This is a genomic window from Gardnerella piotii (assembly GCF_003397585.1).
GTDB classification, from domain to species: domain Bacteria; phylum Actinomycetota; class Actinomycetes; order Actinomycetales; family Bifidobacteriaceae; genus Bifidobacterium; species Bifidobacterium piotii.
Genome location: NZ_QJUV01000001.1, coordinates 634,387 through 749,729, shown reverse-complemented (window position 1 = coordinate 749,729; position 115,343 = coordinate 634,387). Strand labels below are relative to the sequence as shown.

General features: G+C 39.9%; 87 protein-coding genes, 3 tRNA genes and 2 riboswitches (2 of these 92 only partly in view). Of the genes, 29 read left to right on the top strand and 61 right to left on the bottom strand.

Annotated features, from left to right (window positions below):
* The 12 genes from metF to leuS all read right to left on the bottom strand — a co-directional run.
* Positions 1 to 62 carry the start of a methylenetetrahydrofolate reductase [NAD(P)H] gene (metF, locus tag D0T20_RS03395; protein ID WP_004133041.1) on the bottom strand. Its footprint begins 793 nt before the window's first position, so 62 of the gene's 855 nt are visible here — the first part of the coding sequence; it begins with the start codon at positions 60 to 62; its stop codon lies off the left edge, out of view.
* Positions 59 to 2,395 carry a 5-methyltetrahydropteroyltriglutamate--homocysteine S-methyltransferase gene (gene metE, locus D0T20_RS03390; protein WP_116438394.1) on the bottom strand — a complete coding sequence of 779 codons (2,337 nt, stop codon included), beginning with the start codon at positions 2,393 to 2,395 and terminating at the stop codon, positions 59 to 61. The genes metF and metE overlap by 4 nt, the downstream gene beginning before the upstream one ends.
* 198 nt (positions 2,396 to 2,593) lie before the next feature.
* Positions 2,594 to 3,151: a SixA phosphatase family protein gene (locus D0T20_RS03385; RefSeq protein WP_116438393.1), complete on the bottom strand. Its 558-nt coding sequence runs from the start codon at positions 3,149 to 3,151 to the stop codon at positions 2,594 to 2,596.
* Between the two features lie 21 nt (positions 3,152 to 3,172).
* Positions 3,173 to 4,273, bottom strand: a complete 1,101-nt coding sequence (locus D0T20_RS03380) for a tRNA (adenine-N1)-methyltransferase (protein WP_116438392.1) — start codon at positions 4,271 to 4,273, stop codon at positions 3,173 to 3,175.
* 36 nt (positions 4,274 to 4,309) lie between these two features.
* Complete coding sequence (tsaD, locus tag D0T20_RS03375; protein ID WP_116438391.1) at positions 4,310 to 5,374, bottom strand: tRNA (adenosine(37)-N6)-threonylcarbamoyltransferase complex transferase subunit TsaD; 1,065 nt, start codon at positions 5,372 to 5,374, stop codon at positions 4,310 to 4,312.
* Entirely contained in the window at positions 5,367 to 5,993 is a 627-nt protein-coding gene (gene rimI, locus D0T20_RS03370) for a ribosomal protein S18-alanine N-acetyltransferase (protein ID WP_116438390.1), read from the bottom strand. Before rimI ends, tsaD begins: the two co-directional genes overlap by 8 nt.
* A gap of 20 nt (positions 5,994 to 6,013) precedes the next feature.
* Entirely contained in the window at positions 6,014 to 6,808 is a 795-nt protein-coding gene (tsaB, locus tag D0T20_RS03365) for a tRNA (adenosine(37)-N6)-threonylcarbamoyltransferase complex dimerization subunit type 1 TsaB (RefSeq protein ID WP_116438389.1), read from the bottom strand.
* A 38-nt stretch (positions 6,809 to 6,846) separates the two neighbouring features.
* Entirely contained in the window at positions 6,847 to 7,410 is a 564-nt protein-coding gene (tsaE, locus tag D0T20_RS03360) for a tRNA (adenosine(37)-N6)-threonylcarbamoyltransferase complex ATPase subunit type 1 TsaE (RefSeq protein ID WP_032817043.1), read from the bottom strand.
* Between the two features lie 27 nt (positions 7,411 to 7,437).
* Positions 7,438 to 8,427, bottom strand: a complete 990-nt coding sequence (gene holA, locus D0T20_RS03355) for a DNA polymerase III subunit delta (RefSeq protein ID WP_116438388.1) — start codon at positions 8,425 to 8,427, stop codon at positions 7,438 to 7,440.
* A 170-nt stretch (positions 8,428 to 8,597) separates the two neighbouring features.
* Positions 8,598 to 10,430, bottom strand: coding sequence for a ComEC/Rec2 family competence protein (locus D0T20_RS03350; RefSeq protein ID WP_116438387.1), 1,833 nt, complete (start codon positions 10,428 to 10,430; stop codon positions 8,598 to 8,600).
* 51 nt (positions 10,431 to 10,481) lie between these two features.
* On the bottom strand, positions 10,482 to 11,372 hold the full coding sequence (locus D0T20_RS03345; RefSeq protein WP_016829571.1) for a ComEA family DNA-binding protein: 891 nt from the start codon (positions 11,370 to 11,372) through the stop codon (positions 10,482 to 10,484).
* A gap of 139 nt (positions 11,373 to 11,511) precedes the next feature.
* On the bottom strand, positions 11,512 to 14,496 hold the full coding sequence (gene leuS, locus D0T20_RS03340) for a leucine--tRNA ligase (RefSeq protein WP_116438386.1): 2,985 nt from the start codon (positions 14,494 to 14,496) through the stop codon (positions 11,512 to 11,514).
* Positions 14,497 to 14,701: 205 nt separating this feature from the next.
* Here leuS and D0T20_RS03330 point away from each other — a divergent pair, with 205 nt between their 5' ends.
* The 4 genes from D0T20_RS03330 (at position 14,702) to D0T20_RS03315 (ending at position 18,368) form a co-directional block, all read left to right on the top strand.
* Positions 14,702 to 15,142, top strand: a complete 441-nt coding sequence (locus tag D0T20_RS03330; protein WP_016635415.1) for a hypothetical protein — start codon at positions 14,702 to 14,704, stop codon at positions 15,140 to 15,142.
* 74 nt (positions 15,143 to 15,216) lie between these two features.
* Complete coding sequence (locus D0T20_RS03325) at positions 15,217 to 15,660, top strand: DUF2871 domain-containing protein (RefSeq protein WP_080649342.1); 444 nt, start codon at positions 15,217 to 15,219, stop codon at positions 15,658 to 15,660.
* Positions 15,661 to 15,749: 89 nt separating this feature from the next.
* Positions 15,750 to 16,556 (top strand): fructosamine kinase family protein, encoded by an 807-nt coding sequence (locus D0T20_RS03320; protein ID WP_116438385.1) that lies wholly within the window; start codon positions 15,750 to 15,752, stop codon positions 16,554 to 16,556.
* A 90-nt stretch (positions 16,557 to 16,646) separates the two neighbouring features.
* Positions 16,647 to 18,368 carry a type 1 periplasmic-binding domain-containing protein gene (locus tag D0T20_RS03315; protein WP_116438384.1) on the top strand — a complete coding sequence of 574 codons (1,722 nt, stop codon included), beginning with the start codon at positions 16,647 to 16,649 and terminating at the stop codon, positions 18,366 to 18,368.
* Between the two features lie 92 nt (positions 18,369 to 18,460).
* Here the strand turns inward: D0T20_RS03315 and D0T20_RS03310 are convergent, their stop codons facing one another.
* Complete coding sequence (locus tag D0T20_RS03310) at positions 18,461 to 20,284, bottom strand: AMP-dependent synthetase/ligase (RefSeq protein WP_016635411.1); 1,824 nt, start codon at positions 20,282 to 20,284, stop codon at positions 18,461 to 18,463.
* A gap of 89 nt (positions 20,285 to 20,373) precedes the next feature.
* On the bottom strand, positions 20,374 to 21,114 hold the full coding sequence (locus D0T20_RS03305) for a M23 family metallopeptidase (protein ID WP_116438383.1): 741 nt from the start codon (positions 21,112 to 21,114) through the stop codon (positions 20,374 to 20,376).
* 260 nt (positions 21,115 to 21,374) lie between these two features.
* Here D0T20_RS03305 and D0T20_RS03300 point away from each other — a divergent pair.
* Together D0T20_RS03300 and D0T20_RS03295 are read left to right on the top strand one after the other, a co-directional pair.
* Positions 21,375 to 21,447, top strand: a tRNA-Asn gene (locus tag D0T20_RS03300).
* 196 nt (positions 21,448 to 21,643) lie between these two features.
* Positions 21,644 to 22,687: a hypothetical protein gene (locus D0T20_RS03295; RefSeq protein WP_116438382.1), complete on the top strand. Its 1,044-nt coding sequence runs from the start codon at positions 21,644 to 21,646 to the stop codon at positions 22,685 to 22,687.
* 63 nt (positions 22,688 to 22,750) lie between these two features.
* On the opposite strand, the gene D0T20_RS03290 is transcribed toward D0T20_RS03295, so the two are convergent.
* The 8 genes from D0T20_RS03290 to eno all read right to left on the bottom strand — a co-directional run bounded on the left by D0T20_RS03290 (position 22,751) and on the right by eno (position 31,896).
* Positions 22,751 to 24,199 carry an amino acid permease gene (locus tag D0T20_RS03290; RefSeq protein ID WP_032812801.1) on the bottom strand — a complete coding sequence of 483 codons (1,449 nt, stop codon included), beginning with the start codon at positions 24,197 to 24,199 and terminating at the stop codon, positions 22,751 to 22,753.
* Between the two features lie 51 nt (positions 24,200 to 24,250).
* A riboswitch (Lysine riboswitch) is annotated at positions 24,251 to 24,442 on the bottom strand.
* 71 nt (positions 24,443 to 24,513) lie between these two features.
* Positions 24,514 to 25,269, bottom strand: a complete 756-nt coding sequence (locus D0T20_RS03285; protein WP_116285788.1) for a trimeric intracellular cation channel family protein — start codon at positions 25,267 to 25,269, stop codon at positions 24,514 to 24,516.
* 186 nt (positions 25,270 to 25,455) lie between these two features.
* A complete protein-coding gene (locus D0T20_RS03280) occupies positions 25,456 to 26,625 on the bottom strand; it encodes a branched-chain amino acid aminotransferase (RefSeq protein WP_016829565.1) in 1,170 nt (389 codons plus the stop codon).
* Between the two features lie 230 nt (positions 26,626 to 26,855).
* Positions 26,856 to 26,939: transfer RNA gene (locus D0T20_RS03275), tRNA-Leu, on the bottom strand.
* Positions 26,940 to 26,980: 41 nt separating this feature from the next.
* Complete coding sequence (locus D0T20_RS03270) at positions 26,981 to 28,612, bottom strand: DUF501 domain-containing protein (protein ID WP_162862676.1); 1,632 nt, start codon at positions 28,610 to 28,612, stop codon at positions 26,981 to 26,983.
* 74 nt (positions 28,613 to 28,686) lie between these two features.
* Complete coding sequence (locus D0T20_RS03265; RefSeq protein ID WP_162861513.1) at positions 28,687 to 29,328, bottom strand: FtsB family cell division protein; 642 nt, start codon at positions 29,326 to 29,328, stop codon at positions 28,687 to 28,689.
* A 147-nt stretch (positions 29,329 to 29,475) separates the two neighbouring features.
* Positions 29,476 to 30,390: an L-lactate dehydrogenase gene (locus tag D0T20_RS03260; RefSeq protein ID WP_004130482.1), complete on the bottom strand. Its 915-nt coding sequence runs from the start codon at positions 30,388 to 30,390 to the stop codon at positions 29,476 to 29,478.
* Between the two features lie 210 nt (positions 30,391 to 30,600).
* On the bottom strand, positions 30,601 to 31,896 hold the full coding sequence (eno, locus tag D0T20_RS03255; RefSeq protein ID WP_004111823.1) for a phosphopyruvate hydratase: 1,296 nt from the start codon (positions 31,894 to 31,896) through the stop codon (positions 30,601 to 30,603).
* A gap of 147 nt (positions 31,897 to 32,043) precedes the next feature.
* Positions 32,044 to 32,150: riboswitch (TPP riboswitch) on the top strand.
* A 10-nt stretch (positions 32,151 to 32,160) separates the two neighbouring features.
* On the opposite strand from eno, the gene D0T20_RS03250 reads away from it, so the two are divergent.
* The 3 genes from D0T20_RS03250 to D0T20_RS03240 are packed head-to-tail and all read left to right on the top strand — an operon-like array spanning position 32,161 to position 34,870.
* Positions 32,161 to 32,949 (top strand): ABC transporter permease, encoded by a 789-nt coding sequence (locus tag D0T20_RS03250; RefSeq protein WP_116438720.1) that lies wholly within the window; start codon positions 32,161 to 32,163, stop codon positions 32,947 to 32,949.
* A 30-nt stretch (positions 32,950 to 32,979) separates the two neighbouring features.
* Positions 32,980 to 34,011 (top strand): ABC transporter substrate-binding protein, encoded by a 1,032-nt coding sequence (locus tag D0T20_RS03245; RefSeq protein WP_004130477.1) that lies wholly within the window; start codon positions 32,980 to 32,982, stop codon positions 34,009 to 34,011.
* A gap of 43 nt (positions 34,012 to 34,054) precedes the next feature.
* Positions 34,055 to 34,870 (top strand): ABC transporter ATP-binding protein, encoded by an 816-nt coding sequence (locus D0T20_RS03240; protein WP_116438380.1) that lies wholly within the window; start codon positions 34,055 to 34,057, stop codon positions 34,868 to 34,870.
* Positions 34,871 to 34,949: 79 nt separating this feature from the next.
* Here D0T20_RS03240 and mfd read toward each other — a convergent pair whose 3' ends face one another.
* The 3 genes from mfd to D0T20_RS03225 all read right to left on the bottom strand — a co-directional run bounded on the left by mfd (position 34,950) and on the right by D0T20_RS03225 (position 40,342).
* Complete coding sequence (gene mfd, locus D0T20_RS03235; protein ID WP_116438379.1) at positions 34,950 to 38,585, bottom strand: transcription-repair coupling factor; 3,636 nt, start codon at positions 38,583 to 38,585, stop codon at positions 34,950 to 34,952.
* A complete protein-coding gene (pth, locus tag D0T20_RS03230; protein ID WP_116438378.1) occupies positions 38,575 to 39,174 on the bottom strand; it encodes an aminoacyl-tRNA hydrolase in 600 nt (199 codons plus the stop codon). Before pth ends, mfd begins: the two co-directional genes overlap by 11 nt.
* Positions 39,175 to 39,301: 127 nt before the next feature.
* Complete coding sequence (locus tag D0T20_RS03225) at positions 39,302 to 40,342, bottom strand: ABC transporter substrate-binding protein (protein ID WP_162862718.1); 1,041 nt, start codon at positions 40,340 to 40,342, stop codon at positions 39,302 to 39,304.
* Between the two features lie 386 nt (positions 40,343 to 40,728).
* On the opposite strand from D0T20_RS03225, the gene D0T20_RS03220 reads away from it, so the two are divergent.
* On the top strand, positions 40,729 to 41,520 hold the full coding sequence (locus D0T20_RS03220; protein ID WP_116438377.1) for an ABC transporter permease: 792 nt from the start codon (positions 40,729 to 40,731) through the stop codon (positions 41,518 to 41,520).
* A 121-nt stretch (positions 41,521 to 41,641) separates the two neighbouring features.
* Here the strand turns inward: D0T20_RS03220 and D0T20_RS03215 are convergent, their stop codons facing one another.
* The 3 genes from D0T20_RS03215 to D0T20_RS03205 all read right to left on the bottom strand — a co-directional run bounded on the left by D0T20_RS03215 (position 41,642) and on the right by D0T20_RS03205 (position 47,352).
* Positions 41,642 to 45,208: a UPF0182 family membrane protein gene (locus tag D0T20_RS03215; RefSeq protein WP_116438376.1), complete on the bottom strand. Its 3,567-nt coding sequence runs from the start codon at positions 45,206 to 45,208 to the stop codon at positions 41,642 to 41,644.
* 142 nt (positions 45,209 to 45,350) lie between these two features.
* Positions 45,351 to 46,640 carry a uracil-xanthine permease family protein gene (locus D0T20_RS03210; RefSeq protein ID WP_004132817.1) on the bottom strand — a complete coding sequence of 430 codons (1,290 nt, stop codon included), beginning with the start codon at positions 46,638 to 46,640 and terminating at the stop codon, positions 45,351 to 45,353.
* 343 nt (positions 46,641 to 46,983) lie between these two features.
* Positions 46,984 to 47,352, bottom strand: a complete 369-nt coding sequence (locus tag D0T20_RS03205) for a DUF488 domain-containing protein (protein WP_116438375.1) — start codon at positions 47,350 to 47,352, stop codon at positions 46,984 to 46,986.
* Positions 47,353 to 47,590: 238 nt separating this feature from the next.
* On the opposite strand from D0T20_RS03205, the gene D0T20_RS03200 reads away from it, so the two are divergent.
* Complete coding sequence (locus D0T20_RS03200; RefSeq protein WP_116438374.1) at positions 47,591 to 48,652, top strand: YeiH family protein; 1,062 nt, start codon at positions 47,591 to 47,593, stop codon at positions 48,650 to 48,652.
* A gap of 127 nt (positions 48,653 to 48,779) precedes the next feature.
* On the opposite strand, the gene D0T20_RS06390 is transcribed toward D0T20_RS03200, so the two are convergent.
* The 4 genes from D0T20_RS06390 to D0T20_RS03180 form a co-directional block, all read right to left on the bottom strand.
* Positions 48,780 to 49,610 carry a L,D-transpeptidase gene (locus D0T20_RS06390; RefSeq protein WP_162862675.1) on the bottom strand — a complete coding sequence of 277 codons (831 nt, stop codon included), beginning with the start codon at positions 49,608 to 49,610 and terminating at the stop codon, positions 48,780 to 48,782.
* A 114-nt stretch (positions 49,611 to 49,724) separates the two neighbouring features.
* Complete coding sequence (gene ychF / locus D0T20_RS03190; protein WP_016635390.1) at positions 49,725 to 50,813, bottom strand: redox-regulated ATPase YchF; 1,089 nt, start codon at positions 50,811 to 50,813, stop codon at positions 49,725 to 49,727.
* A gap of 56 nt (positions 50,814 to 50,869) precedes the next feature.
* On the bottom strand, positions 50,870 to 51,673 hold the full coding sequence (gene proC, locus D0T20_RS03185; protein ID WP_116438373.1) for a pyrroline-5-carboxylate reductase: 804 nt from the start codon (positions 51,671 to 51,673) through the stop codon (positions 50,870 to 50,872).
* Positions 51,674 to 51,832: 159 nt separating this feature from the next.
* Positions 51,833 to 53,212: an alpha/beta fold hydrolase gene (locus tag D0T20_RS03180; protein ID WP_032817685.1), complete on the bottom strand. Its 1,380-nt coding sequence runs from the start codon at positions 53,210 to 53,212 to the stop codon at positions 51,833 to 51,835.
* Positions 53,213 to 53,341: 129 nt separating this feature from the next.
* On the opposite strand from D0T20_RS03180, the gene D0T20_RS03175 reads away from it, so the two are divergent.
* Both D0T20_RS03175 and D0T20_RS03170 read left to right on the top strand, forming a co-directional pair.
* A complete protein-coding gene (locus D0T20_RS03175; RefSeq protein ID WP_116438372.1) occupies positions 53,342 to 55,882 on the top strand; it encodes a sensor histidine kinase in 2,541 nt (846 codons plus the stop codon).
* Positions 55,883 to 55,900: 18 nt separating this feature from the next.
* The gene (locus D0T20_RS03170; protein WP_116438371.1) at positions 55,901 to 56,620 is read left to right on the top strand and encodes a response regulator; all 720 of its coding nucleotides are present in this window, start codon (positions 55,901 to 55,903) and stop codon (positions 56,618 to 56,620) included.
* A gap of 142 nt (positions 56,621 to 56,762) precedes the next feature.
* Here D0T20_RS03170 and D0T20_RS03165 read toward each other — a convergent pair whose 3' ends face one another.
* Complete coding sequence (locus tag D0T20_RS03165; protein WP_116438370.1) at positions 56,763 to 59,456, bottom strand: ABC transporter permease; 2,694 nt, start codon at positions 59,454 to 59,456, stop codon at positions 56,763 to 56,765.
* A 16-nt stretch (positions 59,457 to 59,472) separates the two neighbouring features.
* Positions 59,473 to 60,300, bottom strand: a complete 828-nt coding sequence (locus D0T20_RS03160) for an ABC transporter ATP-binding protein (RefSeq protein ID WP_116438369.1) — start codon at positions 60,298 to 60,300, stop codon at positions 59,473 to 59,475.
* A gap of 564 nt (positions 60,301 to 60,864) precedes the next feature.
* Between D0T20_RS03160 and fucO the strand changes: the two genes are divergently transcribed.
* Positions 60,865 to 62,016, top strand: coding sequence for a lactaldehyde reductase (gene fucO / locus D0T20_RS03150; protein ID WP_116438368.1), 1,152 nt, complete (start codon positions 60,865 to 60,867; stop codon positions 62,014 to 62,016).
* Positions 62,017 to 62,189: 173 nt separating this feature from the next.
* Here the strand turns inward: fucO and D0T20_RS03145 are convergent, their stop codons facing one another.
* Entirely contained in the window at positions 62,190 to 63,233 is a 1,044-nt protein-coding gene (locus D0T20_RS03145; protein ID WP_115757614.1) for a LacI family DNA-binding transcriptional regulator, read from the bottom strand.
* 499 nt (positions 63,234 to 63,732) lie between these two features.
* Between D0T20_RS03145 and D0T20_RS03140 the strand changes: the two genes are divergently transcribed.
* The 5 genes from D0T20_RS03140 to D0T20_RS03120 all read left to right on the top strand — a co-directional run bounded on the left by D0T20_RS03140 (position 63,733) and on the right by D0T20_RS03120 (position 69,256).
* Positions 63,733 to 65,016: an enolase C-terminal domain-like protein gene (locus D0T20_RS03140; protein ID WP_004130435.1), complete on the top strand. Its 1,284-nt coding sequence runs from the start codon at positions 63,733 to 63,735 to the stop codon at positions 65,014 to 65,016.
* A 126-nt stretch (positions 65,017 to 65,142) separates the two neighbouring features.
* Positions 65,143 to 65,934 (top strand): SDR family oxidoreductase, encoded by a 792-nt coding sequence (locus D0T20_RS03135; protein WP_016635378.1) that lies wholly within the window; start codon positions 65,143 to 65,145, stop codon positions 65,932 to 65,934.
* 143 nt (positions 65,935 to 66,077) lie between these two features.
* Positions 66,078 to 67,364, top strand: coding sequence for an MFS transporter (locus D0T20_RS03130; RefSeq protein WP_016635377.1), 1,287 nt, complete (start codon positions 66,078 to 66,080; stop codon positions 67,362 to 67,364).
* A 66-nt stretch (positions 67,365 to 67,430) separates the two neighbouring features.
* On the top strand, positions 67,431 to 68,204 hold the full coding sequence (locus D0T20_RS03125; RefSeq protein ID WP_116438367.1) for an amidohydrolase family protein: 774 nt from the start codon (positions 67,431 to 67,433) through the stop codon (positions 68,202 to 68,204).
* Between the two features lie 137 nt (positions 68,205 to 68,341).
* Positions 68,342 to 69,256 carry a dihydrodipicolinate synthase family protein gene (locus D0T20_RS03120; RefSeq protein WP_116438366.1) on the top strand — a complete coding sequence of 305 codons (915 nt, stop codon included), beginning with the start codon at positions 68,342 to 68,344 and terminating at the stop codon, positions 69,254 to 69,256.
* 119 nt (positions 69,257 to 69,375) lie between these two features.
* On the opposite strand, the gene thrS is transcribed toward D0T20_RS03120, so the two are convergent.
* The 5 genes from thrS to D0T20_RS03095 form a co-directional block, all read right to left on the bottom strand.
* Complete coding sequence (thrS, locus tag D0T20_RS03115) at positions 69,376 to 71,406, bottom strand: threonine--tRNA ligase (RefSeq protein WP_116438365.1); 2,031 nt, start codon at positions 71,404 to 71,406, stop codon at positions 69,376 to 69,378.
* Between the two features lie 144 nt (positions 71,407 to 71,550).
* Entirely contained in the window at positions 71,551 to 72,450 is a 900-nt protein-coding gene (locus D0T20_RS03110; RefSeq protein WP_116438364.1) for a metal ABC transporter permease, read from the bottom strand.
* 2 nt (positions 72,451 to 72,452) lie between these two features.
* Positions 72,453 to 73,457 (bottom strand): metal ABC transporter permease, encoded by a 1,005-nt coding sequence (locus tag D0T20_RS03105; protein WP_116438363.1) that lies wholly within the window; start codon positions 73,455 to 73,457, stop codon positions 72,453 to 72,455.
* Positions 73,447 to 74,238, bottom strand: coding sequence for a metal ABC transporter ATP-binding protein (locus D0T20_RS03100; protein WP_116438719.1), 792 nt, complete (start codon positions 74,236 to 74,238; stop codon positions 73,447 to 73,449). Before D0T20_RS03100 ends, D0T20_RS03105 begins: the two co-directional genes overlap by 11 nt.
* A gap of 94 nt (positions 74,239 to 74,332) precedes the next feature.
* Positions 74,333 to 75,517 (bottom strand): metal ABC transporter solute-binding protein, Zn/Mn family, encoded by a 1,185-nt coding sequence (locus D0T20_RS03095; protein ID WP_116438362.1) that lies wholly within the window; start codon positions 75,515 to 75,517, stop codon positions 74,333 to 74,335.
* Positions 75,518 to 75,912: 395 nt separating this feature from the next.
* Between D0T20_RS03095 and D0T20_RS03090 the strand changes: the two genes are divergently transcribed.
* The 4 genes from D0T20_RS03090 to D0T20_RS03075 all read left to right on the top strand — a co-directional run bounded on the left by D0T20_RS03090 (position 75,913) and on the right by D0T20_RS03075 (position 80,197).
* On the top strand, positions 75,913 to 76,920 hold the full coding sequence (locus tag D0T20_RS03090) for an ADP-dependent NAD(P)H-hydrate dehydratase (protein WP_116438361.1): 1,008 nt from the start codon (positions 75,913 to 75,915) through the stop codon (positions 76,918 to 76,920).
* Between the two features lie 24 nt (positions 76,921 to 76,944).
* Entirely contained in the window at positions 76,945 to 77,631 is a 687-nt protein-coding gene (locus tag D0T20_RS03085; protein ID WP_116438360.1) for an HAD family hydrolase, read from the top strand.
* Positions 77,632 to 77,900: 269 nt separating this feature from the next.
* Positions 77,901 to 78,833 (top strand): LysR family transcriptional regulator, encoded by a 933-nt coding sequence (locus tag D0T20_RS03080; protein ID WP_018617525.1) that lies wholly within the window; start codon positions 77,901 to 77,903, stop codon positions 78,831 to 78,833.
* A 323-nt stretch (positions 78,834 to 79,156) separates the two neighbouring features.
* Positions 79,157 to 80,197, top strand: coding sequence for a hypothetical protein (locus tag D0T20_RS03075; RefSeq protein WP_116438359.1), 1,041 nt, complete (start codon positions 79,157 to 79,159; stop codon positions 80,195 to 80,197).
* Between the two features lie 69 nt (positions 80,198 to 80,266).
* Here the strand turns inward: D0T20_RS03075 and D0T20_RS03070 are convergent, their stop codons facing one another.
* From D0T20_RS03070 to D0T20_RS02990, 17 genes are all read right to left on the bottom strand, one after another.
* Positions 80,267 to 82,543, bottom strand: a complete 2,277-nt coding sequence (locus D0T20_RS03070; protein ID WP_116438358.1) for a KAP family P-loop NTPase fold protein — start codon at positions 82,541 to 82,543, stop codon at positions 80,267 to 80,269.
* A 309-nt stretch (positions 82,544 to 82,852) separates the two neighbouring features.
* The gene (locus D0T20_RS03065) at positions 82,853 to 83,761 is read right to left on the bottom strand and encodes an AbiTii domain-containing protein (RefSeq protein ID WP_240320593.1); all 909 of its coding nucleotides are present in this window, start codon (positions 83,759 to 83,761) and stop codon (positions 82,853 to 82,855) included.
* A 70-nt stretch (positions 83,762 to 83,831) separates the two neighbouring features.
* The gene (locus D0T20_RS03060; protein ID WP_116438357.1) at positions 83,832 to 86,993 is read right to left on the bottom strand and encodes a type I restriction endonuclease subunit R; all 3,162 of its coding nucleotides are present in this window, start codon (positions 86,991 to 86,993) and stop codon (positions 83,832 to 83,834) included.
* Positions 86,994 to 87,013: 20 nt separating this feature from the next.
* Complete coding sequence (locus D0T20_RS03055) at positions 87,014 to 88,153, bottom strand: restriction endonuclease subunit S (RefSeq protein WP_116438356.1); 1,140 nt, start codon at positions 88,151 to 88,153, stop codon at positions 87,014 to 87,016.
* Positions 88,146 to 89,168: a virulence RhuM family protein gene (locus tag D0T20_RS03050; RefSeq protein ID WP_116438355.1), complete on the bottom strand. Its 1,023-nt coding sequence runs from the start codon at positions 89,166 to 89,168 to the stop codon at positions 88,146 to 88,148. The genes D0T20_RS03055 and D0T20_RS03050 overlap by 8 nt, the downstream gene beginning before the upstream one ends.
* On the bottom strand, positions 89,168 to 90,736 hold the full coding sequence (locus D0T20_RS03045; RefSeq protein WP_116438354.1) for a type I restriction-modification system subunit M: 1,569 nt from the start codon (positions 90,734 to 90,736) through the stop codon (positions 89,168 to 89,170). Before D0T20_RS03045 ends, D0T20_RS03050 begins: the two co-directional genes overlap by 1 nt.
* Positions 90,736 to 90,948, bottom strand: a complete 213-nt coding sequence (locus D0T20_RS03040) for a helix-turn-helix domain-containing protein (RefSeq protein WP_116438353.1) — start codon at positions 90,946 to 90,948, stop codon at positions 90,736 to 90,738. Before D0T20_RS03040 ends, D0T20_RS03045 begins: the two co-directional genes overlap by 1 nt.
* Before the next feature lie 155 nt (positions 90,949 to 91,103).
* Positions 91,104 to 91,177 (bottom strand) — tRNA-Arg (locus tag D0T20_RS03035).
* A 147-nt stretch (positions 91,178 to 91,324) separates the two neighbouring features.
* On the bottom strand, positions 91,325 to 91,993 hold the full coding sequence (locus D0T20_RS03030) for an ATP-dependent Clp protease proteolytic subunit (RefSeq protein ID WP_016831437.1): 669 nt from the start codon (positions 91,991 to 91,993) through the stop codon (positions 91,325 to 91,327).
* A gap of 5 nt (positions 91,994 to 91,998) precedes the next feature.
* Positions 91,999 to 92,610, bottom strand: coding sequence for an ATP-dependent Clp protease proteolytic subunit (locus D0T20_RS03025; RefSeq protein ID WP_032813113.1), 612 nt, complete (start codon positions 92,608 to 92,610; stop codon positions 91,999 to 92,001).
* A gap of 35 nt (positions 92,611 to 92,645) precedes the next feature.
* The gene (locus D0T20_RS03020) at positions 92,646 to 94,124 is read right to left on the bottom strand and encodes a chloride channel protein (RefSeq protein ID WP_116438352.1); all 1,479 of its coding nucleotides are present in this window, start codon (positions 94,122 to 94,124) and stop codon (positions 92,646 to 92,648) included.
* A gap of 150 nt (positions 94,125 to 94,274) precedes the next feature.
* Positions 94,275 to 95,633 carry a trigger factor gene (tig, locus tag D0T20_RS03015; protein WP_016831440.1) on the bottom strand — a complete coding sequence of 453 codons (1,359 nt, stop codon included), beginning with the start codon at positions 95,631 to 95,633 and terminating at the stop codon, positions 94,275 to 94,277.
* A 51-nt stretch (positions 95,634 to 95,684) separates the two neighbouring features.
* Positions 95,685 to 97,067, bottom strand: coding sequence for an HRDC domain-containing protein (locus tag D0T20_RS03010; protein ID WP_116438351.1), 1,383 nt, complete (start codon positions 97,065 to 97,067; stop codon positions 95,685 to 95,687).
* A 216-nt stretch (positions 97,068 to 97,283) separates the two neighbouring features.
* The gene (locus D0T20_RS03005; protein WP_116438350.1) at positions 97,284 to 97,640 is read right to left on the bottom strand and encodes a hypothetical protein; all 357 of its coding nucleotides are present in this window, start codon (positions 97,638 to 97,640) and stop codon (positions 97,284 to 97,286) included.
* A gap of 124 nt (positions 97,641 to 97,764) precedes the next feature.
* Positions 97,765 to 98,646: a pyruvate formate-lyase-activating protein gene (pflA, locus tag D0T20_RS03000; RefSeq protein ID WP_016831444.1), complete on the bottom strand. Its 882-nt coding sequence runs from the start codon at positions 98,644 to 98,646 to the stop codon at positions 97,765 to 97,767.
* Positions 98,647 to 98,755: 109 nt separating this feature from the next.
* On the bottom strand, positions 98,756 to 101,131 hold the full coding sequence (gene pflB, locus D0T20_RS02995; protein WP_116438349.1) for a formate C-acetyltransferase: 2,376 nt from the start codon (positions 101,129 to 101,131) through the stop codon (positions 98,756 to 98,758).
* A 249-nt stretch (positions 101,132 to 101,380) separates the two neighbouring features.
* Complete coding sequence (locus D0T20_RS02990) at positions 101,381 to 103,093, bottom strand: NAD+ synthase (RefSeq protein ID WP_162862716.1); 1,713 nt, start codon at positions 103,091 to 103,093, stop codon at positions 101,381 to 101,383.
* 291 nt (positions 103,094 to 103,384) lie between these two features.
* Here D0T20_RS02990 and D0T20_RS02985 point away from each other — a divergent pair, with 291 nt between their 5' ends.
* The 4 genes from D0T20_RS02985 to D0T20_RS02970 all read left to right on the top strand — a co-directional run bounded on the left by D0T20_RS02985 (position 103,385) and on the right by D0T20_RS02970 (position 106,450).
* The gene (locus D0T20_RS02985; RefSeq protein ID WP_016784798.1) at positions 103,385 to 104,233 is read left to right on the top strand and encodes a MetQ/NlpA family ABC transporter substrate-binding protein; all 849 of its coding nucleotides are present in this window, start codon (positions 103,385 to 103,387) and stop codon (positions 104,231 to 104,233) included.
* 124 nt (positions 104,234 to 104,357) lie between these two features.
* On the top strand, positions 104,358 to 105,176 hold the full coding sequence (locus D0T20_RS02980; RefSeq protein ID WP_116438347.1) for a methionine ABC transporter ATP-binding protein: 819 nt from the start codon (positions 104,358 to 104,360) through the stop codon (positions 105,174 to 105,176).
* Position 105,177: 1 nt separating this feature from the next.
* A complete protein-coding gene (locus D0T20_RS02975) occupies positions 105,178 to 105,858 on the top strand; it encodes a methionine ABC transporter permease (protein ID WP_116438346.1) in 681 nt (226 codons plus the stop codon).
* A gap of 52 nt (positions 105,859 to 105,910) precedes the next feature.
* Positions 105,911 to 106,450 (top strand): peptidylprolyl isomerase, encoded by a 540-nt coding sequence (locus tag D0T20_RS02970; protein ID WP_016635598.1) that lies wholly within the window; start codon positions 105,911 to 105,913, stop codon positions 106,448 to 106,450.
* A 148-nt stretch (positions 106,451 to 106,598) separates the two neighbouring features.
* On the opposite strand, the gene D0T20_RS02965 is transcribed toward D0T20_RS02970, so the two are convergent.
* From D0T20_RS02965 to D0T20_RS02955, 3 genes are read right to left on the bottom strand one after another with little or no spacing between them, the layout of a single operon-like run.
* The gene (locus D0T20_RS02965) at positions 106,599 to 108,938 is read right to left on the bottom strand and encodes a RelA/SpoT family protein (RefSeq protein ID WP_016635597.1); all 2,340 of its coding nucleotides are present in this window, start codon (positions 108,936 to 108,938) and stop codon (positions 106,599 to 106,601) included.
* Positions 108,939 to 108,949: 11 nt separating this feature from the next.
* Positions 108,950 to 109,438 carry a dUTP diphosphatase gene (gene dut, locus D0T20_RS02960; RefSeq protein ID WP_016635596.1) on the bottom strand — a complete coding sequence of 163 codons (489 nt, stop codon included), beginning with the start codon at positions 109,436 to 109,438 and terminating at the stop codon, positions 108,950 to 108,952.
* Positions 109,438 to 109,731 carry a DUF4193 domain-containing protein gene (locus D0T20_RS02955; RefSeq protein WP_004574584.1) on the bottom strand — a complete coding sequence of 98 codons (294 nt, stop codon included), beginning with the start codon at positions 109,729 to 109,731 and terminating at the stop codon, positions 109,438 to 109,440. The genes dut and D0T20_RS02955 overlap by 1 nt, the downstream gene beginning before the upstream one ends.
* A gap of 233 nt (positions 109,732 to 109,964) precedes the next feature.
* On the opposite strand from D0T20_RS02955, the gene sepH reads away from it, so the two are divergent.
* Entirely contained in the window at positions 109,965 to 111,302 is a 1,338-nt protein-coding gene (sepH, locus tag D0T20_RS06385; protein WP_162862674.1) for a septation protein SepH, read from the top strand.
* An 11-nt stretch (positions 111,303 to 111,313) separates the two neighbouring features.
* On the opposite strand, the gene D0T20_RS02945 is transcribed toward sepH, so the two are convergent.
* Positions 111,314 to 112,531 carry an alkaline phosphatase family protein gene (locus D0T20_RS02945; RefSeq protein WP_016831451.1) on the bottom strand — a complete coding sequence of 406 codons (1,218 nt, stop codon included), beginning with the start codon at positions 112,529 to 112,531 and terminating at the stop codon, positions 111,314 to 111,316.
* Between the two features lie 217 nt (positions 112,532 to 112,748).
* Here D0T20_RS02945 and D0T20_RS02940 point away from each other — a divergent pair, with 217 nt between their 5' ends.
* A protein-coding gene (locus tag D0T20_RS02940) for a DNA gyrase/topoisomerase IV subunit A (RefSeq protein WP_016784782.1) crosses the window boundary here: on the top strand, positions 112,749 to 115,343 show its 5' portion. 90 nt of this gene lie beyond the right edge of the window; the window shows 2,595 of its 2,685 coding nt (coding positions 1–2,595); it begins with the start codon at positions 112,749 to 112,751; its stop codon lies off the right edge, out of view.

Below are 115,343 nucleotides of genomic sequence, written 5' to 3'. Positions count from 1 at the left end.
CCTATTGGAGATGTTCTTTTAGGCGGAAACACCTCTAAAGAGAACTTTGGTTTGTACGTCATTTTAGACCGCCACCCAATTCGCTTCTAACTTTTTTAGCTGCCGAAACAAGATTTTGCAAGCTAACCCACGTTTCTGCATTGCCGCGAGTTTTTAAGCCACAATCTGGGTTAATCCAAAGTTTGCTTGCTGGCATTTTGTGCAAAATCTCGTGAATCCTGTTAACAATTTCTTCTTCGCCAGGAACGCGAGGAGAGTGAATGTCGTAAACGCCAGGGCCCGCTTCTGTTTCAAAGTTCGCGTTATGAATAGCGTCCAAAACAACAAGATCTCCGCGCGAAGCTTCAAACGATATAACGTCCGCGTCCATTGCATCAATGTCTCGAATAATGTCGTTAAACTCCGAGTAGCACATATGCGTGTGGATTTGCGTAGTGGCATCTACAGCAGAGTGCACAAGACGGAAAGCTGCAATCGCCCAATCCAAATACTTCTTATGCCAATCCGAACGCCTAAGCGGAAGCTTTTCACGCAAAGCTGCCTCATCGATTTGAATTACGCGAATTCCAGCACGCTCCAAGTCCAAAACTTCGTCTCTAATAGCAAGAGCAAGCTGCTGAGTTTGCTCTTCATGCGTAATATCTTCGCGAGGCCAAGACCAGTTAAGAATCGTAACAGGCCCCGTTAGCATGCCTTTCATGACATGGTTTGTGCGGCTTTGAGCATACGCACTCCACTCTACTGTGATTGGCTGCGCCCTAGAAACATCGCTCCAAACGATTGGAGGCTTTACGCATCGAGTTCCATAAGACTGCACCCAAGCGTTTTTTGTAAACTTAAATCCGTGCAAATGCTGGCCAAAGTATTCAACCATGTCGTTTCGCTCAAATTCGCCATGCACAAGAACGTCTAAGCCAATGCGCTCCTGGTGTTCTATGCACTCGTCTATTTGCTTGCCAATAAACGCGTTGTATTCTTCCTTGCTAATTTCGCCTTTTCTAAAAAGCGCTCGAATCGATCTTATTTCTTTTGTTTGAGGGAAAGATCCGATAGTTGTTGTAGGCAAATCAGGCAATCCTAATGCTTCTTTTTGTAATTTTTGACGCTCCGCGCGAGATGGCTTTCGCTCAAAATCTTCTGGCTTAAGGCTTGCGATTCGCGCTTTAACGTTTTCGTCTACTTTTACTCTAGACCCGTCAAATAATGCCTGATTTTGCGCTAATTCCTCGCTATTTTTAAGCTCATCATCATTCAAAACGCAAAGCTTAGCAATTTCGCTTACTTCCTTCAACTTTTCTACAGCAAACGCAAAATGCTTTAATACATCTTCGCCAAGCTCTTCTCCATCCGTGCTAAATGGAACATGCAAAAGCGAGCATGCAGTAGAAACAGCTATGCGATTAGTAACGTTTTTTTGCAAAGCATCTAGCAAGCCAAGACTTTGTGCGTAGTCATTTTTCCAAATATTTCTGCCATTTACAACTCCTGCAAAAATAGTTGTTTTCTCGTTTACTCCATATTTTTGCAAAGCTTCAAGGTTTTCTTCTTTGCCTTCTACAAAATCTAAGCCAATTGCATCGAAAGCTAAATCGTTTAGCGTTTGGTACGAGTCTAAAACATTGCCAAAATACGTGTTAAGCAAAATCTTAACGTTTTCAGCATTCTCTGTGCTTTCAAGTCTGCTTTGAAGAATCGGCTCATATAAATCGCTAAAGATCTTTAAATCGCCATCTTCTTTATCTAAGCACAAGTATGGTTCGTCGAATTGCAACCATTTTGCTCCGAGACTTGCAAATCGCTTTACAATACTGCAATACGCGTTTGCTAATGCTTCAATCGTCTCTTTGTTTGCTTCTAATTCTTGAGCTTGTGGCGTGCGAGCAAGCTTTAAGAATGTGTATGGGCCAATCAGCACTGGCTTTGTTTCAATTCCTAGAGCGTTCGCTTCATTAAACTCGTCGAATGGTTTTGTGCCATCTAAATGCAAATTTTGCGGATTTTCTACTTCTGGAACAATGTAGTGGTAGTTGGTTGTAAACCACTTCTTCATTGGAAGCGCTGTTACGTCTCCTCTATCCCCTTGATATCCGCGCGCGATTGCAAAAAGCGTATCTTCTGCATTTTCAAACTCTAGATTCTTGTACCGTTCTGGCACTGCACCAAGCAGGATTGCTGTGTCTAGCATTTGATCATAGTAGCTAAAATCGTTGCTTGGTATGAGTTCTATTCCAGATTCTGCTTGAATTTTCCAATGCTTTTTGCGCAAATCTTTTGCAACTTGTCTTACTTCTTCTAGAGTTGCGTCTTTTTTCCAATAGCGTTCAATAACTTTCTTAAGCTCGCGATTTGCGCCGATTCGTGGGAATCCCTGTACAGATGTAAGAACAGTATGCATATATCCTCCAAATAATTAACAACCTGATTCAGCCTAGCAAACATTTGGCCAAATGAGGTCATTACCTATTTGGGGGTGTCGTTATAACTTAAACTTATATGCATATTTGTGCAAATATTTATGCAGATATTTGTACAGATATTTATGTAGATTTATGCAAATTTTATAAGGATTTTATGCAAATTTATGCGTATTTTACTACTCAAAATCCTTTGGACTTATAATGCCTAAAGCTTTTGCTCCGCGAAGTCCGCAAGTTGCAAAAGGAGTTTCGGAAACTAGCACAACAATCGAAGCGTTAGAAAGCCCAAGTCTCATTGTTCCTAAAACGTCTGGGTCAGAATCTGGGGAGGAAAGCCATTGCGCAGCCATCGACATTGTTGGCTCATGGCCTATAATCATTGTTATTCTAGAATCGCTCTTAATCGCGCAAAGCTCATCCATTACAGATTGCATTCCGCCATCATATAAGCTTTTTCTTGATGCAACTATTGGCGAATCTCCAAACTTTTTAAGCATTTTGTGCATTGTTTGCTCTGTGCGATTTGCGCTTGAACAAACAATATAATCTGGAACAAGCTTTAAAGATTTCAAGCCTTTTGCCATGATTTTTGCTTGTTTTATGCCTTTATCGCTAAGGTCTCTTCCCCAATCGTCTCCCATTGTTGGCGGCACCGCTTTTGCGTGGCGCATTAGTAGCAGCACATATTTTGCATGCTTTACTTTTTTAAGAATTTTTTTGATTGACGCCGCCATTTTAATCTCCTACTTCTAAAATTAAGCCTTATTAGGCTCTGGATTTGAGTTAGGCAATTGTGCGATTTGTAAATCTAAATCTCTAAGAACTTTTCTAAGTTTTCTATCGGATATATCTCTAAGAGACAAGTCTTCTAGCTGTTCTGCGCGCTCTTCGGGAGTTAAATCATCAATATCGCTAACAGTATCTTTTGTAGCACGATCGCGCTTTTTTAACGCATTAAAGCCTTGTGCCATTGCGCGCGAAATAACCAAAAAACCAGTATGACCTATCATTGCGTGATCTGGTCTAACTGCTAAATCTTGAGCTTTCCAAGTTCTTTCTAACGTTTCTTGAATCTCTGGCTCCGTCCAAACTCCCGAAGCTCGCAAACTTTGTGCCATTCTAGACATTTGCGTTGTGGTTGTTACGTACGCAACTAATACGCCACCTGGAGCAATAACTCTATAAGCTTGTTCAAGCCTGTTCCAAGGGTCAAGCATATCTAGCATAATGCGATCAAAATAACCTTCTGGAAGGGACTTTGCTACTGTGTCAAAATCCCCAGTTAAAAGATTCCACCATTTTGGTTTTTCGCCATAGTAAATCGTTGCATTTAGTTGCGCGATTCTAGCAAAATCAGGTCTAAGTTCTATTGTTGTAAGCTCGCCACTTTCGCCAACAGCGTCTAAAAGGCTTAAGCTCATTGCTCCAGAGCCTGCTCCCGACTCTAAAACGCGCATTCCAGAGCGAATATCTCCTAAAGAAATCACTTGCGCAATATCTTTTGGATACATGATTTGAGCGCCTCTTGGCATAGATAAAACGTAATCTGCCAATCGCGGACGCATAACTACATAATCCCATCCGCCTATTGCACGTGCTGCCATCCATGGTTTGTTTGATTCTTTAGATGCGTCAAGTTGCTTATTACTACGCTCAAAATCACGTTTTGTGCTAACTGTTGTTACTACAACGCCTTGAGTTTTGCCAATAACATCGTCGTGCAAAATAATGCCGTGTTCGGTTTGTGTAACTCCGCCTTTAACAAGCTGTGCTGTGATTCGCTTGCCTTTTCTATCGGTGAATTGGATTTTTTCACCAACTTGCAAAACTCCTCTACGCGCATAGCTTTCGTACACAAAACACCTCGCTTATTTTTATAACAACTCTAACTATTATAAGCTAACGGTTGTAAGTGGCATTGCTGAATCGATTGCAAAATCTGGAGCAGATGGACGAACGACTGCTTCTACCAAATTCACGCCCAGCATTGCCACCATTGCTCCGTTATCTGTGCAAAGCTTCAATTCTGGCAAACGAACTTCGATTCCATGCTCTTTGCCTTGCTCTAAAAGATGCTCTCTAAGTTGCGAGTTTGCGGAGAATCCGCCACCAATCAACAAAGTTTTTGAACCGTATTGCTCGCAACCCATCATAGCTTTGCGAGAAAGAACATCTGCAACAGAGTTTGCTAAAGATGCGCAAACGTCGTCTACTGGTATTTCTAATCCTTGTGCTTGGCGAGCTTCTACCCAACGCGCAACAGCTGTTTTTACTCCCGAAAAACTAAAGTCGTAAGGATGCTCTTTGCCAGAACGACCTTGCGTAAGTCCTTGCGGAACTTTCAAAGTATTTGGATTTCCAAGGCGCCCATGCCTATCAATATGCGGACCTCCTGGATAAGGGAATCCAAGCAATCTAGCTACTTTATCAAAGCACTCGCCAGCTGCATCGTCTAATGTTGTTCCAACAACATCTATACTGCGCGCAATATCGTTCACGTGAAGAAGTGAAGTGTGTCCGCCAGAAACAATTAAAGCAAGAACGTCTTTAGGCACATCGCCAAATTGCAATTGCGTTACCGCAATGTGTCCAATAACGTGGTTTATTCCATAAATCGGCTTTTTTGCTGCACTTGCTAGTGCTTTAGCTCCCGAAACTCCAACAGCTAAGCATCCTGCTAATCCAGGTCCTGCGCTTACTGCTATAGCATCAATATCGCTTAAATCCATATTTGCATCTGCTAACGCTTTTGATACAACTGGCACAAATGCTTCTGCATGCGCGCGTGATGCGATTTCTGGTATAACACCGCCATATCGCGCGTGTTCTTGCATTGAGGATGCTACAACGTTAGAAACTAATGTTCTTCCTTTAACGATTGCGGCTGCTGTTTCGTCGCAAGTTGATTCAATGCCTAAAACTATTGGCTCGCTTGTTTTATTCATTGTTTCACTCATTGTTATCCTCACTTTTAGCACTGTTATAAGCTTCGCTAGATTCTTTTAAGTTTTTTGAGTTTTCTAAATTTTCTAAGTCGTCTAAGTTGTCTAAGTCTTCAAAGTCTTCTATTTGCGCACACATTGTATATGCGTCTATTCCTTCTGGCATGTAGTATCTTTTTCGTAATCCCATTTCTGTAAAACCGAATTTTTCATACAGTTTTAATGCTGGATTATTGTTTACTTTAACTTCTAAAAGCATTCGTTTTGCGCCGATTGATTTTGCATTTTCAATCATAGTTTTTAGAAGATTGCTTGCAATTCCTCGCTTTTGATACTCTTTTGCAACGCCTATTGTCATTATTTGAGCGTCGTCACCATCAAACCAAAATCCTGCATACCCAGCTACCGTATTTGTGTTTAGATCAACATCTGCATAATACGCGCGCATCGGTGCTTGTAACTCTTGCAAAATCATGTTCTTGTTCCAGCATCCTGGTCCAAACAAGTCTGCTTCGATTTTTGCAATTTGAGAAACTATTGCTTCATATTTTGCACAATCAATTTTCTCTATTGCACAACTTTGACTATTTGATACACAAGCTGGATATTTTGAGCGAGTTATGTCTACAATCATATGCGTACTTCGCTTGAATCCTATTTTTCTGCCACTTTTGTAGCAGCGCCAGATCCCAAAACGTGCTTCAATGGGTTTGGAACAGATACGTCTGGTCTTCTTAAATAAAGTGGTTCAATAACGTCTTTTTGACTTGCGCACATCTTAAATATTTCTAATCCTTTTACGCCTAAATCAAGAGCACTCGCCTCGGTAATTAAGCATATATTCTCGATTTTATTCCAATCTTCAGCGTATTTTTTAGCGCCATGACCCGCAACGCAAACGCAATAATCGCAAATATTATTTGATTCAAAATATTGATTTACTCTATCAACAATATTTGCAGGATAATCAATATCCATTTCTATTACTTCGCAACCACTATCGTCATATAAACTCATATAAACTTGGCGTCTTCTAGCGTCATTTAGCGAAAGAACATACGTGTGTTTAGCTGCGCAAGATTCATTATTTTCAACTATTTCACTATTAGAGATAACGCCATTTTTAAGCGATTCTTCAAAAGCTCCAGAACGAATCATTAAGCTTTGAGGCAGCAAACTGTTGCATCCTAGAATCTTTGCGTTATTCGCAAAAGCAATCGCCTTAGCCGCAACTAGTCCAGCTCGTAAACCTGTAAAAGGAGCAGGACCTACTCCAACTACAATCTCGTCTATTTGATTAAGCTCTAGTCCAGCATTTTTTACTGCAAGATCAATGTTTACTTGCAATCTTTCAACATGAGTGCGAGAATCCGTTTCCACTATTGGATTATGCCCCACAACTCCAACTGTTGAACCGTACGACGTGTCTATAATCAGCGTATTGCTCATTTTCATTCCTTAAATTGACTAACCAATTTAGCTTACTCTTAATCAAGAATTTTTAAGCGATCGCACCAATCTCCTCCGACTGGAACAAGCGTTACAACACGATTTCCTTCGCTTGTAAACTCATTTGACTTTTCTTTATTAATTGGCCTATCAATATGAACTTCAAGACGAACATTTGCAAGAACGCCTGCCATTTGCTCTCCCCATTCCATAAGCACAACAGTTCCGTCTCCTGGCTCTTCCAAAGCTTCGTCTAATCCAAGCGATTCAAGCTCATCTAAAAGCCTAGAAACAGTGTCTTGCCCTGGAGCGTAATCTTTTCCACCAAGCCTGTATGCATCTACGTGAATAAGATTTGCTGCTTTTCCGTTAGAAAACGTGCCTTTAAGCTCTCTAGCAATAGTAAAAGTTGGCGAAACTATTGGCTCTTTTATTCCCAATCCTTTGCCAAATCCTTTAGCAAACGTTGTTTTTCCAGCACCAAGAGGACCAGAAAGCAAAATAACGTCTGTTTCATGCACTATTTTTGCAATTGACTCTCCAAGATCTTGCATACACGAATCACTTGGAATTACAAGCTTTTTAATATTATGATTTTCCAAAATCGCACACTTTCGACTTAATTTAATTTAACGACCACGCAAAGCAATCATGCTAATGCATTTTTCTAAAGCGTAATCAGCATCACTCGCTCCACCTTTGCATTGCTCATCTGCCCACGCTAAACACATAAAACACTTACGAATCCCATTCTCACTCCATCCGCCTAAATCTCTCATAGCCATTTTTAACGCCCACGGATTCACTTTTGCTTGCGCGTTAGAAATTTCTCCGTTTTTAACTGCTATAGCTTTTGCAATTATGCGCATTTTTACAGACAAAGCTCCAATCAACGCTATAGGGTCAACGCCTTGTAAAATCGCTCTTCTTGACGCAAGAATAGCTTGACCCGCGTTTCCTTGTGCAGCTTTATCTGCTACAAAAAATCCAGTTACTTGCGGATCAGATATTAAGTATTGGTCAACTATTTTTAGCGTGATTGGGTTATCTTCAAAATCAAAACAAAGTTGAGAACAAAGAGATGCTAACTGGTCTGTTTTCCCACCTAAAACCTCTACGATTCGCGCAGCGGCTGCAGGCTCTACTTTGCGATTTTGTCTTTCAAAAAGACTTAGCACAAAATTCAATCTTGCATCGTCTTTTTTAAGATCTGGAACAGTTATTTTGTTTGCTCCAGCTTTTTCTAGCTTTGTAACTATTGACTTTCCTTTAACGCCACCTTCATGTCGTGCAATAACCCAGCAATCGTTTTCATTAGATTTTGCATTAGTTTTTGATTTAGATTTACTAGCACAAAACTCTATTATCGCTTCAACTAAATCTTCATTAGCTTGTTCCAGATTATTAATAACAACAATTGTTCCGCTAGAAAAAAGTGATGGACCTGTAGCAGTTATAAAAGCATATTTATCTGCAATCAAAGCGTCTAAATTTACAACATCTGCATCTGGGCAGGAGTCTAATATGCGCGTTTTTAAGTCGCGAGCGTTCAAATCGTTCAAATACGCATCTCCACCAACTACAATCGTAAGTGGCGCAAAGTTTTTTAACGTTTGCATACGTACCCCTTAATGCTAATGTTTTACAAGTTAGCTAATCAAATCTACCATTAATTCGATTATTTTTAGCTATTTAACACATCTAATAATTGTACAAACTATACAAAACTTAAGATGATTTACTATAAATTGACTATAAAAATTGCTCAAAATCATCACTTGCACAAAAATCATTCAAAAAGTTCAACCGAATCATCTACAAGATGCTTAAAGCGATTTGACTTTGCTTGAGCGTAAATCTTAAACGCATTATAAAACTCTTTATTTTTAAGATACTTATTAATAAAAAATACACACAAAAATACGCTAAATTCAACAAACCACGCAAGCCACGCACCTAATGGCCCAGAAACCCATGGAATAACTCCGATTTGTAAATCTCCAAGATTCCAAGCACAATTTGCCATAATGTTTGTTCCAATAGAAGAAATATTAGCGAAAAATAGCGCAATCGAGTAATTCCAGCACGAGCAAACAAGCGACAAAAGCCCAAAAATCGTTGCAAAATCAACAAAAGGAGCAACAATCAAGTTCGCTATAATAGATATAAAAGAAACTTGAGGTTGCATTAATATTTGCACAGGAAGTGTAAAACATTGAGCACACAATGTAATACTTAATGCGCTTGCAATACTAGACGGTATATATCTTAAAAAGATTCTTCTTAAAGGCATTCCACAAACAATTATTCCAAAAGTAGCGCAAACAGAAAGCGCAAACGCATAATCCCACGCAAACTTAGGGCAAACAAATAAAACACCTATAACAGTTAAGCTTAATGCGCTAGCCGATTGATACGCTCTAGAAAGTAAAAATGCGATTGAACAAATAATGCCCATTATAAGTGCGCGTAAAACCGAAGCAGATGGGTAAACAATAAGTGCTAAAGAAATATTTCCCAGTATTTCAAAAAGCGCACACAGCCATTTTGGAGCAAGAAAATATAAGCAAACTTTACGAATCATTGCTGCCATAAGCAAAAAGTGGCCTCCAGAAACTGCCATTAAGTGCATTATTCCCGAGATCTTAAATCTTTGCTTCATTGTATTCGCATAAGAGCTGTCAATTTGACTACTTTTGCCTTCATCTTCATTGTTTAAATGCTCTTGACCTAAAAGCCCTACAGTAAGTCCAGGAACAAGCATTTGACCCTGCTCACTCAAATTGCCTGTAATTTTGTAAAATTCTTTATAAAGACTGTTTAGAGCACTTGTTAAAAACCCAGATTTTTCAATCACTTTTAAGGAATTGACTTGATTTTTGCTAGATTTATCTTCATTACTAAACTTATATTTATCTTTTTTACTAGCTTTAGGAATTTGAATTTCTACATTATTTGCTCCAAATTTTGAGATACCAATCTTTGCAAAACTGCTAATCGTATAGCCATAATTAATTGCTTTACAATCTGGATTAAAAGCGTAGAGTTTTGCGCTTGCAAAACTCACATGTTTTTGCACAACATGATTTTTATCTTCTGTTTCAACACTTTTAACACTTACATTAGCTACACAATCTCCTCTAAAAGAAGGAGATGTTCTTAAAGGAGACGTTATTTTCATAGCCACTTTAACGCTTTTAGAATCGAGCCTTTTATTACCATCATAGCTTTGAGTGCTTCTAGCACTTTCGCTTTTAATAACAGAAAAAACAGGATCTAGCTCTTCTAAGCATTGCGTAATCGAACAAATCATAAATGAAGCTAAAAATGCGCACATAATCGCATAAAAAGTTTGCTTGTATTTGATTATTCCTAAGCGCCTCAAAAATTTAGATTTAAGCACACCATTAAAAAATGATCCATTGAAAAATGATCCATTAGAGAATGAAACATAAAAGCACAGAATAGCAAACGCAAAAGTGGCAAATATTGTATACGCTAAAACTTGATTACTTTTGCATATAAATCTTGCATACAAGCATCCAAACCACATTGCAAAAGCAATTGGAACAAGTCTAAAATCCTTGTTTCCATTTTCAAAATTCCAATAAAATTCTTCCATTTTACGCCTTAAAGAACAAAGTTATAAAATAAACCTATAGATAAGCGATTCTTAACCAACACAAATCATCGATTTAATCTTTGCAAAAGTTTTCGGACCAATTCCATTGACTTGCATCAAATCTTCAACACGATTAAAAACGCGAACTTTTTTACGCATGTCTAATATTCTTTGAGCCATTTTTGGCCCTATGCCTTTTATCGCTTGCAATTCTTCCGATCCAGCACTGTTTATATTTATGCATTCACTTTTATTTTGAATATTTTTGCTTCTATTTTGACTATATTCACTCTTATTTTTTTCAATCAAATCTTGATTTTTGCTAACACTTTCAACGCTTTCTTCATCTTTTTTTAACTCACTTTTATGATTAGTGCTCACTTTTGATTTATTATTTGATTCGCCTTTTATTCCGTCTTTTGATTTATCATTTGATTCGTCTTTACCATCATTTTTACCGTCGCCTTTAGCATCTGACTTATTGTAAAAATCAACTTGCTTATTAGAATGATCTTTTGATTTTGCGCTAGCGTTATATGCATAAACCTTGCTATAAGTTGCATATTGACTTATTAACATTGTTAAACTACAAGATAAACAAACAACTAGAATCAGCATTATTGCTAAAATATGAGCAGGCTTTATAGCCAATCTAACATGATTCTTCACTCTTGCTTCGTTGCGCTTATTAAAATCATCAACTTTTAATGAAGAACTATTAGCATTAGTAGCAAGGTCTTTCAAAGCGAGCGCACGTTCTTTAGTTTCGCTATCTAAAACGCAAGTTTTATAGTCTAAAATATTCAAATCATCTTTTGTATGCTGTAAATCTTTAGCTTCTCTATAAGAATCACTAATATCGCTGATTTCTTCACTAACATAATTGTTCAAGCCACTAATCGCATCAAGCCTTTCCAAAACATTACGACTCGTTTTATGCACCTTTAATCACCTCCTTTTGTTATTCATAACCATTCATAAAAAAAGATGCTTACCTCCACTATTAAATGAAGATAAGCATCTTTCAAGTAAAATTAACCAATGTGGTTAAAGGCTATTTTGCCTAGAAAACATTGAGTTTTCAGCTTTCGTCTGGCACAATAGACACAATCTTTGGAGCCTTCACAATCACTTTGCGCGGAGCTTTACCACCCAAGCGATCAGCTACAGCTTCCAACGCAAGCTTTTCTAGCTCTTCGGCCTCAATATTCGGGTCAACTTCGAGCTTTGCGCGAACTTTGCCCTTAATTTGCACAACAGCTGTAACAGTATCTGCACCAATGTAGCGAGAATCTGCAACAGGCCAATTTGCGTGAGCAATCGACTTAGTATGCCCAAGCTTGCTCCACATTTCTTCGCAAATATGCGGAGCAATCGGAGAAAGCATAAGAACAAGCGGCTCAACTGCTGTGCGAGGCACGCTAGGCAAAGATGTTAAGTGGTTATTTAACACAATCAGCTTAGCGATTGCAGTGTTTGGTCGCATTGCTTCCATCTCTACAGTCACTTGCGCAATCGTGTTATTAACAAGCTTTAGTGTCTTTTCGTCGAGCGCATCTTCTGTTACTACGCAAGCGCCTGTTTCTTCGTTAACAACGTTACGCCACAAGCGCTGCAAGAATCGCATGCCTCCAACAACGTTACGCGTATTCCATGGGCGAGATTCAGAAAGAGGACCCATACTCATCTCGTACAAGCGGAACGTATCTGCACCGTAATTTTCGTACATATAGTCTGGAGTCACAATATTCTTTAGACTCTTGCCCATCTTTCCAAACTCGCGATTCACGCTCTCGCCGTGCCACGTAAATGTTGGCTCTCCAGCGCCGTTATTAGCGCCTTCTTCAACTTCGTCTGCTGGAACGTACTGTCCACGCTCATCCGTGTAAGCGTAAGCTTGAATCATGCCCTGGTTAAATAGGCGATGGAACGGCTCAGCAGAATCCACGTAGCCCAAGTCATAAAGCGCTTTATGCCAGAATCTCGAGTAAAGCAAGTGCAAAACTGCGTGCTCTACGCCACCAACGTAAAGGTCAACGCCGCCAGAAACATGCTCTTTGCCTGGACGGTTCGTGCCCATCCAATAGTCATATTCGTCGCTGTCAACCATGTGCTCTGCGTCATTCGGATCCAAGTAGCGCATGTAGTACCAGCATGAACCAGCCCAGTTTGGCATAGTGTTTGTATCTCGATAGTAGGTTTTTACACCGTCACCAAGATCAAGCTGAACTTTAACCCAATCGTCGTTTCTGCTTAATGGCGCTTCTGGCTCCGAGTTTGCGTCGTTCGGAGCATAAGTCTTTGGTTGATAGTCTGGAACATCTGGCAAAGCAATCGGAAGCTCACTATCTGGAACTAAGTAAGCAACACCGTCCTCGTCATAAACGATTGGGAAAGGCTCTCCCCAGTAGCGCTGCCTAGAGAACAGCCAATCGCGAAGTCTGTAAGAAACTCTGCCAACGCCTACGCCTGCTGATTCAAGCCAAGTCGTCACTTTTTTAATAGCTTCATCTACGCGCAAACCGTTAATAGACAAGGCGTCGCCAAGCTTATGAGTATGCTCCACAGAAGAATTGATAACAATTCCGTCATGAGAAACAAATGGAGCTTTGCCATCATAATCTTCTAACTTTTCGTCAGAATCAGGCAAAGGCTTAACCGTATAAATTACTGGCAAGCCGAAAGCTTTAGCAAAATCATAATCGCGCTGATCGCCGCCTGGAACTGCCATAATTGCGCCCGTTCCATAACCCATAAGAACATAATCTGCAACAAACAGTGGAAGTTTTGCACCAGTTACAGGATTAATCGCGTAAAGACCAGTAAACAAGCCTGTTTTAGCCCCAGCATCTTCCGTGCGATCTTTAGCAGTCTTCGCGCGAGCTTGAGCCTGATACTCTGCCAAACCTTCCTTAAGATTTGCGTAGCCGCCCTTCCAACTTTCTGGAACATCCGCACTCCACGCTTCTGGAATGTGCTCAAGAATTGGATGATCTACAGAAACAACAGCAAAAGTAGTGCCAAAAAGCGTGTCTGGACGAGTTGTGTACACTTCCAAATCGCGAGTTTCGCCGTCCGAACATGGCACTTCAAAATGCACGGATGCACCGTGAGATTCGCCAATCCAGTTTCGCTGCATAAGCTTAACTTTTTCTGGCCAATCAATAGTGTTCAAATCTTCAACCAAACGATGCGCATAAGCTGTAATTCGCATAGACCATTGACGAAGATTGCGCTGGAACACTGGGAAGTTTCCACGCTCAGATTTACCTTCTGCAGTAACTTCCTCGTTTGCAAGCACAGTTCCCAATCCTGGGCACCAATTTACAGGAGATTTAGAAATGTAAGCAATACGGAAGTCATTCAAAACGTCTGCTTGTTCTACTTTGCTAAGCTCTTCCCACTTTTTGCCTGCAAAACCAGGAATTTCGCGCTTTGCGCTCTTAAACTCATCAACAAGCTCACAAATTGGACGAGCAGAACCCTTTCCTCCATCTTTTCTTACAAAATCAGGGTTATACCAAGCGTCGTAAAGCTTTGAGAAAATCCATTGTGTCCAACGAACGTAGTTTGTATCAATAGTTGCAAAAGACCTACGATCATCAAAACTCAATCCCATACGATGCAACTGCCTGCGCATATTCGCAATATTTGCCTCGGTAGTAATGCGAGGATGCTGACCAGTTTGCACAGCGTACTGTTCTGCAGGAAGTCCAAAAGCGTCGTAGCCCATAGCATGCAAAACGTTCTCGCCCTTCATGCGGTGATATCGGCTTACAACGTCTGTTGCTAAATATCCAAGAGGATGCCCAACGTGCAAGCCCTTTCCAGAAGGATACGGGAACATGTCCATTGCAAAGAAAGAAGGGCGGCCTTCAGCATTCCTGCCTTCACCATCCCTTAAATTACCCTTAACATTAGCAGCCCAGAATGTGCCTTGCTCATCCCAGGTTTTTTGCCAGCGCTGCTCAATATCTTGTGCGAGTTGCGCATTATAGCGAAAAGCTGGCTCAGCGATTGTAGCTTTATTGTCAGCTGTTGAATATTGTTGATCGTTGTCTTCCATAAACAAGCACTATAGCGACTCATATCGTCAATTTGCAACACTTTTTACAACTTTTAAGCATATTTTATTGTGTTTTTTGAAAGTTTTAATGCACAATTCACAAAATACTATTATTTAGCGTTTTTTATAAAAATCATTACTACAATTGTTTTAAGAGTTTAACATAAGAATTTACTAGAAATAATATGATTTAACGAGGTTAGTTATGAAGGTATCAAAGAACACGCTTTTATTAATCGCATGCCTTGTATGGGGATTTGCTGGATTTAACATTCTTAAGATTGGTGTTAATGCATACTCAAACTTTTTAACTCCTATTAACTTCACTTTATCTTTAGCTGTTTTTGTAATATTCCAAGTGTTTATTTTTGGAAAACTTGTTAAAAAGCATGTGTCTAGAATCAACGCTTACAAAGAAAACAAGCAATTTTTCCTTAAATTCTTTGACGTTAAATCTTTTATAATCATGGCTTTTATGATGACTTTTGGAATTGTTCTTCGTGCAACAAATATAGCTCCAGAACGCTTTATTGCCGTGTTTTATACGGGATTAGGCTCTGCATTAGCCTTAGCAGGATTGCTTTTTGGATATCATTTTGCTAAAACTGCATGTCCGCGTTACAAAAACACTCATACTATGCAATAGCGCTTACAAACACTTGTAACGACATCAACATTACTAAGGAATATTTGACTATCACTCTACGTAAGGAAGTTACTATGAACCATGTTATGAAACGTTATATTAATACGTCTTTGTTGTATGCTGTCCTCGCCATGATTGGCGGCGTCTTTTATCGCGAATTTACAAAATTTAATGCTTTCCATGCAAAAACTGTGCTTGCTGTAGTTCATACACACTACTTTATGCTTGGCATGGTTGTTTTTCTGTTACTCATACTATTTGAGAAAAACTTCAGTTTTAGTAACGAAAAAACTACAAGAATCCTAATAACTTATCATATTGGACTCAACCTAACAGCAGTAATGATGATTACTCGTGGAATTGCACAAGTAATGCGTCTACATCTCAGTCCATCTATAGATTTTTCCATAACTGGTTTAGCAGGAATAGGACACATCCTACTTGGCGTAAGTATTGTACTAATCTTATTGCAAATTAAACGCAGCATCGCTCATTGTGCTAATACTTCATTAGAATAGTGATGATAGGAATAATTTAGTTTATTCATAAAATATTTATTAAGTGTGTAACTATAAGCCGCATATGCTACTACATTAAGAAGGTTGCTATGAGTAATAACGTGTATAAAAAGAGCAGATCATACGCACCAGAACGATTCTTTGAATGCGAAGGTCGTGGACTTAATTGGCTTCGAGAAGCTTACGACTATGGCGGGCCTAAAGTAGCTAAAGTTTTTGATTGGGGAAAAGACTACTTAAACATTGAACGCATTGAAACTACAAGCCCTACTCCTTTAGCATCGTTTGAATTTGGAGCATCTTTGGCGCATATGCACGATTTCGGTGCGAAATATTTTGGGGAGCCACCTGCAGATTATGATGGCACATGCTATTTTGGACCATTAAGCGACCCTGTAAAAATGGATTGTGGCACTTGGAGTAATGCTATTGACTATTTAGCAGAAGGCAGGCTCTTGCCAATGGTAAATCTTGGCATTTCTAGAGGAAGTCTTACAAAAAGCGATTTAGATCTTACAAATAAAGTTATTGACGCTCTGCCTGATTTGCTTGGAAAAGCTGCAGAAGATAAGCCAGCTCGCGTTCATGGAGACTTGTGGAGCGGAAACGTGCTTTGGACTAAAAGCGAAGACGGAGAACACACAGAAGCTGTTTTAATTGATCCTGCAGCTCATGGCGGCCATCGCGAAGAAGATTTATCAATGCTTCACTTATTCGGAATCAGCTATTTTAAGCAGATTCTAGACGGCTACCAGTCTGTTCATCAGCTAAAATCTGGTTTTGAAAATCGCATGACAATTTGGCAACTCTACCCTATTGCTGGTCATTGTGTTTTCTTTGGTGGAGGCTACGTTAGCGAATATCGAGACATGTGCTTGGATTTGCTTAATCGCTAAATTTGCATTAGATAATTTAATAGAAACTAACACATAAGTAAGCTAATAGATAAATAAGTACAAAACTAAAATTTACGAAAGGTTTTAACTATGATTCGCACGCATAAGCATATTTTGCGCAAAACTATTGCTGTTATAGCAGCTAGCACAATGCTTCTTGCGATTTGCGCATGCGGATCGAGCAATGCAAAAAACGCATCGCCTAGCGCAAAGCCTCAAGTGAATCACGGCAACGTTATAGTTTTTACGCCTTCTGATGGTCTAAATTTAAGTAGAAAAACTCCATTAAGTACATGGGATAATCTTGTTCCAGAAATAGTAAAATCGTTAAAAAAGCAAGGATTTTCCAGCAACTCAATCGCAACTAAGTCTTCTAACAGCTTGTACAATCAAAGTCAAGATATTCAAGATTATGTTGTAAACACTATTACGTCACTAAATTCTAAAAACAGCGCTAAAAATACTAAAAGTAAAAGCGCAAAAACAAATGTTAAGAATCTTCAAGATAGCGCAAAAAAGCAGCTTTCAAAAACGACTATTGTTGTTGCTCCTTGGACTAATAAAAACGGACACAACAATTATGGAGATTATGTAACTCAACCAGATTCAAATAGTGATCAATTAAATGACGATGATTTAAAGAATCAAGAAGAAGTAGAAAATAGACTTTCTAACGCTTTAGAGCTTGCTAAAAAAGCTGGAATGCATGTTGTTATGCTTTCTAGACTAAGTAGGGGTTTTAAGCCAGACATTCTATTTGATCTTTCTTCTGCACAAAGAATTGGAGAGGTTCAAGCCTATACTCTTGTACAAAAATTGGCTCTAAATCAAGCATCTAAAGATAATCCAAAAAGTGTGGAAGTGCTTTTGCCTTGCCATAATCAAAAGCAAAATATTCATTTTCATGTTGGAATAAACAAACGCACAATAAACTCCGAAGATTCTTTGTATAAAACTCCAGAGTTTGATGACGAATTTTCCAAACTTGCATTTGAAGGAATCTGGAAGGTTCTAAAGCCATATTTTGAATCTGGACTAATGTTTTCTCCTTCTGGAAAGCTTAACAAGAATTCCACTGCAAACGATTGGAAAAACGTTGCTATAGACGCAGATAATTCCGATTCTGTTAAAGCAGAACTTGAATTTAGACTTATTGAAAAAAATAGTTCTAAATCAACTCCAACAAAACACGTAGATGGAATTATTGCGTTAGAAGATCAAGTTGCTATGCAAACAGAAAGCGCTTTAGAAGAGCTTGGATATAAGGGCAGCTCTGCAGACATTAATCCTTCGTTTACTCTTCCAGACATTATTGGAAACTTTATTGGAAAACGTAATTTAAGCAAAAAACGCGTACCTTTGCCATCTAATGTAAAAAATAATAAGCTCAAAAAACAAAAAGTAAACAAAAAAAGTAACAAAAATAAAAACACACAAGATAGCAATCAAAGTAGCATCCAAGATAGTCAAAGTGAATATGCAAACACTATTGTAAACGATTCAAAATGGCCTGTTATTACAGGCTACGGAGCATACAAAGACGCTTTACCTAATCTTGTAAACGGAAAGCAATGGATGACTTCTATAGAAAACATCCAAAAGATTTCTAGCGATGTTGCAAAACAGTGTAACTCGTTAAACACTACTGGAAAGATTACGCAACTAGAAGACGTGACCATTTTTGTAAACAATAGTGATTCGCAAAAAGGTGTACCAGTTGCAAGTGAAGCTATTCTTGCAATCAGCGCAACTAATCTTAAAGCGCTTTTAATAGACCCAGGCTATGTGACTCTTGCAGACGCTGGGCTTTAATCGCTTTACTCCATTGCATTACACTAACGCCTTACACTAGGCAGCTTAAGCTTATGCACTAGCTTGCACACTATTAGTAGAGATTATTTCGATTATCTTTTGACTCTTGGAGCATAAATCTTATTTTCAATAAGATCTTTATAACGCTCTAAAACAACGCTTCTTTTTGCTTTAAGGCTTGGAGTAACCAATCCATTTTCTTGCGTAAACGCGTCTGGAACAATCTCAAACTTTCTAATCGATTGTGCTCTAGAAACCTTAGAATTTGCTTTTACAACACTTTGCTCAATTTCGGATCTTACAATTGAATTTTTTCGAGCTTCATCCAGCGAGCGCACAGGTCCTGCCCCTCTAGATATAAGCCACGAGTTTACTTCTGCCAAATCAAGCGCAATAATTGCCGATATAAACGGCTTTCTGTCTCCTACAACAACGCATTGAGAAACGATTGGGCAAGTCATAACAGAAGCTTCTAGAATGCTTGGAGAAACGTTTTTACCGCCAGCAGTTATTATTAAATCTTTTTTACGGCCTGTAATCCTAACAAATCCATCTGGTTCTAGCGTGCCAAAATCTCCCGTGTGCAGCCAACCATTTACTATTTGCTTTTCTGTTATTTCTGGATGATTATGGTATCCTATGCAAACAGCAGGGCTTTTAATGCAAAGTTCACCTTCATCATCTATTGCAACAGACACACCTTTAACTGGAATACCTACTGTTCCAATTCTGTATCCCTTTGTAGGGTTTACCATTGATGGCGCGCATGTTTCTGTCATTCCGTAGCCTTCCAGGATTGGAAGCCCAATTCCGTTAAAGAAGTGAGATATAGACGTGTCTAAAGGAGCACCGCCAGAAACACCGTATTCAACGCATCCTCCAAAAACTTGCAAAATCGACTTATATACAGTGTTTTTAAAGAATTCGTGACTTATTGCAATCAATGGCGAAACCATTGCACCATTTTGCTGTGCCTTTGACCATTGTTTAGCAACTTTTACGCTTAACGCAAATATAACGCCTTTTAATCCTCTTCCTGCTTTTTGAGAAGCCGCATTGTAGATTTTTTCAAATATTCTAGGAACACCAAGCACGAATGTTGGCCTAAAGCTTTTGAAGTCACTAAGTATTGTTTTTAGATTGCTAGATAATCCAAGCGTAACGTTTCCAGTAAAGCAAAAGAATTGCATATATCGTGCAAAAACGTGTGCTAGAGGAAGGAACAGCAAAAGTCGTGGATTACCATTCTTACTTTTTAACGCTATATCTGGCATAGAAACTATTCCAGACTTTGCTATAAAAACAAAGTTTCCGTGCGAAAGCTCAATGCCTTTTGGCTCTCCAGTAGATCCAGAAGTATAAACAATTGTTGCTAAATCTTTACCTCTAACAGCTTTTTCTCTCTCGTAAAATTCTGCATCCGTAACGGTTTTTCCGTATTCAATAAACGTGTCGATTGCGTTTGAACTCAATACGAATATTTCTTCAAGACATTTACACGACTTTTTTGCAATCAATACATTATCTCTAATTGCTTCGTCTTCAACAAAAATCATGCTCACATTGGAATCGTTAACAATGTTTTCTATTTGACTCACAGAGCTTGTTTCGTAGATTGGAACAGTTAAAGCTCCAATAGACATTATTGCCATATCTAGCAAAGTCCACTGCCAAGAAGTATGAGCAATTATAGATATTGAATCCCCTGGCATAACACCGTGTGCTATAAACCCTTTTGCAACAGATATAACTAAATCTCTAAACTCTTTAGCGCTGTAGGATTCCCATTTTCCATTTTCGCCAAGATACTCAATTAAGGATCCGTTTGCATTGCGCTCTACGCGATTTTCAAGAAGCGAAAAAACATTTGCGTCGTAATCAATCTTCTCATTAAGATTGCGAGAATACTTTTGCATAGCCGCTCCTTAAATTGCGCATATTATTTAAGCAATGATTCTCAATATTTTACTCAAGAATCTATACACACTATACGATACGTATTTTACTATTTTTCTTTTAAGTCTTCTTTTGGCTTTAACACTATTTTTTGTTTTTGAACCATCTGTTTTGGGTTTGCGTACGTTCTGTTTCTTCGTTTTAATCCCCATTGAACGCAAAGATTATCGCAATGATCCGACCCAACTGTTACATATGCAAAATTCTGACCCTTTTTAACAATTGACCCAACAGGTAAATCCGTATATGCAGGCTCAAATGTAGATGTTAAAACACCATGACTTATTGTTACAACAGATTTTCCAGCAACCAGCCCCGCAAAGGCGATTATTCCATCTTGTGGCGCTCGTAACTCATCGCCTTCTTTGGCTTGCAAATCAACACCTCTGTGGCCTGCAAGCCAAGGTTTACTCGGAGCATCAAAATCCTTAATAATATTTGCTTCTTTTACTGGATATATCATCCTTGACTTGCAATATTCCTCCTTAGAATCCTCACTCATACTTGTAGCTAAAACATGTTTTTTAGAATTATTTTTACAAATATTCGCGTATTTCTTGTACGCATCTTGCTGATTAGCTTGAATGTACTCATATTCAATGCTTTTGCTAATACTCGTATTTTCTATAACACGAATTAGTGTAATAAATGCAATCAAAGCAAAAAACGCTATTATGTATACAAAAATTATCTTATGTTTCAAAACATATTTTTTTATTCTATTAATTTTTTTGATGATTTTTTGCATCATTTTTTTATAAATGACTTTCATCTTAAATATTTTCCACATATTTTCTCTCCTTTGAATTTCACACTAAAAGTGGCGTATTTTAAGGGTTTTTGCTAATTTCATTTACGTTCTTAAAAGTTTTTCATACGATTCTTTTTTAGTAAAGATTTTTTAAGCAATGTGGTTAAAGGCTATAAAACCTTGATATTTCAACATTTAACAATTTTCGACACGCCCAAATGCACATATATTTGCATATTGCAAAATTCCGTGTAATATAAATGTCTTGTGCACGGCACAAAGCCAAGCATGGAAGATATTCCTGCGTAGCTCAGTTGGCAGAGCGTTCGACTGTTAATCGAATGGTCGCTGGTTCAAGCCCAGCCGCAGGAGCAAAATAAACCACCAGTTCGTCTGGTGGTTTTTTGTTTTAGAAAAATTTTAGATACATCAAATCTAAGTCAAACTCTCGGGTTATAGGCCAAAAACCTATAAGTTGCAATGCGTTAACGTACTTGCTTTGGCGTAAACTGTAAAGGTCGTTTGCATAAAGCAAATCTTGGCAAATATTGATAAACAGAGGATAAATATGTTAGAAAACATCTCCAAAGTCATGAATAATGGCAATAAAAAGAAGATGATAGTTCTTATAACTGGCGTTGTAGTACTTGCGCTAGTTCTTTGCATAGGCGCAATATTCTGGAGCGTTCAGCATAATGCTCGCGTAAAAGAGGCTCGTAAAGCTTGCGAAGTTCAAGTTGCGCAAGTAACTAAAGCAAACAAATCTTGGAACAAACTTATTAAAAATTCTCTACTTGTGTCTTTTGCTAAAGAAGATTCCGAAAACGGCAAACTACTAAATAAGCTTATGAAGTTGCGCATTCCAGAAACAGTTGTGTGCAACGCAAATTCACCAGAAGCTTTAGGCGCGCAAAATGCTCAAGCTATTGCAGCAGCGCAATGGTATTCCGATAACGCTCAACGAATTCGCAGCATCACTTCTATTATGATTGATAAAGCTGCAGGCGACGAGTCTACTCAAGAAGACAAAAAGAAGGAAGAAGAAAGCCAAAAGCAATTGCAAGAGCTTACTGCTCCTGTTATTAGAAAAGCACCTAGAGTACAACGCAGGCCAAGACTTACCATTCCTAACATTCCTCCAGATCCTGTAGAAACAGCAAAGAAAAAAGCTCAAGAAGATGCTGCTGCAAAAGAAGCAATTAGAGAAGCAGAAAAGAAGAAGGCTGAAGCTGCAAAGAAGGCAGCTGAAAAGAGAGCAGCTGAAAAGAGAAAAGAAGAATTAGAGCAAATGAGAAAAGAGATTAGAGAAGCTGAAAAGAAGGCTGCAGAAAAGAAGGCAGAAGAAGAGAAAAAGAAGAAGGAAGAGGAAGAGAAAAAGAAGAAAGAGCAGCAAACTCCTCCGCCTGTTCCTTCTACGCCTCAAACTCCTTCTGCGCCATCTGCTGGTGGTTCTGGATCAGGATCAGGAACGCCTGGAACAGTAAATACTGGTGGAGCTACGGGCGGTAGCACTACAACTCCGCAACCACCAATACCACAAACTCCAGCCTCAAACACACCAGCTGGTAACGGCGGCGGCACAGGCAACACAAATAATGGCGGCAACCACTAACATCTCTGTTAATCAATAAAAAATGCGCTCAGCAAATCACTGAGCGCATTTTTTATATTCTAATCACTTTGTTAAATCAACTTGATCTAACGGAATAACCTTAGTGTGATACTTAATCTTGTATCCAACATAAAGCACAATGAACAGCGGAACAGACATATAAGTTATGCCAATCGCTTGCCAATTAAGCGTGTGGAACGATTCAAGATCTTGACCAACAATAACCAAAATGCACAATACAAGAGCCACAATAGGACCGAATGGATACCACTTAGCTTTATAAACAAGATCGTCCAAAGACTTTCCTTGAGCAATATACGCCTTGCGGAACCTGTAGTGCGCAGCTGCGATTCCTGCCCACGCAATAAATCCAGTCAAACCACTTGCAGCAACTAAGAACATGTAAATTTGCGTTCCAAAAATACTCATCAAGAATGTTAAAAGAGCTACAACAAACGTTGCAACCAAAGATTGCATTGGAACACCTCTTCTATCTACGTTTCCAAACATCTTTGGAGCGTGATTATCTTTTGCAAGAGCGTAAAGCATTCTAGTAGAAGCGTACATTCCAGAGTTTGCTGCCGAAATAACAGATGTAAGCACAACAGCGTTCATAATTGTTGCTGCAACTGCCAATCCTGCGCGCTGGAATACAAGAGTGAATGGGCTTATAGAAATATCGCTAGCTTCCGATCCAAGCAAACTTGGGCTTGTGTATGGAATAATGCATGCGATTACAAAGATTGCAAGAATGTAGAACAAAACAATACGCCAGAACACTTGCTTTACAGCCTTTGGAATGCTCTTATCTGGTGTTGCAGATTCTCCTGCTGTAATACCAATAAGCTCTGTTCCCTGGAAAGAGAAGCCTGCAATAGCAAACGCGCCTAAAACAGCTGGGATTCCGCCAGCAAATGGAGCATTCTTATGCGTAAAGTTGCTTAGCAATGGCGCTTTTCCACCTAAAATGCCAACAATCGTAAGCAAACCAATAGCAAGGAATATAATAACGGTTACAACTTTAATAATCGAAAGCCAATACTCGGTTTCTCCAAAGCACTTAACAGTAAGAATATTAATCAAAAGAATAATAACAAGAACTGTTAGGGAGAATACCCATATTGGCACCTTAGGAAGCCAATATTGCAAAACGATTGCTGCAGTGCTTATATCTACAGCAACTGTAATTGCCCAGTTAAACCAGTAATTCCAGCCCATTGCAAATCCTAAAGCTGGATCAATAAACTTTCCAGAATAAGATGCAAAAGATCCACTAATTGGCATATAAGTTGCCATCTCGCCAAGAGATGTCATAAGAAAATAAACCATAATGCCGATTGCAGCATACGCTAAAAGCGCTCCCCCTGGGCCTGCCATGTGGATTGTTGCACCGCTAGCTACAAATAAGCCCGTTCCAATGCTTCCACCCAAAGCAATCATGGAAATGTGGCGTGTTTTTAGACCGCGATGAACGGTTTGAGATTCTGTAGTTGATGAACTGTTGTTACTCATTGTTTCCTCCTTTTGACAATATTCAAACAGAGGCAAACAGGCAACAATATGCATGTCGATAGCACTCCGCAGCAAATTGCCAAAATTGCTGCGACAGTCCTTGGCCTATTTAGCCAAGTCCCAGCTTGTAAGCTAGAAAGAATAACCTACAAACTTCGGCGCTCTCCCCTTTTGCAAATCACTTAACGCCTCTTTCTGGCTAATGATTGCTACTCTTGTTGAGCGCGACCTCTGGTCGATGTGTTTTATTATTAAGATAGGCAAAGACAAACTCTAGACACTAACCGATATTTATTCAGATTAGACTAGATTTTCTAGTTATTTTGATTATTTTTTTCTGTATTTTTTATGGATTTATCGGAAATTTTACGACTATATGCATTATGTCTGCGATATTTATTTATTTTTATTGGCGATTTGCGATTCATTGCGCCAAAAAGCGTTAAATCAAACTTTACAGACATTAATCGCATCGCAACTACTAGCACAACAATAAGAGTATCTAAAATCATCTCTGTAATAACATCAAAACACCCTGCACGTTGCGCTTTTACAACAAATACTGTTAAAACACACCCAACTGCAGCAGGAAGCGCATACCAATGCTTATCTCGAACAATTACAGGAACTTGATTCAAAACCATATCTCGAATTAATCCACCACCAAGCGCCGTGGCCATACCTAAAAACACAGACGCCATTCCAGACATGTGAAAATCCAGCCCCTTAGCAGTGCCATTTACAGCAAAAAGACCCAATGCTAAAGCATCCAGAGTTAACATAAACCACTTCCACTCATCAATTTCTAGATGAGCAAAAGCAACAATAACACCAGAAGCCAGTCCAGTAAAAACAAATCCCCTATCCGCAATTCCTACAGGAGGCAAAGCGCCAAGCAAAACGTCTCTAACAATTCCACCACCCAATGCTGTAAGCCAAGACGTTGTAATTATTGCAAAAATATCGTAGTTCTTGCGAATAGCCCACATTCCGCCAACCATTCCACAACAACCCACAGCTATGTATTCAACAACAAGGAAGAAAACGTTGTCACCTAATGCCCCTTCCACAATACTTCCTTTCCATGCGCTAAACACTCAAAACAAAATCTAACCAACAATTAACCTATATCTAACCAAGCATACAATTAGCGCGCCACTTGTTATAAACATAAAATGTTATAAACATACAATGACGCGCTAAATAAAATATATTAACGTTTTTTACGACTAATTTTGAACGATTTCAATTCTTAACTAGTCGCACACCTTCCACATCCAGTTGTGAGTGTCTTCAACATCTCCAAGCTGAATTCCAAGAAGCTCATCGCGAAGCTCTTGCGTAAGGGCTCCAACGCCACCATCTGCAACCTTAAGATCGAACTCTTCCGACTTAAACCTGCCGATTGGAGTAATGATTGCAGCAGTTCCACAAGCAAGAACTTCCGTAACTTCTCCAGAGCGAATGTCGTCAAGCAAGCCTTTAAGAGGAATCATAGTTTCAACAACATCATGACCCTTCTCTTTTGCAAGTTGAATAATAGAACGGCGAGTAACGCCTGGAAGAATGCTACCAGTCAAAGATGGAGTTTCCAAATGACCATCCTTGTGGAGCGCAAACATGTTCATGCCGCCAAGCTCTTCCAAATAAGTCTTAGTTGCAGCATCCACAAAGCAAACCTGCTCACATCCGTGCTCAATACCCTTATATTCGCCAAGCAAAGAAGCAGCATAATTTCCGCCACACTTAGCAAAACCAGTTCCACCAGGACCAGTACGGAACCATTGATCTTCTACCCAAATGCTAACAGGCTTTAAGCCACCCTTAAAGTATGGGCCAGAAGGAGAAGCAATTACGCAATACTCAACCTCGTGAGCTTCGCGAACACCAAGGAAAGGCTCGGAAGCAAACATGAACGGACGCATATAAAGCGTGTATTCGCGCCTGCTTGGAACCCAATCTTTATCTCGCTTAACTAAAGCTGCAACCGACCCAATAAAATCGTCAATAGAAAGATCTGGCAAATACAAACGCTTAGCAGAATTTTGGAATCGCGCAGCATTAATATCTGGGCGGAAAAGCCAAACAGAACCATCGGAACGCTTATAAGCCTTTAAGCCTTCAAAGCATTCTTGCGCGTAATGAAGAACAGATGCGCCTGGATCCATTTTCAACGGACCGTAAGGCTCAACACGCCTATCGGACCAGCCTTCTCCCTTGGTCCAAGACATATGAACCATATTGTCGGAGAAAATCTGACCAAATGCTGGCTTATCAATAAGTTCGTTGCGCTTAGCACTAGAAACTGGATTATCGTTAGGCAAAACGGTAAAGTTGCCAGCTAATTTGTTTAACAGAGCAGGATCGCTATGATCGTAAGAACCGTAGGCATCCTTAAACTCTGGAGCGACTTCTAAATCGGCCATTATGTCTCTTTTCCTATTTGCAATTACTGTATTTGTGATTGCTTTATAATTAATGCATTGCAATTGCTTTTAATGCAATTAATGGTATAGATTAGTACGATTCTCAATTAACGCAAGCCCGTATACAAATATTTTTTATAGAAAAACAAGCATTTAGGCTAAAGATTTACGATTTGCAACAAAGAATTAACATAATATACGAAAAAAATAAATTCGCAGCGTAAGATTTGTGCCTCTGGTGGGACTCGAACCCACAAGCCCGTAAGGGCGTCAGATTTTAAGTCTGATGCGTATGCCAATTCCGCCACGGAGGCAACAGTCATTAATTATGCCATATAAAACAATTAAAAACAACTCAGCGTGTGGCGAGTGTTCTACGACCCAAATCTAGAGTGATTCCATCCAGCAAGCCGTGCTCACTTGCAACAAAAGTTTCCAAGACGCCACCATGATCTTGATAAGCCTCTTTAGCAAGACGCTCAAGAACGCGACTTAGCACAACTGCACCTCCGCCAACAACATCAACTCTTCCAGGATGAATCGTTGCATACGTGCGGCGCCTCTCCCTAGACATATGCAAGAACCTATCGTTAACCGTATAGGCCTGATCTAACGCGATTTTTACTCCATCAACAGCCTTATGGTCATAATGCTTTAAGCCAATCGCAAGAGCCGCCATAGTTGTAACAGTACCAGAAACACCAATAATCGTGCGCGCTTTACCAGCATCAACATGCTTTAACGCTTCATCTATATTCTTGTCAATATCTTTAATTGCACAAGATATCTCTTCTTCGGTAGGCGGATCCGTATGCAAATGACGCTCAGTCATGCGCACAGAACCAATGTTCATAGAATATGCCGAATCAACCTTATCTTCAGCAATATTTACGCCATCTCCGCCTAAAACAAGCTCTGTGGAGCCTCCGCCTAAATCAATAACAAGATAAGGCGCTTGCAAGTCTTTTCTAGAAACAACACTTGTTGCTCCCAAAAAACTCAAAGCAGCCTCTTCAGTTCCACTAATCACCTCTGGATGCACTCCAAGTTCTTCAAACATCATTTGTTCAAACACATCTCTGTTTAGAGCATCCCTTGTTGCAGAAGTTGCAACAAAACGAATAGCATCCACCTTATGCTCGCTAAGAACCTTAGCAAACTCTTTAGCAGCTTCTTTTACACGCTCTAATGCATCGGGCGCAAACATATGCGTTTCGTCAATTCCCTGCCCCAAGCGTACAACCCTAAGCATTCTAGGAACAACATCTTTCATGCCATTTTCATCAACTCTAGCAATTTTTAGACGAATCGAATTAGTTCCACAATCGATTGCAGCAACACAAACAGACTTGTTAGATACGCCTTCTCGATTAACTTTTTTGCAACCAAGATTGAGCGATTCTTCATCTTCATTTTGAGCATAGTCATTATCTTCCCAAGGAGTAGTGCATTTGCAAACTTTTGGACTAAACTCACTTGCGATTTTGTCTAAAACAATATCTCCAATAGGATTAACGCCTCTGCCCATAACAAGACTTTGAGCTAGCAAAGCATGCAAGCATTTAACACGAACTGGCATTCCGCCTGCACTCATGTTTTTAATATGCTCTTCGCTATCGTTTAATCGATTAGCTAACTCTTTGCGAAACTCTAAATACGCTTTATGCGCATATTCGTATTTTTTAGCAACTTCTTCGTTAGTGTTTAACAAATCATTGCATTCCTTCATAAAGCCTTGCGCTTCTAAGTGCGAAGCAGCTTTAACAGCCTCTGGACTTGTTAAATAGCATGTTGTAGGAAAAGGCGTTCCGTCTTCTAAGCATGGACGCGTAATAACAGCAAGTGGCCTACCACAAACGCATCTAGCGCCAACAGCAACCATGCCCCTTGGAAATCTTCCTAATTGACGCTTTACAATGTTTTTGTCTGCTTTATTTGCAGGATTCTCTAGTAGCGAACTCACTAATAACTTTGCGTTTAGGCCCATGTTACACTCCATATGCATTGCGCATCTTAAAATCGTATACAACTCTTATTGTTAAATTCTATCTAGTTTTAATTCTATCTACTTTTATTACCATTATTACTATGTTTTTTGTTTGTTGACTTTTCATTATTACTTTTAGATTTATTAGACTTGCTTGTGCTATTGGAGTGATTATTTTGTTTGCCACTTTGCTTAGTGGTATTAATCTTAGAAGACTTGCTACTTTCATCATTTTCTTTAGCTTTAAAGCTCATATCGTCTGGCTTATCTGCCTTGTGAAGCGCGTAAAACAAGTCACTATACCACGGCAACGCTTTTCTATCTTCGTACAAAGAATCATCCTTATTAAACGATTCTGGAACAGAACCCGTAATCGCCTCTGGATGCTCTACTCTAACAGCCTGCTCCCCTGGAAATATAAACCCCAATCTTTCCCTTGCTTGAGCTGCAACATACGCCTTGTCTTTCCAACGCTCTACATCGTTATTAAGAGCTTGCTTTTTATCTTTCAAAGCAGACTCATCCCTTTGTAAAGCGTGCAATTCTGCCAAACTTAAAGCATAGTTACGAATTGTTGATATAAGACCAATACAGCAAAGAAATACAACAACTATCATGGAAACAAATACGATTGAACCAGAAAACAGCTTCTTTTTTTGAGGCTGATTTGATTCGTCAACTGTATTTGCAGTCATGCGGCGATTTCTTAAAATCATACTTCTAAATTACTTTGAATATTCGACGTGACGCACACGCGCTTATAAGATTGCGGCCAGCAGCACAAGGCCACTGACCGCAATCAACTCTTAGCTTTATTATTAAGCTTATTATTTAACTTTAGTCTTTAGAGTTTTGACTTTAGATTACTCCATTTGAGCTTTGCTCAAAATCGTATCTGCAGAATGTTGCAATTTTTGCAACTCTTCTTGAGTCAAATCAAGCTGGCATTGCTTAACAATTCCTTCTCTACCAACAATTGCTGGGTAAGAAAGATAAGAATGGTATTCTTCGCGATAGTTAGAAACAGGCATTTGCTCTTTAGAATCCGAAAGAACTGCATCCACTAAACGAACTGCAGCAGCAGCAATACCGTAGTTTGTGTACTTCTTTCCGTAGAACACTGTAAATCCGCCTTCGCGAGTTTCCTCGTCAATCGCGTCTAAATCCATGTTCTTTTCTTTAATAAGCTCTGTTATAGGCTGCTCAAAGACTTTAACTGTGGACCACGCAACAAATTGCGAATCACCATGCTCTCCCAAGCTATATCCCTTAACAGCCTTTGGATGCACGCCAAAGAACTTGCCTACTGCACGATGCAATCGCGCAGAATCAAGCAAAGTGCCAGTTCCAATAATCTTTTCGTAAGGAAGACCAGTAGCTTCCTTGTAAAGCTGGCAAATAGCGTCGCAAGGATTAGTTATGTCAATCAAAACACCGTGGAATCCAGAAGCCTTAATCTTTGCACCAACTTCTGCAACTTCCTTACGATTATACTTAAGCTCTGCAAAACGATCTGGATGAGGAACATCCAAAAGCTTTATGTGACCCAAGGCGCTTACAATTACCTCTACGTCTTTTAATGCTTCATAATCATTAACCGTAATATTAACGTTAAAAGGCACATTATCCATTGAATCTTCAAAATCCAATGCGTCGGCATTCACTTTTGCCTCGTTTGTATCATAAAGATACAAATCATCAGCATGACCGCCAACAACAAGTTGATGCGCTACTGCTGCACCAACGTTTCCCATGCCTATAACTGCGACTTTTCTCATATGAAACATCTCCTTCCGTTTTTAGTTTTCCATAAAAAATAGCACTATTTTGATGAGAATGAAAGTAATTTTAGAAAAATTTATATATTTTTTCAAAAAATCGCTAAAATATACGAAAAACGGCCAATCGCATGAATGCGACTGGCCGAATTATGCTACAGTCTAGATCTTAAACAAGACTTACGTAGAACTTATAAAAGCTCTAGCATATTACTTCATATACTTCTTGCAAGCCTTGAATGCGCTGTAACCAGCATATTGAGCAGTAGAACCAAGCTCTTCTTCAATCTCAAGCAAGCGGTTGTACTTAGCAATACGCTCGCCACGAGCAGGAGCACCAGTCTTGATTTGGCCAGTGTTCTTAGCAACAGCAAGATCAGAAATGGTGGTATCTGGGGTTTCGCCAGAACGGTGGGAAACCATAGAAGTGAAGCCATTCTTGGTTGCAAGCTCAATAGCGTCGAGAGTCTCGGTAACGGAACCAATCTGGTTCAACTTTACGAGCAAGGAGTTAGCTGCTCCAAGCTCAATGCCCTTAGCCAAACGCTTTGGATTAGTAACGAGCAAGTCGTCACCAACGAATTGCAAACGATCGCCAAGACGCTTGGTGATTGCTGCCCAATCATCCCAGCCTTCTTCCTGGAATGGATCTTCGATAGAAACGATTGGATACTCGTTAATGAGCTTCTCGTAGTAATCAAGCATGTAAGCAGATTCGCGCTCTTCGCCGTCGAAACGATACTTGCCAGTTTCCTTGTTGTAGAACTCAGAAGAAGCAACGTCGAGGGAAATACCAATCTGCTTGCCCGGCTCGTAACCTGCAGCTTCGATTGCATCCATAATGTACTTCAAAGAATCTTCGTTGGACTTCATCTTTGGAGCGAAGCCACCTTCGTCGCCAAGACCAGTAGCCAAGCCTTCCTTCTTCAAAACGTTCTTTAAGGTGTGATAAACCTCAACGCCAGCGCGCAAAGCGTCGCTATAAGTAGCAAAACCGTATGGAGAAATCATGTATTCCTGAATATCGGTTGCAAAATCAGCGTGAGCACCACCGTTCATAATGTTCATGTTTGGAACTGGAAGAATGTGGCCATTTGTACCGCCAATGTAGCGATACAAAGGAAGCTCAGCAGACTCAGCAGCAGCATAAAGAGCAGCAAGAGAAACGCCAAGAATAGCGTTTGCGCCAAGCTTGCCCTTGTTTGGAGTGCCATCAAGCTCGATCATTGTTTCATCAAGAGCGCGCTGATCAGAGGCATCCATGCCAATAACCTTTGGAGCGATTACTTCGTTAACAGCCTTAACTGCTTCCAAAGTACCCTTGCCTTGGTAGCGAGACTTATCGCCATCGCGACGCTCCCAAGCTTCTGCCTCACCAGTTGAAGCACCAGAAGGAACTAAACCAATTCCTTGAGCGCCATCTTCGGTCTCCAAATAAACCTGAACAGTAGGATTTCCACGAGAATCCAAAATTTCGCGTGCATATACGCTTTCAATAGCTGCCACAACTACTCCTTATTTATCTGTTGGTTGTGTAACATATTTAAGATTAATGCGTTTTATGGACGTTATTTCGCAGCGTAAGTCGTTAAGCATACAAGCCTATATAATCTAAGCTTTTGTTAATTTGTCCACACCTTTGTACAATAATAACAAACTGACACGGGGTGCAATTATTTGCTTGATTGTAATTGCTGAGATCATACCCGTCGAACCTGATATAGCTAGTACTATCGAAGGGAATGTCGAATGGTTAGCCATTGTAAGAGCATGCTAAAAAATGCATCTTCTTCACTACGTTTATGTGTGCCATGGCTTTCTACACTTGTCATACTTATTGGATGGTTTTTAGCTACACTTGGGCCTAAAGAGACTAGGCACATTCCATCACCTGCAGAAGTAATTAACGCTTTTCAAGAATTAAACTCAGAAGGTTTAATTTGGCCTTCGTTGGGAATTAGTTTTACAAGAGTTATTGCAGGATTATGTTTAGGAATGATAATTGCAGTTCCAGCAGGAGTTATTTCTGGTAGCACAAAGCTGGGCGACATTATTATTAACAAGCCTGGCCACATGCTACGGTCTGTTCCTTTTACTGCACTAGCACCTTTGCTTATTATTTTATTAGGCATTGGTGAGACTATGAAAATAGCTCTTATTGCTATAGGCGTATTTGGAACGTTCTACGTAAATATGAGGGATGGAGTTCGTAATATTGATCCCAAACTCTTGGAATTAGCTCGCGCATACAAAGTAAATATCAAAACAGTATTTTTCACAATTCTTCTTCGAGGAGCGCTACCTAACTTTATGACTGCTTTGCGCTTTGCAATATCAGTGTCTTGGGTGGCATTGGTAACGTGTGAAACAGTCAACGCTTCAAAAGGAATTGGATATGTTCTTGCAAGATCACAAGAATTTTACAGACCAGATCAAATGCTGCTATGCATAGTTTTATACGCGATTGCAGGTCTACTTTCTGAAGGAATTGCAACACTTTTAGAAAAAATTTGCATGCCTGAGCGACGTTCATCCATCGTTAAAATCAAACAGAACTAAGAATATTAGCAAAATAATTAGGAGAATAAAATGGCTAAATTCGCATTATCTAAAACAAGCAAGCGAGCATTAGCAGCTTTCTGCGCGCTTTGCACAGCAATCACCCTAGCATCATGCGGAAGCTCCAACAGCAAAACACAAGCATCATCCGCAAAATCTTCCACAAATACTACTAAGCAAGTAAAAGAAGATACTGGAACTTTAAGAGTAGCATACTTGACTTCTGCAAATTATTTAACAACTCTTTCAAATAATACAAAGATGGCAGATAAGATCTTTGGCAAGGCAAAGGTTACATTTAGCGGACCATATGTTCCTCCAGAAGCAAACACTGCAGTAACTTCTGGAAACGCAGACGTAACAACCACAGGATCTGGCCATTTTATTCATTTTATCTCCAAAGGCCAGCCATGGGTTGCTTATGCTATTAACTATTACAATGGAAACGCTCAAGGAATCGTAGCAGCACCAAATAGCGGAATCAAATCGCTTAAAGACTTGTACGGAAAGAAGATTGGAATTATTGCTAAAGGTGGAAGTGGAGATTATATAATTCACAAAGCTTTTGAAAAAGCAGGACTTGACCCATCCAAGGTTCAAGAAGTAGAGATGAGTCCGAAGAACTTCCATGCAGCATTCACAACTGGTCAAGTTGATGCATTAGCAACCTTCGATCAGAACTTTGCTGCAGCTCTTGCAACTCCAGGATCAAAACTTCTAGTCACTGCAAAAGATTATGGAAATATTAACTTCGGAATCCAAGTTGCATCTGCTGAATTTGCTAAAAAGCACCCACAGCTATTAAAGAAAATGTATCGTGCTTTAGTAGAAGAAGGTAAAAGAGTTAAGAAGAAGCATTCGATTATTCTTGATATGTATAAGAAGTTTGGTGCATCCGATGAAACAATGAAAGAATTAGCTAAGTTTGACATTCCGCAAATTCGACCAATGAATGCAGAAACTATGAAAATGCTTAAACAACAAGCTAAGGAATATGTTAAATACGGATTCATTAAAGAAGTTCCTGATTTCTCTAAAGCTGTAATCGACTGCAGCAAGTAAACGATTACTAATTGTAATTAGAGTACGACTTTAGAATACGACTATGTTTAATAGCATTTTTCATAAGCGTAGCAATGTAGAAGTTTCCAAAGAATCTACTTGCAAATCAAATATTAACGATAGCGATTACTGCGTTAGTATAGAGAATCTGGGCATTTCTTTCGCAAGTGCAAAAGATAAAAATACAGAAAACAATTTTGCAAATAATTCTTCTTTTGTATTGAAAAACATTACGATGAGAATTAAAAAGGGCGAATTTGTTTCGCTTATTGGTAGATCGGGATGCGGAAAAACTACGCTTTTGAAAATAATTTCAGGACTTCTTACTCCTAGCGAAGGCAGCATTCATGCAACAAGCCGTCAGGCTATTGGTTTTCAAGATGCACGACTAATACCGTGGCTTTCTGTAAACAAAAATGTTGTTTTCGGCATGGAAGGAAGCAAGCAAGATCTTAAGAATATTGCGCATTTAGCGCTTTGCCAAATGCAGCTTGTTGGCTACGACAACAAGTGGCCTTCTGAGCTTTCTGGAGGCCAGCAGCAGCGCGTATCTTTAGCGAGAGCTTTAGTTAGAAGTCCTGAATTATTGTTGCTTGACGAGCCTTTTGGAGCTTTGGATGCTCTTACGCGTTTCGATATGCAAGATTTGCTTAATAATCTTCAAGCTAAATATGGCTGGACTACACTTATGGTTACGCATGATATTGCGGAAGCTGTAAGACTTTCTAACCGCATTCTTATGATAAAAGATGGCAAGATTTATAAGCAATGGAACATTGATCGCGAGCATCTTGACGCTCAAAATCGCCCTGTAAATCATAGTGAAATAGAAGATGAGCTTAGAGGAGCTTTGCAATAAGTAACTCGAAAATAATGTGAATAAAGGCGACTGCAAAAATAGCGGCCGCCTTTATTTATAAACAACGCAATAATTTACCTTACCAAGCTAAATCTTCAAGAAGTTGGCGAACCCAATCAAGTATTTCGCGCTCACTCATTGCGCTAGTTCCAAGTGAAGATTCAAAAGGCGATGGAATAATAAGCGTATGCGTAAGCGGACGATACTTAACTCCGCGGTAAATCCTTTGCAAACGCATCCACAAAGATTCTTTTGGATCTAAACCAATAACACGAACCGATTTACCTTGAGAGCTAATTTGCGTAATACCAAGATCGCGAGCCTTAAAACGTAAGCGAGCAACATCGCACAATATGCTAAACGCTTCAGGCGGCTCGCCAAAACGATCAAGTAACTCATCTCGCAACTCTTGCAAATCCTTATTGTTGTTAGCGGAAGCAAGCTTACGGTACGCTTCTAATCGCAATTTGTCGGAATCAATATAATCAACTGGAATAGAAGCTTCAACAGGCAAATCAATAGACGTAGAAATAGTTTCTTTATGCTCTGGCTCTTTGTATTTTTCAACAGCTTCACAAACCATTCGCACGTATAAATCAAATCCAACGCCTTCAATATGGCCACTTTGCGCATTGCCAAGCAAGTTTCCAGTGCCTCTAAGCTCCAAATCTTTCATAGCAACATCGAATCCAGATCCAAGAGCAGTATATTGAGCAATTGTTGCAAGGCGATCATGCGCTTGTTGAGTCATAGGCTTAGACGGATCATACAAAAAGTATGCATACGCTCGCTCACGACCTCTGCCAACACGCCCGCGCAATTGGTGAAGCTGACTTAAACCGAATCTGTCTGCATGATCCACAATAAGCGTATTAGCGTTAGAAATATCTAATCCCGTTTCAATAATCGTAGTGCAAACAAGAACGTCAATATCTCTATGCCAAAAATCGCGAATAATAGTGTCAAGCTGCTTCTCACCCATTTTTCCGTGCGCAATCGCAACTCTAGCATCTGGAACAAGTTTTTGAATATTAGCCGCAACTTTACTAATATCTTCTACTCGATTGTGCACATAAAATACTTGGCCACCTCTAAGCAACTCTCGCTTAACGCAAGCTGCCACTTGCGCGTCTTCGTAAGCTCCAACATAAGTCAAGACTGGCAAACGGTCTTCTGGAGGCGTAGCAAGAGTAGACATTTCGCGAATACCAGTAACAGCCATTTCAAGCGTTCGAGGAATTGGCGTTGCCGAAAGACTAAGAACGTCTACATTTGTACGCAAAGCTTTTAAAGTCTCCTTGTGCTCAACACCAAAACGCTGCTCCTCGTCTATAATAACCAAACCTAAATCCTTGAATTTTATGTTTGGATTCAAAAGCTTATGCGTGCCAATAACAACATCAACTTCGCCCGATTCAAGGCCTTGAATCGTATTGTTAACCTCTTTTTCGCTTTGGAATCTACTCATTGCAGCAACAGTTACAGGGAATCCAGAAAAGCGATTAGTAAAAGTTTCGTAATGTTGTTGAACTAAAAGAGTTGTTGGCGCTAGAACAACCACTTGCTTGCCGTCTTGAACAGCCTTAAAAGCAGCGCGCACAGCAATCTCGGTTTTACCAAAACCAACGTCTCCGCAGATCAGCCTATCCATTGGAATTGGCTTTTGCATATCTTGTTTAACTTCGTCAATAGTCGTAAGCTGATCTGGAGTTTCTTGGTATGGAAAATCGTCCTCAAGTTCTTTTTGCCATGGAGTGTCTGCGCTAAAAGCAAATCCGCTGCTAGATGCTCGTGCAGAATAAAGTTTAATCAAGTCTTGCGCAACTTCTTGAACGGCTTTTCGCGCTTTTTCTTTTGTAGCAGCCCAGTCCGCGCCTCCAAGCTTATTTAGCTTTGGAATTTCGGCACCAACATATTTGCTAACCAAATCAAGTTGATCTGTTGGAATAAAAAGCTTATCTGCAGGAGCATTGCGTTTACTTGGCGCGTACTCAATTTCCAAGTATTCGCGCGTAGCTTCTCCGTTTGAAGTTTTTACATTCCTCTGCCTCATGCCTATAAATTTGCCAATTCCGTGCTGTTCGTGAACAACAAAATCTCCTGGCTTAAGGTCTAGAAGGTCGATTTCTTTTTTTCTACGCTTTGGCGACTTAAAACCACTTACAGAGGATGACTTTCCTGTTAAATCTCTTTCGCTAAGAATTGCGATTTTACTTTGCGTATCTATAAAGCCGTCAACTATTTTCGATTGAACTTCCGAAAAATCAAATACACCACTTGCACGTACCGCTCTCGCAAGTCTTGATAAAATTCCACTTGAAGCAGCGCTAATATAAACTTTGTATCCGTTAGAAATAAGACCAGATATTCCGCTAGAAATCTTCTCACTATCTCCTCTAAATTCTTGAGGAGATTTAATGCACAAGTCTAAATAGTTATTTTTTACGACTTTATTTTCGCTTTCTTCTTTATAATCAACGGTTTCTGGCGATTTATCTGCTGAATCTATTGCAAAACTGTTTAAGTTAATTACTTGATGATTGTTGTTTTCAAGATTTTCTAAAACGCTGCCAAAATCAAGAAAACTCGCTTTATCGAATGTTATTGGAGCGCCAGCACCCTTACCAGACGCAGCAACATGCCAACTTGCAGCCAAAAACTCGTTTGCTGTTTTAACTAAATCGTTAGCTGCGCGCTTGCATTTTTCTAAGTCGGAAACCAAAATGATTGCGTTTTTATCAAGCAAATTTTCCACTGGTTCCATATTGTCAACTAATGCTGGAATCAAAGACTCCATACCCTCTACAGGTATTGCATTTGCGATTGATTCAAGCATATCTTGAGCATTTGGAATCTTACCAATCAAAGACTTTGCTCGTTTTTGAATACTCTCTGTAAGCTGTAATTCTCGGCAAGCTGTAGCCCAAACGCTATTAATATTCTTCCCATAAGTGCGCTGATCAGATGCGTGGAATTGCTTAATTGAGTCAATCTCATCTCCAAAAAACTCAATACGCACAGGATGATCCATTGTTGGAGGAAAAACGTCTATAATTCCGCCTCGAACAGCAAATTCAGCGCGATTCATAACAAGTTCCACGCGATTATACGAGTTTTCAACAAGTCGCTTTGCAGCAAGCTCGATAGAAATCTCATTGCCGCATTCAAAAACAAGCGGCTCTACGTTACAAAGATCCTTAACAACTGGCTGAATAAGGGAACGAACTGGCATAACAAGAACGCGAATTGGGCTAAACATGCTGCTTTTGCCACTTTTGCCATCTTCCCCACTTTGCGGATGCTTTAATCGCCTAAAAACCGCCATTCTGCTTGCTACAGTATCTGCTCTAGGAGAAAGACGCTCGTGCGGAAGAGTTTCCCAAGCTTCAAGATTAGCAATATCTTTAGGGTCCCCATTATAAAAATCGCGTATTGATTCAAGTGATTCCAAAGCATCTCTACCAGATGGAACTACTAAAACAACAGGCTTTTTAGTAGCCATTGCAGCAGCTACAGCAGCTCTAGCTCCACTTGGACAATACACATTAAGAGGATTAGAAAAATCTTCTTCAAGCAAAGCTAAAGACTTAAACGAATCATTTTTCTTACAAATATCTTTAAGTATGCTTTCAAAAGAAGCATCAGCAATATTAGAATCTTTAAAATCTTTAGAATCTAGCATTTTGTTAGCAAAAGAATCATACTTATCTGCCATTAAAATGCTCCTGAGTGGCTGCAAGCCCGCGGAAAATCACACTTTCTACAGCATCTGCGCCATCTGCCAAAAAATCAGGAAGTTCAGATTTTTGCGCACCAGCAAATCCGCCCAAAACCCAATTAACAGTATTATCGTGAGCATGAGCACCACGCTGAGCATGCCCAACACCCATTCTTACGCGCGCATATTGCGGAGTTCCAAGACTGCGATCTATAGAACGAATACCGTTATGACCTCCAGCAGAGCCTCCAGCTTTTACTTTAATGCGCCCAAAATCCAAATCCATATCGTCGTGAACAATCACAATATGGTCAGTTTCAATTTGATAATAAGAGCTTATAGAAGATATTGCAGCTCCAGAATCATTCATAAAAGTAAGCGGTTTAGCAAGGAAGAACTTTGCAAGCCTACCGTCTAAATTCATAACTCCCTTGCCAAGTTTAGACAAGCCTTTATGGTCAGAAAAAGATATTGACCACCGCTCAGCAAGCAAATCCGCAACCATAAACCCCATATTATGACGAGTACCTTCGTACTTAGATCCAGGATTGCCAAGGCCAGCAATAAGCCAAAAATCCGAAGCCATAATTCACACCCAATCTTATAAACTCAACAACAAAACGGGCGTACCGATTGAAGTTGGATTATACAACTACCCGATACGCCCTCATATACTGTACTTTATTTTAGCAAGACTCAAGTCATTGCGTAAACTACTTCAAAAATTCGTCCGTAGTTAATTCTTTTGCTTGAGGAGTTTTATATGTTACTTTGCCTTTAGAATCCGTATACGCACCTTCCTTACTTAGGAAGTCGAAGTATTCTTGAGCACCCTTAACATCATTTGTGCCGAACACAAACTTGCCGCTTTTTATGTCTGCACGATTACCCCAATATTGCCCGTCAACAATCATCTTCATGCTTCGCTTAACGAATTTCACATCAAGATTAGCTTCAGGAGCTTCTTTTACTAAAATGTTCGCAGCTTCATCTGGATGATTGTAAGCATATTCGTAACCGCGCTTAACGGCTTTAACAAAAGCGCGAACAATCTTCGGATTGCGCTTAACTGTGTTTGCGTTAGTAATAACACCAATCGTATCTGGCTGACCAGGAACTCCATAATCTTCTGCCTTAAAGCAACGCAACTTTGGACCATACATTTGCGCCTGAACACCTTCCCAAGTGCCATAAAAACCACCAAAATCAGCTTTTCCGGATTCAAGCGTACGGAACGTAGAAGTACCAACAGTAACCTTATCGAACTTACCTTTGACACCATCGTGCTGAATCATTCTACGAATCACAGCATCACCTTCTGCAGATCCAAAGGTTGCAAAAGTTCTACCATCAAAGTCTTTAGGAGAATGAATTTTAGTATTTTTATAAAGAGAACACCAAATTGCACTAGGCTTTTGCTGAACTTGCAAAACTTCCTTCAATTTAGCGCCTTTTGTACTGAAATCTGCAAGACTAGTAATATTACTTAAAGCAAAATCCGCAGCACCCGAGTCAACAGCATGTTCGGCACCAGTTTGAGACACAGCCAAAATATTCACGTGCAAACCAGCTTGCTTAAACCATCCCATATGCTTTGCCACGTATACGCCAATATGATTAGTATCAGGTATCCACGAAAGCATAAACGAAACGTTTTGAAGACCAGATTTACTATTCTGCTTACTATTGTTTGATCCGCACGCGCACAAAGACAAAATGCAGCATGCGCTTATAAAAACTGCTATTGCACGCATAACATTTTTATTAAATTTCAAACAAAAAGCTCGCACATTACGCCATAATTCGCATATCATGAGTTCCCTAGCTTTCTTATAAATAACCGCTTTCTGGGAATGTGACACGAACTTGGCAGAAAACGGTATAAAGGGCCTAGCCCGCGCCGTTCAATGCCCCCGAGCAATAAAATTGCTGCGGTTTGCCACACATTGACTCACGAAACGACTAAATTATGCACTAATCGAAAGACAAATACGCATAAAATACACGCTTGCTAACTACATACTAGCTATGTGATATTTTCATACAAGAAAGTTTGTAAAATTTTACGTTGTTTGATTGGGGCAGCAGTCAAGCAGCTACAACAAGCATTATGGCTTGTATACTGAAAGGAACGAATTCCATGACGCGCGCGCGTTGGAAAAAACTACTGCACAATTATCTGCCAACAATAATTTCTACTATTACATTACTAATTTTTTGGCAGCTTTCTTGCGAATTCTATAAAATTCCAGAAAATTCTATTCCAACTCCTACAGATATTGCTAAAGCAACTTGTGATGTATGGCCACAATTATGGCCTGCAACCCTTGCAACTATTGAAGAAACAGTTATTGGTTTTAGTCTTGCCATTGTGTGCGGCATTTTACTGGGCGTACTTTTTCACGTATGCAAGCTAGTTCACGCAGCTTTATTCCCCCTTCTTTGTGCTGCACAAACGTTACCACTTATTTCGATTGCCCCGCTATTTCTTATATGGTTCGGTTTCGAAATGTCTGGAAAAATTGTTATCGTAGCTATTTTTAGCATGTTCCCTATTGCTGTTCAAACAATTAGAGGTCTTGATGCAGTTCCAAGTTTTTATAGCGATGTAGCTCTCACATGCGGAGCGGGACGAGTTTGGACGCTTTGGCACGTAAAATTAAGGATTGCAGCTCGACAAATTTTTGGTGGAATTCGCATTAGTACAGCCTACGTTTTTGGCGCAGCTACTACTGCAGAATATCTTGGCGCTCGTCAAGGATTAGGTATTTGGCTGCAAGCTGCATATAATTCTTTCCGCACTCCGCTTATTTTTTCTGCAACATTCGTAATTATTGCGTTTACAGCAATATTGATGGGCGTAGTTAATATAAGCGAGCGATTATTGCTAGGTCCTGTAGAAGACGACGAAGACCCAGATAATCAAATGTAAAAACGCATAAAGCCAACACATAAAATAATGCCGAACATAATCTAAACTATGCTCGGCATTATTTTTATTAATCTAAAGCTGCTTTTGCGCTGCTTTTACTCGAAAGATTTGACTTTTGCTTTTACTTTCCAGAGTCTTCTTTAATAGCATCGTTAATCGCATCGCTTAGCTCTTTTTGAGCTTTGCCATACGCTTGCCAATCTCCAGATTTCATTGCAGCATCCGAATCCTTTAGCGCTTGAGCTGCTCGCTTAAGAGCCATTTTTGCTTTTGCACTAAAATCAGCGCCTGCCTTAGCATTAGCATTTTTATTGCCATTTTCGCTATTCTTAGTCGAATCTTTTTTCTTAGGATTAGAAGCAATATTGTTTACGCCAGAATTATTGGAAGCATCGCCAGCGTTTGCGCCAGAGTTTCCTCCAAACACTTGGTTTAATGCTTCATCCAAAGTATCCGCAAATCCAACTTGATCTCCAAAAGCAACCAATACTTTCTTAAGCAATGGGTAGCTCGTAGATCCGCTAGATTGTACGTAAACAGGCTCTACGTAAACCAATCCTCCACCAAGTGGCAATGTAAGCAAGTTTCCACGCTTAACTTTAGTTGATCCAGATTCAAGCAAATTCAACTCTTTAGAAACATTTGCATTAGCGTTAAAGTTGTTTTGAGCTTGACCAGGTCCTGGAACATTGGAAACTTTAGGCAACTCTTGAAGTCTTAGTTTGCCATAATTTTCGCTTACTTTTCCAGCAACATTTCCAGCATCGGAATTTACCGACAAGAATCCAGTTAGGATCTCTCGAGTAGATCTTCCAGCAGGAATGTATGTAGAAACAAGCGAAAATACTGGCTTGTTTGCTCCTCTAGTTTGCAAAGTCAAATAGTATGGAGGTTGCAAAATATCTTCTCGCTGAAGACTTTGAGATTCTGTAGGATCTACTGGAGTCTGCCAGAAGTCTTCTCCCGAGAAGAACTGGCTTGCGCTGTCAACATGATATTTTGCAAGCAAATGCCTTTGTACTTTGAACAAGCTTTCTGGGTATCTAATATGACTCATCAAATCGCCAGAAATCTTAGAAATATCGTGATAATGCCCTGGGAATATCGATCTCCAAGCCTTAATCACAGGATCCTTTTTATCCCACACATACAAATCAACAGAACCGTCGTACGCATCAACAGTAGCTTTAACTGAATTACGAATATAGTTTGCTCGCTGATTCGTTAAGCCTTTAATCGAACGAGATGTTGTTGTTGTAGAATCTTGAGTCACCTGCCCAAAATCAGTCATTTGCGAATATGGGTAGGAGTCGGACGTTGTGTATCCGTCAACAATCCACTTAACTCGTCCATCAACAACCGCTGGATAAACGCGCCCATCTAATGTCAAGTACGGAGCGACTTTAGAAACGCGAGTCTTAGGGTCGCGATCATACAAAATCTGAGAATTTGCAGTAACTCTATCCGAGAATAAGATCTGATCTGACTCAAAACGAATAGCGTGTAGCAGCTTAGAGAAGAAGTTACCTACACTTGGTCCACCATTCCCCTTAAACGTTGTTAAAGCGCCATTTGAACCAGTTGGATAATCAAATTCCCAAGGAGCAGAGCCTTTTGTAGAACCAACAATCGAATACTTTGGAGCATTTGGCGAGAAGTAGATACGCGGCTCATACTTCTTTAACTTTGTAAGCTTTCCTTGAGTTGGAATTCCATACTCCATAAATTGCGGCTGACCGTCTGCGGTAACCTTATTTCCGTAAGCTGCCACAACGCCATATCCGTGCGTATAAACAGTGTGGTCATTAACCCAATTTCGATTATCGTTTCCAGCTAAATCAAGCTCGCGCGCAGCAATAACCGTGTCTTGGCTCACGCCATCAATGTCGTACTTATCCACAGAAAGAGTATCTGCAAAAGTATAGTATTGCTTAGATTGCTGCAATTGGCGGAATGTTGGAGAAGTGACTTGAGGGTCTAAAAGCCTGATTTGTGCAGTAGACTCCGCTTCTTTTGCAAGCGCTCCCGACTTTCCTTCCGAAGTAGCGTTATACGATTCTTTTTTAACATTATTTAAGCCATACGCAAACTTAGTTGCATCAATATTTCGCTGAATATAAGTGGCTTCTAATTCTTGAGCATTCGGCGCTACCTTAAAACGTTGCAAAAGAGCAGGCCAAGCAAAAGATAACACCATAGCGCATACAACTAAAGATGCAACAGCTATAGCAGGCGTGCGCCAAGCTTTAACAGCTACAACAAAACGCGTGCCAATTTTTACATTCCCATTAAGAGCATGAGATTTTAGCAACCACGCTGTTATAACAATTCCAACAATTAGTGTTATTACAGCCATTGCAATGCTGGAAGGAACACCAGCATTCATATCTGTGTAAGATCCGCCAGTAATCTTAGAACCATCCAAATTTACAATCGCAAACACATCTAATATTTGCAAAACGGACCAGAAAATAATAACGAGCATAAACCATGCAGAAATTTGACGCCTTGCGCTTTTAGTTATGCTAAAAATGCCCTTTCCATCTACAGGAAGCGTAATTCTTACAGCTCCCATCAAAGCGTTTGTTATAACGCTAAATAGCAAAGAAACAGCAAGAAGAACAATAAACGCTCTTGTAAAAAGTCGCAAGCCTGGCAAAGCAAACACATAAAAACCGTTATCAAATCCAAATTGCGGATCTTTAATACCAAACGATTGGTAGTTAAACATAAGCAAAATTTGCACCCAATGATTGTAGAATTGCATTCCAAACACAGCGCCTACAATCAAAGACACAACTCCTGCAACATGCATTGCAAGCTTAGAGCTTATTCCCTTTTTAGTGTCTAAAATATTGCCTTTTTCTTTAACATATACGCCGTCTTCGCTTCCAGGGCGTTTTTTAATCGCAATATATGCAGACAAATACCCAAACGCAGCCATAAGCAGAGCATACAAAGCCCAAACGCCGATTTTTGCGGCTAGTTGAATCCAGATTACGCTCTCAAATCCAAGTTGCGCATACCACATGCAATCTGTAATAAAAGTAGAAAAACCAAAAATAATTGAGCATATAAGAGCTATTGCTACTACGATCGCAACAATAGCCCAACGCCATTTTCTTGATTTTCCAACAAACTTATTTACATCAAAATCTATTCTCATATAGCGATTATTCTCCTTACTATTTGAGTTTTTTATATCGCTTTTATTGCTTTTACTATCTTTACTATCTTCGCTAGTATCGCTAGTATCGCTATTTTTTGGCGAATCGCCTTCGTTTTCTAATTTTTTCTTAGCTTCTAATATATCGCTAAAGAGGTCACCTAGGTCATCATCGTCACTATAATAGTCTGCCAAATCTTTTATTTTTTTTGCAAACTTTGAAGAAGTCTTATCTTTGTTTTTACTATTAGACTCATCTTTAGACTCATCTTTAGTAACAACATTTGCATTGCTATTATCTTCATCAATGCTTTCTATAACTACATCTTGATCGCTGGAATCATCCGTAGAAGTATCGTCAGACGTATAGGCAGAATCATTATTTTGATTGCTCTTTTTCTTTCCATCGCTTGTATAATCGGCACGCTTATGCACTTTAGTGTTTTTAGGTTTTTTAGCCATATAAGCGCCAAAAACAGCCCATGCAACGCCAATGAGTATTTCTATAATGACTTTCAACATAAGGTTAATAATACTATACTAATTATTCCCAATCTACGTGTTGTGTTTGTTGTGTAGTCAAAAGTAATTACAAAAAAGCGCGCTCGCAAAAGTAGCGAACGCGCCTATTTTGATTAAATTAAATCATATTAAAGCATTTATGCTAAGCAACATCTGGATCGTCTTTAGCGATTGTTCCAGTAAGCTTTCCAATTGCTTTCATAACGTGATACACAACCAACACAACAACAGTGCCGATTGCAATACCGTTGAACTGAATTCCAGAGACAGCAAATTGGAAGTTAGCAATGCCAATAATCATAACGATTGCAGCAATCATAATGTTAACTGGCTTATCGAAGTTCACTTTGTTCTCTACCCAAATGCGAACGCCAATCATGCCAATCATGCCGTAAAGCAAAGTGGTTACACCACCCAAAACGCCAGCTGGAATGGAGTTTACAATTGCACCAAACTTTGGGCAAAGGCTTAACACGAATGCAAAGAATGCAGCGCACCAATAAGCGGCAGTAGAATACACTTTTGTTGCAGCCATAACGCCAATGTTTTCGCCATAAGTTGTAGTACCGCAACCGCCAAAGCAACCAGCGATTGCAGTGCCTAAGCCGTCTGCAAACAAAGCTGTGCCAATCTTGGAATCGTAGTCGCGGCCAGTCATTTGAGCTACAGACTTAACGTGACCAACGTTTTCTGCAATAAGAACCAGCACAACTGGCAAGAACATAAGCAAAACAGAGAAGTCAACTTGCGGAGTGTGGAACTTAGGGAAGCCAATCCAAGCTGCTTGCTCAATCTTACTAAAGTCAACTTGACCCTGGAAGCATGCATACGCGTAGCCAACAAGAACACCAAGCAAGATGTTCAATCGTCCAAGAAGACCGCGGAAAATCACTGCAATAAGCATAACTGCAACCAGAGTTACCAAAGCAGTGTCTGGAGCCTTTTGGAAATTACCCCAAACAGCTGGACCCAAGTTAAAGCCAATAATTGCAACGATTGCACCGTTAACAACAGGAGGCATAATAATGTCAATCCACTTTGCTCCTGCAAAATGCACAAGCACACCGATTAGCGCAAGAAGAATACCTGTGCACATAATGCCAAAGCTTGCTACAGCAATGCCCTTATGTGCTGCAGTTACAGCCATAACAGGTGCTATAAGACCAAAAGAGCTTCCTAAATAACTAGGAAGCTTATTTGCGTTAATCAACAAGAACAGTGCTGTAGAAAGAGCCGTGAACATTAAAGTAGTAGACGGATCAAAGCCTGTAAGAATTGGCACTAAGAATGTTGCGCCAAACATAGCAATAACATGCTGAGCGCCAATACCAGCAGTACGAGTCCAAGTTAAACGCTCATCTGGCTCTACTACTTCTCCTGGCTTCAAAGTTTTTCCGTCTCCATGAAGCTGCCATGTAAACAACGATTTCATCGTTTTCTCCTTGCATAAAACAAGTTTATATATACGTTTGTGATTGAAAAACAACCACCAAAACAAGCGCCAGCTTAAAAAAAAAACAAGCACTACTCAAGCGCAGGTTTGGCAGATTTTGCAGAGGCTATACCAACCGCCGCCCCCTAGCCAAGTGGTCATTCTAATGTACTAATCACAAAGTGTCGAGACAATTTGAAAAATAATAAATTTATAAATTTGTTTTGTTGAAATATCAAGGAAAATCGGTGTGTCGAAAACGCATCAAACACCACTAATTATTACTCATAAAAGTTTATAAACATAAACTTTTGCTTATGTATTAAATTCGCTTATTACAATCTTAATTTTGCAAAACATTTTGAATGTAATCTTTTAATACAATTGCATGATTTATACGCGGATCTTTCGCTCCATATAAAAACGTTACTTTTTTACTTTTTCTACATATATCTACGATTTGGTTTACACAATCTTGATTCTCGTCTAGCTCTTCAATATAACGATTAGAAAATTCTTTGAAGCGCTCAGGCTTATGGCTAAACCATTTTCGCAAATCACTTGATGGAGCAATATCTTTACACCACAAATCAAGATTTGCCTTTTCTTTACTTATTCCTCTAGGCCACAATCTATCTACTAATACCCGAAAGCCATCATGTTCATCAGATGATTCATAAATGCGTTTAATTTGAATATTAATATTGCACATAATTGCCTCTTTAACTACATATAATGATTACACAATTATGATTTTTTTCAACAAGATTTAATTAATCACAATGTAAATGAAACTAATACAAAACTACGATAGATTTTTATCGAATATGTTTTATTATGTGATTTTATATAGGCGTGTCGCTTGCCATTACAACAAAATGCTAGAAAATGTGTAAATATTTTTGATTTTTTGTTCGTTTTTGTCCGATTACGAGAGAATAATTGGCTAAATGGTTAATTTCTTTGATACATGGAAAAAGAAAATCTGCACAACAAACATGGCTCTTATAGCTGTGCTTACACTTCTAGCTTCCTTAATCGGCAGCTGGCTCAAGCAGTTCCCAGGCCTAAGCCTTTTGGGGGCTCTTATTATTGCGTTGCTTATTGGTATGGCTCTGCAGCTGCCTTTGCACGTATACAAGTTGAACAATGATTCTAGACGAGCAGGCGTTAAAGCATCTGCTGGCCTAATCGCAAATAAGCTACTTCGACTAGGCATTATTTTGCTTGGCTTTAAGCTAAATTTGCACGTTCTATTTACTCAAGGATTAAAATGCCTACCAATTGCAGCCGTTCTAGTTGCTGTTATGGTATGCATTACATACAACATTGCAAAATTCCTTAAGGTTAGCCCACAACTTGCAATGCTAACCGCAGGAGGCACAAGCATTTGCGGAGCTGCAGCTGTTATGGGGCTTTCGGGATCTATGCCAGTGCTTCCACAAGATGAGGACGAAAAAGAACAAAACGAGGTTATGGCTGTTGCAACAGTTGCAATAATGGGCACAATCTACGCTTTGGCAGAAATCTTTATTCTTCCTCACTTTGGAATGACTAAGCAGCAGCTTGGAATTGCATCTGGCGCATCGCTCCACGAAATCGCACACGCTGTTGCAGCGGGCGGAGCTTTTGGAAGCATTGACGTTGCAACAATCATGAAGCTTACTCGAGTTCTTATGCTTGTTCCTACATCAATCTTTATTGCAATTTGGTGGAACGCTCGTCATAGCCAAGTAGAAGATAACGGAAAGCGCAAAATCAACTTCCCATGGTTTATGCTTGGATTTATTGCAGCATCTGTTATTGGTACGTACGTGCCTTTTGTTTCGTCCTACGCATCACTCCTTGTAGACGCAGGATACGTCTTCCTTGGAATGGCTATGGCTGCTCTTGGAATCAACGTAAACTTTAGAGTTATATTTAAGCAAGGAAAAGCAGCATTCTTAGCAAGCTTCCTGGCATCTATAGTTCTAACAGCATTGGCCTGTGCAGCTAGCGTTTTGTTCTTCTAATAAACAAACATAGATAAAACAAACGCAATTAAAGCGCAAACAAAAAAATCAGGGGATTGAATTTTGAAATCTCCTGATTTTTTATATTTCTTACTTACGTAAATGCTTCACATAACTCTAAAACAGATTATTCAATATGTACTGCTGTTCCGTCTGGAATATTCGTATAGAACCAATTAGCATCTGGAACACTTAATCGCACACATCCGTGCGATGCAGGGACCCCAAGTTTTTGCGCTTCTTCTACAATATAATCGCCAAAATTAGCACGAGTTGGAACAGAGTGGAACAAATACTTTGCTCCTATAAAACCAACCCAATAGTCTCCACCCATTCCTTCTGTTCTATTGTAAAAATGATATCCCCTATGCCCTATTCTAAAATCGCCTTTAGGTGTGGAGTTATTCATTCCAGAGCTAACAATCATTGTATAAACAAGATTATTATTCGCATAAATATAAACACGTTGTTTTTTAAGGTCTACATTTATTTGCAAATGATTTGCATCTATTCCAGAAAGATTTGGATATTGACCGCCTGTAGAAATCTTCCATAAGTTAGAAAAATCAATTGCATTCGCATTTTGATTTTGTGCATTAGAGCTATCATTAGACTTATCTTTGGACTTATCATTATGCTCTAATGGCGTCTTTTTTGCTTTCGACTTTGCGCCAAAATTATCGCCTTTTTTACTTTTTACATTACTTAAAGCGGAATCAAGCTTGTTTGACTTAAAATATTGTGCTTTAAGATTTACAAAAATACGCTTATTCGCTTCTTGAACAACATGCGATACTTGGAATCCAACAAAACTAAAGAAGACCAAAACAATTAGAAAAGCGAGCGCACGCTTGTAGAAAATTTTGCGATTTTTTGGAGATTTTAAGCTAATAACATATTTCACAAATCGCGAAATAAGCGACTTTAACATGCTTTTAAAAGCATAAAATATATTCATACAATCTCCATAAGTAAACAAAATAAAAGGCGCCACTTCGATACTACACTATAGTGCCTAAGCAGCGCCAAATTACACGTTATTTGATTATTTATATGATTATTGTCTAACTAATCACACATTAAACTTAAATTCAACAATATCTCCGTCTTGCATAACATAATCGCGGCCTTCAAGACGAAGCTTTCCTTCTTCCTTGATTTTTGCCATAGAGCCTTGAGCCTCAACAAAATCATTGTAAGAAACAACTTCTGCTTTAATAAATCCACGCTCAAAATCTGTGTGAATAACGCCTGCAGCTTGCGGAGCAGTCCAACCCTTATGAATCTGCCATGCGTGAACTTCTTTAACGCCAGCAGTCAAATAGGTTTGAAGCCCTAAAATATCAAAGCCAACGCGCGCAAGCTGATCCAATCCAGATTCTTGTAATCCTGCATCTGCAAGCATTTCTCTAGCATCTTCTTCATCAAGCTCAGTAAGCTCCGACTCAAATTGCGCGTTAAGGAAAATCGCCTTTGCAGGAGCTACAGACTCTGCTAGCTTAGACTTCAAAGAATCATCCGAAAGCTCTGAATCGTCAACATTAAACACATAAATAAAAGGCTTAGCAGTAAGCAAGTGCAAATCGTAAACGTCGTCTTTATTAATCAACTTCTCGTTATGAGCCTGATCAATCGTCTTTCCAGATTCAAGAATTTCTTTAGCTTTGTTCACTGCGCCAACGTATTCTTGAGTAACTTTTTTGCCGCGTAAATCTTTTTCTAACTTTGGCAAAGCATTCTCGATTGTTTGCAAATCTGCAAGAATAAGCTCCGTGTTGATTGTGTCAATATCGTCTGCAGGATCCACCTTGCCATTAACGTGCACAATGTCATCATCGTTAAACGCGCGAACGACTTCGCAAATAGCATCCGCTTCGCGAATATTAGCAAGGAACTTGTTTCCCAAGCCTTCGCCTTCGCTTGCACCCTTAACGATTCCTGCAATATCAACAAATGTAACGGTTGCTGGAACGATTTTCTCGGTTTTAACAAGCTTTGCTAAAACAGGCAAACGTTTGTCTGGCAAAGGCACAATACCAGTATTTGGCTCGATTGTTGCAAATGGATAATTTTCCGCTAAAACGTTATTTCGTGTTAGCGCATTAAACATAGTTGATTTACCAACGTTAGGCAAACCTACGATTCCAATAGTTAAAGACATATTACCTACTTTAGACCAGCTAGCGGAAGTGACTACACTACTATACTCGTAATGTTTTATTTTTGTTGAATTGCGTCAACAGCGCTAATAACATCTCCCCTAAAACCACACGATTCTAGCTTTGCAACACCTCGAATCGTAGTGCCACCAGGAGAGCATACTGCGTCCTTCATAGCTCCAGGGTGAACACGCGTATCCATATACAACGCGCCTACTCCCTCAATCATCTTTGCAGCCAAGCGATATGCGCAATCTCTCTTTAGACCGTACTTTACGCCAGCATCTGCTAAAGCTTCCATGTACATAGCAGTAAAAGCTGGAGCGCAACTAGAAACACACATTGCAATATTCATGTGATCGCTATCTACTCGCTCGACTAAAGAAATCGGATTAAAAATAGCATTAAAAGCTTCTAATTGACTATCTGTTAGCGTATTTTCGCTTTCTGCTAGAGTGACTCCTTGGCAAACTGCGATTGGCGTATTTGGAATAATGCATTGCACGTTAGCATCTTTGCCAAGTAGATTCTGGTAACGCTTAAGAGTCCAGCCTGCTGCAACGGAAATAATTGCGATTTTTCTTTCTACAATAGTTTTTGCAATAGGTTGCAAAACTTCTTCTATTTGATTTGGTTTTACAGCCAAAATTAAAACATTGCTAGAATCGCAAACTTCACACGCACTTTTTAACGCTTTTACGCCAAATTTGCTTGCATTATTAGCAAGTTTTTCAAAGTGCGCCGCGCATGCAACCATATCTCTACCTTGTAAAACATTAGCGCGAATCAAACCTTGAGCAATTGCTTGAGCCATGTTTCCAAAGCCAATAAATCCAACGGTTCCAATTGAGTTAGAACTCATTAACAAATCCCCTTAATATCTAAACACTAAAACGAACACTAAATAAACACTAACTTTTTATTAAGCATCTAATCATTTGTATATATAACTTGTATATCTAATCATTTGTTAGGTACTTTAATCAAAGTTACTTACCGCTTATATTACTTATCACTTATATCACTTATAAATAGACTCCAAATCTCCACGATTCTTTGCCTCTTCTAGCAAATGACGGAACACAAAGTCGCCATGAACACCATCGTGCTCAAACTCGTTTGTTGTCCAATAATGGGAGTTTGCAATACGCGAAAGCGTATCTAACTGAAGACCAGAATCAACGTACATGTCGTCGAAGTAAACCGCCGCTTGCAAAGGAACTTCGTTATTTGCAAGTTGATCTAAATCGTAAATCTTGCCAAACTGCTTGTCACTCATTAAGCAGTCAACTGCTGGCAAGAATGGTTGCAAAGCTTTTTCTTGATCAAACATCCAAGGAAACATAGCTTCGCCCGTAAAAAGAAGCGGGCGCGCGCTACCAGAAAACTCTGGCATTGTTTCCCTAACCTGCTGAGCTGCCCACAAAATCGGGTGCTCTAATTCACCATCAGCATAAATAAATTCTTGCAGCGGCCAATATAGCGGACTAGAAGACGTTGCATCCATAACACCGTAAAGAAACTCATCGCTTAAATAGCCGTCTGCTGTTCCACCGCCATGCTTAAATGCCTTAAGAGATCCATCTCCATCCGAAAATGCGGAGTCAATCAACCAATGAACTCTTTCAAAACTTGGCTTCATGCCAAAAGATGATCCAAGAGTTTGGAATCGCTCAACCGTTAGCTTTTCGCCATTAGGTAAGAAAACATCTCCTTGAGAAATCCTATCTGCAATAGCAGCAGCGCGCGCAACATCTTGCGGGTAGCGCTCATAGAATTGCTCAGTTTTACGCGCCATACGAGGAAAAGTATGCTCATAGACTTCACGCGCATTTGCAGGAACATGAGGAATGCCGCCCGTTGTAAAGCTTGCAAGTAAGCCCTGTGGGAAAAGAGACAAATACGTAAGCGTTAAGAATCCACCATAGCTTTGACCCAAAGAAACCCACGGCTTTGCATTAAACTCAGTTAAGCGCAAATGCTCAAAATCGCGAATAATAGAATCTGCTAAGAATCGCTTTAAGTACCATGCTTGCCGCTCTACGCTCACGCCGTCGTCTGCCATGCGCTTAATCGTAGAAGCATCTACCCTAGAAGAGCGCCCAACACCACGCTGGTCTGGCAAGACTACGCGAAAATGCTTAATTGCTTCTTGAATCCAACCATCGCTAGACGGCGAAAGTGGACGAGGGCACTGACCGCCTGGGCCTCCTTGCAAAAACACTAGCAAAGGCAAATCGTCATGCGCATGTTCTGGAGCACTAATAACCCTGCAAAATAGGCGAATCTTCTCCCCTTTAATAGAATCGCCTGGAGTGTTTTGCTCCCAATCTAAAGGAACATCGATTGCGCGCTCTTCTACATACAATCCTGGTACGTAATACTTTGCTAGCAGTGCCATTGTAAACATTCCTTTCTGCACTCGCATGCTACATTGCAACAACAAATCACATACGCAAACTCGCACTCTTATATAAATCATACTAAAGTTCGATTGTTCTATAAAGTGCCGTGTACTAGCCTAGTAATTATGAAAATATCTCACACGTTTAACAGAGCTATACAACGCTTACGCACTGAGCTTACGCTAAACGATATATTGTGGGGCATTATTCCGCTTATTCTTTTTATGCTTTCAAGCAATCGGTATACTATAAGCAATGTTGACGGATTCTTGACGCAAAGTTCGCTAATTACAGCCTATCTTATAAATATTGTTGTTGCATCATTACTTTCACTACGAAAACTATGGCCCGAACACACAGCTGTTATTTTTATTGTTGCATGCATTGTGCAAGTAATATTTGGTCCAGCTCAACTTTTTGCTGATTTCTTTGGTTTTGTGCTGCTTGTTAATGCTATTGCTCGCGGAAATCCAGAGCATTCAAAAGCTTTTGTTATTGCAGCTTACGTAACAACAGTATTATCTTGCGCAGCAATATCGTGGAATATTGTAATGGGGCCAATATATGGCATCAATCATTTAAAAGCTAGTTATTCTTGTAGCGTAAAAAATATAAATAGTAGTAACATTAAAAACTGCGTTTCAATTATACTTGATTTTGCAATTCCTAATATAATTTTTGCGATTATTATTACTACAATTACGGTTATTATTGGCTACTGGCAGCGCACTCACGTACACACTATTCAACTTTTACAAGAGAACAATAACGCTATTCGCGCGTACCGAAAGAAAGCTCAGCATATTGCTATTACTGCAGAGCGTGCAAGAATCGCTAGGGATATGCACGATATTGTTGCTCACACGCTTTCTATTATTATTGTTCAAGCAGATGGTGGTCGTTATGCAGCAACCAAAGATATTTCGCTTGCTAAAAAAACAATGCATATTATTAAAAACGAAGCAGAGCGCGCCGTTCACGACATGCGTCGACTGCTAGAAGCTTTAACAGACGCTCCATCCGCTCAATTGGATTTTAATCACATACCTTCGCTTATTGAGCAAGCAAAAATTGCATCTCCTAATAACATTTTTTGGCACACTGTTGATGGCATAAATTCTTCTAATAAACTCAACAAAGATGCACAAACCGTTGCATACCGCGTTGTTCAAGAATCTCTTACTAATATTCGAAAGCACGCAGGAAACGGCATTAAAATAAACATTCACGAACAGTGGAACGAACAAGGCTTAACGCTAAAAATCACAAATGAGATACGCAAAATCGAAGCAAATCAGGCGCAAAATAGCAGTGCAACACATAAAAACGGTTATGGTTTGATTGGCATGGAAGAGCGCATTGAAAATCTTCACGGCACACTTGATTATGGAAAACTAAACGATGGAACGTTTAGTATTGTTGCTTTTATTCCATATTCCTACAGCGCAGACCAGTCAAACACTACTGCTTCTGCACTAAATAGTATTCCTAATGTTAGTTATAAAAACGTAAAAGTTAATAATCCATTATCAACGCAAGAAAAACCAGCAAATACAAGCGATAAAACCTCATCAAAAGTTTTGCCAGAAGCAAATAATTCACAAAATAGGATTGAAAAAGTATCACAATGGTTTGAACAACATTGGCTTATTGGCGATGTTATTTATGCAGCACCTTGGACTGTTCTAATGCTTTTTATACCAACTTACGATTTTACTGTTGGAACTGGAATGACTTCTGGGTATTCAAGCTCGCTTTCATTACAAATACTTTATAGAATACTTACGCTTACTACTATGATTCCATTTATGTTTCGTAGAAAAGCTCCAACAACATGCGCAATTGTTGCAGCAGCATTTTCTGCAATACAACTTATATGCTTGCCTAATATTTTATTTGCTAATTTCTTTATACCAACCATTGTTTATGCGGCTGTGCTCTATGGCAAAAAGCACGCATGGCAATGGGTTAGCGCAGTAGTGCTCGCCGAATCTGCTATTTTTGCTGTAAAAATTGGTGTTGCATCAAAAAATATTCCACAAAATGAAACTCCAATACGATTTTTTGCATCTAATGCGTACACAACCAATTTTTATGACATTATGCAAATGGCGTCCGTAGGATTAGTTTTTGGTTTTATAGTTGCATTAATTTGTTTTACTGCTATTGCATTTGCTTATTACCGCAGAAACGATGATAATAATTTGCTGATTCTAAAAACACGCAGAACAGAACTCGAGCAAGAGCAAAAACAGCTAGAAGTACTTGCAGCAAATGCCGAAAGGCAGCGCATTAGCGCAAATATTCAGCAAAAAGTTGCAGTTACATTGCATAAAGTAATTGATGCTGCAAACAGTGGAATCGATATGCTAAATAAATACGAAAAATCAAATAGCAATGCAGAAAAGCTAAAGTCATCACAACTAAAGCAAGAACAAGAACTAGAGCAAGAGCAAATTGAAGCAATTAGTAAAGCTTTTAAAAACATTGGAGATGAAGGTCGCTCAGCACTTAGGTACATGCGAAAACTACTTGGAATTTTGCGAGAAACAGGTTCAAGTGTTAATTCATCAAATAATGGTGCAAATGTAACTGAGATTGCGGTTCGCCCCGCTCCTTCGCTTGATGAACAAATTCAACACAGACTTGCCAACAAGCACGAATAAATTGATAGTATGGAAAACATGGAAAATATGGAAAACAATGGAGTAATTCGAGTCGCTATCGCAGACGATCAGGAGCTTGTGCGCGCAGGATTTGCTATGGTAATCAACTCGCAAAAAGATATGCAAGTTGTTGCGCAAGCAGCGAATGGAAATGAAATTGTAGAAGTTGCGTCAAAGGAAAATCCAGACGTTATTTTGATGGACGTGCGCATGCCTAACATGGACGGTTTGGAAGCTACGCGCAAAATCTTAAAAGAAGACACTAACGCCAATACGCGCATTATTATTTTAACAACTTTTGATTTAGACGAATACGTTATGGCTGCGATTCATACGGGCGCATCGGGATTTTTGCTTAAAGATACAGAGCCAGAAACATTGCTTAATTCAATACGAACTGTGTATCAAGGAAACGCAATTATTGCTCCAACTGCTACAAAGCGTTTGATTGAGTCAATGATCTCTAAGCCTAACGATGAAGAAAAAGCAAAAGAAGAGATTGCGACTAAAAACGAGCAAAACGCAAACGCTTACGATTCTTGCTTAAACGACTTAACAGATCGCGAGCGCGAAGTTCTTGTAGAGATTGCTCACGGACTATCCAACCAAGAGATTGCTAATAAACTGTTTATTAGCTTGCCAACAGTCAAAACGCATGTTGCTCATATTTTAGGAAAAATCAACGCAAGAGACCGCGTCCAAGCTGTTGTGTTTGCTTACGAGAACAGTCTTGTTTAACTATTTTTATAAAAATAAAAAATAATGCGAATGTTCTTATAAATAATAAATCTTTTCTATAAAAATAATGCGGCTGCAAATTAATCAATTCTTAATTGAATGATTAAAATTGCAACCGCATTTTGTTTTGCGTTTCTAGCGATTAGTCCTCCGCGAGCGCAACTACTGGCGAAGACTTTACTGCTCTACGAGCTGGAAGCACGCTGGAAAGAAGCGCTGCAAGTAAAGCGATTAGAGCAAGAATCGCGTAAATAGCCCAATCAATTACAAACGGAACTTTGCCAATTGCGCTAAACACCATGTAGGATCCAATCCATCCAAACACTGTTCCAACAATCAAGCCTGAAACAGTGCTTGTTAGGGAGATCAACGTTGCTTCCAACGCAAGAGATCTTCTAACCTGTCCTCTTGTCATGCCGATTGCGCGCAAAGTTGCAGATTCTTTGGTTCGCTCAATAACCGACAAGCTTAATGTGTTTGCAACGCCTATTAAAGCAATCACAACAGCTACTGCTATTAAGCCAACAAGCAACATCATCATTATGTCGATAGCACTCTCCCACTGCGCTCGTTGGAACACGCTTCCACCAGCCATAACCTCCGCATAGCTAGATGTAATATTTCTAATATTTTTAACAATATCTACAAGATTAGCTTTGCTAGAGTCTACCGAAATAAGCAGAATATGCGTTGTAGGCTTAAGGTAGTTATTGAAGTAAGATTTGCTAACAAAAGCAGTATTCCTTGAATATATATTAACATTTCTATACTTCTTAAACTGAACTTGCTTTACAGTAATGCTCTTATCGTTATTACTCGAGTCTGTATTCATGCCAGTAAATGGCGTAATATTATTACTGTCTGTTTCATCAGAACTGTACTTTTCTACGTAAGCTTGCAGATTAAGGTTTCCTTTTTTAAGCTCAAAAGGCTCTCCGCCTTCTCCATTAAACTTAGGCAAAAGCACAGAATCTTTGTTTATATTAACGCCATCAAGGTCAGTGTGCATTACATTTTTAAGTTGATCTGTATTATCAACTCCAGCTGCCATAGCATACTCAGTTTCGCCCTTAGCGTTCTTAAAAGTCATAGGAACTGCAGGAAGCAACTCAGTATGCTTTATTCCACTAATCTTTGAAATATCGGCAGCTAAAGATTCATCAACATTCTTGCCTTGAATAATAATGTCAACACTGTAATGGTCATCAACAACACCTTTAAGAGTTGCTTTACCACATATTGCGCCAGTTACTACCGTTGAAACAAGCGTTACGCCAATAAGCAAAGCCGTTCCAGTTGCCGCAACTCTTCTAGGGTTTCTTTGCACGTTTGCGTTAGCAACTTTAGATGCAGGACCACAAAGTGCCATGATTGCGCCAGTTGCCTTCATAGCAAACGGCATCCAGAATATGGATGTCATAACAATACCAATAAAAACAAGCGCGCAACCAAACATTGCTCCAAGCAAAGTCATCCAAGAATCAGAACCAGCAGTAGGAGACCTCCTCGCAATCATGCTTGCTAAAGAAGTAGCACTTAAAGCCGTAGCTAAAATGCCTACAACAATAAACACAACACCAAAAACAGCGCGAATAATGCTTGCACGCTTATCTTTAATCAAATCCATTGGTCGTAGCGCTTCCATAGGCGTTACTTTTGTAGCCGACCTCGCAGCACCCATAGATGCAAGAACTGTTACAATCGTGCCAATTGCTATTGGCCACACAACCGCTGGAAGCGAAACAATCAAAGGAATCTTAGATAACGGTCCAGAATTAATATTCACGTTACTAATTGCGCCCATAAATCCGATTGCACAAAGCACGCCAACAGCCGCAGAAATAACTCCAAGTATTGCAGCTTCAAGCAAAACTGCTGCATAAAGCTGGTGCGATTGTGCACCGATTACGCGCAAAAGTGCAAGAGTGCGTCTGCGTTGAGCAACCAAAACTTGGAATGTGTTTGCTATAACGAGCGAAGAAATAAGCAACGCTAGAATACCAAAAGATAGCAAAAACATGGTTACAAAATTGGTACCGTTAGACACATTTCGAACAGCTCTTACGCCAACTTCATGCCTAGACATAAGAGAGAATCTCGAAGGAAGCAAAGAGTTAATCTTAGGAGATAAATCGTTTATTTTAGATTCATCAATACTCATGTACACTTTGCTTTGCACAACTTCATTGTCAAAATTCTTAAGATTGTTGAGTTTTGCACAAAAATCATTCGTTACGCCACCAAGATATGTGCCGCGATTTGAAAATGGTATTTGAGAATGCTCTCCATCATCAACAAGACCAACCACACGAACATCGTACGATTTTTCTTTATCTCCGCCAGTGTCATCTACTTTAACCAAAGTTATAGTATCGCCAATATTTGCATGTATTGATTTAGCAATACTTTTAATAAGAGTTATTTCACCTATTTTTTGCGGTTCTCTACCTTCTGTTGATTTATACACAGGAAGATTTCCATACAAACCATTAGACCAAGCAATACTCGTAACTGATTTATCACCTTTTTCCACTCTTACAAGAGCAGTCGCATCATCACTACGAATGCCATTAACACCAGGCATCTTCGATATTTCGTCTAAATGAAGGTCTTTATAATGAATTTTACTACTCGGAGAACTGTTAGGATTCCTAAATGAGATTGCATAATTTGCGCTACCGAATTCATTTGTTGCGTTACGAACCATCAAGTCATCAACGCTGTTTGCAAAAAGCAAAGTAGCGCTCATAAACATGCTGCCTATAAGAATTGCAATTCCAGAGGCGATTAACATGCGCACGCTTTTACGCATAAGTTTTAGTGCGATTTTCCACATTCTAACTTCACCCCTTTTATTGCAATTGAGCAGGCTGATTATTAACGCCAGCCTCGCTGCGTTCCATAAGCATCTTGCTCATTCCTTCTGCAGTAGTATTTTGCACGTCTTCAACGATTTGACCATCTGCAAACACGATTGCTCTATCTGCATAAGACGCTGCAACAGCGTCGTGAGTAACCATAATCACAGTTTGACCAAGTTCCGTTACAGACTTCTTCAAAAAATGCAAAACTTCCAAACTGGAAGCAGAATCGAGATTGCCAGTAGGCTCGTCTGCAAAAACTACGGAAGGCTTAGAGATTAAAGCTCGAGCGATTGCAACGCGTTGGCGCTGACCACCAGAAAGCTCAGAAGGCCTATGCTTTAAGCGATCTTGCAAGCCAAGAGTATTAATCAAAGTATTAAACCATTGCTTATCTGGCTTTTTGCCTGCCAAAGTAAGAGGCATAAGAATATTTTGCTCAGCGCTAAACATTGGAAGAAGATTAAAACTTTGGAAAATAAACCCAACCATTTCGCGGCGCATAAGCGTAAGCTGATTATCGCTCATACCTGTAATATCTAGGCCATCTACCAAAACTTTTCCAGAATTAACGCTGTCAAGACCAGCCAAAGAATGCATTAAAGTTGACTTTCCAGAACCAGAAGGACCCATAATCGCCGTAAACTTGCCGCGCTCGAAGCTAACGCTAACATCTCGCAAAGCGTGAACAATGCCTGCGCCCTTGCCAAAATCTTTAACAACATGCAAAGCTGCAACCGCAGTCTCGCCAATCAAACCTTCTTGAGCGGAATAATTCATTTGCGTAAAACGCGTATCTTGACTATTTTCAACACTCATTTTGCACCTCACATACTTCTGTGATTACCTTACAATTACAATTTACGTGATTAAAAACGCATTCTCTATAGTGCGTAAGGCTGATATTTTCATTGGAATAATAGGGATTTTGATATTAAATTTTGATATAAAAATGCTCTTATGTAAAATCGTCATACTTTAGTATGAGAAGCTTGCATAAGATTGTTAATGCTACAAGCTCAAATTTGCATTTCACGCGATTAGTCAATGCAAAATAAGTCAATTTTTAATGCAAAATAAGTCAATTTGGCAACTACAACACCATCAATTAAAGAATTTTTCTTAACATGTTTAATATTTTTCCTTCAAAATAAGCATTACAAATCATGTGCTCGAATTTTTATAAATGTGCTTATTTATATCTAAAATAAATAAAAATGCATAAAATTAGTTAGTTTATGTTCATTTTAATTGTTTATTTGTTAATTTTAGTAACAAAACGCTTATTTACACACTCGCCAAATGTCATGCAATATTGTAAAATATTAATCGACTACCAAAAATTTGGCATAAGCCAACAAGAAACTCAAAGGAGATTTTCGCATGGTCTATAGAATGATTTTTAATCAGACTGCTTACTTTGGTCGTGGAGCAATCAAAGAGATTCCAAACGTTGCTAAAGCACATGGATTCAAAAAAGCATTTGTTGTAACAGATCCTGTTCTTGTAAAGACTGGAACCGTTAAAAGAGTTACCGACGTTCTAGAATCCGCTGGTCTTCCATACGAAGTATTCGACAACGTAAAGCCAAATCCACCTGTTGAATGCATTCAAGACGGTGTAGAAAAGTTCAAGGCATCTGGCGCAGACTTCCTTATTGGACTCGGCGGCGGCTCTCCGCAAGATACATGCAAAGGCATTGGAATTATTGTAGCTAACCCAGAGTTTGGCGATGTTCTTTCTCTAGAAGGCGTTGCAGATACAAAGAATCCTTCTGTACCAATCTTTGGCGTGCCAACAACCGCAGGAACCGCTTCCGAAACAACAATCAACTATGTTGTTACCGATACTGCAAAGCTTCGCAAGTTCGTTGCAGTAGACCCTCACGATATTCCAATCGTTGCATTCGTAGACCCAGATCTCACCGATTCCATGCCACGCTCGCTTAAAGTTGCAACTGGTTTGGACGCACTCACACACGCAATCGAAGGTTTCATTACTCCAGGCGCATGGAGCCTTTCGGATTGCTTGTCTTTGCAAACAATTCGCATGATTGCACAAAACCTTGCAAAGAGCGCAGACGGAGATGTTCCAGCAGGCGAACAAATGGCTTACGCAAGCTATATAACTGGCATGGCATACTCCAACGTTGGTTTGGGCTTGGTTCACGGCATGGCTCACCCACTCGGTGGTCGCCTTGGCGTTGCTCATGGCGTTGCAAACGGAATTTTGCTTGCTCCTGTTATGGAATATAACAAAGATTACACTGGCGAAAAGTATCGCGATATTGCTGCCGCATTCGACGTTCCAAACGCATACACCGATGACCTCGAAACCGTGCGCAATGCTGCTGTAAAGGCAGTTCACGACTTAACGGTTAAGCTTGAAAATCCTACTAAGATTAGCGAAGTCGGAGCTAGTGAGGCAGATATTGAAGGCTTAAGCCACGACGCTTTGGCAGATGTTTGCACTCCAGGAAACCCACGCAAGGCCACTTTGGAAGATATTCGCAAGATTTACACAAGCTTGATGTAGCTCTTTGCGTAGTCTTCTAAAAATAAGCAAACAATAAATAAATACGCACATTTAGAACAAACAATTTGTGGACGCAATTTATCTTGATTTAACTCTTGTGTTAACTCTTGATTTAAGTTGCGTCCACATTTTGTATGCAATAAGTCATAAAGCCTATATCTACAAGCCTTATATTAATCAACAACTGGCTGAGTGCTGTCTCGAATAACAACATGAGCAGGAAGAACTAGTTGACTTTCAATCTCCTTGCCTTCTCGAATTGCAAGAATCATACTAACAGCATTTTTTGCCATAATATCAAAAGGCTGATTAACGGTTGTTAAAGAAGGCATTAAATATTGCGCTGGATAAACGTCATCAAAGCCTGCAACCGAAAGCTCTGTTCCTAACTTAATTCCGCGCTCGCGAGCTGCGCGATACACATTTACAGCAGTAATATCGTTGCAAGCAAAAATTGCAGTTGGACGCTTGGCTTTAGGCAAATCCAAAAGACTACAAGCCATTTTGTAACCAAGCTCTGGAAGATAATCGCCCTCTTTTACTAAGTCTTTATCAACACTCAAACCAGCTTGTTCCATAGCAGCACTGTATCCAGCAAAACGAGCAACACCAGATTGAACGTTTAACGGACCTGTAATAACGCCAATTCGCTTATGGCCCAAACTAATCAAATGCCGAGTAAGCTCGTAGGAACCTGTCCAATTATCAATAGAAATCGTGTGATCGTTGCCGCTGCCTATAGAAACTGGGTCAATAATCACAAGCGGAATATTGCGCATACGCAAAAATTCTTTATCTTTTTCTTCTAGATCAGACATTTGCGATATAACACCCAAAGGATTTCTATCTACTATTCCACGCAAGCATTCCTCGCGCTTTTTGCCATTGTTAGTTTGAGCAACCGTAAGCGCTAATCCTTCTTTTTGCGCCCAGTGAGACGCGTAAGTAATCATCTCAATCGTGCCATTATTTGCAACGTAATCTACAAGTAGCTCAACTGTTGGAGAAATTTTAGTGCTAACAAGAGAATAATCGCGCCCACTTTTAGCTAGAACTTTTTCTACGCGCCTTCGAGTTTCTTCCGATACTCCCGACCTACCGTTTATTACCTTAGATATTGTAGACGGAGAAACACCAGCTTCTTTAGCAAGTTCTGTAATCTTAGGCTTCAACGATTCAGATTCTTCTAAACCACTTTGTTTGCTATTTATGGCCATTTTCTCCCTTTCTAGCTTCTACGCGTTTTTGCTTAACGCATTCTCTATCTAAAACATTTTCTATCTAAATCATAATCTTAAAGAAAAATTCGCATACATACTTAAGATTATCCGCAATAATACAAGCTGCCAGAAAAACTGAAAAATAGCACTATTGCTTGATTTATCAAGGCTATTACAGGTTCCATAATACACTATTTCGCATTTAACGCGCAAAAATTGCGAAAATTTCTTACGACACGCCGAATAATAAAATTATTTGCCTTTAGTCACAAGCAAAACGCGGACTAAATGCGCGATTTTCCTCATGAAAAAGCTCAATTTTTCAATAATCAAAAAATCAAAAATATGACATTTATCACATTGTGTCATCGTCGAAATATTCGCAAAAATCGCTTTACGAAAATTTCTACTCATACTACAACATTTTTCTATTATTTTGATATAAAATTACAAATGTAGGTCACAACGATCTTAAAGCAAAGGAGCACAAATCGTTATGAGTACAATTACATCAGTAAAAACCTATGATTTTAGATTCCCTACGTCGCAAACACTTTCTGGGTCCGACGCAATGAACAAAGATCCAGATTATTCATCCGCATACGTAGAAATCAAAACAAGCCTAGACGATGGCATTAAAGGCGTTGGATTTGTATTTACAATTGGCCGCGGCAACGATGTTGTTTGCGCAGCAATCGACTCCATGTCTCAAGTGCTTATTGGCAGAAACGTAGAAGAATTACTAGACAACATGCGTCTTGCATGGGATCTTTTTGTTCACGACTCACAACTTCGCTGGCTAGGCCCAGAAAAAGGCGTAGAACACATGGCAATTGGCGCTATTTTGAGCGCATTGTGGGATATTAAAGCAAAGCGAGCTGGAAAGCCATTGTGGCGCTTGCTTGCCGAGATGGATCCAAAGGAATTAGTCTCTACGCTCGACTTCCGCTATATGACCGACGCCTTAAGGCCAGAAGAAGCAATCGAATTCTTGCAAGATGGTCAAAAAGGCAAGGAAGAGCGCATTGCTGATTTGCTTGTAAACGGATACCCAGGCTACTCCACTGCTGCAGGCTGGCTCGGTTACAGCGACGAGAAAATGGTTGCAATCGCTAAGGAAGAATCGCAAGTTAAAGGCTTTAAGCAAATTAAGCTTAAGGTTGGTCAAAATGTAGACGACGATTTGAGAAGACTCGCACTCGCTCGCGAAGCAATTGGCCCAGACGTTCGCCTTGCAGTAGACGCAAACCAAGTATGGGATGTTCCAACAGCAATCACTTGGATTAATCGCTTCCACGACTTCGACTTAGCTTGGGTAGAAGAGCCAACAAGCCCAGACGACGTTATTGGACACGCAACAATCGCCCGCGCAATCAACCCAATACCAGTTGCAACTGGCGAGCAAATGCAAAGCAGAATCATGTTCAAGCAATACTTGCAAGCAAACGCATTTGGAATCATGCAAATCGACGCAACTCGAGTTGCAGGTCCACAAGAAGTTGTTCTCGAATACTTGCTTGCTCGTAAGTTTAACAAGCCAGTCTGCCCACACGCAGGTGGCGTTGGATTGTGCGAAGCTGTGTGCCACTTTGCAATGTTTGATTACGTTGCAGTTTCTGGCACAAAGGAAGGCCGCATGATTGAATACGTAGACAATCAGCACGAGCACTTTGTGCATCCAACACAAATCAAGAATGGCAATTACGTTGCACCAACTGCCCCAGGTAATGGCACTGAAATGACGCTGGAAACGGCTGAAAAGTACCTTTATCGCGGATAGTTATGCAATTGTGGCTAGCAGTTTACATTAAGCTGTTTATTTTAAATTGCTAGCCACTTTAAACAATCAAGATTCATAATTTAAGATTCAAAAAGCAAACCACATCATTTAACAAAGGAGTTCATTATGGATTTGCATTTGGAAGGCAAAGTTTTCATCGTAACAGGTGGATTCAAGGGCATTGGTAAGGGCATTACGCTTCAGCTTGCACAAGAGGGCGCAATTCCAGTAGTTATTAACCGCGCAGACCCTGCAGAAGAGACATTCCGCAAGGATATTGAGCAATATACAAAGAACTACGATGTTTATCTTCTCGACTTAAACGACACGGACGAAATCGCTCCAATTATTGAAGAAACCTACAAGAAATATGGTCATATTGACGGCATTGTAAACAACGCTGGCGTTAACGACAACAAGGATCTTGAATCCACTTCTTGGCGCGACTTTGAGAAGTCGATTCACGGAAACCTCACTCACTACTACGAGACTGTTCACGCTGCTGTAAAGTACTTAAAGGAAAGCCACGGCGCTGTTGTGAACATTTCTTCTAAGACTGCTCTAACCGGCCAGGGCAAGACCAGTGCCTACGCTGCTGCAAAGGGCGGAATCTTGGGCTTGACTCGCGAATGGGCTGCAGCACTTATTCATGACCGCGTGCGCGTAAACGCGATTGTTGTCTCCGAATGCTGGACCCCACTGTATGCCGATTGGATTAAGACCTTTGGCGACGAAGCCGCTCAGCAGGCTCGTTTGAAGGTTATTACCGACAAGATTCCTCTGGAAAACCGCATGACCACTACGGAAGAAATTGGAAACGAAGCTGCATTCCTACTCTCGGATCGCTCTTCGCACACCACTGGTCAGTGGGTATTCGTTGATGGCGGCTACGTGCATCTTGATCGCGCTTTGTCTTAAATTCCAAATGCAAATTTAAGATTAATGCAATTTAACTAGTCGATGGTGCGCAATGCAAAATGTGTGCTTGCGCACCATTGCACAAAATCATTTAAGAACTTAAAATCTTAAACTCTTTGAATTATTCTCACACGGGAGTGACGATGACTACAAAAGAAAACGACAACGTGGTTGTTAACAATAACAAAAGTAGCTCAAAAACTATAATTGCCATTGTATTGGTAACATCTTTGTTCTTCGTATGGGGTTTGACCATGAATTTGGTCAATGCTCTTAATTCCCCATTTGGACATTACTTAAATCTAAACAACACAGAAGCAGCGCTGCTTCAGGTTGCATACTTTGGCGCATACTTTGTAATGGCTATTCCTGCAGGTTTAATCGCAAAGCGCTTTGGGTACAAGGGCGGCGTAATTAGCGGTCTTGCACTCTTTGCAATCGGCGCATTTGCTGTAATTCCTGCAACCGCTACAGCAAGCTATGTTATGTTCCTTATAGCAATGTTTATTATTGCTCTTGGTGCTGCAACTTTGGAAACAAACTGCAACCCATACATTACAAAGCTTGGCGACGAAAAGGGCGAATCCTTTAGAATCAACATGGCACAAAGCTTTAACGGCGTTGGCAGCATTGTTGGCCCGCTTATTCTTGGCAACATTATTGGTAAAACCGTTAAGCAAGGCGAACCAGGATTTGAATTTGCTAAGTCGAAGTTCCTTAGCGATACTCGCATGATTTACATTGTTATTGGCATTGTTCTTATTGCGGTTATTGCAATCTTCTTCTGCTTTAAGCTTCCTACACCTCCAGGAGATGTTGAGGCAGATCAAGAAAATAAGGGCGATTCTTCATTCTTGCATCTTGTTAAGAAGCCATACTTTACACTTGGCGTTATTGCAGAATTTGTATTTGTAGGCCTTCAGGTTGTTGGAATGGCAATGTTCTCATCGTTTGCTCTTAAGCATTGGGGTGCTGGAGTAACAACTGGTATTGCGGCGTCTATGCTTGCAATCGTTTCCTTAATGTTCACCCTTGGTCGCTTTATTACAACGCCTCTTATGACAAAGTTTGATAGCGATAAGATTCTTGGAATCTACATGGTTCTGAGCGCATTGCTAATGTTTGTTGCATTCCTTGGACTCGGCAAGATTTCTGTAGTGGCCTACATTATCTCCTACCTGTTTGTGTCTATTGGATTCCCAACCGTGTTCTCACTTACCTTAAAGGGAATTCATGGCTCTGCTGCAAAGACTGGCTCTTCCGCTTTGATTATGAGCGTTGTTGGCGCAGCTATAATCCCACTATTCCTTGGATTTGTACAAGATTTTGCTGGCATTGAGGTTGCAGTGCTGCTTACCGTTCCAGGATTCTTGTATGTAGCTTGGTACGCATTGTGGGGTTCCAAGATTGGTCTTGTAGAAGCTAAGTGATTTGCAAAGAACTACAAAGTCTTTATTTGAAAGTCTTTAGAAAGACTTTAGAAAGGAAAATTTATTATGTCTCAACTTCGTATTTTAGATTCCCATTTTCATATTTGGGATCCAACAAAGCAAGTCTTGCCTTGGCTTGATGGCTTAGAAAAGCTAAACCACACTTTTACTCTAGAGCAGCTAGAAAAAGAATATGCAGACTTGGGCGTTGACTTCCTCGGCGGCGTATACGTTGAGGTTGATGCTGCAGACCACGAGCTAGAAGATAAGCTTATTGGCGAAAATCCTAATCCTAAGATTCTAGCTAAAATGCTTAGAGTTACGTTGGATCCATTTATGCGCGTACCAATTAACGCAACTGGCATTCGCGAGCCTCTTCACATTCCAAGCGAGCCACGCGGCCGCTGCCTAGAGCCTTCATTTATTGGTGGCCTTAAGGCAATGGCAAAGAAGGGCATGCCTTTCGAGCTTTGCAATCGTGGCGAAGAACTTGGCGATATGGCTAAAGCTTTTGAGCAAGTTCCAGAAGTGACTGTTGTTCTAAACCATTTGGGCAATGTTCCAGGATTAGACGAGGATTCATGCGCTGCTTTGCGTGCGTTTGCAAAGCTTCCACACAGCTATATTAAGATTTCTGGAGATAATCCAGTAAATCCAGATATTGTTAAGTTTGTAAAAGACACATTTAGCCCTGATCGCCTACTCTTTAGCTCTAATTGGCCAGTTGTTAAGTTGAATTCTTCACTTAAGCAGCATCTTGACTTAATGGTGGAGCTTTTCGGCGACGACGAAGATTTCTTCATGAATAATGCAAAGAAGGCGTATGGTATTAAACTGTAATTAATTAAGTTATTTGAATAGTCGATTTTAATAGTCGATTTTAGTAATCATTGCTTATGGGGTGTAAGATTTTGCCAGTTAAAGTCTTATGCCCCATAATTCAATACACAAAATAATTAAATAAAAGGACGAATTTTATGACTACTTCTAATAGCGCAAAGCTCGACTTACATGCTTTTAAGGGCGTTTTTTGCCCATCAATAACTGTAAGCAAAGATGACGGAAGCATTGACTACGACTTATGGGCAAAGCACTTAGACCATCTGATTGATGCTGGGATTAATGGCATATTGATTTTTGGCAGCATCGGCGAGTTCTACGCATACCCACTTAGCGTAAAAAAGGAAGCCGCTAAGTTTGCTATTGAACACGTTAATCACAGAGTTCCAGTTCTTATAGGCGTTGGAAACACAAATCTTAACGAAGTACTTGACTTTACTAAGTTTGCGCAAAGTTGCGGAGCAGACGCTGTTGTAGCTGTATCTCCATACTACTTTGGACCAACCGCACAAACCGCAGAACTCTACTTTGGCGCAATTGCGAGCGCAACTAGCTTGCCTGTTATTCTATACAACTTCCCTGCTCGAACTGGCAGCGATTTAACACCAAGCTTAGTTGCAAATCTTGCTGAAAAATACCCGAATATTGTTGGCATTAAAGACACGGTAGATACTATAAGCCATACTCGCGCAATGATTGATGCAACTAGACGCGTAAACCCAGATTTTGTTGTTTTCTCTGGTTTTGACGAGTACTACACTCCTAACAGGATTGCTGGAGGAAATGGCGTGATTTGTGGTCTTACTAATGTAGAGCCAGAAACTTTTGCAGCTTTGCATAAAGCGTATGAGGCTGGCGACTTTGCGCATCTTATTGAATGTGCTAAAAGAATCAGCCACTTGATGGCAGTTTACAATACTACCGACTTGTTTATTTCTGCGATTAAAGCTGCTGTAAATCTTAAGGGATTGCCGATTAGCACGCTTGTTCGCGAGCCTGCAAGTCAAGTTAATAGCGAGCAAATCGAAGCAATTCGCGCGCTGCTTAAGTAATAGTCTGCTTACGCAATAAATCAAGAATAAAAAGAATAAACCCGCACAACGTTAAGAAGTGCGGGTTTGTTTTGTGTTGACTTACGTTGATTTATGCTACGTAAGTTGCATCGCGAATGCTACTTTGTGTAGCGCTCAAAATCTTCTGCAGTATTCACTTGAACGCGCTGCTTAATAATGGACAAAATCCACTCTTTAGCTTGCTGGGCTGGAACACCGTTCAATTGGCTACCATCGCGGAAGCGGAAGCTCACAGCATTGTTGTTCACATCCTCTTCGCCAGCAATCAAAGTGAAAGGCACCTTAGACTTAGAAGCGTTACGAATCTTCTTGCCAAAGCGATCGTCGGAGCTATCCATTTCGCAACGAACCATATTCTCTTCCAAATCGCTAATAAACTTTTGCAAATGCGGAGCGAACTCGTCTGCAACAGGAACGCCAGTAACTTGAACTGGAGCCAACCATGCTGGGAACGCGCCTGCATAATGCTCAAGCAAAATAGCGAAGAAACGCTCAATAGAGCCAAAGAGTGCGCGGTGAATCATTACAGGGCGCTGGTGACTACCATCAGCTGCAATGTACTCCAACTTAAAGCGCTCAGGCAAGTTGAAGTCGAGCTGAATAGTAGAAACCTGCCAAGTGCGGCCGATTGCATCGCGAGCTTGCACAGAAATCTTAGGTCCGTAGAATGCAGCTCCACCTGGATCGTCCACGAGTTCCAAACCAGACTCTTTAGCAACTTCTGCCAAAGTGCTTGTCGCTTCTTCCCAAATCTCGTCGGAACCAACAAACTTGTGCTCATCCTTAGTGGAAAGCTCCAAGTAGAAGTCGTTCAAACCGAAGTCTTTAAGAAGACCAAGCACAAAGTTAAGCAAGCTCTTTAGCTCATCGCGCATTTGCTCGCGAGTGCAGTAAATATGCGAATCATCCTGAGTCAATCCGCGAACGCGAGTTAAGCCATGAACAACACCAGACTTTTCGTAGCGATACACGGTACCAAACTCAAACAATCGCAAAGGAAGCTCGCGGTACGAACGCTGGCGAGACTTAAAGATCAAGTTATGCATTGGGCAATTCATTGGCTTCAAGTAGTAGTCAGCACCCTGGCGAGTTACGTTACCATTTTCGTCGCGCTCTTCGTCAAGCTTCATTGGAGGATACATGCCATCCTTGTACCACTGCAAGTGGCCAGAAGTCTCGTACAATCCGCCCTTAGTAATGTGCGGAGTTTGCACAAAGCTGTAATGATGCTTTCTGTGCTGCTCACGGGAATAATCTTCCATTGCGTTAATAATCGCAGCACCCTTTGGATGGAACACTGCCAAGCCTGGGCCAATCTCGTCTGGGAACGAGAACAAATCCATCTCTTGACCAAGCTTACGATGATCGCGCTTAGCAGCCTCTTCCATGCGAGTTGTGTAAGCCTTAAGCTCTTCCTTGCTAGGCCATGCAGTTCCGTAAATGCGCTGAAGCATAGGATTATGCTCCGAACCGCGCCAGTAAGCTGCAGCAACACGCTCAAGCTTAAAAGCCTTAATATAACGAGTATTTGGCAAATGAGGTCCACGGCACAAATCGCTCCAGACCTTGTTTCCTTCGCGATCCAAATTGTCGTACATGCTAAGCTCATGCTTGCTGATTTCGCCAGCAGCCGCAGGATCAAGAGCCGCTTCCTTATCTCCAATCAACTCCAACTTATAAGGTTGATTTGCTTCTTCTTCGCGCGCTTCGTCCTCTGTTACAACGCGTCGGCGGAAGCTTTGAGACTCTTTAATAATGCGCTGCATATGCTTTTCGATTTGCTTCAAATCGTCTGGCGTAAATGGAGTATCAACATCGAAATCGTAGTAGAAGCCGTCTTTAATTACAGGACCTACGCCCAACTTTGCGTCTGGTCGAATTTCTTGAACAGCTTGAGCCATCACGTGTGTAGCGGAATGACGCATGATTGCGATGCCATCTTCACTATCAAGGGCTACTGATTCCACGGTATCGCCGTTATGAAGAGGCGTGTACAAATCACGCAACTCACCATTTAAACGCACGGCAATAATATTCTTATCTTCCGCGAAAAGTTCAACGCCAGTGAAGCTTGCATCCACCTCCTTGCGTTCCTCGTTTACGGTGATGGAGATGGTATTTTCAGCCATAATTGTCCTTTTCTATCGGGGTCTTGCGTTACTAATGTGCAGACCTGGACTTGTGTGGCGTCGATAAACTTACGCGATTAAAACATAAATAAAACGCGCAAAAAACGACGTCAATCGCACGCATTTTTCACGCGCAATTCTCTGTTACTCTAGAACAACAGAGCGACTTTTTAACAATGATTTTTTGCAAAAACTAGAATAAATCTCATGTATTTTCAAAAAGATGCTTTCACTAAGCTTTACAACTAAAAAGAAGCATCCAGCACAAATCGCGATAGTTCCGCCAGCAGAAAGTCTTAAAATCACAGCTAAGGCAAGTCCTAAAAGCGCTATAAAAATAGAAGACAATACGCATGCAAACACAAATTTGTTAATGGAACGCATTCTGCTTTTAAGTGCTGCTGCAGGAGCTGCGATTAAAGATACCGAAACAACAGTTCCAACAGCTGGAATAATCACCGAAACTGTAATGATTATTAGCGCAAGAACAATTCCTTGCATTAATCCACTTCTGCCACCTAATGCCTTGTAATTAGTGGAGTCAAAAGAGCAGTGAATCAAATTGGCGCTATTAAAACTCCACAATCCTAGTGCAAGAGCGAATGCAATAATCGCAAAAATCACGTCTGCAGGAGTGCAGTTAAGCAATGATCCTGTTAAAAATCCTTCAATTCGCAATGGGAGCGGCGCAAACCACTTGTTCAAAAAGTAGCCGCTAGCAAAACCAACAGTAAGAGTTATTCCAGCAGAAGCTTGAGAAGATATGCCCTTTAGTTTAGAAAGCACATGCATCATAAAAGACAAAACAATGCAAGCTAAAGCAGCGCCAATAAAAAGACCAATAGACAAAATGTTTTGATCAATCGTATAAATAGATGTAACTACAACTCCGATTACAGCTCCTGGAAAAGCAGCGTGAGTTATAGACTCGGTGAAGAAAATACGCTGATTAAGCAAAGCCAAAGATCCAACAAAACCGCATAATGCTCCAACAGCGATTGCCTCTACAATAGGAAGAGCGATAATTTGCCAAATACTTACCATTATTACTTTCCACCAGCCTCTATTGCGCTAGACTTTTTCTTTTTAGAAAACTTTTTAGAAAACTTTTTAGAAAACTTTTTAGAAAACTTTTTAGAAAACTTTTTAGAAAACTTTTTAGAAAACACTAGTGCGCATGTAACTCTGTATAAGAATCTTAAAATCAAAACGACTACGAACATTGCGCAAATACTTAGTGCCACTGCAGCTTGCGGAGAAACTGGATGATCAAGCTCCAAGTTCATAGCGTACATGCCTAATAAAACGCCAAAAATACCAACCGCAACGCCAACAAACGCCATACGCCCAACAGTGCGCGCAACCAATCTTGCGCTAGCTCCAGGAATAACAAGGTATCCAATAACAAGAAGTACGCCAACAGCCGAAGATGCAGAAACTACAACAGACGCAATTGCAACGTTTAGCACAATATCTACAAGTAAAGTATTAACACCCATTAAAGGAGCACTAGCGCGGTCGAACGCAACAATAATCTGCTTCTTCCAAGTTAGCACAAGCAATGCGATTGCAAATAAACAAATAAGCATTGCTTGAGTCATTCTATCGTCTGTAACATCTAGCAAACGTCCAAACATAAGCGCTTCAAGCTGACCAGACATATCTCCCTTTTTAAGAGATATTACGATTCCAAGCGCAAAAAATGTTGTTAAAACTGTTGCAATTATTGACTCGTTGATTTTTTGAGACCTAGATGCCCACACAAGAGCGGCAACCAGAAAAATTGCACAAACCGAAGCTCCTGGAATGATTTGCCCAATTCCTCCATATAACGCTCCGACTACGATTCCAGGAAAAATCCCGTGAACCAAAGCCTCCGCATTAAACTCGGCGCATCTTAAGTTAACAAACACACCAACTATTCCGCTAGCAACTGCAAGAACAATAAGAAGGCAGAAAGGCCTAAAAATGTAGGGAGCGGACGCAATAAAGTCAAATCCTGGTATAGGCTCGAGGATTTTGCGCAAAGACTCAACCAATTCAGCTAGCATTGGATTCGTCTCCTAAAGCAGAATCTAACGAAGCATTTGACGAATCATTTAACGAATCATCTTTATTTGCTAATTGATTCAAAGTAAGACCCGCACTTGCAGCTGGCATACTTCCACCATAAGCCAAAGATATGTTTTCTTTAGTCATGACTTTTCTAAGAGGCCCAAAAGCCACTTGACGACCAGCCAAAAGCAAGGCTTTTTCGCAAATCGCGTCCGCGATTACAAGGTCGTGAGTAGACACAATAAACGAAATCCCCTCTTCTTTAGCGGACTTCATAATATTTAGCAATTCTTTTCGATTCGGCTCGTCTAATCCGTTAAAAGGCTCGTCTAAAAGAATCAACGTAGGTCGCGCAACAATAGCGCGTGCAAGCAATATTCGCTGACGCTGGCCTCCAGAAAGATCGCCAAATCTAACATCTGCTCTGTCTAGCAAACCAACATGATTAAGAGCGCTCTCAACAGCTTCTTTCTGACTTTTTTTAAGCAAACCAAAAAATCCAGTTTGCCTACTTAAGCCCATTGCTACAACTTGACGAGCGGTGATTGGAAAAGTCAAATCCAAATCAACTTGTTGAGGAACATAGCCTATTGAAACCGTTTTCGGCATTGTTAAGCTTCCATCACTCACTCGCACAATACCAATAATCGCCTGCAAAAACGTTGTTTTTCCAGAACCGTTAGGCCCAATCAAAGCTAAAGCCTGCCCAGCTTCTACACTTCCATTAAGACCAGTAACAACAGTTTTATAACCGTACGCTAAGTCGCAATCTTTCATTGCGAGAACGCTCTTATTCACTATAAATTAACCTTCTTGTAACTACTTTTGTAGTGATTTATGATTTTCCGCCACTTCTGTAGCTACATATTAACTACTTTTTTAGCGCATCTTTTACAGATTCTGGAAGGTCTGGAATTTTGCCATCCCAAGCCTTAACAAGAGTCTGAACGTTGTGAACAATAGAACCAATATATGTCTCGCCAGCAGATCCAACAGGGCCAAGAGAATCGCCGTAAAGCGCATCGTCTCCAATAATCGCCTTTACGCCTGCAGCAGCAGCAACGGCCTTAATCGACTTGGAATTGTTGGAATTTTCGGCAAAGATTGCTACAGCACCAGACTTTTTAACAGCTTCTGCAGCTTCCTTAATGTGATCTGCGGTTGCGTCTTGCTGGCTGTTAAAGTCGGAAAGCGCTGCGCCAATAAACTTAACGTTGTAATCGCGCGAGAAGTATCCAAATGCGTCGTGCGAAGTAAAGAGTACGCGATGCTCCTTTGGAACACTATTCAAAGCACTAGTTGCCCAAGAGTCTAAATCGGTAAGCGACTTAACGAACTTTTCAACATGCTCGTCGAAGATTGACTTGCTTTCTGGAAGAGCCTTTCCAAGGAAGTTACCAATATTCTTGACTTGAATCATAGTGTTCTTAGTGCTTGTCCAAATATGTGGATCGTACTGGAATTCTGGCTCTTTCTCGCCTTCTTCTGGTGGGAATGGCCACTTTTCGGCGTGAACCTTTTCAATACCGCGGTCAATCTTGTAAGGAAGATTCTTTTCTTTAGCAGCTTGCGCTTTGGAATACTTGATTTCGTCTGCTGTAAGAATGCCCGAAGTTACACCCATTGTGCCCTTAAATCCAGTTGCTTTTACAGCCTGATCTAAGAAGTGCTCAAGGTCCACTCCAGAAACAAGCATTAAATCTGCTTTAGAAAGCGCCTTGGATTGCGCTGGAGTCATCTCGTGCTCGTGAGCAGATGCGTTTGGAGCAAGCAAGCAAGTGAGGTTGATTGTTGACTTTGCTTTGTCTAAAGGCGCGCCAATCACAGACTTTTTGCCTTGAGAATCGGTTTTATTAAGGCTTAATCCAGATTTTGCATCTGCAGTGGATGCGATTTGAGTTACGTAATCGCAGATTTGCGTGGTTGTTGCAACTACGTTTACTTGATTGCCGTTAGTCTTTTGATCTGCTGTCTTAGCTGTTGATCCACATGCGCACAAGCCAACAGTTAGCAAAGCGGCGGTGGCTGCGGTGGCAAAAATTCGTGCAGTTTTCACTATTTTCCTTTCCGGAATCTATGAATTCACATTATTGAAATTCACATTATTCATTATTGCAATTTTTCTTGTGTTTTCCTTAAGCACTTTAACTTGTGCTATCTTTGTTTAATCTTGTAATTAGGAAAGATTATCGTTAGCAATAACGTTTTAAGCATAGAGAAAATAAAAAGCTTGGTCAATAAAATCACAAAAAATTATCGGAATTTTTTACAAAACAGCGTGTCGCAATTTTTTTGTTTGATATAATTGCGATTTTTCTTGCGACCTTTCTTGCGAATTGCCAATAAATGATGTATAGGAACGCAAAATTGTCACTACTATCAAGCAATAATCACGCATAATCAACAATCGCACACAATCAACAATCGCATATATTCACTAGAATCGTAAATATGACTCCACTTCTAAACACAGCCAGTATAGATGTAAAAGATGCTAGCAAATGCTTAAAAAAACCAAACGAATCGAGCAATAAGTACTCTAGAGGCGTTCTTGGATTAGTAACAGGATCAAACGCATACCCAGGAGCGGCCGTTTTAATCACAAAATCAGCAGCATACAGCAATATTGGCATGGTTCGCTACGCGGGGCCATTTAGAGCGCAAAATCTTGTTTTACAAGCAGTTCCAGAAGCCGTTGTTTCAGACTGCTTGCAAGGAAAAGTCAATGCTATAACTGTTGGATCTGGAATCCCAGACTATGAGCATTGCAATGATGATTCAACAAAATCGCAACGAGACTATATTTTAGACTTGCTTAAACCATATAGCGCACATAGTGCAGAAAATCAAGAAAACACAAACCTACCGCCCGTATGCGTAGACGCTGGAGCGCTTGATTTATTGCCTAAAAAAGTTTGCGAAAAAGTTGTTTTAACTCCTCATGCTTTAGAATTAAGCAAGCTATTAAAACGTTATAACCTTGATTTTAGCGCGGAAAATATTGCAAAAAATCCTATAGAATTCGCTCAAAAAGCGGCAAATCTTACTGGAGCAACTGTTCTTCTTAAAGGATCTACAACTGTTGTTGCATCTGCAGAAAGTTTGAACTTGCCAATATTTACTTGCAAATATGGCCCATCTTGGCTTGCGACCGCTGGGTCTGGAGATGTTCTTGCGGGTATTTTAGGCGCACTTCTTGCGCAGAATAATTGCGAACTAAATCAAAGTGCAAACTACGCATTAATCGCTGCTAGCGCGGCTGTGATTCATGGATTGGCCGCAAAGTTGGCTGCAAAGTCGTATGCAAAGTTAGACGCAAAGTCGTATGCAAAAAGTGTTTACAATTGCGAAAATCACGAAAATCACGAAAATCACGAAAATATTGAGCATCCAATAGTCGCAAGTAATATTATTGATGCATTGCCTTACGTTCTTGGATCTTTAATTAATCTTGATTAAAAGAAGAAAAGCGAAAGAAGAAAAATGACAAACACAAATACAAATGCAGATATAAATGCAAATAAAAACACAGAATCTGTTGAAATTCACGACGTAATGTTCGATTATTGCAAAGTTTTGCTCGAGTGGAATTGTAGGAATTGCTTGCAAAAACAGTTCCCAGATTTAGTAGACACGATTTGCCCTAATGGCACTTTTGGAAAAGATGATTTGGCTGGATTCTATGAGTTTGAAGACCGCATGGACGGCGGAGAACTATTAAAAGACCTTTTGCCAGAATACGAGAGGCGATTTGGCAAGGATCTTAGCAACGCTTTTCAATGGTATTGCGCACACTATGATCAAGTTCTTACGCGAATGATGCCTGGAATGGTTGATTTATTGCACGATTTGCGCAAAGCTGGCTACGGCGTTTGGGGATTGACTAACTGGTCTAAAGAAACTTTCCCACTCGCATTGCGTAAATTCCCAGAATTGAACACGCTTTTGCAGGGTACGGTTATTTCTGGCGTTGAAAAATTACATAAGCCACAGCCCGAAATTTTTGAGCTTGCTATGAGCAGATTTGGGCTAAAGCCGCAAACAACTGTTTTCTTCGACGATAAGCCAGTAAATATTGATGGCGCGCATAACGTTGGAATGCATGGGTTTGTTTTTACTACAGCGCAAAAAGCTAGAGAAGATTTGGCATCGCTGGGCGTTAGATTATAAGCGTTAGATTATAAGCGTTAGATTATAAGCGTTAGATTATAAGCGTTAGATTATAAGCGTTAGATTATAAGCGCTAAGCCAAAGTCGCAAGATTATAGGCGTTAGTCGCTAGTTTGTATGCATTAATCGCAAGATTATAGGCATTAAAATATGCATTAGTCGCAAGATTATAGGCGTTAGATTATAGTTGTTATAGTTGTAATAGTTGGAAATAGTCAAGTATAAAGAATAGTCAAGTATAAATCCCAAAAATCGGAAGGCTCTTAATAATGACGCTGCTGCAATTAAAGTACATTGTGAAAATCGTAGAGTGCGGATCTATGAACGAAGCTTCGCACGAACTTTATGTTTCACAACCAGCGTTAAGCTCTTCCGTAAAAGAGCTAGAGCGAGAGCTTGGCATTGAGATTTTTACAAGGTCTTCTCAAGGAATTGCATTAACGGTTGACGGAGCTGAGTTTTTAACATACGCGCGTCAAGTTTTAGACCAGGCAGATTTGCTTGAAGAGCGCTACAACAGCACTAAGCCTAGAAAACAGCTTTGCAGCGTTGCGACTCAGCACTACATGTTTGCTGTTGAGGCTTTTGTAGACATGATTCGCAGCATTGATTCTAACGAGTACGAGTTTTCACTAAGGGAAACGCGCACAAAGAACATTATTAATCAAGTGACTTCAATGCGCGCAGATCTTGGTTTGCTTTATCTTTCCGACTACAACAAAGACGTTATTGGAAAAATGCTTCGAGAAAAGCATCTTGAGTTTCATCCGCTTTTCCGCGCTAATTTGCACGTTTTTATTTCTAGGAATAATCCGCTCGCAAATCGCAAGAAGCTTACTTTGGAGGATTTGCGACCATATCCGTTTATTCAGTACGAACAGGGAGAAGACGGGAGTTTCTTCTTTACAGAGGAAGCGGTTTGGCCTCAACATCCGCCTAAAAAGATTAATGTTACAGACCGCGCAACCATTTTGAACTTTATTATTGGTCTTAATGGTTTTACGATTTGCACTGGAATCGACAATGGCGACTTGAATAACGAGAAAATCGTGACCATTCCGCTGGATTGCGAAGAAACCATGCTTGTTGGGTGGATTAAGAATGAGCGCACGAATCTTTCTCCTGCAGCGCTTGCGTATCTTTCTCAACTCGAATCTGTGCTAATTAAACACGGGTATCAAGTAATAAGTAGAGCTAAGTAGCAAAGCACGAAGTAGCTTAAGTACGTAAGTAGATAACTACGATATAAAACTACGCTACAAAACTACGCTACAAAACTATGCAATTTCAAGAATCAACACGCATATGTAACTGCTAGCATATACGCGAAAGTGAAGGTGTATGTGCTTGATGGATTTGATACAAACCAATCTTAATAAGCTTATAAATTTTTCTAATCAGAAGACTAAAAAAATATTTAATATACATCTATTCACAAAATAAACAAAATACTACTAAACTGTGAAAGTAATAATAAAAACAGTAGAAAAATATATCAAATATTTATAGTAGAGAAAGATATTCTATGAACAACAATGATGTTTCTGCCAAAAACAGCGATATACAAAAAACTCAGATTATAAATAACAGCACAACATCATATGATAATAACCCGAATAACATGTCTCACAAACTAAATAATGCAAATAATGCAAAAAATACAAAATCTAAAAAGCTTAAACACGTACTCCTAACTGTATTGATAATCTTTTTAGCAGCTGGGGTCATAGGTTCGATTCAGCAAAATAAATCAAACAACACTAAAACCAAGCTAAGCGCATTGGAATGTAAAAATATAGCAAAAAACTATGTAGCTGACGACTTTTTATCCTTGAACGCTATTAAGAAAAAGATGACAACTTCCGAATGCTCTGCGAAAGATTCCGAATCTGCTATAAATTATTTGGACGACACTTACGATTTCAATAATGTAGCGGTAAGAAAACTAAGACTACTCGTAGAAGATGACAATAGCTTAACTGAAAAAAACGCAAAATCAAAACTTGAAAACCTTGAGTTTAATAAAGAAGAGATAGAATTTGCCATAAATCATTACTCCGACGAAATCTGCTCCGTAAAAAAGAATGACTTATCTTGCAAAATTGAAAAGGATTCAAGTTTTGCACAAAAAGATAAAGATGACAAATCCAAGAATTCCAAAGACAATAATGAAAATAAACCAAAGTCGTCTTCAAACGGAGATTCTGACAATAAAAATCAAACTAACGCTAACAAAACAAGCACAAAAAAGAATTCAACAAACAAATCATCTGTAGATAGTTCCAATTCAAATTATACACAATCTGAAAATGGGAACGCGGAAGAACAGAAAGAGAATCAACAAACTACCCAAGCACCAGTTCAGCAGCAGGCACCAGCACCTGCTCCTCAACCAGCTCCTGCTCCTCAACAACAGCCTCAACAACAACAACAACAGCTTCCTCTAGTACATCCTGGAAGTTTCTGCTCTACTTCTGGACAGCAAGGAGTGACTATACGAGGAACTCTTATGATGTGTCAAGAAGGAGTAAACGACGGAAGATTACGCTGGCGCAAAGTACGATAGCACATTGTAGTTTTGTATGAAGTTTCATTACAACGCTGTAATGAACTTCATACAAAACTGTAACCACATTTAATTACGCTTACTTTCAGATTTCCACTTTTCTATGAATTGCAGCGCTTCATTCTCGGATGCATGATTAAAGTAATCATTATTATTTTCATAATTTAGTACAAACGACGCTAATATTATTTGCTCTTCTTTAGTAAATTCATCTAAATGATTTTTAGCGTAATTTTTTATAGAATAATAAAATTCTTCTTCAGAAACTAGATTAAAGCAATTTTCTGAAGAAAATTTCCAGTCTGTTAATTTATTATATGTTGTTATACATAAGAATTTAAGCTTATTTGTCTCATTATTAAATAGATTCTTAACATATGAGATGGCATTCTCTTCATCAATAAATTTCCATATGTAAAATGCCGTATCGAATTGGTAAGAACTTAATATATCCTCGGAATATGAAATAGATTTAATTTTTGACGCATAAATTTTTTCAATATCTTCTAAATGTTTAAGGCTAATGAATTTAAAATTTTTACGCTCATCTTCACATCCATATCTTTTGTAGGCAAATATAATATATTTAATTATTATAGATGTTGTGCCAATGTTGTATTTATTAATATTTTGAACTGCAGAACTAATAATTTCATATCTATCACTTTCATTTTCTAATCGAGTAATTATTTTACATATTAAACGTTCTGAATATTCGCATGCGGATGTTTTGAATAAATTAGATGAGCCTATATCTTTAAATCTATATTGTAATTCAAATAATGTAGATGCAATTAAAGCAAGTCTATTATTTGATATTTTATTATCAAAGAGTAATGCCTCTGTAATTTTTAAAAAGAATATAATGTTACCATCTTTATTAAAATTCTTAACTTTTTGCATGAAAGCAAATTTGCTACAATTATTTATGCATTCAATAATTTCTTCTCTTGGAATTTTTATACTTGATAAATTAAAACTGAAATATAAATCAAATTTCTCTATAGAACCAACGCGCATTTTACTAATAAGTTCTTCTTCAGATTGAGTATTTACGAATTTATGCTTATTAATGTCTTTTACAAATGTAGGAAACATAGTTGAAAGAATATCTATTACTTTGTTACAGTCAAATTCAAGACTACTAAATTTCTCATTGCAATATTTTAAGTAATCTATTTTATCCTTGCCAATCATTAGAATACTATGTTCTCTGCATGTACATAATGTATATGCATTATCAGAAATCCAGTCATATAACTTAGGCTCAAAAATTTCTATAGCAGTAATGGCTAATAAATCAACAAATGATGTTTCTTTCCATAAAGCGCCATATTTGAATTGGAACGCATTAAGCAATCTATTTATATCTCTTATATTTTTGATATATGGATTTACACAGTTTTTAAGTACTGTTTCAAAATATTCGTTATTTTCAAATTCTTCTTCGCAATCATTTTTGTATACAATTTTATTGAGTCTACTTTTTAATATTTCAGGCAATAGTGATTTATCAATTTCAGGAATTTCAAAAGAAACTTGAACAATTTTCTTTAAATACTCATCTCCATCAATATTGTGATATTCAGATAAAGCATTGCAAACAATTTCTCTATCCATCGTAAGCACATAAATGATGTTAGGAAAATCGCCTACTTGTTTAACCAATTGGAAAATATCTTTAATTTGAGGAGTAGTTAATCTATCTATATCATCAATAAAAACAATTATTTTGTGGTCAAAATCTTCTAGCGCCTTACATAGTTTTTCTTTAGCTTCATCCAAACTAGGATTTTTCATCAATTTAGTCCCTACTGCTTTGGATGTAGTTTTTAATATAGAAACAATTGCGGGTCCAACTGCTGGAATTATTGATAGCACGTCAATAATATCGGAATATTGACTTATAGCCTCTCCGATTTTTCCTTTGTTTTTTTCTCCCTTAGCAACACTTAGTTTATTTTTTAATTCATGAAAGAATAAACTAATTAAATTGTTTTTGTCGGAATAATTCCATGGCGAAAATTTTATAATTATTGGATTATGCTTTTGATTTTCTTCTTTACTTTTTTGTGCGATAAAAAGTTTTTTGATTCTTTTGTATAATTTTGAATACCATTTTTCCTTCTCTACTCTTTTAACTTCGTCTTCGTCTATTGAAATCTCAGATATTACCATATTTATAATAGATGTCTTGCCGCTTCCCCACTTACCATACAAGCCGATTACAAGACCATCTTTGCTGCCATATTCACAAATCGATTTTCCAAATTGTTTGGCAAAATCGGATCTTCCTAATAAATCATAATCAACTTTTACAATAGGTTTATCTGCAACGTAGCTCATATACTTTCTCCTATACTTACTTAATTACAGTATTTCGCATACTAATTTATATTCTAATAATTTATGCAAAATTATCCTTTATTTAGTTTTCTTACAATATTAAATATTTCATAAATTGGGTTATAAATTTATAAACACAAAATTTTATATTATAAAAAATAACGCTATAATGAATGCAACGCGAGGGCCTCGCAGCTGCCGTTTACGTCCGATTGTTAGTCGAGGGGATCCCTCGCAATTTTCATTCTATAAGTATATTTTTTAGCATAGGATTTATGGGTTATAGGCCAAAATGGTATGTAAGATTAATTAGAACAAACCTTGCATTTTGGCTTGAATAAGTTCAGCCGCAACATTAGCACCTGCATTAATCAAAAAATCTTTCAATCCGACTAATGTAGATTTTAGAATATGCGGCTTCTTTTCTTCTTCGATTTTTGACTTAATATCATCTAATAATTCAACTGCCGTTTCCATGTCATCTTTTGATAAATCTGACCCACTAATACTTTTTTCAACTTCAGTGATTATATCTTTAACTTTACTATATGAAAATGAAACTGTGTTTTCGCTACCAGATACGATTTGAACATTGTCAGATGGTGAATTAATAACACTTGTATTTCCGTAATAGTTATTAACCGTTTGAGGAATATTGATTGCACGATCTTTTTCTTTCTTAGAGAATGTCATATTTTCTCCGACAATTTCTTCTGCTTCTAGCTTTAGTGTCCATTCCAAGATAGTATTTTTAACTTTTTCTTCAATATCTTTTACAGCAGTTGTTGTGACGTGAAGTGCATATCTCATTGGCAGTGGAGAATCAAACATTTTATCAAGCAATGCAAGTTGTTCTCCAGAAAATTCTAATGTCAAAACATTTTTCGATGATTCACACAAGGATATGATTTCAGAAATAGAGTTTACCAATTTCCTTTCGCAAATCATTTTTTCGACTTTGTTATCTTGTATTAAAGTGGGTATCCATCCACGATATGGATTGAATGCCTTTAAAATACCTCGAACTTTTCTATACTCTGGACACGATTCTGAGTCAGGATAACCGTTTAATTCATATTGAATCCACTTATCGAAATCAGTAAGTCTTAGTTTTGATGCTATTAGATGTGCTCTGCGTAACACATTAACAACATCACAATTCGATGAAACGATTTCATTTTGCAATTCTAAAACAATACTTCCCATATTATTCACCATCCTTCTTCGTTCCATAAGTTGCTGCATCTTCAGCTACCATCAGCGATGACTTATTTGAAACAACATCAGCTTAATTCACAGTATTCGGTTCATTAGTGGTAAATGAGCCACCAACACCAAAGAACTTCTCAAAGAATGATTTCAGCTTATCAATGACACCTTGCTTCTTAGTAGTTCTGTCACCACCACCGAAACGAGATATAGGAGGCATAAGTCTATCTATGTCCGTACCTGTTGTTTTGATTTCACCATCACGGAATGCGTTCTCGATGAATTTTCTTGTTTCAGGTTCCTTTAGCTTTTCATCTTTAATAATCTGAACAAGTTCTTCTTCACGCTTTTCGGCTACATAATAATGCCATTCTGTCATAACGTCTTCAACATCATTAATTCCTGCAATAAAGGTTTCAATAAGAGCCTTCTTGCTACGAAGTTCAGGGCTGGCATCAATAGCTTTCTTGATTATTACAAGCACTTCCTTATCTTCACAGTGACTATCGTGATATTTCTTAACAAGCATAAGGATATAATCGATATTGATTTCAATCTGCTTAATAAGTTCAACCTCAAAGACAATATCATCAATAATATCGGTGCTTTCACCACGCTTGCGTTTTTCATTCCATTCATCACGCAAGTCCTGATATCTACCAAGATAATCCTGCAAATCACGCTCAGTTATCATTTCTTTGCCAGCGAATTCATCAAATGCAGATAAAAGGTTTCTCATGCGTAGAATCGCACCAAATAGGGAGATAAAGTCCTTCTGATTCTGCTCGCCTATAATCTGTGGCTCTGAAAGTGGGAATTTGGAAGTTAAATCATCCATCATACCCATATATCCTGGATACTGCTTTCCATCAATGCCTTCATAACCATAGTAGTAATCTTTGAAACCTTTCATCAGAACAATACCACCTGCATTCTTATCACCGAAAAGTGAAATAGCAGCGTCTACTCGTTTCTGAAGGTTTCTAAAGCATACAATATTACCGAAAGTCTTAATTGAGTTAAGAATTCGGTTCGTTCTTGAAAATGCCTGAATGAGTCCGTGCATCTTCAAATTCTTATCTACCCACAGTGTATTTAATGTAGTAGCATCAAAACCTGTTAAGAACATATTTACAACAATAAGCAAATCAAGTTCCTTGTTCTTCATGCGAAGAGAAACGTCTTTATAATAATTTTGGAACTTATCGCTATCTGTAGAGTAGTTCGTATGGAACATCTCGTTATAATCTTTGATAGCATCCTCAAGGAAATCCCTTGATGACTGATCAAGTGCTGATGTATCTTCTGAATTTTCTTCATCAAGAATACCGCTTGCACCTTCATCAAGTTCTGCCTCATTTGCACCATAACTATAGATGGTTGCAATACGAAGTTTCTTTGTAGGGTCAGCCTCCATCTGTTTTTTGAATTCCTGATAATATAATTTTGCCATTGGAACAGATGCAACAGCAAAGATGGAGTTAAATCCACTTACTCGTTGTTTCTGCTTGATTTCTTCTACAGCACCATTCTTGCCGGATGCAACTTCTGAAATATTGGTAAGGGTGTTGTAAATATATGTTTTATCACCACGATATGTTTTTCTATCAAAGTTGTTAAGAATATATTCCGTTACAAGCTTGATACGCTCAGGAGCCATCATTGCCTTTTCGCGAGCAATATCCCATACCTGTTCGTCATCGATATCTTCATCCATATCCATTGTCTTAACATAGTCGACTCTGAACGGAAGTACATTCTTATCGTTAATAGCGTCAACAATAGTATATGTATGAAGCTGGTCGCCAAAAGTCTGCTCTGTAGTAAAGAACTGCGTATTACGTGAGCTTGCTGTATTTGCAGGAAAGATTGGTGTGCCTGTGAAACCGAATAAGTGATATTTCTTAAAGCTTTTTACAATAGCTGCGTGCATATCACCGAACTGACTTCTATGGCATTCGTCAAAAATGATTACAACGTGCTTGTTGTATACTTCATGTTCTTTATTTTTCTTGATAAATGTTGCAAGTTTCTGAATAGTCGTAATGATGATGTGAGCATCACTGTCTTCCAACTGCTTTTTAAGAATGGCAGTAGAGGTATTACTGTTAGCTGCACCTTTTTCAAAACGATCATATTCTTTCATAGTCTGGTAGTCCAAGTCCTTACGGTCAACTACGAAGAGAACCTTATCTATGTAAGGAAGAAGTGACGCCTGTCTTGCAGTTTTGAATGACGTAAGTGTTTTGCCAGAGCCTGTTGTATGCCAGATATAACCGCCACCTGCAACATCACCATATTTTTTATAGTTATTAGCAATCTCAATACGATTAAGAATACGCTCCGTTGCCGTAATCTGATATGGTCGCATTACCATAAGCATATTTTCGGAAGTGAAAATGCAATACTTGGTGATTATATTAAGAATCGTATGCTTTGCAAAGAATGTTCTTGTAAAGTCAATCAAATCCGGGATAACACGATTGTTTGCATCCGCCCAGAAGGATGTAAATTCAAAGCTGTTGCTTGTTTTGCCTTTCCTGGCAGTAGCTGAAGCATTTACATCCTTTATAGCATTGAAACGTGTGCTGTTGGAATAGTACTTTGTGTTAGTTCCATTTGAGATAACAAAAATCTGTGTGTATTCAAACAGACCACTTCCTGCCCAGAACGAATCTCTCTGATATCGGTTAATCTGATTGAAAGCCTCACGAATAGCCACACCTCGGCGTTTAAGTTCTATATGAACAAGTGGCAAACCATTCACAAGGATCGTAACATCATAACGGTTATCGTGCTTTGCACCGTCAGACTCTCCAATAACGTACTGATTGATGACCTGTAAAAAGTTATTGTGGATATTCTTCTTATAAATAAGGGTAATATTTTTTGTACTGCCATCATCTCGCTTTAATACCTGAACATTATCCTCCTGGATTTTTCTTGTCTTTTCAACGATTCCTTCATTCTGGTTGGCAATGGAATCTTTGAAAAATCTATCCCATTCCGTTTCAGAGAAATGGTAACTATTCAGTTTCTCAAGCTGAGTACGAAGATTGGCAAGCAAATCTTTTTCTGTGTGTATCTGAAGATATTCGTATCCCTGCTGTGTAAGCATACGAATAAACTCTTTTTCAAGTTCGCCTTCTGACTGATAGCTGTTAGAACGTGCCTTCACAGGCTCATATTCGGTAACAACTGTATTTTCACTTGTAGCTGCCACTATATTGAAATATGGCATACGGGCACCTCCTCTTGAGATTATAACTGTTTGAAAGAAAGCAGCTTATCTCTATAAAATTCATATTGTTTTTGTCTTGCTTCTATTTCAGCCGGAAGACCGATGTTGAGGTCAGAGCAGATAGTGTCAAAGCGATCCAGAATTTGTACGATTTGACGCTGCACTTCAAGAGGCGGAACTGAGAGAATTAACTCCTCTAAGTCAGACTTGTTAATTGCAGGAACTCCACCATCTTTCTTAAGAGACAATATTTCATATGAATTATTTGACAAGTAATAATACAAATATTTATTTAATACAAAATCAGCATTTCCAACGATTTTATAGCATAGAGGCCCAAGCCAAAACTTGTTTTTTTGATACCCCACATAACCAATACCACCTTGACCTCTAGAAGGCGTTGTCACCACGTCTCCATCACAATTCCAATCTAATGAATATCCAGAATTAGTAGTTCCAGCATTAATATATTCATATAAAGAATGTGATTCTTGAATATCCCTTAATTTACTTCCAGTTGAAATAAAAGCAATATCGCCAATCTTCTTATACTCCACACCGTTTGGGCAGTAGCGTGAGATAAGCGAGTGTAGAGGATTATTATCGTTAAAAGTGAGCAGTGTATCTCGATAGTACTCATACTGTTTTTTACGAGCTGTAAGCTCCGCTGTAAGCTCCGCTGTAAGTAACGTGAAAGAGTCCAATATATGGACTATTTCACGTTGTACCTCCAACGGAGGTACGGGAACTTTAAAACTTTGTAACATTGGTAATGTGATATATGGTACGGAGCCTTTTTTACAGTTCACCATAATATATGGTTTTAAATAGGCATCCATAAAATGAAATAAAAAAGGTTTAATGACGAGTTTAAAATTATCTAAGACATAAGTTCTTTGATAAGCATTAAACTTACCTTCATATTGATTTAAATGACCTACTTGGCTACCATTTCCTGATATCAATATTGCTGATGTGTCAAATGCATATTCATTAATTTTATAAGGGTTTGCATCGCAGGTGAAAAACGGATAAATACCATCTTCATCTTTTGCGTTAGCATTCAACTTACCAGTGCAAATATTACATAATTCGCCTAAAACTTTATACTCCACCCCATTCGGGCAAAGTTCTTGAATCAGCTCATCTAATTTACTCATTTTGCTCACCTGCTTTCAACATTCGATTGACCGCCTTATCAAAATCAGAGGTGATTTTCTGTGTTTTGTTAAATTCTTCATATTCAGCCGACGCTTTATCTCTTGCCATTCTACCGGAGATTTTCCCCTTATCCCGCAGAATATCATATCGGCGAAATGCCAGAAATTCGTTCACGCTGGCGGCAAACTCCTCCATAGTAAAGGTATTTTCTCGCTCAATCAAATCTTCAATATAGTCGAAATAGCCTGTTACGGCACGCTCCAGTTGACGAATTTGTTTTTCTTTCAGATAGTTTTTTGCAACGACCACATCTGATTTTAGAATGCGTCCGTCCGGAGCATTTTTCCAAGTAGTAAGCCCCATATTTTCTTTGGTTCTGTCAGCAGAAGTATAGACAATTTCTGCCGCAGTCTGCCCGGTAATTGCAAAATGGAACTTGTTTTGCACCATAGCATAAAAATCATGGGTAATCTGTGCATTTTTATCATAGTCAATGCTACATTCCGCAAAGATGTCTGTGATTTGCTGCCAGATTCGTCTTTCGCTCGCACGGATTGAACGAACTCTTTCCAAAAGTTCACGGAAGTAGTCTTTCCCAAAGACTGTTTTGCCCTGCTTCAAGCGTTCATCATCCATAGCAAAGCCTTTTATCATATATTCTTTCAAAACGCCGGTAGCCCAGATTCTGAAACTTGTTGCCCGTTTGGAATTTACTCTGTAACCAACAGATATGATTGCATCGAGGTTATAAAATTGTGTTTCTTTGTTTTGCGTTTTTCCCTCGATAGCTCCGTGTTGAGTGGTTGTTGCAATTTTTGCAACAACCACTTTTTCGTCAAGCTCACCCTCATTGAAAATATTTTTCAAGTGCCTGCTTATGGAAGATTTATCGACATCAAACAATTCAGCCATTGCTTTTTGCGTAAGCCAAATTGTTTCGTCTTTCACAAACGCATTGACTGAAACATTTTCTTCAGCGGTTTGATATACTAAAAAGTTAAAATCATTTTCCATCACTGCACCTCGATTTCTGCAATTATCTCATCGATTGCTTTTCTTAAGGTCTCTTCACGAGCAACGATTTCTTTGATTTCTGCATTCAGCTTAACAATATCGATTTTTTCTCTTGTATCTTCTGCTTCAACATAGGTTGATACAGAAAGGTTGTAGTCATTTTCAGAAATCTCATCGTATGTTGCAAGATGTGAGAAATGCTCAATTTCACTGCGATTTGCAAAGCATTTCACAATCTTATCCATATTGTCTTGAGTAAGCTTATTGTTGTTCGTAACCTTAATGCACTCGTTTGTTGCATCGATAAACAGCGTTTTATTATCTGCCTTGTTCTTTTTCATTACCATAATGCAGGTGGCAATTGAAGTTCCAAAGAAAAGATTAGGTGGCAACTGAATTACGCAATCAACAAAGTTGTTATCAATAAGATATTTTCGGATTTTCTTTTCAGCACCACCACGGTACATAATGCCTGGAAAACATACAATCGCAGCAGTTCCGTTTGATGCAAGCCATGAAAGACTGTGCATAATAAATGCAAGGTCAGCCTTGCTCTTTGGTGCAAGAACACCTGCAGGTGCAAAACGAGGGTCATTGATAAGTAAAGGATTATCATCACCAGCCCATTTAATAGAATACGGAGGATTTGAAACAATCAGTTCAAAAGGTTCATCATCCCAATGCGCCGGGGCTATAAGGGTATCTTCACAAGCAATATTAAATTTATCAAAGTCGATATCATGTAGGAACATGTTGATACGGCAAAGGTTGTAGGTTGTAATATTGATTTCCTGTCCATAGAAACCATTGCGCACCTTATCTCTACCAAGTACTTTTTCTGCTTTCAGAAGCAGCGAACCTGAACCACAGGCTGGATCGTACACCTTGTTGATTTCAGTTTTTCCAACTGTACCGAGTCTTGTAAGAAGTTCTGATACATCAGCAGGAGTAAAGAACTCACCACCCGATTTACCCGCATTTGATGCATACATTGTCATCAAATATTCGTAGGCATCACCAAATGCATCAATATCGTGATCCTTAACATCACCAAGATGCATATCAGCCACGCCATCAAGAAGCTTGCAGAGCTTTTCATTTCTCTTTGCAACAGTAGAACCAAGCTTATTACTGTTTACATCAAAGTCATCAAAAAGACCCGCAAAGTCGGATTCTGATTCACTGCCTTTAGCAGACTCCTCTATATGACGGAATACCTTCTCAAGTGTTTCATTAAGGTTCTCATCATCTTTAGCTTTTGCTCTAACATTGCAGAAAAGTTCTGAGGGAAGGATAAAGAATCCTTTTTCTTCAACAAGTCCTTCTCTTGCTTCCTCTGTATCATCATCAGACATCTGCGCAAAATCGAAATCAGTATTACCTGCTTCAATTTCACCTTCATTGATGTAGTTAGTAATATTTTCAGAAATATATCTGTAGAACATAGTGCCAAGCACATAGTTCTTAAAATCCCAACCATCTACAGCACCACGAAGTTCATCCGCGATTGCCCATATAGCACGGTGAAGTTCATCACGTTCCTGTTCTTTTTTATTATCAATAGGCATTATCTTTTCCCCTCCGCTATAAATTCCAAAATATCGTTGGGCGTACAGTGTAAAGCCGTGCAGATATCTTCCACTTTCTCTAGTGATATATATTGCCCGGTACGTAGTTTAGTAATAATGTTGGCGGAAATATTGCTCATTCTCATTAAGTCCTGATTGGAAATATCTTCTTCAATCATGCGATGTAATAGTTTTTTATAACTAACAGCCATAATTCCATCCTTATTTTAATAATTAAATATTATCACGATTCTGTGAGTATATAAACGATATAAAGAACCGATAGCACCGGAATATTGGGGTTATAGGCCAAAACCAATGATGAGTTAAGAAGTAAAAAAAAACGCGGCAAAAACCGCGTGTATTGTGCGCCAGACAGGATTCGAACCTGCAACCTTCTGATCCGTAGTCAGATGCTCTAATCCGTTGGGCTACTGGCGCATGCTCTCCAAAAACTTGGAACTTTAACTTTCCGTTGTTTTTGGCAACTTGACTAATATACAACCATCTTTACAAAAACACAAACCCTGGCGTGTCGCCAGCGCCAGGGTCTGCATCTAAAACATAAGAATCTAAAACATAAAATCCTTAAGCTCTATGCTCCAGAACCTCATCTACCATACCGTATTCTTTAGCTTGAGGAGCGGTAAGAATAGTGTCTACCTCAATATCTTTACGAATTCGCTCAACACTTTGGCCAGTGTGCTTTGCAAGAGTGGCCTCTAACCATTCGCGCAAACGCAACATTTCCTTAGCTTGAAGCTCTATCTCTGTAGCCTTGCCAAAATCCTGGCCCATAGCAGGTTGATGAATAAGCACGCGAGCATTTGGCAAAATCATGCGCTTACCAGCAGCGCCAGCAGCAAGTAAAATCGCAGCAGCTGAAGCAGCTTGACCCAAGCACACCGTTTGAACATCTGGCTTAATGTATTGCATGGTATCGTAAATAGCCGTCATAGCAGTCATAGAGCCACCAGGAGAGTTAATGTACATCATTACATCTCTGCTTGGATCCATGCTTTCTAGAACCAAAAGCTGAGCCATAATGTCGTCTGCAGAAGTGTCGTCAACCTGAACACCCATAAAAATAATGCGGTCTTCAAAAAGCTTAGTGTATGGATCTTGCGTTTTCATACCATAAGGAGTCTGCTCGCCAAATTGAGGCAAAACATAACGATTCGTAAACACACCACTGGTCTGGCCAAATCCGCCCAAACGCTTAGCGCGAGCAACAAACTTTGCTTCTTCACTTGCCATTAAAATCACTCCTCCCCACGCATAGAAGCTGGAGTGGTAACAATCTTATCTACAAAGCCATACTCCAAAGCCTGCTGAGCAGTAAACCAATGATCATACTCGTTGTCTCGGTAGATCTCTTCAACAGTATGACCAGTCTGCTGAGCCGTTAGCTCAGCGAGAGTTTTCTTCATATCCATAATAAGTTCAGCATTAATACGCACGTCTGTAGCAGTGCCACCAACACCGCCAGAAGGCTGGTGCATTAGCACGCGAGCGTGAGACGTTATAAAACGCTTACCAGGCGTGCCAGAACTCAGCAAGAACTGACCCATAGAAGCAGCCATGCCAACAGCAATCGTAGCAACATCTGGCTCAATAAGCTGCATAGTGTCGTAAATAGCCATTCCAGCAGTAATAGAACCACCTGGCGAATTAATATAAAGCCAAATATCTTTCTTAGGATCTTGCGCAGCTAGCATAAGCATCTGAGCGCAAATAATATTGGCATTTTCATCCTTGACTTCAGAGCCAAGCCAAATAATACGATCTTTTAAGAGTTGATTAAAAATCGAATCCGTTGGATTTTGTGGCTCCCCTTCTTGCATAACGGGAGAAGCCGTAAACAGATCAGTCACCTTATCTCCTTACAAACATTTTGAATACATCTAGACTATCGTGTGCGCGTGACCGCAAAACAAGAATGTGAAGTAAAACGCTTAACGCAATTAGACACGCGATTAGACACGCAACTAGACACAATCACCGCCAATAGCATAAGACAAAGTAATGCAAACGGTGCGTTTACTAATTCCGCAACTAAAAGCCACGCCATAATCGGAGCTTTTCTAGAAGACGCAAGTAAAGAAGCAGCGCCAATAATAGATACAGAAATTGCGGAAACTTGCGAAATGTCAAAAACTTGCAAAAAACCAGACGTTGAAAAAATAGCGTATAAAATCACACCAAAGCAAGCGCCAGTTGAAATGCTTGGCTGCAATACGCCTCCAGAAGCACCATAGCGCAAAACAAGCAAAGTAGCAGCCATTTTCATTAGCGCAAGAAGCAACAAAATAGTAACAATATGCGAGTTTTCTGCCAAATACGGAAAACTAGCTACAGAAAAAGCAAGCTGAGAAAGCGACCTACCATTCCCCATAATATGCGGAAACCAACAAGCCGCAACACCAATAACTAAGCCAGCTACAGGCATAAAACACAGCATTTGTATGCCACGCAAAGCATGAGTTCTACACCAAATAATACCCAAGCGAAAAACGTAACCAACTAAGCCGCACACTGCACCAACAACAACAGTTAAAACGCAAATTTGCCAAGAAAACACGCAAGAAAATTGCGAAATATTGTAGTATCTAGAATGATGCAATAAAAACTCAACAACAAACGCAGCAACATAATTCATAACAAGAGCAAAAGGCAAGCAACGCAAACGCTCCGAGCGCGCAATATTTTTAAGTGCATTAACTATTACAGAGCCATTTTCGCAATTTAGCCACGCATAAAAACCAAAACCTTGAGTTTTACTAAGCAAACCTAAAGAAAGCACGGTGCCAGCTAAAGGCGCATGGTACACTGCAGCCAAGCCAGCACCTGCAGCAGACGCAACTAGTATACGCTGAGTTTTAACAGACACATTAAAAATACTGCTGCAACGTTGAGCAATCATTGCAGCTAATTCTCTAGGAGCTACTTCCCTTCCGATTGAAATTCCAGAGCCAACAATGCCGATTTGCAATAAAACATGTGCAATAGTAGAAAAAATTGGCATTCTACTGCCACTAACGGCTTGTGGAATAGTAACGATTCGAGGAGGATTCTCCTTCTTTCGCAAAAAATACCAAGCCAGTGCAGCAATAGTCATAGCAATTGTGCCAGGTAGCACGTATCGATACCAAGGAAGCCCTAAAAATACAGTATTTTTAGCAGATTCAATTGAGCCAAAAGCAAGGTGTTGTACAGCGTAAAAAATAAGCGTAAGAACTGTTGCTCCTAAGCCAACAAGAACGCCAAGAGCAACAGAGACTGCAATAAAACGCGCTACTAGAATTGCAAAACTAAATAATTTGCAAGATTTGCCGAATTTGCTAAATCTGCAACAAGATTCATGCTTTGTTTTAGCACTACTATCCATAATGTCTCGCAATTCTTAACATTTTTCTATAATAATCGTAATTCTATATAGTAATTATTTAATTAAATATAAGTAAGACCCAGCAGAGTTATACTCTACTAGGTCTTAAATAACAAGATTATTAGAAGATTCTAATTTAGAAGACTCTAACTACTTTTCAGCAGAAAGCTCATCGGCAACAGCTGCAGCAGCAGAAGCAGCCTTAACGCTTTCATCTTCTGGCTCTTCATCTTCCGACAAGAAAGCACTCAAATCAAGAGCTTCTCCGCCAGCAACGAACTTTACAGCGCGCATGCCAGCAAGCAAGCCCTTAGAGCGAGCAACTTCTTGAACAGCAGAACCAAGCTGACCATTGCGAACAATAGCGTTAATAAACTGGCTTGGATCCATTCCGTACTGCTGAGCAACAGAAACCAAGAAGTTGGTAACGTCTGCTTGAGAAACAGAAACATCGAGGCTTTCTGCCAAAGCGTCGAGAACCATCTGGTCACGAAGCTCCTTTTCTGCAGCCTTTTCAGCCTCTTCCTTTTGCTTCTTAGTGGCCTTTTCTGGGTCTGGAGTCATGCCCTTAAGGTGCTCGGCAACAGCCTTATCTTTAACACCCTTTGGCACAGGAATTTCAACTTCTTCTTGAATCTTAGCAATAAAAGCATCGCGAGCAAGAGTTGCCTGACGGCCTTCATTTGCCTGCTCCAAAGACTTACGAACGTCTTCCTTAAGCTCCTTCAAAGTGTCGAACTCAGATGCTTCCTTAGCAAACTCATCGTCAAGCTTTGGCAATTCTTGAGCCTTAACGGAGTTAACCTTTACCTTAACCTGAGCTTTCTTGCCCTGGTTCTTTCCAGCTTCGAGAGTACCTTCAAAAGTGGTTTCTTCTCCAGCGGAAAGACCTTCCAAAGCCTCATCCAAACCATCAAGCATAGTGTTGGAACCAAGCTCGTAGCTTACGCCATTTTGAGAATCGGCAACTTCGTCGTTAATCTTAGCTTCCAAATCGATGTTTGCAAAATCACCCTTCTTAGCTGGGCGATCAACACCAACAAGAGTGCCAAAACGTGCGCGCAAAGCCTCAAGACGAGCCTTAACATCGCTATCTTTAACTTCCGGCTTCTCTACTTCGATTTCTACACCCTTAAACTTGTTAAGCTTGAACTCTGGGCGACGCTCAACAGTTGCAACAAACTTAAGCTTAAGTTCGTCTTTAGCAGATTCTGGGACTTCCTGAACATCAAATTCTGGCTGATCCATTGGGCGAATCTTCTTTTCTTCCAAAGCCTTAGAATAAAGCTCTGGAACAGCAGAATTTACAGCTTCACCGGCAACAGCTCCGAAGCCAACTCGCTGATCTACAATCTTGCCTGGTACGTGTCCCTTACGAAAACCTGGCACGTTGATTTGCTTTGCGATCTCTTTACGAGCCTGATCCATAAATGGCTCAAAATCTTCGAGATCTGCGGTAATGGTGAGCTTAACCTTAGTTGGCTCAAGATTCCTGACGCTGATTTTCACGCTTGCGCTCCTGAAATTACGTTTTCTAGCTTCTGCCATATGGCACAACCGTTACATAATAGCGCGAGTTACGGACTCAGCAATTAAATCGCTTTGCCACGTTCTTGCACCCTGCTCTACAAGAAACTCCTTAACATCAATATGCTCAATATTATCTTGCCAACAAAGATTGCGAATAATTTGCGGTTTAATAATGATTTCCGTAGGCGTGTGAGTATCTTCTGCAATCTTGATTAAAGACTGCTTTACATTTTGTAAGCGCTCATATCTTTTAGGATGATGATCACGCCAATACTTCATAGATCGTGGAGCTGCTTGCGATTCTTGTGCGTCGCTAGAATCAGCAGAATCGCCAGAATCCGCAGAATTGCCAGTATCGCCAAAATCGCCAGCATCGTTGTAATTGCCATATTTACTACTTGAATCATCAAGCTTAGAAATAATAGCAACTTCCCCACTTTTAGCGCGACTAATCGCGTCTTCTATAACAGCTTTCCACACATTTGGCTTGATTTTGCGCTGAATCGGAGCATAACGTTCAAACATCTTGTCTTGCTCGCTGCCCGTGTGAATCCTAACGCGTTCGTTAAGAATGCGAATTGAGCGAAACTCCCTAGAATTACTTGGTTTTCGCTTTCCTGCTTCAATAATCGCAGCATCCGAAAGCAATAGAGTTGGCGCAATATCGTATTGACAAGCAAGCTCATCTCGCTTTTGCCAAAGCTCTTTTGCAATCATCAAGCCGATTTTATCGTGCATAAGAACGCTTATATGAGATATTCTAAGCCAAGGATTTGGGTGAGGAGCCTTCTTTTGCGCACCTTTACTTAATAAGTGTGCAAACTCTTGATTTGCCCATAAAAGCTTGCCTTGCTTTTTTAACTCGCCGCTCATTACTTCTTCTAATTCGATTAGCAATTCAACGTCTAAAGCAGCGTAATTTCGCCAATCTCTAGGAAGAGGTCTATATGACCAATCCGCTGCAGAATGTTCTTTTGCAAGAGTCAACCCCAAATAATATTCAGTTACAGAGCTTAATCCAAATCGCTTTCTACCAAGCAATTTAGCTGCGATTTCTGTATCAAATAAAGCACGCGGACGCAAACCAATATCGAAAAATCCTGGCAAATCTTGCATAGAATCGTGAATAATCCAAGGCGCATCCCCTACTGCCTCATTAAATTCATGCCAATCAACGCCAAGTTTTCCTAAAGCTATTGGGTCCAGCAATCCAATTCCTGCACCTTTGCGTTTAAACTGAATCAGCCAATCTTCGTGACCATATCTAAAACCAGATGCGCGCTCTGCGTCTGCAGCCAAAGGCCCCGACCCTGCTGCCAACAAATTACAATATTCTTTATATGCTTCAAGCGTATCAATGACTTCTGGAACTCCTTCTCTAGGCTCTTTTAAGAGCTTTGGTTCCTTATTCAAGAACGCCTCCCGATTCCACGCTTTAGCCAAATTCTTACGCTTTTTGCATCTTACTTTGTAATTTTTTGCAAAATATCCGTAAAAAATATTTAAGCCGTGTTATAGATTATGCATCTTTTAACACGGCTTCAACTTTCGCACACAACTACGACTAATCAAAATAAGTAATAAATTAAATAATAATTTAAATAATCAATCTGTTTTATTGTTTGATTCTTATTGAGTTATGCGCTTAACAAGCCTAGTTTTAAGGAATCTAGTAAGAGTAAATGCGACTGCCGAAACTAAAACTGTTGGAATAACGTAGCCAACATGTAAACCTAAATCCGAGAACTTGGATATTGGGAAAGTAACAAGTTCTATAACAAAAGTTATCGCAATAGATATTATTGGCACTTCAATAAGAAGTTTCTCATCAAACGATGCAACAATGTTTATTGGCAACAAAATTATTGGCAAAATAACGAAAACAGTAAGCGCTGTAGCAAAACCAAACTGATCGTTACACCGCACAAAAATAGCTAACGCTAATGTAAAAGCTAATGCAATCCAACAACCTATTCTGCGCTTCATTGCGTATCCTTTCTCTAAAAAAGGTTATTTGTATAATTATACAAAATCCTTTAAAAAAAAAACAATACAATACGCAAAAATTGTCTAAATTACAGTTACATTTTTGATGCAATCTAAACGCAGTCTAGTACACAACAAAACCGTGGTCTTTGAACTGGTTTACAACTCGCTCTTTAAGCGCCCTAGAAGGTCCTTTTTGATTCTCAAGAGGGTATGGAATCCTAAGCTCATGCCACTTTGGGCGGCCTAGTTGATGGAATCCAAGCACGTCAATATGCTCAACAGCATCACCAAATGAATCGCAAATCTCAGCAACTTTTTCAACATTTTCTTCGCTGTCTGTAAGACCTGGAACGAGCACAAAACGCACCCAAATCTTCTTACCAGCCTTCGCCAATCGCTGACCAAAGTCAATAGTTGGCTGAAGCAAGCCGCCAGTTACTTTTTTATACGTTTCTTCAATACCAGATTTAACATCTAGCAAGCAAAGATCAATGTCGTCAATCATTTCGTCCGTATAATTGCGATTCAAAAAGCCCGAAGTATCTAAGCAAGTATGCACACCCATCTCTTTTGCTGCACGAAACACTCTAGATACAAAAGCTGGTTGCATCATGGATTCTCCGCCAGAAAAAGTTATTCCGCCGCCTGTTGCCTTAAAAAGACTTTGATAACGGTCTACTTTTTTAATCATTGCATCTAAGTAGACTGGCTTGCCGTCGCGCATTTTCCAAGTATCTGGATTTTGGCAATATTGGCAGCGAAGTGGGCAGCCACTCATAAACACTGTCATGCGAGTGCCAGGGCCATCAACAGAAGTATTAATATCCCAAGAATGCACAAATCCAATATCGCCAGTTTTAAGAGCAACTAAGCGGTCTTTTCTGTCTAATCCAATTGGAGATTCAAAACCAGAAAGACCACCCATTAAAGTTTGTCGGGCATACTCTTTTGACTCCTTTAACATGTGCTGAGTCGTAGTGCGAAATGCTGTGTTTTCAGCCATTTACATGCCCTCCTATAACCGTCTTTGGTAATCTTTAAGTCTATTTTATTTTAAAAGCCGCCAGGAGCAAAACCTACTCACTCCCGGCGGCATTCGCAATCAATCAGAATCAGTCAGTAACTGAACCCTGGTGGAATGTACGAGAAATAACGTCGAGCTGCTGCTCCTTAGTGAGCTTTACGAAGTTCACTGCGTAGCCAGAAACGCGAACCGTAAGGTGTGGGTACTTTTCTGGGTGCTCAACAGCGTCTTCAAGCTGTTCCTTGCGCAAAACGTTGATGTTTGCGTGGTACAAGCCGTGACCGTTGCCAGCGTCCAAAATACCAACCAAATTCGTTATACGCTCGTCTTCATCTCTTCCCAAACCATCTGGCGTAATGGTGTTGGTCAAAGAAATACCATCGAGAGCATCGTCATAGTCAATCTTGCCAACGGAGAACATGGATGGAAGCATACCGTGAGAATCCATACCATTTTCTGGGTTTGCGCCTGGAGCGTAAGGAGTACCCTTCTTGTGACCAGATGGGAAGGAACCAGTGTTCTTGCCGTATTCAACGTTAGAAGTAATAGTCAAGATAGACTGAGTTGGAACAGCATTACGGTACACAGGCAAACGCTTTACCTGACCCATAACAGTGCTTACAACCCACTTTGCCAAGTCATCAGCACGATCGTCATCGTTACCGTAGATTGGGAACTCGCCAACCGTCTTGTAGCCAACGATTAAGTCGTCGTCTGCGCCTTCGATGTACTCATACTCATGACCTTCAGTGGTCTTAGCATCCTTATTGTAGATTGGGTAAACCTTTGCATACTTCAAAGCAGCCAAGGAATCTGCAGCAATAGACAAGCCAGACATACCACAGCCGAGTGTACGATAGACTTCCCTATCGTGCAAAGCCATCTCAATGGACTCGTACGCGTACTTATCATGCATGTAGTGGATGATGTTCAAAGCCTCAATGTAGGTTTCGGAAAGCCATTCCAAAGCCTTCTCGTAATTGGCCTTAACCTTCTCGTAGTCAAGAGTTCCATCAGCTTCTGGCTTGATTGGGTCAATAACGCCCTTATCAATAACCTGCATGCCAGTCATTTCATCGCGGCCACCGTTAATCGCGTAGAGCAAAGCCTTTGCGGAGTTAACGCGTGCAGCGAAGAACTGCATTTGCTTACCAACGCGCATTGGGGAAACGCAGCAAGCAATAGCAGCGTCATCGCCCCAGTGCTCACGAATATCTTTATCGGACTCGTACTGAATTGCAGAAGTGTCGATAGAGATTCGTGCGCAGAAACGCTTGTAGGCTTCTGGAAGCTTTGGATCCCAGAAAATAGTGATGTTTGGCTCTGGACCTGGCCCAAGATGCTCAAGGGTCAAAGTGTTGAGCAAACGGAACGAAGTCTTAGTAACAAAGGTACGGCCATCATCGCTGAAGCCTGCATCGGACCAAGTTGCCCAGTATGGATCTCCAGAGAAGATTGCGTCGTAATCCTTAGTACGCAAGAAGCGAACAATACGAAGCTTCATAACCAAAGCATCAATGATTTCCTGAGCGTCGGTTTCGTTGATTAATCCAGCCTTCAAATCGCGCTCAAAGTAGCAATCGAAGAATGCGGAAACACGGCCGAAGCTCATTGCAGCGCCATCCTGGCTCTTAACAGAAGCAAGATAGCCCATGTAAGTCCACTGAACAGCTTCCTTAGCGGTTTGAGCTGGTCGGCTCAAATCCAAGCCGTACTCGTTACCCAAGTTAATAAGCTGCTTCAAAGCCTTGATTTGCTCATCGTGCTCTTCGCGGAAGCGAATCCAATGCTCAATCTCGGTCTCAGTAAAGTCGTTGCGGTATGGAATCGAATCCTTATCGCGCTTCTTGAACTCAATAAGCATGTTTACGCCGTAAAGAGCAACACGACGATAATCACCAATAATACGGCCACGGCCATAAGCATCTGGCAAACCAGTCAAAATCTTGTTGTGGCGAGCAATCTTAATATTCTTGGTGTAAACACCAAACACGCCATCGTTATGAGTCTTGCGATAAACGGTGAAAATCTTCTTGATTTCTGGATCAACTTCCTTGCCAGCTTCCTTAATGGCCTGCTCAACCATTCGCCAACCGCCGTTTGGCATCATAGCGCGCTTGCAAGGTTCGTCGGTTTGAAGACCTACGATTACGTTATCTACTTCTGGGCTTTCAATGTAGCCTGCTGGCATTGCGTCAATTCCTGCTGGAATATGTGTTTCAACGTCGTATACGCGGCGCTCGCGCTCGACAGCCAAGTAGTTGTCGTCGAGGTACTTCCACATATGCTTCGTTTTTTCGGTGGCGTCTGCCAAGAAAGTCTCATCACCCTCGTATGGAGTGTAATTCTTTAGGATAAAGTCACGAACGTCAATATCTTTTTCCCAATTGCCGCTTGTAAATCCATCCCACGCTTTTGCACGAAGATCCTCTTCGCTGAGAACGGATGCATCCACTGATGCCATATTTGACTCCTTTCGTATCCACGACGCTTCTTCACGTCGCCTTCTCTACTATGTTAGAGCAATGTTCAAACAGTACACGTCGATTTTTGGCATTTTTAACGTGAGTTACCTCACATTTTACTGTTTTTTAGCTTATTTTTAATAAAAATGCTAGTTTGAATCCTCAAACTAGCACATATACAACGCGTATCGAACGGGCGGTTGCTTGCGACTTTTCCCAAGCTTCACCAATCCGTTCCCAGCCTTCGTCTATTCTCTAAACGCCGTTGTTACTGGAATTCGCCTATCTCTGCCAAACGCAATCGCAGTAACTTTTGGCCCTAACGGATACTGCCTACGCTTCCATTCTGCGCGGTCTACAAGCCGAATAACTGTATCAACTGTGCGCTCATCAAAACCGTCTGCAAGCAAATCCGCCCTGCCGTGAGCAAGCTCGATATGAGCCTCTAACACTTTGTCTAGCAAATCGTATTCTGGCAAAGAATCCGAGTCCTTTTGCCCTGGCCTAAGCTCGGCACTTGGAGGCTTAACAATAGAGTTTACAGGTATAAGAATGCCATCTTTTGGAGCCTTTTCTTTAGGATTATTGTCTTTAGAAAAATCTTCACTGCCAGCAATAGGCAACATTCCAAGACCTACGCCATTTTCAGCAGCGCGATTACGCCATCTAGAAAGCGCCCAAACGCGAGTCTTAAACAAATCTTTAATAGGAGCATACCCACCTACCGCATCTCCATAAATCGTAGAATAACCGCATGCAAGCTCCGACTTATTGCCAGTAGCTAAAGCCAGCAAACCTTTTGAATTAGAATACGCCATAACAATCACGCCTCTAACTCGCGCTTGCAAATTTTCTGCAGCAACACCTTGCAAATCAAGCTGATTTTGGAATGACTTAAAAAGCGGCTCAATAGGCTGAATATCGTAATGTGCTCCAAGGCGCTTAGCTAAATCGCAAGCATCGTCTTTAGAGCCAAGCGAAGAATACATGCTTGGCATTGAAATTCCCCAAACGTTTTGCCCTCCGCAAGCATCCGCCGCCATAGTTGCAACTAGCGCAGAGTCGATTCCGCCAGAAAGTCCTAAGCAAACGCCCTTAAAGCCATTTTTACGCATGTAATCTCTGAGTCCTAAAACGCATGCGCAATAAACTTCTTCGTCTGGGTCTAATTTTTGAGCAATCGTAGAGCACTTTTGCACATCTAAATCTGTATCAAAATCAACAAAACTTAAGTCTTGATCAAACATCTTAGAACGCTCAATCAAAGACCCGTCTGCGTTTACTACAAAGCTGCCGCCATCAAAAACAAGATCATCTTGAGCACCAACTTGATTTACGTAAACAAGCGGAGCATTAACCTCTTTTGCACGCTTTTGAGCCAGTTTTAATCGAATATCCGTTTTGCCTTCTTCGTACGGAGAACCGTTGATTGTTACTAGAACATCAATCCCCTCTTTAGAAAGACGCGCAACTGGGCCGCCATCTTGCCAAATGTCTTCGCAAATCGCAAATCCTAATTTTGCGCCTTTAACGTTTAGAATCCCGCAATCATCTCCAGACGAGAAAATTCTAAATTCGTCAAAAACGCCATAGTTTGGCAAAAAATGCTTGTCGTAAACAAGCGCCACTTTTCCGTTGTTAATAACAAGCAAGCGATTTCTTGGCTTACCTAACTCATCGTCTACACCAACCGTTCCAACAACAACGTATAAATCACCTAATCCGCTATCTTTTAAGCTTTTTGCAAGACTATAAGCGGCATTATTAGCTGCTTTTCTAAATGTTGCACGCAAAGCAAGGTCTTCGATTGGATACCCAGTTAGTGTCATTTCTGGAAACACAACAATATCGGCATTTCCCCTACTTGCGTCTTTGCAAAATCGCAATATTTCATCCGTATTTTTGCTTATATTTCCAACGCAAGTGTCAATTTGAGCTAAAGCTAAACGCAAAGAAGTCATGTTTTTATTATAAGCCATGTTGCACAAGCCATATCATTTTAAAGCCTTCTAAAACAAAAAGATTGCAAAACGCCACGCCAAAACAATAAGGAAAAATAAAAAATCAAGCCCTAAATGCAAAAAATAATTGTTGATTATCTTATTGATTTTATTAGCTTTACTAACTCGTCATAAATTATACAAATAGAAAATAGGTAGCGAAGAGGCTGCAAAATCGCATATATTGATATTCCGTTGCTAAGAAACAAAATAATCAACTAGCAAAAAACATTAAAGGACAAGGGGAAAAACATGAAAATCACAAAAAAGAACACAAAGATTATTGCAGCTTTTACAGCACTAACTGCGATTTTGGGTCTTTCGCTAAGCGCATGCGGATCTTCTGCAAATGGAGCAACTAAAGACGATAAGGTGATTAAGGTTGCAGCTTCCCCAACTCCTCACAGCGATATTTTGAATAAAGTAGTTAAGCCGATTTTGCAAAAGCAAGGCTATAAGTTGGTTGTTAAGGAATTTACTGATTACGTTCAGCCAAATACTGCTGTAGAAGAAGGCGAAGCAGACGCAAACTACCATCAGCATTTGCCATACTTAGATAACTTTAATAAAGAAAGAGGAACGCATATTATTTCTATTGCTGGAATCCACTTTGAGCCATTTGGACTTTACCCAGGAAAGACTAAAACAATTAAGGACTTAAAAGATGGCGCAACAGTTGCTGTTCCTAGCGATCCAACCAACGAAGCTCGCGCACTTCTTCTTTTGCAAGACGCAGGTCTTCTTAAGCTAAAGAATCCAAAGGATGTTAACTCAACCAAGAAGGATATTGTTTCTAATCCAAAGAATCTAAAGTTTAAGGAAATAGACGCCTCTTTGGTTCCAACAGTCGTTAAAGACGTTGATTTAGCTGCTCTAAACGGAAACTACGCTATTCAAGCTGGATTTAACCCAACTAAAGATCCTCTTACAAGCGAAAAAGTTGGAGGCGTAGCCGCTAAGACATACGAAAACATTATTGCTGTTAAGAAGGGCTCCGAAAAACTTGCTAAAATCAAGGCTCTTGTAAAAGCGTTAAAAACAGATGAAGTTCGTGATTTTATAAAGAAAAACTACAACGGCGCTGTTCTTCCAGTGTTTTAACGTGATTACAGCGTTTAATCGCAAATAAAAAAAAAGAGACATGTGCCTCTAAAAAAACTAGAGGCACGTGCCTCATATTTGTTTTATAATTCGTTTTACAATTCGTTCTACAATCGGTGGAAAAATGATTCAGATTGAACATCTTTATAAGACTTATTCAAGCGGCAAAACTAAGCACGAAGCGCTTAAAGACATTAATTTGACTATTGAATCGGGAGAAGTCTTTGGAATTTTAGGTTCTTCGGGAGCTGGAAAGTCTTCGCTAGTTAGATGCATAAACCTTCTAGAAAGACCTACGAGCGGAAAAGTTGTAATAGACGGAAAAGATATTACATACGCTAAAAATCGCGATTTATCTAATATCAGGTCAAATATTGGCATGATTTTCCAAAACTTTAGTCTTTTTCAGCAGCGAACCGTATTGCAAAATGTGACTTTTCCTTTGGAACTAAACCACACGAATAAAAACGAACGAGAAGAACGAGCAAAATATTTGCTTGACTTAGTTGGCTTAAAAGATTTAGCAAACCGCTACCCTATTCAGCTTTCTGGCGGCCAGCAGCAACGTGTTGCTATTGCGCGAGCGCTTGCTAACAATCCTTCGATTATGCTTTGTGACGAAGCTACAAGCGCATTGGATTCAACAACTACTGCGCAAATACTTGACTTGCTTAGAAGAATCAACCGAGATCTTAACGTTACATTGGTTATTATTACTCACTCTCTTGCAGTTGCGCGCAATATTTGCGATAGAGTTGCAATGATTGACGGCGGAAAAATCGTAGAAATCGGCGATACTTCAACGCTTTTCAAGAATCCGCAAAGCAATATTCTAAAAACACTTATTGCAAACGAAAATGTTGAAAATCATAGAGATAACAGCAAAAACATCAGCAACAGCAACGAAAACAGCGAAAACAGCGAAAACAGCGAGGTGAAATAAAATGCCAGAAAATATTTCACAATTTATAGACGAATATGGAGAACTAATTATTGAAGGCACAAAAGACACAATTGTTATGACTTCAATAGCTACATTATTTGCATACATAATAGGACTTCCAATAGGAGTTCTTCTTATAACAAGCGCAAAGCAAGGAATTTGCAAAAACGCGCTGCTTAACACTGTTTTAGGAAGCATTGTAAACTTTGTGCGATCTATTCCGTTTATAATTTTGCTTGTTGCTATAATCCCACTTACAAGGCTTATTGTTGGAACATCTTTAGGTGTTCCAGGAGCAATTGTTCCGCTTGTTATAACAGCTGCGCCATTCGTAGCGCGAATTGTTGAGCAATCTTTGGCAGAAGTTGACGGAAGTCTTATAGAAGCTGCTCAAAGTTTTGGAGCAAGCAACACACAAATCGTGTTCAAAGTATTGCTTTTTGAAAGTTTACCTTCGCTAATTCGCGGAGCAGCATTAACGTTTATTACGCTTTTTGGATTCTCCGCAATGGCTGGAACAGTTGGAGCAGGAGGACTTGGAGATATTGCGATTCGCTACGGGTACCAACGCTACCAATACGACGTTATGAGCGCAGCAGTAATTTTATGCATTTTGCTTGTGCAATTAGTGCAAAGCATTGGAGATTTAATATCCAACAAAATCAACCATCACGAGCGCTAATATTAATCAAAATAAACAGTGAACAGTCTTTAATGTATGGGAGAATCGCAATATGACACTTATTAATATGCATACGTCTGAAGGCGATATAAAGATTAATCTTTTTGACGATAAAGCGCCTATTACAGTAAAAAATTTCGTTGACTTGGCAACTGGCGAAAAAGAGTGGACTGATCCTTTTAGCGGCGAAAAGTCTAATGAGCCTTTCTACAATGGCTTAACTTTCCACCGTATTATTAAAGATTTTATGATTCAAGGCGGATGCCCTCTTGGAAACGGAATGGGCGGTCCTGGCTACGAATTTGACGACGAGATTGACCCATCTCTAAAGTTCGATAAGCCATATTTGCTCGCAATGGCAAATGCCGGAAAGCAACGCGGACGCGACGGCCGCTTGCATGGCACGAATGGATCTCAATTCTTTATAACAACTGTTCCAACTCCTTGGCTTGATGGTCATCACACGATTTTTGGAGAAGTTGTGGACGATGAGTCTAAAGCTGTTGTAGATAAGCTTGAATCTGTTCCAACAGATAGGTCCGATGCTCCACTAGAGCCAGTTGGAATTATATCTATTGATGTTATTAAGTAAAAACATTAGCTAAAATAAAGCATAAATAATAAAGCAAAAATAGTATAAAAATTGCAATAATAAAACTTCCAGCCAAAGGATTATTTGACTGGAAGTTTTATTGTTTAGTTGCGCTTTAGCTACGATTTAGTTACTGTTTAGTCGCAGCTTAATCGCGTTCCATTTTTCTAAGTCGCGGTTCCGCACTATCTTTTGCACCCGTAATTCTATAAACGTCAAAAACGCCATCAATCTTACGAATCGCAGCAAGAAGAGTATTCAAATGCTGAGGATCCGCCATTTCAAACGTAAATTGGCTTGTAGCAACGCGATCGTCTCCAGTAGCAATCGTTCCCGAAAGAATATTTACGCCATGATCCGAAAGAACTCTAGTAACATCCGAAAGCAAATGCTGACGATCCAAAGCTTCTACTTGAACTTTAACAAGGAACAAGCCTTTGTCGCTTGTCCATTGAACAGGAATAACACGTTCCGATTGCGACTTTTGCAAATCAATCATATTTTGGCAATCTGTTCTATGAACAGAAACACCCTGATTTCTTGTTATAAAGCCAACAATATTGTCTCCTGGAACAGGCATGCAACAGCGCGCAAGCTTAACCCAAACGTCTCCAACACCCTTTACAGAAACGCCAAGAACGCCGTTAGACTTGCGATTACGCTCTGCTCTTCTAAGCGGAAGCGCCTCTTCTTGCGCTTCTTCTGCTACTTCTTCGCTTCCCGCATCTTTAACAAGACGAGAAATAACATTTTGTGTAGAAACCTGACCTTCGCCAATCGCAGCATAAACGGCTTCTACATTAGCAGTAATATTAAGCTCTTCTGCAACGCCTATTAACGCTTGCGGAGTAAGCAAAGTAGACAAAGGCAAGTTACGTTTACGCATAGCGCGCGTAAGCTCGTCTTTACCCTCTTCAATGGCCTCCGAACGGCGTTCCTTGCTAAACCATTGCCTAATCTTATTTCTAGCTCTAGGGCTTTTTACAAAACTAAGCCAATCTCTAGAAGGTCCAGCAGTATCGGACTTAGACGTAAGAACTTCTACAGTGTCTCCGTTGTTAAGCTTTGTATCTAGTGGAACAAGCTTTCCATTTACGCGAGCGCCCATCATTCTGTGTCCAACTTCTGTATGCACAGAATACGCAAAGTCAACTGGCGTTGCATCTTGCGGAAGAGCAACAATGCTCCCCTTTGGAGTAAACACGTAAACTTCCGAAGCTCCAAGATCTTGCTTTAAGGAACCTAAGAATTCGTCGGAATCTGGCGTTTCGCTAGTCCAATCTGCAAGTTGCTGAATCCACTTTAAGTTATCTAATTCGCTAAGCTCTTTGTTCTCTTCTTGCTCGCGCTTAACATCACCCTTATCTGGCTTACTTAAAGCTCGACCAGCTTGGCCGTTTGCCTTGTACTTCCAGTGAGCAGCAATACCAAACTCAGCACGCCTATGCATATCCCATGTGCGAATTTGAATCTCAACAGGCTTTCCACCAGGGCCTACAACAGTAGTGTGCAAGCTTTGATACATATTTAGCTTAGGAGTAGCAATGTAGTCCTTAAATCGGCCTGGAACAGGGCTCCAACGCGCATGAACTGCGCCAAGAGCCGCATAACAGTCTCGAATAGAATCAACGATTATTCGCACGCCTACAAGGTCATAGATATTTTCAAAATCATGACCGCGAACAATCATCTTTTGGTAGATTGAGAAATAATCTTTTGGTCGCCCTTTAACCGAAGCCTTAACATGTTGCGCACTTAAATCTTCGTTGATTTCTTCTAGAATTTGACGTAAATATACTTCTCGCTGTCCAGCTCTTCGAGCTACTAACACTACGATTTCGTTATAAATCTTAGGGTATAAAACCTTAAAGCTTAGCTCTTCAAGCTCTGTTTTAATAGCATTCATGCCGAGTCGATTTGCAAGCGGAGCATAAACGTCTAGAGTTTCTCGAGCTTTTTTATGCGAGCTAGACGCCTTAACGTACCTCCACGTACGCGCATTATGCAATCGATCTGCAAGTTTTACTACCAACACTCGCACATCTCGGCTCATTGCAACAACCATTTTGCGGATTGTTTCTGCTTGAGCGCTTTCGCCGTACTCCATATTGGATATTTTTGTAACGCCATCTACAAGGCCAGCAACCGTGTCTCCAAAGTCTGCTCTGCATTCTTCTAGCGTGTAATCTGTGTCTTCTACAGTGTCGTGCAATAATCCTGCAGCAACTACAATAGGTCCCATTCCAAGATCAGCTAAAATTTGAGCTACAGCAAGAGGGTGAATAATGTACGGCTCTCCCGATTTACGCCTTTGACCAGTATGCTGCTTTACGGCTCTTTTATACGCCTTATGCAAAATATCCATGTTTTCATCGGGATGATGCCACTTGCACATTTGCAATATAGGACGCAATGGGTCTCGCATATCTTCGCTAATTTCACACCCGAGCATATTAGCGCCTTTAATATCTTCTTGAGATTCTCCCATTGAATGTCACCTCATTGCACGCCAGTAGAGCCAAATCCTTTAGTGGATCTATCGGAGCCTGGAAGCTGACTTGCTTCAACAAATCTAGCTTCAACATAGCGTTGAATAACAAGCTGAGCTATGCGATCTCCACGATTAAACTGCACAGTATTTTCTGGATCCATATTGATTAATGGAACCTTAATCTCTCCACGATACCCAGCATCAATCGTTCCTGGAGCATTAAGAACAGTAACACCCTGTTTTACAGCTAAACCGGAACGCGGATGAACCAAAGCCACATATCCAGCAGGCAAGGCGATTGCAACGCCAGTCGGCACTAGAGCGCGCTCAAAAGGACGCAAGGTAACGTCTTGCGTAGTTCGCAAATCCGCTCCAGCATCTCCCGCATGAGCGTAAGAAAGATGCTCCATTGCAGCCTGGCTATCTGTTCCATCGTTCAAATATTTAATAAGAACTTCCACCTGCTCTGGGCCCGTATAGGTATCATCGTAAGCCATTAAGCTGCGCACTCCTTACAAATCGGTTGACCGTCTTGAGACATTTGAGCGAGCTGACTTCTGTGCTTTACAAGGAAGCACTCGGAGCAAATGAACTCATCACCTTGCATTGGTATTACTGTAACAGATGCATCTTCGTTGCTAAGATCTGCGCCTGGCAACTCGTAATCTTCTGCAATAGCGTTTTCGTCATCGTCTATATCGTTTGCGGAACTTTGAGAGCCTTTGCTCAATGCTTCCAACGACTCCTCGTCTTCGTCTTTACTACGAGGAGAATCATAATCCTGTGCCATTATGGTCCTTTCGTTTTTAAGATTACTTATTGCTTAAAACTACTTTTCTACTTTACTTATAGCGATTAGCACTATTTATAGCAATTAGTCTAAATCTACCTACGCGCATAGCATACATGAAAGCTACCCCGCATAGAATACTCGCTTTTTTATTAATAAAAAATGGCAAAGAAGGCATACTATGGACTAAAGTATGTTATAAGTATCGTTAAAAGCGAGGAAAGTGGTGCGCAATGCTTGAAAATCCGCCAAAAGAGGCGAGTTTCGATCATGTGGATAATAATGGCGATTTAATTTTTATTTTTGAAAACACGCCGTTAAAAATTCATGTTGACGACACGCTGGAGCGCGCAATCGCCGAGTCGAAAAAACTAACAAATGTTGATGAACGTAATCAAAATACAGTTAATTCGACTGGCAAGTCGGACGATTCGCCAAGCGCAACTACAGCAACACTGCCTATATCTCAAATTCAAGCTTTAATACGCGCTGGATTAGAACCAGAACATGTTGCAAAGCGATACAACGTAAGCGAATCTCAAGTTAGACGATTCTCAAGCGGAGTAGAAACCGAAAAGCAATATGCTATTGAACAATTCTTGACTGTTCCAGCGCCTAAGCAAAGCAATATGCGAACTCTTTCGGATTTGATTGAACGCACTCTTGCAAAAGCGCATATTGGAATGGAAACAGTAAAGTGGCGTGCTACAAGACGCGGACTTGAACCATGGCTTATAACAGCAGAATTCAACACCGCTACTCGCACAATAAAAGCCGAGTGGACTTGGAACATGCACGATAACTCCGTTGCTTGCGCAAATCCTTCTGCAAGGTTATTGCTTGGCGAAGAAGTCATGAATAATGATTCTTCTAAAAAGTCACAATTTGGCGGAACTTATAGAGACACTGTAAGCATTAGCTTCCCGTTTGCAAACGAAGATCTTCCAGGAAACTCAATTCGTTCTGCAAGAATAGAGCGCGCTGTTTCTCAATGGGAATCAAGGAATAGTGAGAACCTTGCAAATGTTGCAAATGTTACAATGCAAGCGCAAAATGCAAATAACGAGCAAGAACAAAACGCACAAAACGTACAAGAACAATACAATGCGAATAATGCGAATAAATCACTAGACCAAAATAATGCAAGTTCTTTAGATTCTTTGCAAAGCTACGAGCAAAACAATAATCTAAGTACTCTAGTTGCAAATAGCGAGAACCAAGTGGATGCAAATGCTGTATCTAACAGTATAAATGCCGTAGAAATCGCATCGAATATAGCAAACTCGTCCAATTCCGATTCGAGCAAAGATAGCAACAATACAAATGCGCTTTTTAGCAATAACTCTAGCTATAGCTCTAATAGTGAATCGCGCAACGAGGAAGCAAAAGAAGAACAAGAAAATCAAAAAGACAATCATGTTCAAGCAGACAAAACTGTTTCGATAGAAACTCCAAAGTCTACGCAAACGCAAAAGTCTACTAAAGCGCGCACAAACGAGCATTCTAAAGCCAAAAAGAGCAGCCGTGCAGCTGTTCCTAGCTGGGATGAGATTCTTTTTGGCGAAGGATGATTTAGCGTAAATTAAGCTATATCAACTAAGCACGGAATATCCATTTCCATTGCGCTCATAGAGCCATGAACACTCGGCAAGTTCATGGCTTTTTCTGTTTCGATTCTAGAATCAACGATTGTAACAGATGACTTTGCTTGAACAAGAACATCTCCAATAACGCTTAGCGCAAGCGAACTAACTTCCCCAAAAACGCCATCTTTAACAGCTTGCTCTTTAGTTCTAACAAGCGCTTTATCTTGCAAAGCATTAGTCCACCTTAACGCAATGTCTTCTGGATTTTCACCATCTTCCGCGTATAGCATAACAGAACGCGGCTCTCCCCCAACAAGCTTAACTCCTTTAGTAAGACGACTATCTTTTGCAATATCTATTTTCAAATCTGGATTTGACTCAATCATTCCATGGTCTGCAGTAATAACAATCAAAGTGCCTTTTTGGCAATTTTTTCTTAAAAGATTTAGCTGCGAATCAATCTGCTCAAAAATAGAAACCCAATTCTCGGATTTCCAACCATAATTGTGACCGATTTTGTCTATATCCCTAAGATACAAATACGTTAGACCAGGCGTTTTAGTGCTATTTGCAGCGTTCATAATTCTCGCTCTAGCAGTTGTTCCGCTTATAAATTTAGCCCCTCTAAAAGCTGCTTGAGTTAAAGGAGAATCCTCAAATTTTGAAAGACTTACATGATTTGCTCTAACACCCAATCTAGAAAGCGACTCGAATATTGTAGGCTGGCGCTGCAAATCTAATGGATTTGGAGCATCCCTAAATTGGATTAATTGAGATAACGCGCCAGTTTTAGGATTTTTTTGAGTGTATCCTGTCATTGCAGTAAGACCAGGGCAAGTTCCAGTGCCAAAAGTGGCCATTGCTGCAACTGTAGTACTAGGAACGCAAGTTGTTATAGGGCGCTGGTTTGCACTGTTGTTAAGAAGAGCACGCAAATATGGAGCATGACCTTTTCTAATAGCAAGATTCCAATATCCAAGACCATCCACAAGCACAACAACAGCACTTTTTACTTTAGGAAACCCAAACAAATCTCGCAAAGAATCAGTGTTTTTATGGATTTGTGTGCAAATTGGCGATCCTATAGAAGCACTAAGAGCTGGAAGAATCGAAGATAGATGAAGAGCAAATTTAGGATTATTGTATGCGTCACGAATTTTGCTATTTTCAACAAACTTCAACAAGTCATCCAATTGTGGAATCTCAATAGTCATAAGCTACATTGTAGTTAAAAAAGACTACATATAAAGTGAAATTCGAGTTAGCGCTAAAGTTAGATTCAAATCGCAAGAAAAATCGCAAGGAAAAACGCAACTAAAATCACCAGAAAAATCACCACTAAAATGGCAAGAAAATAAGCATTTAACAAACATTTGTGCATATAAATTGGTATTATAAAGGCTTGTAAGTCACTTCAAGGAGTTCAAAATTATGCCTTCACGCAGCAAGTCAACAAAAGCAGCCTTCGACCCTAGAAAGGTTAAAGAGAATATTGTTGAAACGCCGCTTAACGAAGAGATGAGCAAATCTTTTCTGGAATACGCATACTCTGTGATTTACGCGCGCGCATTGCCAGACGCAAGAGACGGAATGAAGCCAGTACAGCGCAGAATCGTGTACCAAATGGGAAACATGAATCTTACGCCAGATCACGCGTATATGAAGTCTGCTCGCGTTGTAGGCGAAGTGATGGGAAAGCTACATCCGCATGGAGATTCCGCAATTTACGAAGCAATGGTGCGTTTAGCTCAGCCATTTTCGCTTAGACTACCATTGGTTGACGGTCATGGAAACTTTGGTTCCTTAGACGACGGCCCTGCAGCATCCAGGTACACAGAAGCGCGACTAGCTCCAGCAGCGCTTGGAATGAATGCAGACATAAACGAAGACACTGTTGACTTTGCGCCAAACTACGACAATAAGCTAAAAGAGCCAACAGTTTTGCCTTCTGCTATACCAAACTTGCTTGTAAACGGAGCTTCTGGAATCGCAGTTGGAATGGCTACAAACATGGCTACTCACAATCTTGGAGAGGTTGTTGCTGCAGCAAAATACGTTATGAAGCACCCAAATGCTACTCTAGACGATTTAATGCAAATAGTTCCAGGCCCAGACTGGCCAGGCGGCGGCATAATTATTGGCCGCAGCGGAATCCGCGAAGCGTACGAAACTGGAAGAGGCGCTTTTACAACTAGATCAAAAACGCATATTGAAAACGTTACAGCACGCAAAAAGGCGATTATTGTTACAGAATTGCCATTTATGGTTGGCCCAGAGCGCGTGCTCGAACGCATATCTCAAGGTATAAAAGCGCGCAAACTAGACGGAATATCTGGAGCAATCGACTTAACAGATAGGCACAATGGAACGCGAATCGTAATAGAAATAAAAACAGGATTCGACCCAAACGCTGTTCTTGCGCAACTTTTTAAGCACACTCCGCTGCAAGAAAGCTTTACAATTAACAACGTTGCACTAGTAGACGGCAGGCCGCACACAATGGGTCTTCGCGAGCTTCTAGACGTGTGGATTTCGCACAGAAGAACCGTTATTAGAAGACGCAGCGAATTTAGGCTAAATAAAGCCAAAGAAAGATTGCACCTTGTAGAAGGCTTACTTCTTGCAATGCTAGACATTGACGAAGTGATTCAAGTAATTAGGTCTTCCGAAGATGCAGAAACCGCTAAATCAAAGCTTATTAGCGTATTTGATTTAGACGAGATTCAAGCGCAATACATTCTTGACTTAAGGCTTAGAAGACTTACAAAAATGAGTCGAATCGAGCTAGAAGGCGAAAAAAACGACTTATTGCAAAAAATAGATGAACTTAACGAGATTCTAAGCTCTGCAAATCAGTTAGACAAAGTTGTGATTGCAGAGATGGATTACGCTGTAAAACAGTGGGATACTCCTCGCAGAACGATTCTTTTAGACGAGCAAGAAGACGGCAGCTTTACGCCTGTTTGCACTAAAAACACTAAAGTTGCAAACAATGATTTAGCAATGGATGCAGTTATTGCAGCAAATAAGATTACAAGCACTCAAGCAGACGTTGCAGCAGCTGCTCTGGCCGCCAAAAAGTCTGGGAGCAGCGATGCTTCTGCAATAGCTTTGCAATTAAGCGACGATCCGTGCGCTGTAGCTTTGAGCACGTCTGGACTTATAGCAAGAACAAGCGTTGAAACATTTAATAGATGGCAATCACATTCTTCAAATGTTTTTGACACTCCATGCTTAAGCGTGTTTGAAACAACAACTCGCGCAAACTACGCTTTAATAACATCCGCAGGTCGATTAGTAATAGCGCATGTTGCAGATTTACCACACTTAAATCAAGGAAACGAAGACGTTTTAGAATCGCTTTCTAATGGAGTTAAAGCAAACGAATTGCTAACTTCCACTCAAAGCACAGACCCGATTAGAGGAGAAAAAGTCGTAGCTGCTATTGCATTAAGCGATGATTCTAAAACTCCTACATCTTCTAAAATTCCTCTTGCAATCGGAACAAATAATGGCGTTGTAAAACGATGGAATTTTGAATCGCCAACAACAATGGATTCCTGGAGCATTATTGACTTAAAAGATAATGATTCAGTAATCGGAGCAGCACTTGCAAAAGACGAAGACAGGATTGTGTTTATAAGCAGCGACTCTTCCCTACTTACATTCGACGCAAAGCAAGTGCGCGCACAAGGGCGAAGCTCTGCTGGAATGGCAGGAATTAGGCTTAACGAAGGATGCGTTGTTTCTGCTTTTGCTGTAGTTGCTAAAAATGACGTTGAGTGGAACTACGAAGAAGGGCAAAACGGACTATTTTCTGCTTCTGGAAGCGTAGTTTTCACTCTTGCTGGAGACAGCGACGCGCTTGCTGGAACAGAAAACGGAGCTGCAAAGATTACGCCGCTAGAAATGTACCCTACAAAGGGTCGCGGCACGGGAGGCGTGCGATCGCAGCGATTCCTTAAGGGTCAAAATACACTTTTGCATGCATACGTTGGAAACTATCCGCTTTACGCGACTACACAA

Bases quoted from the DNA above. Each gene is read 5' to 3' on its own strand.
- metE (WP_116438394.1), bottom strand. From the start codon at position 2,395: ATGCATACTGTTCTTACATCTGTACAGGGATTCCCACGAATCGGCGCA.
- D0T20_RS03385 (WP_116438393.1), bottom strand. From the start codon at position 3,151: ATGGCGGCGTCAATCAAAAAAATTCTTAAAAAAGTAAAGCATGCAAAA.
- tsaD (WP_116438391.1), bottom strand. From the start codon at position 5,374: ATGAGTGAAACAATGAATAAAACAAGCGAGCCAATAGTTTTAGGCATT.
- rimI (WP_116438390.1), bottom strand. From the start codon at position 5,993: ATGATTGTAGACATAACTCGCTCAAAATATCCAGCTTGTGTATCAAAT.
- tsaB (WP_116438389.1), bottom strand. From the start codon at position 6,808: ATGAGCAATACGCTGATTATAGACACGTCGTACGGTTCAACAGTTGGA.
- holA (WP_116438388.1), bottom strand. From the start codon at position 8,427: ATGCAAACGTTAAAAAACTTTGCGCCACTTACGATTGTAGTTGGTGGA.
- D0T20_RS03350 (WP_116438387.1), bottom strand. From the start codon at position 10,430: ATGGAAGAATTTTATTGGAATTTTGAAAATGGAAACAAGGATTTTAGA.
- leuS (WP_116438386.1), bottom strand. From the start codon at position 14,496: ATGGAAGACAACGATCAACAATATTCAACAGCTGACAATAAAGCTACA.
- D0T20_RS03330 (WP_016635415.1), top strand. From the start codon at position 14,702: ATGAAGGTATCAAAGAACACGCTTTTATTAATCGCATGCCTTGTATGG.
- D0T20_RS03325 (WP_080649342.1), top strand. From the start codon at position 15,217: ATGAACCATGTTATGAAACGTTATATTAATACGTCTTTGTTGTATGCT.
- D0T20_RS03320 (WP_116438385.1), top strand. From the start codon at position 15,750: ATGAGTAATAACGTGTATAAAAAGAGCAGATCATACGCACCAGAACGA.
- D0T20_RS03315 (WP_116438384.1), top strand. From the start codon at position 16,647: ATGATTCGCACGCATAAGCATATTTTGCGCAAAACTATTGCTGTTATA.
- D0T20_RS03310 (WP_016635411.1), bottom strand. From the start codon at position 20,284: ATGCAAAAGTATTCTCGCAATCTTAATGAGAAGATTGATTACGACGCA.
- D0T20_RS03305 (WP_116438383.1), bottom strand. From the start codon at position 21,114: ATGTGGAAAATATTTAAGATGAAAGTCATTTATAAAAAAATGATGCAA.
- D0T20_RS03295 (WP_116438382.1), top strand. From the start codon at position 21,644: ATGTTAGAAAACATCTCCAAAGTCATGAATAATGGCAATAAAAAGAAG.
- D0T20_RS03290 (WP_032812801.1), bottom strand. From the start codon at position 24,199: ATGAGTAACAACAGTTCATCAACTACAGAATCTCAAACCGTTCATCGC.
- D0T20_RS03280 (WP_016829565.1), bottom strand. From the start codon at position 26,625: ATGGCCGATTTAGAAGTCGCTCCAGAGTTTAAGGATGCCTACGGTTCT.
- D0T20_RS03270 (WP_162862676.1), bottom strand. From the start codon at position 28,612: ATGGGCCTAAACGCAAAGTTATTAGTGAGTTCGCTACTAGAGAATCCT.
- D0T20_RS03265 (WP_162861513.1), bottom strand. From the start codon at position 29,328: ATGATTTTAAGAAATCGCCGCATGACTGCAAATACAGTTGACGAATCA.
- D0T20_RS03260 (WP_004130482.1), bottom strand. From the start codon at position 30,390: ATGAGAAAAGTCGCAGTTATAGGCATGGGAAACGTTGGTGCAGCAGTA.
- D0T20_RS03250 (WP_116438720.1), top strand. From the start codon at position 32,161: ATGCTAAAAAATGCATCTTCTTCACTACGTTTATGTGTGCCATGGCTT.
- D0T20_RS03245 (WP_004130477.1), top strand. From the start codon at position 32,980: ATGGCTAAATTCGCATTATCTAAAACAAGCAAGCGAGCATTAGCAGCT.
- D0T20_RS03240 (WP_116438380.1), top strand. From the start codon at position 34,055: ATGTTTAATAGCATTTTTCATAAGCGTAGCAATGTAGAAGTTTCCAAA.
- mfd (WP_116438379.1), bottom strand. From the start codon at position 38,585: ATGGCAGATAAGTATGATTCTTTTGCTAACAAAATGCTAGATTCTAAA.
- pth (WP_116438378.1), bottom strand. From the start codon at position 39,174: ATGGCTTCGGATTTTTGGCTTATTGCTGGCCTTGGCAATCCTGGATCT.
- D0T20_RS03225 (WP_162862718.1), bottom strand. From the start codon at position 40,342: ATGCGTGCAATAGCAGTTTTTATAAGCGCATGCTGCATTTTGTCTTTG.
- D0T20_RS03220 (WP_116438377.1), top strand. From the start codon at position 40,729: ATGACGCGCGCGCGTTGGAAAAAACTACTGCACAATTATCTGCCAACA.
- D0T20_RS03215 (WP_116438376.1), bottom strand. From the start codon at position 45,208: ATGTTGAAAGTCATTATAGAAATACTCATTGGCGTTGCATGGGCTGTT.
- D0T20_RS03210 (WP_004132817.1), bottom strand. From the start codon at position 46,640: ATGAAATCGTTGTTTACATGGCAGCTTCATGGAGACGGAAAAACTTTG.
- D0T20_RS03205 (WP_116438375.1), bottom strand. From the start codon at position 47,352: ATGTGCAATATTAATATTCAAATTAAACGCATTTATGAATCATCTGAT.
- D0T20_RS03200 (WP_116438374.1), top strand. From the start codon at position 47,591: ATGGTTAATTTCTTTGATACATGGAAAAAGAAAATCTGCACAACAAAC.
- D0T20_RS06390 (WP_162862675.1), bottom strand. From the start codon at position 49,610: ATGAATATATTTTATGCTTTTAAAAGCATGTTAAAGTCGCTTATTTCG.
- ychF (WP_016635390.1), bottom strand. From the start codon at position 50,813: ATGTCTTTAACTATTGGAATCGTAGGTTTGCCTAACGTTGGTAAATCA.
- proC (WP_116438373.1), bottom strand. From the start codon at position 51,673: ATGAGTTCTAACTCAATTGGAACCGTTGGATTTATTGGCTTTGGAAAC.
- D0T20_RS03180 (WP_032817685.1), bottom strand. From the start codon at position 53,212: ATGGCACTGCTAGCAAAGTATTACGTACCAGGATTGTATGTAGAAGAG.
- D0T20_RS03175 (WP_116438372.1), top strand. From the start codon at position 53,342: ATGAAAATATCTCACACGTTTAACAGAGCTATACAACGCTTACGCACT.
- D0T20_RS03170 (WP_116438371.1), top strand. From the start codon at position 55,901: ATGGAAAATATGGAAAACAATGGAGTAATTCGAGTCGCTATCGCAGAC.
- D0T20_RS03165 (WP_116438370.1), bottom strand. From the start codon at position 59,456: ATGTGGAAAATCGCACTAAAACTTATGCGTAAAAGCGTGCGCATGTTA.
- D0T20_RS03160 (WP_116438369.1), bottom strand. From the start codon at position 60,300: ATGAGTGTTGAAAATAGTCAAGATACGCGTTTTACGCAAATGAATTAT.
- fucO (WP_116438368.1), top strand. From the start codon at position 60,865: ATGGTCTATAGAATGATTTTTAATCAGACTGCTTACTTTGGTCGTGGA.
- D0T20_RS03145 (WP_115757614.1), bottom strand. From the start codon at position 63,233: ATGGCCATAAATAGCAAACAAAGTGGTTTAGAAGAATCTGAATCGTTG.
- D0T20_RS03140 (WP_004130435.1), top strand. From the start codon at position 63,733: ATGAGTACAATTACATCAGTAAAAACCTATGATTTTAGATTCCCTACG.
- D0T20_RS03135 (WP_016635378.1), top strand. From the start codon at position 65,143: ATGGATTTGCATTTGGAAGGCAAAGTTTTCATCGTAACAGGTGGATTC.
- D0T20_RS03130 (WP_016635377.1), top strand. From the start codon at position 66,078: ATGACTACAAAAGAAAACGACAACGTGGTTGTTAACAATAACAAAAGT.
- D0T20_RS03125 (WP_116438367.1), top strand. From the start codon at position 67,431: ATGTCTCAACTTCGTATTTTAGATTCCCATTTTCATATTTGGGATCCA.
- D0T20_RS03120 (WP_116438366.1), top strand. From the start codon at position 68,342: ATGACTACTTCTAATAGCGCAAAGCTCGACTTACATGCTTTTAAGGGC.
- thrS (WP_116438365.1), bottom strand. From the start codon at position 71,406: ATGGCTGAAAATACCATCTCCATCACCGTAAACGAGGAACGCAAGGAG.
- D0T20_RS03110 (WP_116438364.1), bottom strand. From the start codon at position 72,450: ATGGTAAGTATTTGGCAAATTATCGCTCTTCCTATTGTAGAGGCAATC.
- D0T20_RS03105 (WP_116438363.1), bottom strand. From the start codon at position 73,457: ATGCTAGCTGAATTGGTTGAGTCTTTGCGCAAAATCCTCGAGCCTATA.
- D0T20_RS03100 (WP_116438719.1), bottom strand. From the start codon at position 74,238: ATGAAAGATTGCGACTTAGCGTACGGTTATAAAACTGTTGTTACTGGT.
- D0T20_RS03090 (WP_116438361.1), top strand. From the start codon at position 75,913: ATGACTCCACTTCTAAACACAGCCAGTATAGATGTAAAAGATGCTAGC.
- D0T20_RS03085 (WP_116438360.1), top strand. From the start codon at position 76,945: ATGACAAACACAAATACAAATGCAGATATAAATGCAAATAAAAACACA.
- D0T20_RS03080 (WP_018617525.1), top strand. From the start codon at position 77,901: ATGACGCTGCTGCAATTAAAGTACATTGTGAAAATCGTAGAGTGCGGA.
- D0T20_RS03075 (WP_116438359.1), top strand. From the start codon at position 79,157: ATGAACAACAATGATGTTTCTGCCAAAAACAGCGATATACAAAAAACT.
- D0T20_RS03070 (WP_116438358.1), bottom strand. From the start codon at position 82,543: ATGAGCTACGTTGCAGATAAACCTATTGTAAAAGTTGATTATGATTTA.
- D0T20_RS03065 (WP_240320593.1), bottom strand. From the start codon at position 83,761: ATGGTGAATAATATGGGAAGTATTGTTTTAGAATTGCAAAATGAAATC.
- D0T20_RS03060 (WP_116438357.1), bottom strand. From the start codon at position 86,993: ATGCCATATTTCAATATAGTGGCAGCTACAAGTGAAAATACAGTTGTT.
- D0T20_RS03055 (WP_116438356.1), bottom strand. From the start codon at position 88,153: ATGAGTAAATTAGATGAGCTGATTCAAGAACTTTGCCCGAATGGGGTG.
- D0T20_RS03050 (WP_116438355.1), bottom strand. From the start codon at position 89,168: ATGGAAAATGATTTTAACTTTTTAGTATATCAAACCGCTGAAGAAAAT.
- D0T20_RS03045 (WP_116438354.1), bottom strand. From the start codon at position 90,736: ATGCCTATTGATAATAAAAAAGAACAGGAACGTGATGAACTTCACCGT.
- D0T20_RS03040 (WP_116438353.1), bottom strand. From the start codon at position 90,948: ATGGCTGTTAGTTATAAAAAACTATTACATCGCATGATTGAAGAAGAT.
- D0T20_RS03030 (WP_016831437.1), bottom strand. From the start codon at position 91,993: ATGGCAAGTGAAGAAGCAAAGTTTGTTGCTCGCGCTAAGCGTTTGGGC.
- D0T20_RS03020 (WP_116438352.1), bottom strand. From the start codon at position 94,124: ATGGATAGTAGTGCTAAAACAAAGCATGAATCTTGTTGCAGATTTAGC.
- D0T20_RS03005 (WP_116438350.1), bottom strand. From the start codon at position 97,640: ATGAAGCGCAGAATAGGTTGTTGGATTGCATTAGCTTTTACATTAGCG.
- pflA (WP_016831444.1), bottom strand. From the start codon at position 98,646: ATGGCTGAAAACACAGCATTTCGCACTACGACTCAGCACATGTTAAAG.
- pflB (WP_116438349.1), bottom strand. From the start codon at position 101,131: ATGGCATCAGTGGATGCATCCGTTCTCAGCGAAGAGGATCTTCGTGCA.
- D0T20_RS02990 (WP_162862716.1), bottom strand. From the start codon at position 103,093: ATGACTTCTTTGCGTTTAGCTTTAGCTCAAATTGACACTTGCGTTGGA.
- D0T20_RS02985 (WP_016784798.1), top strand. From the start codon at position 103,385: ATGAAAATCACAAAAAAGAACACAAAGATTATTGCAGCTTTTACAGCA.
- D0T20_RS02980 (WP_116438347.1), top strand. From the start codon at position 104,358: ATGATTCAGATTGAACATCTTTATAAGACTTATTCAAGCGGCAAAACT.
- D0T20_RS02975 (WP_116438346.1), top strand. From the start codon at position 105,178: ATGCCAGAAAATATTTCACAATTTATAGACGAATATGGAGAACTAATT.
- D0T20_RS02970 (WP_016635598.1), top strand. From the start codon at position 105,911: ATGACACTTATTAATATGCATACGTCTGAAGGCGATATAAAGATTAAT.
- D0T20_RS02965 (WP_016635597.1), bottom strand. From the start codon at position 108,938: ATGGGAGAATCTCAAGAAGATATTAAAGGCGCTAATATGCTCGGGTGT.
- dut (WP_016635596.1), bottom strand. From the start codon at position 109,438: ATGGCTTACGATGATACCTATACGGGCCCAGAGCAGGTGGAAGTTCTT.
- D0T20_RS02955 (WP_004574584.1), bottom strand. From the start codon at position 109,731: ATGGCACAGGATTATGATTCTCCTCGTAGTAAAGACGAAGACGAGGAG.
- sepH (WP_162862674.1), top strand. From the start codon at position 109,965: ATGCTTGAAAATCCGCCAAAAGAGGCGAGTTTCGATCATGTGGATAAT.
- D0T20_RS02945 (WP_016831451.1), bottom strand. From the start codon at position 112,531: ATGACTATTGAGATTCCACAATTGGATGACTTGTTGAAGTTTGTTGAA.